The organism is Citrobacter sp. Cf088, from assembly GCF_030334295.1.
Classification (GTDB): Bacteria; Pseudomonadota; Gammaproteobacteria; order Enterobacterales; family Enterobacteriaceae; genus Citrobacter; species Citrobacter freundii.
The window spans coordinates 1-114,768 of sequence record NZ_JAOWEE010000047.1 but is presented as its reverse complement, the minus strand read 5'-3'; the positions used below and the strand labels follow the sequence as shown (position 1 = coordinate 114,768).

Sequence of the window (114,768 nt, the reverse complement as noted above, 5' to 3'; positions counted from 1 at the left end):
CCTGTTTGAACTGCTTAATTACTATGATATGCAGCTGATTGGCGGTGATACCACGCGTGGGCCACTGTCGATGACGCTGGGTATCCATGGCTACGTCCCCATTGGGCGGGCCTTAAAACGCTCTGGTGCGAAGCCGGGGGACTGGATTTATGTTACCGGTACGCCGGGAGACAGCGCGGCGGGGCTGGCGATTTTACAGAATCGGTTGCAGGTTGGAGATGCAAAAGACGCTGACTATCTGCTTAAACGCCATCTGCGTCCCACGCCGCGTATTTTACAGGGACAAGCCCTGCGCGATCTGGCCAGTGCGGCTATCGATATCTCCGATGGCCTGATTTCCGATCTGGGGCATATCGTTAATGCCAGCGGCTGTGGCGCGCGGGTTAACGTCGATGCGCTGCCTTACTCCACGGCATTCGCCCGGCACGTTGAGCCGGAACAGGCCCTACGCTGGGCGCTCTCGGGCGGTGAAGATTATGAGTTATGCTTTACCGTACCGGAAATTAACCGTGGTGCGCTGGACGTGGCGCTGGGAAATCTCGGCGCAGCGTTTACCTGCATTGGGCAGATGAGCGCAGACGTGGAAGGCATTCACTTTACGCGCGATGGAAAATTCGTCACGTTTGACTGGAAAGGATATGACCATTTTGCCGCGCCTTAAAAAAGATGTCGCCAAAAGCCGCCTGAGTATGCGCAATCCGTGGCACCTGTTAGCCACCGGTTTTGGCAGCGGGCTGAGCCCAATTGTTCCTGGCACGATGGGATCGCTGGCGGCGATCCCTTTTTGGTATTTAATGACCTTTCTACCGTGGCAGCTGTATTCACTGGTGGTGATGTTATCTATCTGTATCGGCGTTTATCTGTGCCATCAAACGGCGAAAGATATGGGTGTGCACGATCACGGTAGCATTGTCTGGGACGAGTTTGTCGGGATGTGGATTACCCTGATGGCGCTGCCGACCAATGACTGGCAGTGGGTTGCCGCCGGATTTGTGATTTTCCGTATTCTGGATATGTGGAAGCCGTGGCCGATTCGTTGGTTCGATCGCAACGTGCATGGCGGGACGGGGATCATGATCGACGATATTGTGGCCGGAATACTCTCTGCCGGAATTTTGTATTTTATCGGTCATCACTGGCCGGTAGGTATCATTTAACCCTTTTGGGGGGCTGTTGTAGGCCCGATAAGCGTCGCGCCATCGGGCAATCAGTGCCGGATGCGCTATGCTTATCCGGCCTACAATTAGCCATCGCCAATACTTATTTAAATCCCACCACCGGATGCTGTTTGTACGGCGTTTCCAGCTCGGCAATCTGCTCCGGCTTCAGCGTTAAATCCACCGCATTGAGCAACTCATCCAGCTGTTCCTCGCGCGATGTGCCGATAATCGGCGCTGCCACACCCGGTTTGCTCAGCAGCCAGGCCAGCGCAACCTGCGCGCGCGTTACGCCCAGTTCCTCACTGACGCCGGTCAGCCGTGCGGCAATTTGCGCGTCGTTTTCATAGCTCTCGTTGTACAAATTTTTACCGACTTCATCGGAAACCAGACGTGCTGTCGTTTCTCCCCATGGGCGCGTCAGGCGTCCACGTGCCAGTGGACTCCAGGGGATCACTGCCACGCCTTCCTCGTAGCACAGTGGCAGCATTTCGCGTTCTTCTTCGCGGTAGATCAGATTGTAGTGATCCTGCATGCTAACGAACTGCGCCCAGCCGTGTTGCTTCTGTAAGGCCAGCGCCTGAGCAAATTGCGAAGCGTGCATGGAGGAGGCGCCGATATAGCGCGCTTTACCGGCTTTCACGACGTCGTTTAGAGCCTCAAGGGTTTCTTCAATAGGTGTGTTGTAATCCCAGCGGTGAATTTGCAGGATGTCGACATAGTCCATACCCAGACGTCTGAGGCTGTCGTCGATTGAGCGCAGGATTTGTGCGCGGGATAATCCTTCTGCTAAATCATCAACCTGGTGAAAAACCTTGGTAGCGACCACGACATCTTCGCGGCGGGCGAAATCACGCAGCGCGCGACCGACAATCTCTTCGCTACTGCCAGCGGAGTAGCTGTTGGCGGTATCGAAAAAGTTAATGCCGCCCTCAAGGGCGTGTTTGATTATCGGGCGGCTGCTTTCTTCAGGTAGCGTCCAGGCGTGATTGCCGCGATTAGGCTCGCCAAACGTCATGCAGCCCAGGCAAAGGCGGGAGACCCGTAGGTCGGTTTTTCCTAAGATGTTGTATTTCATCAATCCACTCCTGCTTAGCTCGTGATGAATTAAGCATAGCAGGAGCGGGGAGAGGATTATGCCAGCCAGGCCTTGATTTTGGCCTCAATTCCGACGGCATTCAGACCCAGATCGGCGCGAGCTTCATCCTGAGTTCCCTGCGGGATGAAGAAGTCTGGTAGGCCAATGTTCAGCACCGGGACGGGCTTACGATGGGCCATCAGCACTTCGTTTACACCGCTGCCTGCACCACCCATAATGGCGTTCTCTTCAATGGTGACCAGCACTTCGTGTTGAGCTGCCATTTCCAGGATCAACGTTTCATCCAGTGGTTTCACAAAACGCATATCGACCAGCGTGGCGTTCATCGACTCTGCGACCTGAGCGGCTTCCGGCATCAGGGTACCGAAGTTGAGAATTGCCACTTTCTCCCCGTGACGTCTCACTATACCTTTCCCGATAGGCAGTTGTTCCAGCGGGGTCAACTCTACGCCCACCGCGTTACCTCGCGGATAACGCACGACCGTTGGACCGTCGTTGTAGTGATAGCCGGTGAACAGCATCTGGCGGCATTCGTTTTCATCACTCGGGGTCATAATGACCATTTCCGGGATGCAGCGCAGGAAGGAAAGATCGAACGCCCCTTGATGGGTTTGTCCATCTGCGCCAACAATTCCTGCCCGGTCAACGGCGAACAGAACTGGCAGTTTCTGGATGGCGACATCATGCAGCACCTGATCGTAGGCGCGCTGCAGGAAGGTCGAGTAAATAGCCACGACCGGCTTATAGCCGCCAATCGCCAGACCGGCAGCAAACGTCACCGCGTGCTGTTCGGCGATCGCCACATCGAAGTAGCGGTCCGGAAACTTACGTGAAAATTCCACCATACCGGAGCCTTCGCGCATCGCCGGGGTGATTGCCATCAGCTTATTGTCTTTCGCCGCGGTTTCGCACAGCCAGTCACCGAAGATTTTTGAATAGCTCGGCAGGCCACCGCTGCTTTTCGGCAGGCATCCGCTGGACGGATCGAATTTTGGTACCGCGTGGAAGGTGATTGGATCTTTTTCTGCCGGCTCGTAACCACGACCTTTTTTGGTCATGATGTGCAGGAACTGCGGGCCTTTCAGATCGCGCATGTTCTTCAGTGTGGTGATAAGCCCCAGTACGTCGTGACCGTCCACCGGACCGATATAGTTAAAGCCCAGTTCTTCAAACAGCGTACCCGGCACAACCATGCCTTTAATGTGTTCTTCGGTACGTTTGAGCAACTCTTTAATTGGCGGCACGCCGGAGAAGACTTTTTTCCCGCCTTCGCGCAGCGAGGAGTAGAGTTTGCCAGAGAGCAGTTGCGCCAGATGATTGTTCAGCGCGCCAACGTTCTCTGAAATCGACATTTCGTTGTCGTTGAGGATAACCAACATGTCGGGTTTAATATCGCCTGCGTGGTTCATCGCTTCAAACGCCATCCCGGCGGTGATAGCGCCGTCGCCAATCACACATACGGTACGACGTTCTTTGCCTTCTTTCTCAGCGGCAACCGCAATACCGATACCTGCGCTAATGGAGGTTGAAGAGTGCCCAACGCTCAGTACGTCATACTCGCTCTCACCGCGCCACGGGAACGGATGCAAACCGCCTTTCTGACGAATGGTGCCGATTTTATCACGGCGTCCGGTCAGTATTTTGTGCGGGTAAGCCTGATGTCCTACATCCCAGATTAACTGGTCAAACGGGGTATTGTAGACATAGTGCAGCGCGACGGTGAGTTCCACCGTGCCCAGACCAGAGGCGAAGTGCCCGCTGGAACGGCTTACGCTGTCGAGCAAATAGCGGCGCAGTTCGTCGCAAAGCTTTGGCAGGCTCTCTTTTGGCAGCAGACGTAACTCCTGGGTGGAGTCGACCAGCGCCAGGGTCGGGTATTTGGCTATATCAAAACTCATCGCAAGCTCATGGGATATGTTGGTTTATTTATCACGCTGGATTATGTAGTCCGCTAGCGCTTCCAGTGCCGAGGTATCGAGTGACTGTGCGGCCAGCAAACTTAGCGACTGGCGGGCATCCTCGATTAAATCCCGGGCTTTATTCTGGGCTTGCTCAAGACCCAGAAGTGCAGGATAGGTACTTTTGCCAAGCTGCTGGTCAGCACCCTGACGTTTACCCAATGTTGCAGTATCGCCTACCACATCCAGGATGTCATCCTGAACCTGGAAGGCCAGACCGATGCTTTCTGCGTATTTGTCGAGTATTGCCAGGCATTCTCGCCCTTTATCGCCTGCGCTTAATGCTCCCAGACGTACGGCGGCGCGAATCAATGCCCCGGTTTTATGGCGGTGAATACGCTCCAGCGCATCCAGCTCAACCTGATGACCTTCAGCTTCCAGATCCAGTGCCTGACCGCCGCACATACCGGCGATACCGCTGGCCTGAGCCAGTTCAGAGATCATCGCGATGCGGTCACGGTCAGATACTTCCGGCATTGGAGCGTCGCTGATAATGGAGAATGCCAGCGTTTGCAGCGCATCTCCGGCCAGGATCGCGTTTGCCTCACCAAATTTTACGTGGCAAGTCGGCAGACCGCGGCGCAGGTCATCGTCGTCCATCGCGGGTAAATCATCGTGCATCAGCGAATAGGCGTGAATGCATTCGACGGCGGCAGCGGGAGCATCAAGCGTACTCAGGCTGACACCAAACATCTGACCGGTCGCATACACCAGGAACGGGCGCAGGCGTTTACCGCCTAATAATGCGCCATATTGCATGGTTTCGACCACGGGAGTGTTCTGAAAGGGCAGTGGCGCGATAAAACGGCTCAGTGCCTGGTTGGCCTGCTCAACGCAAGCCTGTAGCTGCTGCGTAAAATCCATTTACTCATTATCCGGTGTAAAAGGCGTAAGGGCCGCGTCTTCAGTATCTGACAGCAGGATTTGTACGCGCTGTTCAGCCTGTTGCAATTTGACCTGTCCTTGACGCGCCAACTGTACGCCGCGTTCGAATTCGTTCAACGCTTCTTCTAACGGCAGGTCGCCGCCTTCCAGACGGGTAACAATTTGTTCCAGCTCGCTCAGCGCGGTTTCAAAACTGGCGGGCGCTTCATTTTTCTTCGGCATAATGAATGTCTGACTCTCTGTATTGGCAGCACAAGACTATGGTAACGGACTCGCACTGATAAGCAAATAACGCGCAATGTGCACAGTAGCCGCGTGATGGTGATATACTTGCGCGCCTGGATGCAGTCGCGGGTATGGGCTGCTGTATTTTTTTCCATTACAAGTCATTCAGACTTGCCTAAGAACCATTGCCGCCATGAAGTTTATCATTAAATTGTTCCCAGAAATCACCATCAAAAGCCAATCTGTGCGTTTGCGCTTTATAAAAATTCTGACAGGGAACATTCGTAACGTTTTAAAGCACTATGATGAAGACCTTGCTGTTGTCCGTCACTGGGATCACGTTGAGGTTCGCGCTAAAGATGAAAGCCAGCGCCTGGACATTCGCGACGCGCTGACCCGTATTCCGGGGATCCACCACATTCTCGAAGTAGAAGACGTGCCGTTTACCGATATGCACGATATTTTCGAGAAAGCACTGGTGCAGTATCGCGATCAACTGGAAGGTAAAACCTTCTGCGTACGCGTTAAGCGTCGTGGTAAGCATGAGTTTAGCTCCATTGAGGTGGAACGTTATGTTGGCGGTGGACTGAACCAGCATATTGAATCCGCGCGCGTGAAGCTGACGAAGCCGGACGTGACGGTTAATCTTGAAATCGAAAACGACCGTCTGTTGCTGGTTAAAGGCCGCTATGAAGGTATTGGCGGTTTCCCAATTGGTACGCAGGAAGACGTACTGTCGCTGATCTCCGGTGGTTTCGACTCCGGCGTGTCAAGCTACATGCTGATGCGTCGCGGCTGCCGCGTGCACTACTGCTTCTTCAACCTTGGCGGGGCAGCGCATGAAATCGGTGTTCGCCAGGTGGCGCATTACCTGTGGAATCGCTTCGGTAGTTCGCATCGCGTGCGTTTTGTTGCTATCAACTTTGAACCGGTGGTCGGTGAGATCCTGGAGAAAGTTGATGACGGCCAGATGGGCGTGGTTCTCAAGCGTATGATGGTTCGCGCGGCGTCGAAAGTCGCTGAGCGCTACGGCGTACAGGCGCTGGTAACCGGTGAAGCACTGGGTCAGGTGTCCAGTCAGACGCTGACCAACCTGCGTTTGATCGATAACGTATCAGACACCCTGATCCTGCGCCCACTTATCTCTCATGATAAAGAGCACATCATCAATCTGGCGCGTGAAATTGGCACCGAGGATTTTGCTCGTACCATGCCGGAATACTGCGGTGTAATTTCAAAAAGCCCGACGGTGAAAGCGATCAAAGCAAAGATTGAGGCCGAAGAAGAAAACTTCGATTTCTCTATCCTCGATAAAGTGGTTGAAGAAGCGAACAATATTGATATTCGCGATATCGCCCAGCAGACGCAGCAAACCGTGGTAGAAGTAGAAACCGTGAGCGGTTTCGGCCCGAACGATATGATCCTGGATATCCGTTCTGTGGATGAACAGGATGATAAACCGCTGAAGGTTGACGGCGTGGACGTCGTTTCTCTGCCGTTCTACAAGCTGAGCACCAAATTCGGCGATCTGGACCAGAGCAAAACCTGGCTGCTGTGGTGTGAACGCGGGGTGATGAGCCGCCTGCAGGCGCTGTATCTGCGCGAGCAGGGCTTTGAAAACGTGAAGGTGTATCGCCCGTAATTGAGTAAACACCGTGTTGTAGGCCGGATAAGGCGGTTACGCCGCCATCCGGCAATGCAACGATATTATTCAAAACGCACAGGAAGCGTCTTCCCGTTCGACTCCCAGACGCCCTGATAAACCCCGTCTTTTAAATCCAGTGTTATTTTCTCTTGCGATTGTTCAGCTGCAGACGTCTTCAGTTCATAATGTTGATTGTCGGCTGTATCGCATTTGCCGGTTAATTCAATCGGTGCGCCAAATTTCTGGTAAAAGTAAGCCCCGTCAAAAAAATCACCGTATTTGCAGTCCACCTTCAACACAATACGCATGCTTTTTCCCAGCGTGCCGTACATTACTTTGCCGTCAATGCCGGGCGCTGGCGAAACCGGTGTTGTACTCTTTGCTCCAGTCAGATACTGGCCGTACGGCGTGAGCCGATTTTGCAGTTCCGCGGTTGGGATTTTCGTGGTGAAATCACCCAACTCGTCGAGTGCGCGGCTGGCGTGGTTGCTACAGCGCCCGTTCAGGAAAGCCAGATGGTCTTTTTGCAGGGAGAATTTGTCGATGTAGTACAAACCGTCGGTGTAGGTTGCGCACGATGCGTAGAATTCGGCATAGTCAAAGTTTTCGCTTTTCTCTTCTTTTATTTGCGCCGATGTCTGCGATTTATGCGCATCAACAAAGGTGTCGATTTGGCCACGGATATCTTTTCTGATGCGAGTATTTAATTCGGCCATAGTAGAACGGGAAAAGAGGTCGTTGAGGGTAATTGCCGCGCCGTTGGCTAAATCGAAGCTGAGCGGTACATTGTACGACTCGCAATACGCTCCGCAGCCTTCGACAAACATATTCATGGTCAGGATTTTTTCGTCGCGAAATTCAACCGTGTAGTTAAGGTTTGCGGTGGGATTCATGGCTGATTTCGCAAACTGATTTACTGTGGCCTGCGGAGTATTGCCCGGTAGCTGATTGATAAAGCTTGCGAAAATATAATCGTTAATACGTTTCGCAACCTTGGGGTTATCCGTCGAGGAAAACCATGGCACGCGATATTGCATTTCAGTGCTTCCGGGATAGCGATACTCAATATTCTTTATGTCGAGTTGCGTCGCTGTGGCATAACCGGAAAGGAGCAATAAAGCCACTCCACTTAGATATCCTTTCATTATGATTCCTTATAAGGGAGTGGCCTGAAGATTTACTCGTAGTAGTTATAGATTCCCGCTGCCATCACTAGTTGTGATGCAACTTCGTAAGCCTTTTCACGACTGACCAGAAGATCAATGATTTTCAAACCGAAATCGATTGAGGTTCCCGGTCCCTGGCTGGTTAACAGGTTAACTCGCGGATCCCATACGACGCGCTTGTCCTGCCATTGATCAGCGGGGATCTTGTCTTTCAGCGCCGGGTAGCCGGTCATGTTGCCGATGGGAAAAATGTCGTGTGGGACGAGGACGGTGGCAGCCGCGGCACAGATTGCCGCGACAATGCGTCCGGAGCGATGAAACTGCTTCACGGTTTCGACCAGCAGAGGGCTGTCGCGAAAACACTCGGCGCCTTTAATACCGCCCGGCAGTACGATAATGTCGAAATCGCCGTCAGCAACTTCGACTAATGGCGCATCCGCCAGCAGTTTCACACCGCGCGAGCACACGATCGTCAGGTTGCCATCGCTGGCGACGCTGGCGGTTGTGACCTTAATTCCGCCGCGAACCAGTAGATCGATAGTAGTGACCGCTTCGGTTTCTTCACTACCAGGGGCGAGACATACCAGTGCTTGAGCGCTCATACTCACTTTCCTTTCTTTTAACCATTTCAAACAGGCGGGCATTTTCCGGAACGGCGATGCCGTGCGCGCGTGCACGTTTTAACAAATAACCGGTAATGTAGTCGATCTCGGTATGACGCATGGCGCGAATGTCCTGCAGCATAGATGAGATGTTTTCCGCCGTACTGTCAATCACTTGCTCGACATAATAGCGTAAATCATCCGCTGATGTGTGGTGGCCTTCGCGTTCGATGACCGCTGCCACTTCCTCACAGATGAGCGCTATTTTTTCCGGATGATGGCGTAACTCACCGTTTGGGCAATCCCATAATGCGGTCAGCGGGTTAATGACGCAGTTGACGGCCAGCTTGCGCCATAGCTCGGCGCGAATAGTGTTGTGCCAGGCGACGTCCGGCAGCACCTCTTGCAGGGTTTCAGCCAGATAGCTGAAATCGCCGTCTTGCTCACGCGCCGGCCCAATACGCGTTGTTCCCTGAGCGACATGAATGATGACGTTCCCGTCACGGCGTGCTGCGTGGGTGGTGGTACCCATCAGCAAGGGTTGCTTAATGTTATGTAACTCTTCAATCGTCCCCATGCCGTTGTGAATAAGCAGAATGGGCGTGGTTTCAGGCAGAATTGCAGACAGGCCTTTTACCGCATCAGAAACTTGCCAGGCCTTCAGAGTGACCAGCAGCAGGTCGCTTTTTGCCAAAAAGTCGGGGTCGTTTGCCGTCAGGGATTCATTAAAAACTGAGCCATCCGTGTCGATCAGGTTTACGCTGCAGTAGGGTTGCGGTACGCGTAGCCACCCTTGCACCTCATGTCCATGTTTGCACAGCGCTGTAAGCCATAGCTGTCCTAACGCTCCACATCCCAGTACGGTAATTTTCATTCTTCCTCCTCACCTGCAACAGCACCAGGTGTTAATCCATATCGACCGCACCCTATTATTGTTCGCAGATGTCGCTACCACGTACAATGAAAGGATACAGCCTAGTATAGCGCTGTCTGTTGAGTAACTTTGCAGGTATTATGCTTCGCATCAAAAATGAAGGGAGAGGAAAAGATGCCATCTTTCGATATTGTCTCTGAAGTTGATCTTCAGGAAGCCCGTAACGCGGTGGATAACGCCAGCCGTGAAGTCGAGTCACGCTTTGATTTTCGTGGCGTTGAAGCCACTTTTGAGCTGAATGAGTCAAATAAGACGATTAAGGTGCTGAGCGAGTCTGATTTTCAGGTTAATCAGCTGCTGGATATTTTGCGTGCCAAGCTGCTGAAACGCGGTATTGAAGGCACCTCGCTGGACGTACCAGAAACTTTCGTGCACAGCGGTAAAACCTGGTTTGTTGAAGCTAAGCTGAAGCAGGGCATTGAAAGCGCGGTGCAAAAGAAAATCGTTAAGCTGATCAAAGACAGCAAGCTGAAGGTGCAGGCGCAGATTCAAGGTGAAGAAATTCGTGTGACCGGTAAGGCGCGTGACGATCTGCAATCCGTCATGGCGCTGGTTCGCGGTGGCGATCTCGGCCAGCCGTTCCAGTTTAAAAATTTCCGCGATTAAGTCGTAATGCCTGATCCGGCCTACAGGTCGCACACGCTATTTGTAGGCCGGATAAGACGATAGTCGCCATCCGGCAATTATCACGCCTGGCTGATGGCCTGCTCAACCTCAAATCGATTGGTGACTTTGCTGTCGATTTTCACGTAGGCCGAGTGCTCTTTTGCGACAATTAACACTTCGCTTATCCCTTCTTTCGCCAGCAGACGCTGCTTCAACGTGTCATCCGCGGCAATCTCTGGTGGGATTTCCACGCGCAGGCTGCTGACGTACGGCGGTTCTTTCATTGTGCTTGCCACCAGTAACCAAATGGCTGCCAGCAGCGCGCCAGCCAGGAATACGGCCTGACCATCAAACATTTCGACCACCCAACCACCGAGTGAACCGCCAATCGCCACGCCAAGAAACTGGCTGGTGGAGTAAACGCCCATCGCCGTGCCTTTATAACCTGCAGGTGATTCTTTGCTGATAAGCGAGGGGAGAAGGGCTTCCATCAGGTTAAAGGCGAGGAAGAAAATCTGCACGCCCGCAATCAGACCCCAGAAACGAATGTTAGCGCTCCACAATACAATCTCTGCAATAAGGATCAGTAACACGCAGGCGAGGAATACGCGTTTCATCTTGCGCTTTACTTCGGCGTAAATGATGAACGGCACCACGGAAACAAAGGACAGCAGCATCGTCACCAGATAAATTTTCCAGTGTTCTGCGGCGGGGAAACCGGCTTTCGCCAGTTGTCCTGGTAACGCGACGAAAGTGGACATCAGCAAAATGTGCAGACACATGATGCCGAAATTGAGCTTCAGCAGTTTGGGCTCCGCCAGCACTTTGCTGAAGCTATCTTTTACCATGCCCGATTCACGGTTTAGTACGTGGCTGGTGCTATTGGGAACGACCCAAATAGTCAGCACGATACCCGTGGTGGCAAGAGCGGCAATCATCCAGAACAGCGCGTGGAGCCCCAGCGCATGGGTAACGATGGGCCCCAGCACCATCGCAATGGCAAAGGTGATACCAAAGCTGACGCCGATAAACGCCATCGCTTTGGTGCGGTTTTGCTCGCGGGTTAAGTCGGAAAGCAGCGCCATCACGGCGGCAGCAATCGCGCCAGAGCCTTGTAGGGCGCGGCCTAGAATAATTCCCCAGATTGAATCGGAAAGGGCGGCAATTACGCTGCCGAGAACGAATACCGCCAGCCCACCGACGATAAGCGGCTTACGGCCGATGCGGTCAGAGAGCAGACCAAAGGGGATCTGGAAGACGGCTTGCGCCAGGCCATAAATGCCGATGGCAAGGCCTATCAGCGCTTCGCTGGCGCCCTGTAGCGCCATGCCGTACGTGGTCAGAACCGGCAGAACCATAAACATGCCAAGCATGCGCAACGAGAATACGGTCCCTAAACCCCAGGTGGCGCGCAACTCACCGGGCGTCATTTTGTAATCGTTCATTCCCACCTCTGTATTAATTTCGCGCCTAGTGTAAAGCGGGGAAGGAATGGGGTAAACCTCTACGATATGTGGAATTGTGTAGCGCGGAAACTTAAATAGTTACAGCTGCAACTAATTTACTTGCGATAATTACAGGTGTAGTCTTTTTGTGGTTATTTCTAATGGAAAGAGGGAAAAGGAAAATGGCGATTCCAGGCAATATGTGGATTTATGACGATGGTGGCGCGCTGATTAAGGGCGGGTGTGACGTAAAGGGAAGAGAATACAGTATTGAATTTAAAGGTTTTCATCACAATCTCTCTATTCCAACTGATAATGCAACGGGTAAACCAACAGGCACACGCCAACATTCACCGATGATGATCGTCAAAGAGTTTGACTACTCGAGTCCCTATTTATACAAAGCGGTCGCTTCTGGTCAGAATCTTAAGTCTGCAGAGATTCGTTGGTACAAAATCAATGATGCCGGTCAGGAAGTGGAGTATTTCAACATGCTGCTCGAGGGCGTGCGGATTGTCTCGGTCTCTCCGACGATGGCTGGGCCAGAAGACAAAAACAACAATCACCTTGAAACCATAGAGTTACGCTACGAAAAAATCACATGGAAGCATTGCGACGGGAACATTATCTATACCGACGCATGGAATGACCGGCAGACGGCATAATGGGTGATTGAATGGACACAACTGAAGAAGCGAATGGAACCTATTGGTATCATGGTCACAGCAATCTGTCAGCTGGGGAATTGTTAGATCTCATCTTTCTGGAACAATTTTGTGATGAGTTAGGAATTGGCATTGAATCGGGAGCCGCGATTCTGGCTGGTCAACCTTGGTTGAACACAAGACAGAAACCTTCTGGGGCTATTGAAGGAACAAGTGTTGTTTCCAAATACGGGAGAATGCTTCTGAGAGATGCGCGGGTACCATTTGGTATTAAAGTCCCCACTCCGGTGGGGTTCAGGATACAAAGAACCAACAAACTCGCTGCTGTGATTGCTCGTTATGTACCTTGGTTTGGGTGGATTGGTCTTATAAATGCGCTTGTGCAAGTCTCCAGAAAGACGCAGACAAAATACAATCTGATTGCTAGGCCCAAAGATCGTATTCAGTGGACATCATTCTAATGAGCATTCAAGACGATGTGTTAAGGCTGTTCAGGGAAGAAATACCTGGGTATTTGGATGAAAACTGGAAAGAGGTTCCTTTAGAACTTGATTCAGATTTGTTTGGTGCCCCCGGTGATGATCTCTACTGGGCTCTGGATCGATATGAGAAAGAGTTCAAAGTCGATTTATCATGTGTGAACTGGAAACCTTATTATCCATGGCACAATCTACCGCTATTCACGAGATGGTTCAAGGCTAACCGGGAAGAAGTGGAAGCAACGCGCATACCGTTAACCGTAAGGATGTTTGCTGAGTCGGCTGAAGCGGGGAAATGGCTGTTTGAGGTCTGGGATGATAAACAAAAAGACGAGACCTAATGCTCTCCAAACTGCATAGTAATAAAAAAGGGCGCCGAAGCACCCTTTTTTATCAGCAGATTTTACCAGACGTAAGTCAGCAGGTTCTGCGAGTTTGGCACCATAAAGTCGACGGACATCATCACGGAAAGCGCGGTAATGGCGATGATGGAGAAACCGAACAGCTTGCGCGCCCAGACTTTGTCATCTTCCACTTTATAACCGCGCAGCGCCATGCCCAACCACCAGACGCTCACCGCCGCAGCAACAATCAGGTATTTATAACCTGCATAGCCGCCCAGGGTTAGCATCAGCGTGGCGATAGCAAATGCGATGATATACAGCGTGATATGGTTTTTCGCGACTGAAATACCTTTTACCACCGGCAGTACCGGGATGTTGGCAGCCTGATAATCCTTAAAGCGGAAAATCGCAATCGCGTAAGAGTGCGGCATCTGCCACAGGCTGAAAATAGCCAGCAGAATCAGCGCACCGCTATCGAACTCACCGGTTACGGCGCAGTAGCCAATCACCGGCGGCGCAGCGCCGGAGAGTGAGCCAATCAGCGTGCCATAAACGGAATGGCGCTTCATGTACAGGCTATAGACGCCCACATAGACCACGAAGCCCATTACCCCCAGCCAGCAGGCCAGAGGGTTCGCGCCAAACCACAGCAGCATAAAGCCAGCAATACCCAGCAGGGTGGCGTACACCAGTGAGACCGCAGGGGAAATCAGACCTTTAACCAGCACGCGGTTTTTGGTCCTCTCCATCTTCCTGTCGATATCCCTGTCGATGTAGTTGTTAAATACACAACCCGACGCCACAACCAGTGACACCCCAACCAGCGTGTAGATAAACAGGGGATAATCAATGCTGCCTTTCGAGGCCAGCAGGAACCCCCCAATCACCGAGATCAGGTTGCCAAAGATGATGCCTGGTTTCGTTACTTGCAGGTATTGCTTAAACATCATAATCGCCGCTCTTAGTGCATCATCATGTTGTAGTTAAGGTTCCACATAATCCAGATGGAGCCCACAACCAGGATGGCGATGATTAGCACAGTAAAGACAAAGGCCGTCATGTTCCAACCTTCATCAGATTTGCTATTCATGTGCAGGAAGCACACCAGGTGCACCAGAATCTGTACCACTGCCATTGCCAGAATAGTTCCCAGAATGACGGCCGGAGAGGCAGAACCTGTCATCACCATCCAGAACGGAATGACCGTCAGGATGATCGACAGGATAAAACCTGTCATGTAGGTTTTTACGCTGCCATGGGATGCGCCGCCGCTCTCGTTAGCATGACTCATTACATCGCCCCCATCAGATAAACAACAGTGAACACACAGATCCATACCACATCCAGGAAGTGCCAGAACAGGCTCAGGCACATGATGCGGGTACGGTTAGTACTGGTCAGGCCGCGACGAGCGACTTGCACCATCAGAACTGCCATCCAGATAAGACCGGAGGTGACGTGCAGACCGTGCGTGCCGACCAGCGCGAAGAACGCAGACAGGAAACCGCTACGATCCGGGCCCATGCCGTTAACAATCAGGTGATGGAATTCATAGAGTTCCATCCCGATGAATCCGGCACCGAACAAGAAGGTCAACGCCAGCCAGGAGATAACCTGGCTCTTGTTGTTCTTGTACATGGCAATCGCTGCCATGCCGTAAGTAATGGAGCTGAATAACAGCAGGAATGTTTCAACCAGAACGAACGGCAGTTCAAAAATGTCCTTACCTGTCGGGCCACCTGCGGTGCCGTTCACCAGAACGGCATAGGTTGCAAACAGAATAGAGAACAGAATGCAGTCGCTCATCAGGTAGATCCAGAATCCGAAGATTTTGGTCTGGCCTGCATCGTGGTGCCCGTGTTCGTGCGCGTGGGCAGTCGCGTGCGTTAAAGTATCAGTTGCCATTTTTCAGCCCTGCCTTAGTAATCTCATCGAAATGCTGGTTTTCCAGTTTTTCGACTTCCGGGACCGGCACGTAGTAATCCACGTCTTCATCAAAGCTTTTCACAATCCAGCTGATGATCATGCCTGCGAAGCTTGCAATCGCCAGCCACCAGATATGCCAGATCATGGCGAAACCAAACAGTGTTGCGAAGGCGGTAATGACGATACCGGCACCGCTGTTCTTCGGCATATGAATTTCTTCATAGTGCGCAGGCTGCTTGTACGCTTCACCTTTTTCTTTCATTTCCCAGAAGGCATCACGCTCGTGAACGTGCGGCACAACGGCAAAGTTATAGAACGGAGGCGGGGAAGAGGTTGCCCACTCCAGCGTACGACCACCCCATGGGTCACCGGTCAGGTCACGGTTCTGCTCGCGGTCGCGAATAGAAACGTAGATCTGAATCAGCTGGCACAGGATACCCAGTGCAATCAGCGCGGCACCGCAGGCGGCAACGACCAGCATCGGATGGAACTGCGGGTCAATCTGCTGGCTGAGGCGACGGGTCATACCCATGAAGCCCAGCACGTACAGCGGCATAAATGCCACGAAGAAGCCGATGATCCAGAACCAGAATGCGCGTTTACCCCAGGTTTCGTTCAGCGTGAAGCCAAACGCTTTTGGCCACCAGTAGGTCATACCTGCGAAGCAGCCAAATACGACGCCGCCGATGATAACGTTATGGAAGTGCGCAATCAGGAACAGACTGTTGTGCAGTACGAAGTCCGCACCCGGCACCGCCAGCAGTACGCCGGTCATGCCGCCAACTGAGAAGGTGACGATAAAGCCAATCGTCCACAGCATCGCTGAGTGGAATACGATACGGCCCTGATACATGGTGAACAGCCAGTTGAAGATCTTCACCCCGGTCGGGATGGCGATAATCATGGTGGTAATACCGAAGAAGGCGTTTACGTTAGCGCCTGCACCCATGGTGAAGAAGTGGTGCAGCCAAACAACGAACGACAGAACGGTGATACACACGGTTGCCCACACCAGCGAGGTGTAACCAAACAGACGTTTACGTGAGAAGGTTGCCGCGATTTCGGAGAACACCCCGAAGACCGGCAGAACCAGGATGTACACTTCCGGATGGCCCCAGGCCCAAATCAGGTTGATGTACATCATCATGTTGCCGCCCATATCGTTGGTAAAGAAATGGGTGCCCAGATAGCGATCCAGGGTCAGCAACGCGACGGTAACCGTCAGGATTGGGAAAGAGGCGATAATCAGGATGTTCGCGCACAGAGACGCCCAGCTAAATACCGGCATCTTGAACATGGTCATTCCTGGTGCACGCATCTTAATGATGGTCACAAAGAAGTTGATACCGGTCAGGGTTGTACCAATACCGGACAACTGGACTGCCCATATCCAATAATCGACCCCGACGCTTGGACTGTACTCTATTCCCGAGAGCGGCGGATACGCCAGCCAACCGGTCTGTGCGAATTCACCTACGCCCAGAGACAGGTTAACCAGGATTACGCCGACAACGGTGAACCAGAAGCTCAGGTTGTTCAGGAACGGGAATGCAACGTCACGTGCACCGATCTGCAGTGGAACCACCAGGTTCATCAGACCGATAACAAATGGCATTGCCACGAAGAAGATCATAATCACGCCGTGAGCCGTGAAGATCTGGTCGTAGTGGTGAGGAGGCAGGAAGCCCGCTTCACCTGCAGAAGCCAGCGCTTGCTGACTACGCATCATGATGGCGTCGGCAAAGCCACGAATCAACATGACGATTGCGACGATGACATACATGATGCCAAGGCGTTTGTGGTCAACCGAAGTCAGCCACTCTTTCCACAGGTAGGTCCACTTACCGAAGTAAGTGATTAGGCCCAGTAAGGCCGCACCACCGATGATAATGGCAGCGATCGTAACCATGACAATGGGTTCATGGAACGGCACTGCATCCAGCGTCAATTTTCCGAACATCGTATTCTTCCTCGGCCCCTTAGTGAGCGGATTCCGCGTGGCTCATGTCCATGCCTTCCATGCCTTCGTGTGCGCTGTGCTCACCTTCGGGTTGGGTCATGTCCATGCTCTTACCGTGAGCCATAAATTTGTTAATAACATCTTTAAACAAATCGGGTTTCACGTTGGAGAAGTATTCCACCTGGTTGTATTCGCTTGGCACAGCCACTTTCTCGAACGCAGCCATGTCGCTCATGGTGTTCGTGGACTGTTTAGCTTTAGCAACCCATTGGTCGAATTCGGCGCGGTCCTTTGTTGCGATAGCCTTGAACTTCATACCGGAGAAGCCTGGTCCGCTATAGCTTGCGGAGATACCATCATAAGTACCGACTTCGTTGGCGATCAGATGCAGTCGAGTCTGCATACCGGCCATGGCATAAATCTGGCTACCCAGACGCGGGATAAAGAAGGAGTTCATCACGGAGTTGGATGTCACTTTGAACTCAACCGGAGTATTCGCCGGGAAGGCGATTTCATTCACGGTAGCGATACCCTGTTCCGGATAGATGAAGAACCATTTCCAGTCCATGGAAACCACTTCGATGGTAATGGGCTTCTCGTCATGCGCCAGCGGTTTGCTTGGCTCAAGAGCGTGAGTGGTTTTCCAGGTCAGAACGGCAAGGAAAATGATGATTAAGATCGGCACCGTCCAGACCACAGCTTCCACTTTATTGGAGTGTGACCAGTTCGGGCTGTACTTCGCATCTTTATTGCTTGCACGATACTTCCAGGCAAAACCAACAGCCATCAAGATGGCAGGAATAACGACAATCAACATCAGGCCAAATGCCGTCAGTATCAGTGAACGTTGTTCCAGTCCAATCTGTCCTTTAGGGTCAAGCAGCGCAGAATTACAGCCACTGAGTAACGCAGTGCCTGCAATTAATGACAACCATCCCAAACTTTTATTGTATTTCCTGAGTCTCATTTAACGACCTCAATTCCACGGGACCGGGTGGCGTTTAAAGTGTGAGGGCATTTTACGGGAAGGTTACATTACTGTAAACATCCTTGGATCTGTGTTACTGGGTTCTGCCGTGCATGTCACATATGTTGCAATATATGTCGCTTTGACTTTAAGAACCTGTTGCAACATCACGTTATAACGAAAGCAGGCAGGTGGGGGACAGGCTGAGGGCAATTGGTATAACCAATACGAAAATAAAACAATTGTTTAACAATTGATTATCAATAAAAAGACAAATTGGGAACAAAAAATAAATCTGTAGTGGCTGAATCGAGTAAGGAAAATAAAATATATAAAAGGCGTCAATAATTTCCAAATTCTTTGGCGCACAAAATAACAAATATTATTTTTATCAATTGTTGTTTATTTAGCCGTTATAATTACGCAGGGTGATTACAACGGCTTATTAATACGTTTTTTTACGCCAGACGGTTTTTGCGCAGAGCCAGATAATCCAGCAATCCACCAAAAATCACCCCGCAGACCGCGACCGCCACCGAGACTTCAAGCAGTTCCGGCAGGAAGGAGAAGTTGGTGTAATCCAGCGCGTTCATGGTTAACAGTAGCAGCCAAACCAGCAGCAGGCAGCAGCCCACTACCAACGTCATTAATGCCAGACTGTACGCTCCACGAAATTCCGTACGCGGAATAAAGCTTTCATTTTGCCAGCTATGTTCCAGGGTCTGGCGACATACCAGCAGCAGTATGAGGCCGGGGATCGCGGCAAACACGGAGAACAGATAAAACGTCGGCCAGCCGTGTGCTTCGACAAACCAACCCGCTACCGGGCCAACATAAACGCGACCAACGGCTGAAAGCGCGGAGAGCAGGGCGAACTGGGTCGCTGAGAAGGACTTATTGCACAGCGTCATTAATAAAGCGACAAACGCCGCTGTGCCCATTCCGCCACACAGGTTTTCAAAGAAGACGGCGGCCGCCATACTGAACATGTGTTTGTCAGTGATGGACAATAACCAGTAGCCTGCATTTGACGCCCCTTGCAGGATGCCAAATATCAGCAATGCGCGGAACAGCGAAAGGCGCTGCATCAGGATCCCACCGTACAATGCACCAACGATGGTTGCCAGAAGCCCGAGCGTTTTATTCACCACACCAACCTCACCCGCATCAAATCCAACGCCGCGGATCAAAAAGGTGGTGGTCAGGCTCATGGCGAAGGCATCCCCGAGCTTATACAGCACAATAAGCAGCAGGATAAGCCAGGCGTTGTTACGACCAAAGAAGTCGCGCAGCGGAGCCGCAACCGCCTGTTCCAGCGTTTTAGGTACCGGAATGGTATCAGTCGGTTCAGGTGCTAACAGGGTGGCGATGATACAAGGAATCAACAGCGCTGCCATCAGCCAGTACATCCCTTGCCAGCCCAGCCAGCGATCGGCCATCCACAGGGCCAGTCCGCCTGAAACCAGCATCCCTAATCGATAGCCCAGCACGCTGATAGCCGCGCCGGTGCCGCGCTCTTCTGCGGGCAACACGTCGGTTTTCCAGGCATCAAAGACGATATCCTGCGAGGCCGAGCAAAAAGCGATCACTACTGCGAGTGCGGCCATCCAGCGTAACTGTGTGCCAGGCTCCAGAAAGCCCATCGCGGCGATAGAAATTAACAACAGCACCTGGGTCGCCAGCAGCCAGCCGCGACGTCGACCTAAAAACGGTGGCGTGTAACGGTCCATCAACGGGGACCAGAGAAACTTAAATACGTAGGCCTGACCTACCAGGGAAAAGAAACCGATGGTTTTAAGATCGATATTCTCGACCGTCATCCACGCCTGAAGCGTACCGGAGGTGAGTGCGAGCGGTAAACCGGAGGCGAACCCCAGAATAAGCAGGATAGCTGAACGTGGTTGTTGAAAAATACGTAAGTAATGACTGGACATGGGCTTCTATAGGCCCGACGAACGCCGGGCCATATGGGCAGAAATTAACGAGCGTTCTGCTTGATGAAATCGTGAACGCTGGTGTCCTGAGACATATCAGCGATGGTGTCGGTCAGCACGCTGTTAACGGCGTCAGCGATATTTTTGTTAGAGGCCTGCAGTGCGCCTTCAACAGAATAGCTTGCGCGGTAGTTTTTGGTCATCTTGTTGCCGTTAGCAGCGGTCGCAATGATGGCGATATCTGCTTTGGTGGCAATGTTATAGCGCACGCTACCCTGAGACACGTCAGCGTACAGCTGGCTAACAATGATTTGCAGGTTTACAGCGCCGTTTGGTCCAATCATATAACCGCGTGCGGTCATCTGTTTTTCCAGTACTTCTTGCAGCAGGAAGCGCAGATCGCGGGACGCGGTCAGCGTAACCAGCTGGTTGTCGCGGGTGACTTTTGCCAGCGCTTGATCCTGACGCTGGTCGGCACCGTTGATGCTAACGGTCACGCCCATCAGGCTTGGGTCCTGCTGTGGCAGGGTAATTTTCGGGGAGACTTCAATAGTGGTCGGCGGCGTTGCGCATCCAGCTAACATGAACATCGCGACTAACGGGAAGAGGATTTTTTTAAACATGCCAGGGCTCTCAGCGAATCTAAATTGTATGGTTAGAGAAAATTCCCGCCATCATAACATCGCCAACGATGAGGGGAAGTGGGTAACGCATGTAAATTCATTGTGTTGTCCGTTTTATGACTTTGTGGAGGCCATAAACGGACTTTTTGCAATAAAACGAAGTGAGGATTCAGTGAACTTCATCCGTTTGGCTGAGAAAATCAGACAAGCGCTAATTTTTTGTTGCTAAGGTGTAATGAAAACGGTAAAAGCGGCTAGTATTTAAAGGGATGGGTGACATCTCAGCGTTGTCGGAGGAAAATTTCATGATGATTCGTGAGCAAATAGAAGAAAAATTAAGGGCAGCGTTCGAACCCGTGTTCCTCGAAGTTGTGGATGAAAGCTATCGTCACAATGTCCCGGCTGGTTCTGAAAGCCACTTTAAGGTTGTGCTGGTTAGCGATCGCTTTACAGGTGAACGTTTTCTTAATCGTCATCGGATGATTTACAGCACGTTAACGGCGGAGCTTTCCACAACCGTTCACGCACTTGCCCTGCATACCTACACCATTAAGGAGTGGGAAGCGTTGCAGGATACGATTTTTGCATCGCCTCCGTGTCGTGGGGCGGGAAGCATCGCGTAAAACGGATTTGCAACAACCGACGCTTTTCCAGTATGTTGCTACAGATTATGTGAAAACGGCCTGCGGGCCGTTTTGTTTTGTCTGAATTCTGGGGCAGTCGTACAGTATTCAGACAAAAATTAGCCGGGAATTGTGAAAAAAGCCGCAGCAACGCGCGATAACCGTTCTCGACTCATAAAAGTGATGCCGCTATAATGCGCGTCTTATTTTTCGGAATGTCTTCGGGATGATTCTGACGACAGGGAATGTGATTGCTTATGAGAACATCCCAGTTCCGCGAAGCCAACAACCTGTGCTTGCGGAGAAGAGTTGACCGAGCACTGTGATTTTTTGAGGTAACAAGATGCAAGTTTCAGTTGAAACCACTCAAGGCCTTGGCCGCCGTGTAACGATTACTATCGCTGCTGACAGCATCGAGACCGCTGTGAAAAGCGAGCTGGTCAACGTAGCGAAGAAAGTGCGTATTGACGGTTTCCGCAAAGGAAAAGTACCGATGAATGTTGTTGCTCAGCGTTATGGCGCATCTGTTCGCCAGGACGTTCTGGGCGACCTGATGAGCCGCAACTTCGTTGACGCGATCATCAAAGAAAAAATCAATCCGGCTGGCGCACCGAACTACGTTCCGGGCGAATACAAACTGGGTGAAGATTTTACTTACGCGGTAGAGTTCGAAGTTTACCCGGAAGTTGAGCTGACTGGTCTGGAAGCAATCGAAGTTGAAAAACCGGTTGTTGAAGTCACCGACGCTGACGTTGACGTGATGCTGGATACCCTGCGTAAGCAGCAGGCTACCTGGAAAGACAAAGACGGCGCTGCTGATGCAGAAGACCGTGTAACCATCGACTTCACCGGTTCTGTAGACGGCGAAGAGTTCGAAGGCGGCAAAGCGTCTGACTTCGTACTGGCGATGGGCCAGGGTCGTATGATCCCAGGCTTTGAAGAAGGCGTTAAAGGCCACAAAGCTGGCGAAGAGTTCACTATCGACGTGACTTTCCCGGAAGAGTACCACGCTGAAAACCTGAAAGGTAAAGCCGCTAAGTTCGTTATCAACCTGAAGAAAGTTGAAGAACGCGAACTGCCGGAACTGACTGAAGAATTCATCAAACGTTTCGGCGTTGAAGATGGTTCCGTAGCAGGTCTGCGCGCTGAAGTACGCAAAAACATGGAACGCGAGCTGAAAGGCGCAGTGCGTAACCGCGTTAAGTCTCAGGCGATCGAAGGTCTGGTAAAAGCTAACGACATCGACGTTCCGGCTGCGCTGATCGACAGCGAAATCGACGTTCTGCGTCGTCAGGCTGCACAGCGTTTCGGCGGCAACGAGAAACAAGCTCTGGAACTGCCGCGTGAACTGTTCGAAGAACAGGCTAAGCGTCGCGTAGTTGTTGGTCTGCTGCTGGGCGAAGTGATTCGCACCAACGAACTGAAAGCTGACGAAGATCGCGTTAAAGGCCTGATCGAAGAGATGGCTTCTGCTTACGAAGATCCGAAAGAAGTGGTTGAGTTCTACAGCAAAAATAAAGAGCTGATGGACAACATGCGTAACGTCGCTCTGGAAGAGCAGGCTGTTGAAGCCGTTCTGGCGAAAGCGAAAGTGACTGAAAAAGCCACTTCCTTCAACGAGCTGATGAACCAGCAGGCGTAATTCGTCGCTTTTTTAGCTCGAATTTCGTACGCAAGCCCGTCACCTTTTGGTGGCGGGTTTTTTTTTGTCACGCATTTTGCATGGGAAGAGTGCGAAAACAGCGTTTCAGTGTTAGCGTTACAACAAAAGATTGTTATGCTTGAATTATGGCGATGTCGTACCCATTACTGAGGGACTAGCTGATAATCCGTCCATAAGGTTACAATCAGCACAGCAGGTTTTTTCAAATTTTATCCAGGAGACGGAAATGTCATACAGCGGCGAACGAGATAACTTTGCACCCCATATGGCGCTGGTGCCGATGGTCATTGAACAGACCTCACGTGGTGAGCGCTCTTTTGATATCTATTCTCGTCTACTTAAGGAACGCGTCATTTTTCTGACCGGCCAGGTCGAAGACCATATGGCTAACCTGATCGTGGCGCAGATGCTGTTCCTGGAAGCAGAAAACCCAGAAAAAGATATCTACCTGTACATCAACTCCCCTGGTGGAGTGATCACTGCCGGGATGTCTATCTATGACACCATGCAGTTTATTAAGCCGGACGTCAGCACCATTTGTATGGGCCAGGCGGCCTCAATGGGGGCGTTCCTGCTGACCGCCGGGGCGAAAGGCAAACGTTTTTGCCTGCCTAACTCTCGCGTCATGATCCACCAGCCTCTGGGCGGTTACCAGGGCCAGGCAACGGATATTGAAATTCATGCCCGTGAAATCCTGAAGGTAAAAGGGCGCATGAACGAACTTATGGCGCATCATACGGGTCAATCTCTTGAGCAGATTGAACGTGATACCGAGCGCGATCGCTTCCTCTCCGCTTCTGAAGCGGTAGAGTACGGTCTGGTCGACTCGATTTTGACCCATCGTAATTAATGCCCAGTGCGCAGGTGTGCCGCTATAATTACCTGGAGCGGCACAACGCTGACTAGCGTCTTGCGCCTGAGAATGGCATTTGCGTCGTCGTGTGCGGCACAAAGAACAAAGAAGAGGTTTTGACCCATGACAGATAAACGCAAAGATGGCTCGGGCAAATTGTTGTACTGCTCTTTTTGCGGCAAAAGCCAGCATGAAGTGCGTAAGCTGATTGCCGGTCCATCCGTGTATATCTGCGACGAATGTGTTGATTTATGCAACGACATCATTCGCGAAGAGATTAAGGAAGTAGCACCGCACCGTGAACGCAGTGCGCTGCCGACGCCACATGAAATTCGCAACCACCTGGACGATTACGTTATCGGTCAGGAGCAGGCGAAGAAAGTGCTGGCGGTCGCGGTATACAACCATTACAAACGTCTGCGCAACGGCGACACCAGCAATGGTGTTGAGTTGGGCAAAAGTAACATCCTGCTGATTGGCCCGACGGGTTCCGGTAAAACGCTGCTGGCTGAAACGCTGGCGCGCCTGCTGGACGTTCCGTTCACTATGGCCGACGCCACCACGCTGACCGAAGCCGGTTATGTGGGTGAAGATGTTGAAAATATTATTCAGAAACTGTTGCAGAAGTGCGATTACGACGTGCAGAAAGCACAGCGTGGGATCGTCTATATCGATGAAATCGACAAGATATCTCGTAAGTCTGATAACCCGTCCATTACCCGTGACGTTTCTGGCGAAGGCGTACAGCAGGCGCTGTTGAAACTGATCGAAGGTACGGTTGCTGCCGTTCCGCCGCAGGGTGGTCGTAAACATCCTCAGCAGGAATTCCTGCAGGTTGATACCTCCAAGATCCTGTTTATCTGCGGTGGTGCCTTTGCTGGTCTGGATAAAGTGATTGCTAACCGTGTTGAAACTGGCTCCGGCATTGGTTTTGGCGCAACGGTAAAAGCACAGTCTGATAAAGCCAGCGAAGGTGAACTGCTGTCGCAGGTCGAACCGGAAGATCTGATCAAATTTGGTCTGATCCCTGAGTTCATCGGTCGTCTGCCGGTTGTGGCAACCCTGAGCGAACTGAGTGAAGAAGCGCTGATTCAGATCCTCAAAGAGCCGAAAAATGCCCTGACCAAGCAGTATCAGGCGTTGTTCAATCTTGAAGGTGTTGATCTGGAGTTCCGTGAGGAAGCGCTGGATGCGATCGCCAAGAAAGCGATGGCGCGTAAAACCGGCGCCCGTGGTCTGCGTTCTATCGTCGAAGCCGCGCTGCTCGACACCATGTACGATCTGCCTTCGATGGAAGACGTCGAAAAAGTGGTGATCGACGAGTCGGTGATTGGCGGCCAGAGCAAGCCATTGCTGATTTACGGTAAGCCGGAAGCACAACAGGCATCTGGCGAATAATTCATCAATTCATACAGACATTTAATTAAAAAGGGGGGATTTTATCTCCCCTTTTATTTTTCCGTAAACATGGCGTTGAATGTGTGGGAAACATCCCCATATACTGACATACATGTTAAAGGTGGTGTGAAGCACAGTCGTACCACCTGATTACCTGGCGGAAACTAAACTAAGAGAGAGCTCTATGAATCCTGAGCGTTCTGAACGCATTGAAATCCCCGTATTGCCGTTGCGCGATGTGGTGGTTTATCCGCACATGGTCATACCCTTATTTGTAGGGCGGGAAAAATCTATCCGTTGTCTGGAAGCGGCTATGGACCATGATAAAAAAATCATGCTGGTCGCACAGAAAGAAGCGTCAACGGATGAGCCGGGTGTAAACGATCTTTTCACCGTCGGGACCGTGGCCTCTATTTTACAGATGCTGAAACTGCCTGACGGCACCGTAAAAGTGCTGGTCGAGGGGTTACAGCGCGCGCGTATTTCAGCGCTGTCTGACAACGGCGAGCACTTCTCTGCGAAAGCAGAGTACCTTGACTCGCCTGCTATTGATGAGCGCGAACAGGAAGTGCTGGTGCGTACTGCTATCAGCCAGTTTGAAGGCTACATCAAGCTGAACAAGAAAATCCCACCAGAAGTGCTGACGTCGCTGAACAGCATCGACGATCCTGCACGTCTGGCGGACACCATCGCAGCGCACATGCCGCTGAAGCTGGCTGACAAACAGTCCGTGCTGGAGATGTCCGACGTTAACGAACGTCTGGAATATCTGATGGCGATGATGGAGTCTGAAATCGATCTGCTGCAGGTTGAGAAACGCATTCGCAACCGCGTGAAAAAGCAGATGGAAAAATCCCAGCGTGAGTACTATCTGAACGAGCAGATGAAAGCTATTCAGAAAGAGCTCGGCGAGATGGACGATGCGCCGGACGAAAACGAAGCGCTGAAGCGTAAGATCGACGCGGCGAAAATGCCGAAAGAGGCAAAAGAGAAAGCGGAAGCGGAACTGCAGAAGCTGAAAATGATGTCTCCGATGTCGGCGGAAGCGACCGTAGTGCGTGGCTACATCGACTGGATGGTTCAGGTACCGTGGAATGCGCGTAGCAAGGTCAAAAAAGACCTGCGTCAGGCGCAGGAAATCCTCGATACCGACCATTACGGTCTGGAACGCGTCAAAGATCGTATCCTTGAGTATCTCGCGGTCCAAAGCCGTGTGAATAAAATCAAGGGGCCGATCCTGTGTCTGGTTGGGCCGCCGGGGGTAGGTAAAACTTCTCTGGGGCAGTCCATCGCCAAGGCGACCGGGCGTAAATACATCCGTATGGCGCTGGGCGGCGTGCGTGATGAGGCTGAAATTCGCGGTCACCGCCGGACCTATATCGGTTCTATGCCGGGTAAACTGATCCAGAAAATGGCTAAAGTGGGCGTTAAAAACCCGCTGTTCCTGCTTGATGAGATCGACAAAATGTCTTCCGACATGCGTGGCGATCCGGCTTCCGCACTGCTTGAGGTGCTGGATCCAGAGCAGAACGTGGCGTTCAGCGATCACTACCTGGAAGTGGACTACGATCTCAGCGACGTGATGTTCGTTGCGACCTCTAACTCCATGAATATTCCGGCGCCGTTGCTGGATCGTATGGAAGTGATCCGTCTGTCCGGTTATACCGAAGACGAGAAGCTGAATATTGCAAAACGTCACCTGTTGCCGAAACAGATTGAGCGTAACGCGCTGAAAAAAGGTGAGCTGACGGTCGACGATAGCGCCATTGTAGGCATTATTCGTTACTACACCCGTGAAGCGGGTGTGCGTAGTCTGGAGCGCGAAATCTCCAAACTGTGCCGTAAAGCGGTGAAACAGCTGCTGCTCGACAAGTCGCTGAAACATATCGAGATTAATGGCGATAATCTGCACGACTATCTGGGCGTACAGCGCTTTGATTATGGCCGCGCGGACAACGAAAACCGCGTTGGTCAGGTAACCGGCCTGGCGTGGACGGAAGTGGGCGGCGATCTGCTGACCATCGAAACCGCCTGTGTACCGGGTAAAGGTAAGCTGACCTACACCGGTTCTCTGGGTGAAGTCATGCAGGAATCCATTCAGGCTGCACTGACCGTTGTGCGTGCGCGTGCGGAAAAACTGGGTATTAATCCGGATTTTTACGAAAAACGCGACATTCACGTTCACGTACCTGAAGGAGCGACGCCGAAAGATGGCCCAAGTGCGGGTATTGCGATGTGTACCGCGCTGGTTTCTTGTCTTACCGGTAACCCGGTTCGCGCCGACGTGGCGATGACCGGCGAGATCACCCTGCGTGGTCAGGTTCTGCCAATCGGTGGTTTGAAAGAAAAACTGCTGGCGGCACACCGTGGCGGTATTAAAACGGTCTTAATTCCTGATGAGAACAAACGTGACCTGGAAGAGATTCCGGATAACGTAATTGCCGATCTGGACATCCATCCGGTGAAACGCATTGAGGAAGTTCTGGCTCTTGCGTTGCAAAATGAACCCTCTGGAATGCAGGTTGTGACGGCAAAATAGTGACCTCGCGCAAAGAGCATTAATAAAAACAGGGCTGGCAGGCCATTTCGGGCTTGCCAGCCTTTTTTTGTATAGCTAATTTAGATGACGGATTAGGCTTGCCATCATTAACGGGTGTTGTAAGGGCATGGCAGGCCTGATATAACTGCTGCGCGGTCGCACTTTGAAGGATTCAGGTGCGATATAAATTATAAAGAGGAAGAGAAGAGTGAATAAATCTCAACTGATCGACAAAATTGCTGCAGGGGCTGATATCTCTAAAGCTGCGGCTGGACGTGCGTTAGATGCAATTATTGCTTCTGTTACCGAATCTCTGAAAGAAGGTGATGACGTAGCGCTGGTAGGTTTTGGTACTTTTGCCGTTAAAGAGCGTGCTGCCCGTACTGGTCGCAACCCGCAAACAGGTAAAGAGATCACCATTGCCGCGGCTAAAGTACCGGGCTTCCGTGCAGGTAAAGCACTGAAAGACGCGGTAAACTAAGTGATTTCCCCTTTGGGGATGTGACGAAGTACAAGGGCGCATCGACTGATGTGCCTTTTTTATTTGTAATTCCGGTACTTTCTACGTGTTGTGGGCTGACAATTACCCCTGTTTCTTGTCACAATAGGCCTTTGTGCGCAGCGTTCAGGAAACGCTATGCTGCGTGAAGCATATATACTCATAATCCTTGCCGCCGTTGTTGTGTCAACGCGCAGGCGGCTTTAGAGATAACGCGTATAGTCATCTACAGCGGAGTGTGGTTACACCATGATGGACAGCTTACGCACGGCTGCTAACAGTCTCGTGCTCAAGATTATTTTCGGTATCATTATCGTGTCGTTCATTTTGACCGGCGTGAGTGGTTACCTGATTGGCGGGGGCAATAACTTCGCCGCCAAAGTGAATGGCCAGGAGATCAGCCGCGGGCAGTTCGAGAATGCGTTCAACAGCGAACGTAACCGCATGCAGCAACAGCTGGGCGATCAATACTCCGAGCTGGCCGCGAACGAAGGTTACATGAAAACGCTGCGTCAGCAGGTGCTGAATCGTCTTGTTGACGAAGCGCTGCTGGATCAGTATTCCCGCGAGCTTAAGCTCAACATCAGCGACGATCAGATTAAACAGGCTATTTTTGCCACGCCTGCTTTCCAGGTCGACGGTAAATTTGATAACAACCGCTATAACGCAATTGTTAATCAGATGGGCATGACCGCAGATCAGTACGCTCAGGCATTACGTAATCAGCTTACTACCCAGCAGCTGATTAATGGCGTTGCCGGTACAGACTTTATGCTGAAAGGCGAAACGGACGAACTGGCGGCGCTGGTCGCACAGCAGCGGATCGTGCGCGAGGCGACGATTGACGTTAACGCACTGGCCGCGAAGCAGTCTGTTACCGAGCAGGAAGTTGCCAGCTACTACGAGCAGAATAAAAACAACTTTATGACGCCGGAACAGTTCCGTGTGAGCTACATCAAGCTGGATGCTGCTGCTATGCAGGAGACGGCCAGCGATGCTGATATTCAGTCTTACTATGACCAGCATCAGGATCAGTTCACTCAGCCGCAGCGTAACCGCTATAGCATCATTCAGACCAAAACTGAAGATGAAGCCAAAGCGGTACTGGACGAGCTGAATAAAGGCGGTGATTTTGCTGCGCTGGCGAAAGAAAAATCTGCCGATATCATCTCTGCCCGTAAAGGCGGCGATATGGGATGGCTGGAAGATTCCACCACCCCGGATGAGCTGAAAAATGCCGGTCTGAAAGAAAAAGGCCAACTGTCTGGCGTAATTAAGTCTTCCGTTGGTTTCCTCGTTGCGCGTCTTGACGACGTACAGCCTGCACAGGTTAAACCGCTGAGCGAAGCCCGTGACGACATTGCGGCAAAAGTGAAGCAGGAAAAAGCGCTGGATGCCTACTATGCGCTGCAACAGAAAGTCAGCGATGCGGCCAGCAACGATAACGAATCTCTGGCGGGTGCAGAGCAGGCAGCAGGTATGAAAGCGGTTGAAACGGGCTGGTTCAGCCGTGACAGCCTGCCGGAAGAACTGAATTTCAAACCAGTCGCTGACATCATTTTCAATGGTGGTCTGGTAGGCGAGAACGGTACACCTGGCAGTAACTCCGATATCATCACCGTAGATGGCGATCGCGCGTTCGTGCTGCGTATTGCAGAGCACAAAGCCGAAGCCGTGAAGCCACTGGCTGAAGTGAAAGAGCAGGTAACTGCGCTCGTTAAGCACAATAAAGCAGAGCAGCAGGCGAAGCTTGATGCCGATAAACTGCTGGCGGATCTGAAAGCCGGTAAAGGCGATGAAGCGATGAAAGCTGCGGGTCTGAGCTTTGGCGAGGCAAAAACGCTGAGCCGTACGGGTCAGGATCCGTTGAGCCAGGCTGCCTTTGGTCTGAGCCTGCCGGCGAAAGACAAGCCGAGCTACGGCGTAGCGAACGACATGCAGGGTAACGTTGTTCTGTTGGCGCTGGACGAGGTGAAAGCCGGTTCTATGCCTGAAGCGCAGAAGAAAGCGATGGTTCAGGGGATCACTCAGAACAACGCGCAGATTGTCTTCGAAGCGCTGATGAGCAACCTGCGTAAAGCTGCAAAAATTAAAATCGGTGATGCGCTGGAACAGCAGCAATAACCGAGGCAGTTCGCAAAAAATTGCAAAAAGTTGTATCTACCAAAGGCCGCTTTCGCGGCCTTTTCCATTTCTGATATTTGCCATTTGTCTGCCGTTCTGCACCTCGCTATCGTGATTCCACTGTTAACAAACAAGGAGAAAACAGTATGAAACATGGAATCAAAGCCCTGCTTATCACTCTTTCATTGACCTGCGCCGGTATGGCCCAAACTGCATTGGCGGCTGAGCCTGTCGCCAAAAGCCAGGCGACACAAACCAAAGCGGAAAACTCAGGGGCGGCACAAAGCAAAGCCACACTGCCCGCTAAAGCAAGCGACGATGAAGGCACCAGGGTAAGCATCAACAGCGCTTCTGCGGAGGATTTAGCGCGAGTCATGAATGGCGTAGGTCTGAAGAAAGCGCAGGCGATTGTGAGCTATCGTGAGGAGTACGGACCGTTTAAAACGGTGGAGGATTTAAAGCAGGTACCGGGTATGGGCAGTTCGCTGGTGGAGCGTAATTTGGCAGTTTTAACACTTTAATAACTTGCACAGCGCTGAAAATTTGCCAGACTAGAGAGGTCATACCAGTTATGGCCTCACTACCCTGAATATATTCCTATAAAAACGTAAGGTTCCTGCGCTATGCAAACACAAATCAAAGTCCGTGGTTTTCATCTTGATGTCTATCAGCACGTCAACAACGCCCGCTATCTCGAGTTTTTGGAAGAAGCTCGCTGGGATGGTCTGGAAAACAGCGACAGCTTTCAATGGATGACTGCACACAACATCGCTTTTGTGGTCGTGAATATAAATATTAACTACCGTCGTCCAGCGGTGCTAAGCGACCTGCTGACCATCACTAGTCAGGTGCAACAGCTAAATGGCAAAAGCGGGGTGTTAAACCAGACAATTACCCTGGAACCGGAAGGGCAGGTAGTGGCCGACGCGTTGATTACCTTCGTCTGTATTGATTTGAAAACGCAAAAAGCGCTGCCGCTGGAAGGGGAGTTACGCGAAAAACTGGAGCAGATGGTGCAGTAGCTCAACGTTGCCTGATGGCGCTTCGCTTATCAGGCCTACGGGCGATATTGTGTATGATGAATGCTGTCGGTAGGCCGGATAAGGCGTTTACGCCGCCATCCGGCACTATTCACTCAATTATTTCAGGCCGGTTTTCTGCTTCATTGCCGCCATCACTGCCGGTTTATCCGCCAGATAATGGTTCAGGCCGTTGGCACGCAGATTACACGCCGCACAGTGACCGCAACCGTCACCTTTGATGCCGTTATAGCAGGTTAGTGTTTCTTCGCGTACCAGGTCCAGCTTGCCCCAGTAATCAGCCAGCGCCCAGGTTTCGGCTTTATCGATCCACATCAGTGGGGTTTCAAAGCGAATATCTTTCGCCATCCCCAGGTTTACGGCATGGTTCAGGGCTTTGACGAACTCATCGCGACAGTCCGGGTATCCAGAGAAATCCGTTTCACAAACGCCGGTAATGACCGCCTCTGCCTGCACCTGGTACGCGTAAATTGCTGCCAGCGTTAAGAACAGAATATTGCGTCCTGGCACAAAGGTATTGGGAATGCCGTTCGCATCCGGTTCGTAATCGGGTACCGGAATATTATCGCGGGTCAGGCTGCTGACAGCCAGTTCACTGAGCAGCGTGACATCAAGCACTTTGTGCGCGCGTGCGCCAAGTTTTAAGGCCAGGTCACGTGCGACATCAATCTCAGCGCGATGGCGCTGACCATAATCAAAGGTCACGCAGTGCACTTCATCATACTGATGCAGCGCTTGCGCCAGACAAGTCGTGGAGTCCTGACCTCCACTGAATACAACAACGGCACGTTTCATGGCTTTTCCTGACAAAATAACGAAGCCCTTATGGTAGCGCCTGGGCGTGTCGCCGACCAGCTTCTTCACGCTGAAGGAGGTGGCAGCCAGGCTTCGGTAAACTCAAACCAGCCACGAGGATTCAGGCGTACGCCGTTCACCCCTGGTGGCGCGCTGATGCGATAGTGATAATTGAACAGAGGCGTCAGGGTAGCGTCATGCATTAGCGTGGCGAAAACTTGTTGTAAAGCCGCGTGGCGATCGTCCTCATCGGCCTGGATTTGTAGGGCATCCAGGGTCGTTTGCAAATGTGTGTATGCTGGTGCATTCAATACATGTGACCAGAGCTGATCGCAGCGCAACCACTGTTCGAGAGTATATTCAGGTGCTTCACCAATCAGCCTGTCGCCCATCATCAGGTCGGCCTGGGCTAGGGGATGATTGCCATCCCAGTTTTTAGCATTATGAAAAATAAGCGTTAATTCACAGCCGAGCAGAGCCAACGCATGGCAAAGCTGTTCAGCCATAGCGTGAAGTTCTACCGGTAGATGATAAGCCAGCGTCAGCTTTTCCGGTAATGCCACCTCGTCGAGTTCATCCCATTGCGGGATACTCCATCCGGGCAGCAGTGCATTGCTTGGCGTGATCAGATTTTCATCCACTTCAAGCGTTTGTAGTAGGGAAGAACGGTGGATAATATCGACCAGTCGACGAGCCTGCTGCGTATTCAGGCGCGCGCTTTTTCTTAGCGTGAGATAGCAAAAACCCAGGCTGATCCCACTGCTTACCTGGCTTAGCATAGGTAACTCTTCGGGTTTACCAATCGCAATTTGCACCGGATGGCGGCAGCTGGTGCCCAAATCCTGGGAGAAGAGCTGCGGGGTTATCCAGTATTCAATGGCTTTTAGCAGCGGATGACTGAGGTGGTAGTGATCGTGACTCTCGATACGCACCAGCTCAGGAGTAAACAGTGTCAACCGGAACGGGCCGGTACCCACAAACGGGTGCTCAGGATGCGCCAGGTGACTGCTGTAGCTCGCCAGACGGTGCGCCAGCCAGAAGTCGGGACGATGCAGAATAAAGGTCAGACACTGGGGATGCGTCACTTCAATGCGCTTTACGCTGATAAACAGCTTATTCAGCGCAGGTAACTCTAACAGCTTCAGCAACTGTTGATGTAGCTGCGTGCTGCTTACCGTATCGCCGTTATGCCAATGCAGGGTGGAACGAATATAGAAATCCCAGCGCAGGCCGTCAGCGGAGATATTCCAGTGGTGGGCTAAGTCTCCACAGGGACGTTGCGTAGTGCTGTCAAATCGGGTCAGGCCAGAGAAAACTTGTCCAGCAAGGTGTTGCTCCGCGCGACCGGGGAGAAATCCAGGGTGCAAAGGGTCAAGCGGGCGGTAATAGGGGATACGCAGGGTTGGCGTGTCGTTTTGCCATTGGCCGCCCATAAACGGCTGTAGCAACGTTCTTAATTCTCCCGGTGCTAACTGAGCCAGTTCCAGCACGCTAAGCTGTTCTCCCTTTTGCAGCGCCTGTTCCATCATGGTGTTGCGCAGGGAATCCGGCGTCATCAAAAAGCGTAATTGCCCGCGTTTCCCACGCCCAGACTGGGCGTGCCACTCCAGCCAGCCAGCATCCTGCGCTTGCTTCAGCAGGGTACGTACGTGGCGCTCACTGCAAAAACAGCGTTCGGCCAGTTCCCCGACGGTCACCGACTGCGGTTCGCCATTCGAAGGCAGCCACAGGCGTTGGTATTGGTTCAGGCGATTCAACAATCTCATATACACTTCATCCTTCAAGCTGCCTCTTTGTTGGCTGCGTTTATTCACCCCAGTCACATACTGAAATGTATGCTCCTGGGCGTTCATTCACTTGCCGCCTTGATGCAACTTGAATGATTTTCTGTAATAAACCCGGAACAATTCATTTTATCTATTCACTATTACTTCCGTATATCTCAGGTGATACTGAATCACAAGTTAACCGCGTCACAGTGTGGAGAAAGAAATGGCTCGTCTGGCTGCATTTGATATGGATGGCACCCTGTTGATGCCGAATCACCATTTAGGTGACGAAACGCTTTCAACGCTGGCGCGCTTGCGTGAACGCGATATCACTCTGACATTTGCCACTGGCCGCCATGTGCTGGAAATGCGCCACATTTTGGGTTCTATCTCACTGGACGCCTTTTTGATCACCGGTAACGGCACGCGCATTCACTCTCTTGAGGGCGATGTGTTGCACCGTCAGGATCTGGATCCGAATGTTGCGGATATCGTGTTACATCAGAAATGGGATACCACCGCCAGCATGCATGTCTTTAATGACAACGGTTGGTTTACCGGACAAGAGATCCCCTCGCTGCTACAGGCGCATGTGTATAGCGGATTTCGCTACCAGATCGTCGATGTGAAACGTATTCCGGCTCATCAGGTAACGAAGATCTGTTTCTGCGGCGATCATGAGTCTCTGATCCAGTTGCGCATTCAACTGAATGAAGCGCTGGGAGAACAGGCGAATCTCTGTTTCTCCGCGGTTGATTGCCTTGAGGTACTACCGCTGGGCTGTAACAAAGGATCCGCACTGGCGGTGTTGAGTGACCACTTAGGATATTCAATGTCCGAGTGTATGGCGTTTGGCGATGCTATGAACGATCGCGAAATGTTAGGCAGCGTTGGGCGCGGCCTGATTATGGGTAACGCAATGCCGCAACTGATGGCTGAACTGCCTCATTTATCGGTGATTGGACATTGCCGTAATCAGGCGGTGTCACACTTTTTGACGCATTGGCTGGACAATCCGCATCTACCTTATTCCCCCGAATGAGAGATCCCTTCCAGCAAGCCAGACTTCGCGTCTGGCTTTTTTTTGTCTGCTTAGTGTGTATTCAGCAACTGGGCAAGTTCCGCTTTCCACGGCGTTAAATCACCGATGTGCGCGTCAACCCATTGCGGGTTGTAGTAGGTTTCCAGATAGCGTTCACCGCTGTCGCAGAGCAGCGTCACCAGTGAACCGGTTTCTCTGGCGTTGCGCATGCGCGCGGCAAGTTGCAGCGTTCCCCACATGTTGGTGCCGGTTGAGGCACCGACTTTACGACCCAACTGCGTTTCCAGCCAGTGCGCGGTAGCCACGCTGGCGGCATCTGGCACGCGCAGCATTTCATCGACCACATCAGGAATGAAAGAGGGTTCTACGCGTGGACGCCCGATACCTTCAATTTTGCTTCCTACCGGGCTGCGCAATGTCGCATCGCGATCCTGCCAGAAGGGCATAAAAACCGAATTCTCCGGATCCACTACCATCAGGCGAGTATCGTAGCCCTGACAGCGGATATAGCGGCCAATGGTTGCTGAGGTGCCGCCGGTGCCGGCGCTCATCACGATATGGCGGGGAACGGGGTTGGGCTCGCACTGCATCTGACGAAAGATGCTGTCGGCAATATTATTATTGCCACGCCAGTCGGTGGCGCGCTCAGCATAAGTGAACTGGTCCATGTAATGACCGTTCAGCTCACGCGCCAATTGTTCAGAGGCCGCGTAGATTTCGCAGGCGCTTTGCACGAAATGACAGCGACCGCCGTAAAATTCAATCTGTTCAACTTTACGTTTTGCTGTACAGGAAGGCATGACAGCAATAAACGGCAGCCCTAACAGTCGAGCGAAATAAGCCTCAGATACCGCCGTTGAACCGGACGATGATTCAATGATGGTGGTGCCTTCTTTGATCCAGCCATTGCACAATCCGTACAGAAACAGTGAGCGCGCCAGACGATGCTTCAGGCTCCCGGTCGGATGCGTGCTCTCATCTTTTAAATAGATCTGAATGCCCGGAAACGCCGGTAGCGACAGACGAATGAGATGCGTATCTGCAGAACGCTGATAATCCGCGTTGATTTCATTGATGGCGTTTTTAACCCAGGAGCTATTCATCATTAATAGATATCCGTTTGTCATTTTGTGCCCAGAATAGCGAAAAGCACGGAAAAAATTGTTGCCATTTAGCCTTTAAAATAGAATGTAAGTAGAAAATTCTTCTCTGTGGAGTGGATATGCTAGACAAAATTGACCGTAAGCTGCTTGGCTTACTGCAACAGGACTGCACCCTTTCTTTGCAGGCGTTAGCAGATGCCGTTAATCTGACTACCACTCCCTGTTGGAAACGCCTCAAACGGCTCGAGGATGACGGTGTTCTGCTGGGTAGAGTCGCCTTGCTGGATCCGGAAAAACTGGGGCTGGGCTTAACCGCGTTTGTGCTGATCAAAACTCAGCATCACAGCAGCGAATGGTATTGCCGCTTTGTCACTGAAGTGACCGGAATGCCCGAGGTTCTGGGGTTCTGGCGTATGGCAGGGGAGTATGATTACCTGATGCGAGTGCAGGTCGCTGATATGAAAAGCTACGATGAATTTTATAAGCGCCTGGTGAACAGCGTACCGGGCCTGTCTGACGTCACCTCCAGCTTTGCCATGGAACAGATTAAATACACAACTGCTCTCCCTATTGAATAATTCTCCCGGTGCTTATTGCCGGAAATTTTGTCAGGACATAACGCGTGCGATTATTTGCTCAATTAAGCTGGTACTTCCGCCGGGAGTGGCGTCGCTACCTCGGGGCGGTGGCCCTGCTTATCATCATCGCTATCCTTCAGCTTATTCCGCCGAAAGTGGTGGGGATCATTGTGGATGGCGTAACGACACAACGCTTCACCACCGAGCGGCTGCTGATGTGGGTGGGAACCATTGCTCTGATCGCCGTGGTGGTTTATTTACTGCGCTATGTCTGGCGCGTGCTGCTGTTTGGCGCATCCTACCAACTGGCGGTTGAGCTGCGGGAAGATTATTACCGTCAGTTGAGTCGTCAGCATCCAGAGTTTTATCTGCGTCACCGCACGGGCGATCTGATGGCGCGTGCAACTAACGATGTTGACCGCGTGGTATTCGCCGCCGGGGAAGGCGTACTGACGCTGGTAGATTCGCTGGTCATGGGATGTGCGGTGCTGATCGTGATGTCAACGCAGATAAGCTGGCAACTTACGTTGATTGCGCTGCTGCCGATGCCGGTGATGGCGATAATGATCAAACGTTACGGTGATCGACTCCATAACCGCTTTAAGCTGGCGCAGGCGGCGTTTTCCAGCCTCAACGATCGTACTCAGGAAAGCCTGACCAGTATTCGTATGATCAAGGCCTTTGGTCTGGAGGATCGGCAGTCGGCATTATTTGCCGCTGATGCTGAAGATACAGGTAAGAAAAACCTGCGCGTGGCGCGCATTGACGCCCGCTTTGATCCCACGATTTATATCGCCATTGGGATGGCTAACCTGCTGGCGATTGCCGGGGGAAGCTGGATGGTGGTTCACGGTTCGCTGACGCTCGGCCAGCTCACCAGCTTTATGATGTATCTCGGTCTGATGATTTGGCCGATGCTGGCGCTGGCATGGATGTTTAACATCGTCGAGCGCGGCAGCGCCGCGTATAGCCGAATTCGCGCCATGCTGGCAGAAGCGCCGGTAGTGGATGACGGTACTGAACTGGTGCCGGAAGGACGCTGCGAGCTGGCGGTAGCGATTCGCGAATTTTGTTACCCGCAAACCACCCACCCGGCGCTGGAAAATGTGAATTTTCAGCTTAAACCAGGGCAGATGCTGGGCATCTGTGGTCCGACCGGCGCGGGGAAAAGTACGGTGCTGTCGCTGATCCAGCGTCATTTTGATATCACCCAAGGCGATGTACGCTTTCATGATATCCCATTAACGCGCTTACAGCTGGATAGCTGGCGCAGCCGGCTGGCGGTTGTCAGCCAGACGCCATTCCTGTTTTCCGATACCGTCGGCAATAACATCGCCTTAGGACGCCCGCAGGCCACCCAGGCAGAGATCGAGCATGTGGCGCGCCTTGCCAGCGTTCATGAGGATATTTTACGTCTTCCTCAGGGCTATGACACCGAAGTGGGCGAACGCGGGGTGATGCTGTCTGGTGGACAAAAACAGCGTATTTCTATCGCCCGGGCGCTACTGCTGAACGCTGAAATCCTGATTCTGGATGATGCGTTGTCGGCGGTAGATGGTCGTACCGAGCATCAGATCCTGCATAACCTGCGTCAGTGGGGCGAAGGCAGAACCGTGATTATCAGCGCCCACCGTTTATCGGCTCTGACGGAAGCCAACGAGATTATCGTGATGCAGCATGGGCATATTGCCCAGCGCGGTGAGTATGAATCTTTAGTGCAACAGCCCGGCTGGTATCGCGATATGTACCGCTATCAGCAACTGGAAGCGGCGCTGTCTGATGCGCCAGAAATAAACGAGGAGGCGGCTAATGCGTAGTTTTGGGCAACTATGGCCGACCCTGAAAAGATTGCTGGCGTATGGTTCACCATGGCGAAAACAGCTGGCGATTGCGGTAGTTATGCTGTGGGTGGCGGCTGCGGCGGAAGTCAGCGGTCCGCTGTTGATTAGCTATTTTATTGATAACATGGTGGCGAAGAACAATCTGCCGTTGGCGATGGCTGTCGGGCTGGTTGCGGCCTATGTCGGTCTGCAACTGCTGGCGGCAGGCCTGCATTACGCGCAGTCGTTGTTGTTTAACCAGGCGGCGGTTGGCGTCGTACAACAGTTACGCACTGACGTAATGGACGCTGCGCTGCGCCAGCCGCTCAGCGCCTTTGATACTCAGCCCGTCGGGCAGCTTATCTCACGTGTGACCAATGACACCGAAGTTATTCGCGACCTGTACGTGACGGTGGTCGCAACGGTCCTGCGCAGCGCGGCCTTAATCGGTGCCATGCTGGTGGCGATGTTCAGCCTCGAGTGGCGTATGGCGCTGGTGGCGATGGCCATTTTCCCGGCGGTGATGGTGGTGATGGTGATTTATCAACGCTACAGCACCCCGATTGTGCGTCGGGTGCGCGCTTATCTGGCGGATATTAACGATGGCTTTAACGAAGTCATCAACGGCATGAGCGTTATCCAGCAGTTCCGCCAGCAGGCGCGATTTGGCGAGAGAATGGGGGAGGCCAGCCGCTCGCACTATATGGCGCGTATGCAAACCCTGCGACTGGATGGCTTTTTGCTGCGCCCGCTGCTGAGCCTTTTCTCGGCGCTGATCCTCTGCGGTTTGCTGATGCTGTTCAGCTTTACCTCTGGCAGCTCCATTGAGGTTGGCGTGCTGTACGCGTTTATCAGCTACCTCGGCCGTTTGAACGAGCCGCTGATCGAGCTGACCACCCAGCAATCCATGCTGCAGCAGGCGGTTGTCGCCGGCGAGCGAGTGTTCGAACTGATGGACGGGCCTCGTCAGCGCTATGGTGACGATGATCGACTGCTGAAGAGCGGGGACATTGAGGTGGATAACGTTTCATTTGCCTATCGTGACGACAATCTGGTGCTGCAAAACATCAGTCTGTCCGTGCCTTCGCGCAGCTTCGTAGCCTTGGTCGGACACACCGGTAGCGGCAAAAGTACGCTGGCCAGTCTGCTGATGGGTTACTACCCGTTGACGCAGGGCGAAATCCGCCTTGACGGACGTCCGCTGTCTTCTCTGAGCCACAGTGCGTTACGTCAGGGCATCGCGATGGTGCAGCAGGATCCGGTGGTGATGGCGGATACCTTCCTGGCAAACGTCACGCTGGGTCGTGATATCTCAGAAGAGCGGGTATGGCAGGCTCTGGAGACTGTGCAACTGGCAGCACTGGCGCGGGGGCTGAGCGAGGGGATCCATACCCGGCTGGGCGAGCAGGGCAATAATCTCTCCGTTGGGCAGAAACAGCTGCTGGCGCTGGCGCGGGTATTGGTGGAAACGCCGCAGGTACTGATCCTCGATGAAGCCACGGCCAGTATTGATTCCGGTACTGAACAGGCCATTCAGCACGCGCTGGCGGCGGTGCGTGAACACACCACGCTGGTGGTGATTGCACATCGGTTATCGACAATTGTCGATGCGGATACCATTCTGGTGCTGCATCGCGGGCAGGCGGTTGAGCGTGGTACGCACCAGCAACTACTGGCGGCGCAAGGCCGTTACTGGCAGATGTATCAGTTGCAACTGGCGGGTGAAGAGCTGGCGGCCAGCGCACATGAGGATTCGGTTATCGCCTGATGGCGCTGCGCTTATCAGGCCTACGGTCAACGCGGTTTTGTAGACCGGATAAGGCGTTTACGCCGCCATCCGGCAATCAACAATCTGGTGCAAAAATGTAACGCACTATGCACCGTCATAGTGCGTTTTTTCTTTTTCTCCCCCGGCAATACCCTGCAAGCCTGAATTATTCCGCGTTTTTCATTCCTGGCACACCCCTTGCAATATTCCTCTCGTGTATCTGCAGCCACTACTGAATTCTGACTGGAGGGGATCTATGAAGCTGGTTACCGTGGTAATCAAACCGTTCAAACTGGAAGACGTCCGTGAAGCACTGTCGTCTATTGGTATTCAGGGGCTGACCGTCACCGAAGTGAAGGGCTTTGGCCGACAGAAAGGTCATGCTGAGCTGTACCGTGGGGCTGAATATAGCGTCAATTTTCTGCCAAAGGTGAAGATTGATGTGGCGATTGCCGACGACCAACTGGATGGCGTGATTGATGTCATCAGTAAAGCGGCATACACCGGAAAAATTGGCGACGGCAAAATCTTCGTCGCCGAGCTGCAACGTGTGATTCGTATTCGTACCGGCGAAGCCGACGAAGCCGCACTGTAACTTCTGGCACACAGTGATAGGAAACCAAAAAATGAAGATAGCAACGATGAAAACAGGTATTGCTTCACTGGCGCTACTGCCGGGACTGGCAATGGCGGCACCGGCGGTTGCGGATAAAGCAGATAACGCTTTTATGATGATCTGTACCGCGCTGGTGCTGTTTATGACTATCCCTGGCATTGCGTTGTTCTACGGCGGTTTGATTCGCGGTAAGAACGTGCTGTCGATGCTGACTCAGGTGACGGTGACATTCGCTCTGGTTTGTATTCTATGGGTGGTTTATGGCTACTCACTGGCCTTTGGCGAAGGGAATAATTTCTTCGGCAACTTCAACTGGGTATTGCTGAAGAACATCGCGCTGACGGCGGTCACGGGGAGCTTCTACCAGTACATTCACGTTGCTTTTCAGGGTTCTTTCGCCTGCATCACCGTTGGGCTGATTGTTGGGGCGCTGGCTGAACGTATTCGCTTCTCTGCGGTGCTGATTTTTGTAGTGGTATGGTTAACGTTGTCGTACATCCCCATTGCCCATATGGTCTGGGGCGGCGGCTTGCTGGCTTCCCACGGTGCGTTGGATTTTGCCGGCGGAACAGTCGTGCATATCAATGCGGCGATTGCCGGTCTGGTTGGGGCGTATCTGATTGGCAAACGCGTCGGTTTTGGCAAAGAAGCCTTTAAACCGCATAACCTGCCGATGGTCTTCACCGGTACCGCTATTCTCTATATTGGTTGGTTTGGCTTTAACGCCGGTTCAGCGGGAACGGCGAATGAGATTGCCGCACTGGCCTTCGTCAATACCGTGGTTGCCACCGCCGCAGCCATCCTCGGATGGATCTTCGGTGAATGGGCGCTGCGTGGCAAACCGTCCCTGCTGGGCGCGTGTTCTGGCGCTATTGCGGGTCTGGTGGGGGTAACACCGGCATGTGGTTATATTGGTGTCGGCGGCGCGCTGATTATTGGTGTCGTTGCGGGACTGGCTGGCCTGTGGGGTGTGACCATGCTGAAGCGTATTCTGCGCGTGGACGATCCGTGTGATGTGTTTGGCGTGCACGGCGTGTGCGGCATTGTCGGCTGCATCCTGACCGGGGTGTTCGCTGCCAGCTCTCTGGGCGGCGTGGGCTTTGCCGAGGGCGTGACCATGGGGCATCAGCTGCTGGTGCAACTGGAAAGCGTGGCGATTACCATCGTCTGGTCCGGTGTGGTGGCTTTCATTGGCTATAAGCTGGCGGATATGACGGTGGGTCTGCGTGTACCGGAAGAGCAGGAACGCGAAGGTCTGGATGTGAACAGCCACGGCGAGAACGCTTACAACGCTTGATGTTTCAATCTGCCGGATGGCAACGCTTTTGCGCCGCCATCCGGTAATTCTCAATTACGATTACGCATTACCCCTTCCTGCACGGTAGAGGCGACCAGCACGCCGTCCTGCGTATAAAACTCCCCGCGTACAAAACCCCGGGCACCGGAGGCCGAAGTACTCTCGACGTTATACAACAACCACTCATTGATATTGAACGGACGGTGGAACCACATGGAGTGGTCAATGGTGGCGATCTGAATCCCTTTCTCCAGAAAACCAATTCCGTACGGCTGCAGCGCAACAGGCAGGAAGTTCAGATCTGAAGCATAACCCAGCAGATATTGATGGACGCGCAGATCGTCCTGCAGCTCGCCGTTTGCGCGGATCCAAACCTGGCGCGTCGGAGGTGCGACGTGACCTTTTAAGGGGTTATGAAATTCAACCGGACGCACTTCCAATGGACGATCGTTGATAAATTTTTCTTTCAACAGCGGCGGCAGCAAATGCGCCACTGAGCGGGCTATTTCTGTTTCTGATTTAAGCTCATCGGGACTCGGCGCATCCGGCATGGTTTTCTGATGTTCAAATCCGTCTTCCGGCGCCTGGAAAGAGGCTGTCATGTAAAAAATAGGTTTACCATTCTGGATTGCGGCAACGCGGCGCGCGCTGAAGCTGTTACCATCACGCAGGACTTCTACATCATAGATGATGGGCTTTTGGCTATCGCCGGGGCGTAAAAAGTAGCTGTGAAAGGAGTGGACCAGACGCTCTTCTGGTACGGTTTCCTTTGCGGCATACAGCGCCTGACCGACAACCTGTCCCCCAAAAACCTGACGTAACCCTAAGTCTTCACTTTGGCCCCGAAAGAGTCCTTCTTCAATTTTTTCCAGATTTAACAATGTCAGCAAATTTTTCAGCGCCAGACTCATACGTGCTCTCCAGGTTATATCGACTCGCAGCGAGGTAGGCAGAGTATAACGCAATTTTGAAAGTGGTCCGATGGGTGCAATTGTCTGAATTAAAGGCCTATTACAAGCAAAAACAGCTGTCTTGTGCCACACTTAATCACGTTATGTTTTTGTTAACCACTCTTCTGGCGAGGAAAGTTCTCGCTGGTGCATAGATGAAAAGGAGAATTTAATGAAACTCGTGCACATGGTAAGTGGTTTAGCGGTTGCGGTCGCTCTGGCAGCCTGCGCCGATAAAAGCGCGGATATTCAGACACCTGCGCCAAGCCCTAATACGTCAATTGCTGACACACAGTCTAAAATTCAGCAGCCTAATGTCTCCGGTACAGTATGGATCCGCCAGAAAGTGGCCTTGCCACCTGATGCGGTGCTGACCGTAACGCTGTCAGATGCTTCACTGGCCGATGCACCGTCAAAAGTGCTGTCGCAAAAAGCGGTCCGTACTGAGGGTAAACAGGCGCCATTCAGCTTCGTATTACCGTTTAACCCGGCTGATATTCAACCTAACGCCCGTATTCTGCTAAGTGCGGCAATTACGGTTAATGACAAACTGGTCTTCATTACTGATACCGTGCAGACGGTCATTAATCAGGGGGGGACAAAAGCTGACCTGACGCTGGTCCCTGTACAGCAAACGGCAGTACCGGTTCAGGCGAGCGGTGGGGCTGCCACCACGGTGCCGTCAACGTCACCAACCCAGGTGAATCCGTCTTCTGCCGTCCCTGCTCCCACACAGTACTAAGGCAGTCGTAACCCTCTCCGCCCAGAGAGGGTTAGTACACCCAGCGATAGCGCTGTAAATCGATCTGTCCGCTTCCTGAAACCACTATTCCTTCAGCCAGCAACGCCTGACGCTGCCGTTGCAGGTCGGGGCCTGTCAGCGAAATGGCACCATGACGATTAACCACCCGATGCCAGGGCAAAGTGCTGCCTTCGGGGAGACGCTTAAGCACGCCGCCTACCTGGCGCGCAGCACGCGGCGAACCGGCAAGCCTGGCAACATCGCCATAGGTGGTGACGAAACCTTCGGGGATTGACGCGACGATTTGCCAGACGCGTTGGGGGAAAGTGTCTTGTATATCCATCATTTATTCCTGCGCTAATCCTCCAGCATAATGCTGAACGGCGAAGGAGTGAAGCCGCATTGCGCAAGAAAACAGCATCCGATGCTGGATGGGTTGCAATTACAGGGTGCAGCAGTGATAATGCGCCTGCGCGTTGGTTAACAACGCTCTCAATGGGGGCTCTGTTGGTTCTCCCGCAACACTACTCTGTTTACCAGGTCAGGTCCGGAAGGAAGCAGCCAAGGCAGATGACGTGTGTGCCGGGATGTAGCTGGCAGGGCCCCCACCCAATTCTGCCGTCCGGCAATTTTCCTTCTGCCTATCTTCTTTTCTTTGTCATCGTATTGTCATTTTAATGTCATCAAATGCTGTCAATGTGTTTCGGGGATGTTATTTGATGCTTTTGCCACCGCCATCGCACTGTAACGACAGGGTCTTACATTCGGTGTGTTTTGGCTGACCACAAGGATTTTCTACGATGTCGACCGCTGTATTGAATGTAAAAATTGATGAGGCGCTAAAAGAAAAGCTTCGCCATTACGCTGAAGTGCATAGTGAAAATTTAAGTATCGCGACGGAAAAACTACTGCTGATCGCGTTTTCCGCCGTTGAAGAGGCGGGAGTCTCCGCTGAGGATATCGATAGCCAGCATACGGAAGAATCCGTGGTTGAAGCACTGACTCCTAAAGAAATCAAAGCATTGCGAAGACTACTGAAGAAGAAAAAATGAAACAACAACCGCTCTCAACCGCCTGTAATTATGGCGAAGCCTGTGAAATGCTGCGTTCCGGTTATGTGAAACATGTTCGTCTGAGCTGGAACGTCGGCAGCGATGAGTTCTTCCGTATTGCCTCCGACTGGTGTGATGCCGGGGCAAAAATTAAGAAAGACGGTGAGAATTTCGTGATTTCTCTGAAGGGGTTTCCGGTTCCTCCTCAGCGGTAATATTGCCGGGACATCCTCGTCCATCACGGCATTCAAGGACGAGTCCTTTGACTCGTCGTTTAGATTATTTTACGTATTTTCCCGCTGCTGGCCTGTAAACGCAGGTTATCCCAAATGGGTTGCAACACCCGGAAGGCGGCACGCGTTGTGTCATCCGGTAATGTGAAGGGCATACGCAAAAAGCGGTCAAATGCACCATCAAGACCGAAACGCGTACCGGTTCCCAACTGAATGCCTGCGATTTCGGCGCGCGTAGCGAATAGCGTTGCCAGCGTATCGGGCAGTTCAACCCAAAAAGAGAGTCCTCCCTGTGGCTGGGTAAACTGCCACTCCGGGAAATGTGCGTTCATCAGATCCGAGCACAGTTCTCGCTGCGATGTGAGTAGCCGTCTTCTGTCAGGAAGAAAGTCGGCGGCATTATCCAGCAGCCAGCTGGTGGCGAGTTGTTCAAGCACCGGGGAGCCTAAATCGAAGGTGTCGCGAGTTTGTACCAGCGCCGCAATGGTTCGCGCCGACGCCCGAATCCAGCCCAGGCGTAATCCTCCCCAAAAGCTTTTCCCGGCAGATCCCAGCAGGATGATCGGCGCATCGCGGTTGAATGCGGCAAGCGGCGGTGGTGGCGGGGCGTCATACCACAGGTTCACCATGGTCTCATCAATCACCAGCGTGGTGCGGGTCCTTTCAGCAATATCTGCCACGACCTGGCGAGTTGCAGCGTCCATGCAACGCCCGGTCGGATTGTGAAAGTCCGGCATCAGATAGGCCATTCTCGGTGCGGTTTGCGCGATGGTGGCTACCAGACCTGCCGTATCCCAACCGTGTTCGGGCAGCGACACACCGACGGGACGACATGATGCGCCTTGAATCGCGGCAATCGCCAGCGGATACGTGGGATGATCGACCACCACGCGATCGCCTGGGCCGGTGAGTAAACGCAGGATCAGCGCCAGGCCACTGACCGCGCCGTTCACGACCATAATCTCATCGGGCTGCGTCGGGAGTCCGCGTTCGCAATAATGCCGGGCGATGGATTCACGCAAAACCGCCAGTCCCTGCGGTAGATACCCGGAGCTCAGCAAATGCTGCGGCATCGCAAACAGCGCTTGTTGGTAAGCATGGTGAATTTCGGGACCGGCACTCAGCGCCGCCGTGGACAAATCCAGCGCTGTACCGGTACTGGTTCGTGTAGGCACATGACGAATGTGTTCCGGCAGGATCACCCGTGAGCCACTCCCATGACGGCTTTCCAGATATCCCTCTTCACGCAGTTGCGCCATGGCGCTGGCGACGGTGGTTCGGCTCACTTGCAGAACGGCAGCGAGCTCGCGTTCGCCGGGTAAGCGACTATCCAGCGCCAGTCGACCATCAAGGATCAGCAAACGTAACGCTTCTGCCAGCTGTCGCCAGATGGGCGTTCGTGAGGGGTTTTCCTGCCAGTGTCCGAGCAGGCGCTGCAAAGACTGGCTTCCGTAACGGCGTGATGACATAGCAGTCCACTTTTTGAAAACTGGACATTAATCATAGTGCCAATTGCGGTGATGATGAAAGTTATCTGAGAGTGAGAGGGGAAAAGCATGCTGCGTCGTTTACTTCAGCTGTTTATCGGGCTGACGCTGTACGGTGTGTCGACGGCGATGTTTGTCCGTGCCGATTTAGGGGCCGATCCGTGGAACGTGTTTCACCTGGGCGTGGCCAATTTATTGTCGATGAATATTGGCGTGGTGATTATTGCCGTGGGTGTGTTGGTACTGCTGGCGTGGATACCGCTGCGCCAGCGTCCAGGGTTTGGCACGTTGAGCAACGTGATTATGATCGGGCTGGCGGCAGATGCCGCGCTGCTGGTGATTCCGGGATTTGAATCCCTGCTGGCGCGCAGCGGGCTGTTGGTGTCAGCGGTGATCCTGAATGCGTTAGCAACCAGCCTGTACATTGGTGCCGGTTTTGGCGCCGGTCCGCGTGATGGTCTGATGACCGGTATCCACGCACGTACCGGCTGGCCAGTACGACGAATTCGAACCGCAATTGAAGTGTCGGTGCTGCTTATCGGTTGGTTGCTGGGAGGAACCGTGGGGGTTGGTACGGTGCTGTATGCCCTGGCTATCGGACCGCTCATTCAGCTTTGCCTGCCGTGGTTTCGCCATCAGCCGCAGGCACGTATTCGCATCAGGAATACGCCTGGGGCACGATCGCCTGCTGGCGACTAAACTTAACCTCGACTGACGCGGCTGGAATCGGCTTGCCGCGCAGTACACTTCGGAGGTTTTTCTCATGAAGTATGTTGATGGCTTTGTGGTTGCCGTACCCGCTGAAAACAAGGAGGCGTACATTGCGATGGCGGCAAAAGCAGCTCCGCTTTTCAAGGAGTTCGGTGCATTGCGCGTGGTGGAGTGCTGGGCAGATGATGTCCCTGACGGCAAATTGACCGATTTTCGCATGGCTGTGAAAGCGCAGGATCATGAAGAAGTGGTATTCAGCTGGATTGAATACCCTTCCAAAGAGGTCCGCGACGCGGCGAATCAGAAGATGATGTCCGATCCCCGTATGAAGGAATTCGGTGAATCTATGCCATTTGATGGCAAGCGAATGATCTACGGTGGATTTGCGCCCATTATGGAAGAGTGATGTGACTGGCTGTGCGGCGTGCCGCCAGCCATCTCAACATAAACAGCCATGTTAAAGCCGTTTTTCTGCCCACAGTATAAATTCCGTTTTCGGCAGCGCTTTGCTGTAAAGCCAGCCTTGACCGTACTGCACTCCGTGCTTGCGTAGCCAGGTTTCCTGATTCTCGGTTTCGATACCTTCCGCCACCATCTCAAGTTTCAACGCTTTTGCTATCTCGATGATATGTGGTGTGACGTTGTTGTACTCCAGTGCATCGACGAACGATTTGTCTATCTTCAGAATGTCTACATCCAGATCCTGCAAATAACTCAGGCTGGAATAGCCGGTACCAAAGTCATCAATATAGATTGAATGACCCGCCTGACGGTATTTGGCAATAAACGGCGCGCTGTTTTTTGGGTCAGCAAATTCGCGTTCAGTTAGCTCCAGCGCGATTTGCGCAGGCTTAAGTTGCCAGTGGTTCACCTTCTGGCTTAACAGGGCCGGAAGCGTTTCGGAGGACAGATCGGCTGACTCAAGGTTGATGGATATATGCTGCTCAGGATGCTGACGCAGCCATTTGCCTAAATCTTCAAATACGCTTTCAATAATCAACCGGGTGAGGGACTCTGTCAGCCCGGTTTCATGCGCCAGCGCGACGAAAATTTCAGGTGACAGATAACTCCCATCGGCCTGCTGCCAGCGAGCCAGCGCCTCTGCCCCAACCACTTTCCCCGTTTTGAGCGAGATAATTGGTTGATAGTGGACTTTGATGTCCCGATGCTGGATAGCGTCCTGCAACTGGTGATGGGGCGACTGTAAGCGGCGCAAAATACGCAAAACAAAGGCGGCGGTGAGCAAGCCGATAAGAATACCTGCCGGGAGCCAGATCAGTGCCTGCCGGTGCCAGGTTTTTTGCAATGGTAGGGTAGACGCCCAGGTTACGATCGTGATGCCCAACTCAGGAAAGGGGCGGGCGTTATAAATGCTGCCATCTTTGTTAAAATGAGTAATCGATCGTTCTTGCTGTATATGCTGCAAAACGTCCGATGGCAGATCGGCGCTACTGGCAACTACGACGTTGCGCATGGTGCCAATGATAGTCACTTCAATCGGCCATGAGCCAAACGGGATGACGTCAATGAAAGAACCCGGATCGACCATCACAATATAATGTTCGCTCCCTAATGCTGCCATAAAGCGCTTGATGCCCAAATCATTTTGCGTGGTTAGCCATGCGCGATATCCATCAGGAGTGACTTTCATTGCGGGTGGAAATGCGTCTGCCTGGCTTCTTTTTTCCAGGGATGAGCATTGCGGAACGTTATCTTTGAGGTACAGCACTTCCTGAATATAGCGATAGCTATATGACAAACGACGCATTTCCAGCAGATGCTCATCACTACAAGGCACCCCCTGAAATGCTTCAATATGGCGTAATGCTTTTTTCGCCTGCTCGCCTACGCGTTCCGTACGTAATGCGACTCGTGTTGAGAACATGTCGAGTTCATCGATAAATTTCGTTTCGACCTGACGATGTGCAAGCCACAGGCTTAAACCTACAGGCGCGAGGATGGAAAGGAACAGTACCCCAGTCACCAGGCTTATCAGATGTCGTGTTGTCACAGTGATATCCTTATTTACACAGCGTAGGGAAAGTATATCTGAAACCCCGAAAAGCTATTCGATTGACATCATATATTTACGGCCACTTATCATCCCGTTTAACTCCCTGTAGCGTAAATCAGGTTGTGGTTTGTACAAGAGTGGTGTACTTTGTTGGTTATGTTATAACGTAACAAATTGAGGTTGCCATGAAACCGGATATTCATCCTTTTTACCGTACCGTGGTGTTTCACGATACCAGTGCCAATGAATTCTTTAAGGTCGGTTCGACCATTAAGACTGAGCGTGAAATTGAGTTTGAGGGGGAAATGTACCCGTACGTGACCCTCGATATCTCTTCTAAATCGCATCCGTATTATACCGGGAAACAAAAAACCTTTGATAATGAAGGTAGTGCAGCACGTTTCCAAAAACGTTTTGGTCATTTTATTGGCGTTAAGCGGGGTTAAAATGCAGGTACTCAATTCACTTCGCAGCGCAAAACAGCGCCATCCTGACTGCCAGATAGTAAAACGCAAAGGGCGTTTGTACGTTATCTGCAAAACGAATCCGCGCTTTAAAGCAGTACAGGGGCGTAAAAAGAGACGTTAGTTTCTTTGCCAGCATTTCAGGGATTAAAGTGCGTTGCCTGGCTGGAACGCACTTTTTTTATCTGCGCTGAGATGCTGTTACTGGGTGGTCTGGGCGCGGGTAAGCGTAAAGACATCGTAAAACGAGAGTTCGCCTTTACGCGATATCATCTTTTGCAGCTGTGCTTTATGTTCGCTATCCACGGACGGTGAGTGCAGGATAGTATCGATGAGCGAGGAGGGGACAAAGCGCGTGTTGTACCATTCTCCGTTATAGCAAACTCTAAAATCCAGAACGTCGATATCTTCAAAGCGGTACCGTGGCGCAACGTCGAAAAAGAAAAAGCCGTTGAGTACAACGAACAGTACCACCAGCAGCCATACTGAATCGACTAACGTTTCTGACTGTAGCATCACCGCCAGCGTGGCAAACCAGGCAACATACATGCCGATAAACAGCCCTGGGTGTTTGCGAATAAAGCTGATGCTAAAGCGCGGTTTGTTGTCGCGCTTCTCGCGAATATTTAAGTCGTCGATTGTTTCAGTAAGCAGGCGCTGTATTTCTGTCATCTCTTGCCTTCGTGATATCTGCAAAATTCAGGAGGGATCGCCCTATTTTAAAAGGGGATACCCTTTGAAGAAAGTAACAGATTAACCGTAATTTAGCATAACAGTTACATTTAAGATCACAGCGTTTTAATGATCCTTGCGGGATTGCCCCCAACCACGGTGTTCGCTGGAACGCTTTTAGTGACTACTGCACCTGATGCCACAACCACGTTATCGCCCAGCGTGACGCCAGGATTGATCACTGCACGGCCACCTATCCAGACATTATTGCCGATAGTCACGGGCTTTCCGAACTCCAGGCCACTGTTGCGCTCGGTAGCATCCAGCGGATGGGTCGCGGTATAGATATGAACGCCAGGTGCCAGCATGCAGTTGTCGCCAATATGAATTGGACAGACGTCGAGCATAACGCAGTCGAAATTAGCGTAAAAGTCTTTACCAAGATAGATGTTATAACCGTAATCACACCGGAAAGAGGGTTCAATATAGGCACCCTCACTCTGACCTAACAGATCATGCAGGATTGCCTGACGCTCATTTTTTTCATCGGGAGCGGTGAGATTGTAACGATAGATCAATTGACGAGCGCGTAGTCGGTCACTGCGCAGTGTTTCATCTGCCGGGCGATAGTATTCGCCGGCGATCATTTTTTGCTTTTCATTACGCATTACGATTTCCCTGTGTACTGAAGGTTATTTCAGCACAGTAAAACGTAATGCAAGCAAGGGGAACGTTCCCGCTTCTTTGCTGTGATCATAGTCACGTGATTTGAATTAAATAACCATTGTATACCTTAAATAATTCGAGTTGCAGGAAGGCGGCGACGCAGCGAATCCCTGGGAGCGTACATTAGTACGTGACTAGGGTGAGCGAGGAAAGCCAACGCACATGCAACTTGAAGTATGACAGGTATAAATACGAAAACGGTCAGCCAGACAAATGTACCGCTATACCTGACTTAACCTTGAGTGCAATTAGCGAATGAATTTCCAAACAGAAGTTGGAATCTTGTCGTAAAGCTTATTCATGGTCAATTCAGCAAGGCGATGATCTGCTGCTGAGTAAAATACAGCCAGTTCGTTGTCGGACAATTCATATTTATTTTTTTCAATAACGCGCTCTAGCGTATCAATTGTCTGGCAACGTCGCAGGCGCATCAAATAATCTGTTTTAGTTAATGGTTTATCGGACATAACTCTTACCTATGATTGTAATAATTTTTAACAAGACAAACTAACAGGATTAGCCCTGGTGGCATTGACAAAACAGCGAAACAGTCGATTACCTGACTTCCGCCATTTCTGCAGATCCTGCGTATTAATACCATAACTGCTGAACAACATAAAAGTGTCATCCAGGTATTCATCTATCTGCGCGATCAGCTTATTGTCCTCATTGTACTTAATTTTATAATTAAGTGCGAAGGTTGCAATATGCTCTATCAGTTCATTGAGCTGCAAGCTGGTTGCAGAGGTAGGGTCATTAACCCAGCCATGGTTACTTTGTTCAAGGCTTGCAAGACAGTCATGATACAGAGTTTCGCAGAGAAATTTAAGCTGCGCGATATCATGTCTTTTGGGTGAGTATTCATCCATAACGCATCCCCTTCTTAGTGGCTTAAACTAACCGAACACCTTTCGGGATGGATACAACAACTACCTGGAACTTGCCCGCGACTCCTGATGATTTAACTATAATCTACTCTAAAAAAGATTTCATCGTCATATCACGAAAAATTACAATTATGTAAAATTATGATGCTACGTCATTTTTACATTTTAACAGATAAATGCCGCTATTCGAAATGGGACAATTTCTTTATTCTTCGGGCAATCATCGGGTTATCTTGTTTAGGTTTAGCAACGAAAGGCAACAACCGACAATGAAAACCAGTGGATAGGATTAATCTTAATATTTATTAAAGTAAATAAGAACTCTCGCTGTTTTTTTAAGAATAGCCTTTAAGGCTGCAAGGATTATATCGCTTATTTACCCGATAGAAAATAAACGGAATGGCAATAAGTGATTTTTATGATTTTTTCAGAAAAAAGGCCGCTTGCGCGGCCTTATCTTTAGAGATGTATCAATGATGCTCTACTGAGTGGCTATGCTCAATATCTTCATTTTTGCGGCTAAAGCGGCGGCGTACCACCACAAAGAACACCGGAACAAAGAAGATCGCCAACACGGTTGCCGTCACCATCCCACCCATTACGCCAGTACCAACGGCGTTCTGCGCACCGGAACCTGCGCCGGAGCTGATGACCAGCGGCATTACGCCCAGAATAAAGGCCAGTGACGTCATAAGGATTGGACGTAAACGCATGCGTACTGCGTCCAGCGTCGCCTCTATCAGACCTTTACCCTCTTTATCCATCAAGTCTTTGGCGAATTCTACGATAAGTATCGCGTTCTTCGCCGACAACCCAATGGTTGTGAGCAGGCCTACCTGGAAGTAAACGTCGTTGGTCAGGCCGCGGAACGTTGCTGCCAGCAATGCACCGATAACACCCAGCGGTACAACCAGCATTACGGAGAATGGAATTGACCAGCTCTCGTACAACGCTGCCAGACACAAGAATACGACGATCAGTGAAATAGCATACAGGGCAGGAGCCTGGTTGCCGGACAGTCGTTCCTGGTAGGACATACCAGTCCAGTCATAACCGATACCGGATGGCAGTTTGCTGGCCAGTTGCTCCATCATCGCCATGGCTTCACCGGTACTTTTACCCGGAGCGGCCTGGCCTAAGATTTCCATGGAAGGCAAACCGTTATAGCGTTCCAGACGCGGCGAACCGTATTCCCAACGTGAGGTGGAGAAGGCGGAGAACGGTACCATCTGTCCATCGCTACCGCGGACATACCAGTTTCCAATATCTTCCGGCAACATACGATATTTCGCTTCAGACATGACGTAAACTTTCTTCACACGACCACGGTCGATGAAGTCATTCACGTAGCTTCCGCCCCATGCTGCACCCAGCGTTGTATTAATATCACTAATGGAAACGCCCAGAGCCTGCGCTTTTTCCTGATCGATATCGATCTTGAACTGCGGCGTATCTTCCAGACCGTTAGGACGAACACCGACCAACAGATCAGGATGCTTCGCGACTTCACCAAACAGTTGGTTACGCGCCTGAGTCAGCTTCTCATGGCCCAGACCCGCCTGGTCAATCAACTGGAAGTCAAAACCGGTTGCGGTCCCTAACTCCACAATCGCTGGCAGGTTAAAGGCAAAGACCATTGCGTCTTTAATCTGCGAGAATGCGCCCATTGCACGCTGAGTAATCGCTTCAACCTTGTTCTCTTCGCCAGGACGTTCACTCCAGTCTTTCAGAGAAACGAACGCGATGCCGGTGTTCTGACCACGACCAGCAAAACCGAAACCGTTAACGGCAAACACCGATTCAACGTTCGCTTTTTCCTTGGTCAGGTAGTAATCCGTCATTTCGTCCAGTACCTTCTGGGTACGCTCTTGCGTCGCACCCGCTGGCAGCTGAGCCATAGACAGGAATACCCCCTGGTCTTCATCTGGCAGGAACGAACTTGGCAGACGAACGAACAGATAGGCCATGCCCACAACGATAATCAGATACAGCGCCAGATAACGACCGGTGCTGCGCAGAATACCGCCCACGCTATCGGTGTAATGATGCGTGCTCTTATCGAACATGCGGTTAAACCAGCCGAAGAAGCCTTTTTTGCCTTCTCCGTGATCGCCTTTAGCAATCGGTTTTAGCATGGTCGCACACAGGGCAGGGGTCAGAATCAATGCCACCAGTACAGACAGCGCCATCGCGGAAACAATGGTGATGGAGAACTGACGGTAAATTGCACCGGTCGACCCCCCGAAGAACGCCATTGGGATAAATACCGCTGACAGCACCATCGCGATACCCACCAATGCGCCCTGAATCTGGCCCATCGATTTTCGCGTTGCTTCCTTCGGCGGTAGTCCTTCCTCAGCCATTACACGTTCAACGTTCTCGACCACCACGATGGCGTCATCCACCAGCAGGCCGATGGCGAGCACCATCCCGAACATCGTCAGGGTATTTATTGAGAAGCCGAAAATCGCCAGGACGGCAAACGTACCCAAGAGTACCACCGGCACGGCGATAGTCGGAATCAGCGTCGCGCGGAAGTTCTGCAGGAACAGATACATTACCAGGAACACGAGGATGATTGCTTCTGCCAGCGTTTTCACTACTTCGTGAATAGAAATTTTCACGAACGGCGTGGTGTCATACGGGTAAACGATCTTCAGACCTGACGGGAAGAACGGCTCCATCTTCTTCAGTTCTTCGCGGATAGCGTTTGCGGTGTCCAGGGCGTTAGCACCTGTTGCCAGCTTGATACCCAGACCGGATGCCGGTTTACCGTTGAACTTCGCAATGATGTCGTAGTTCTCACCGCCCAGTTCCACTTTCGCCACGTCACGCAGACGAACCTGGGAACCATCCTGATTCACTTTCAGCAGAATTTTACTGAACTCATCAGCGGAGGTCAGACGGGTTTGCGCGATGATCGATGCGTTAAGCTGCTGACCTTTCACCGGCGGCGTACCACCTAACTGACCGGCTGCAACCTGGGCGTTCTGCGCTTTGATGGCGCTGATTACATCAACCGGTGTCAGCTGGAAGTTGTTCAGTTTGTTCGGATCCATCCAGATACGCATCGCGTACTGAGAACCAAACAGCTGAACGTCACCCACGCCTGAAGTACGGCTAATGGCATCCTTCATATTGGCGCCAACGTAGTCGGAAATATCCTCCTGCGTCATGGTGCCGTTGGTGTTGATAACGCCGACAACCATCAGGAAGCTGCTGGATGACTTCTCAACGCTAACCCCTTGCTGCTGTACTTCCTGAGGCAGCAACGGCATGGCCAGCTGCAGTTTGTTCTGCACCTGTACCTGTGCGATATCCGCATCAGTACCAGACTGGAAGGTCAGGGTGATCTGCACGGTACCCGTGGAGTCACTGTTTGAGGACATGTACATCAGGTTATCGATACCGTTCATATTCTGTTCGATAACCTGCGTAACAGTATCCTGTACTGTTTTGGCATCAGCGCCAGGATAGGTCGCGGAGATCGTCACTGCTGGCGGTGCAATAGTCGGATATTGCGCTACCGGCAATTTGAGGATCGCGAGCCCCCCTGCCAACATGATGATAATGGCGATCACCCACGCAAATATTGGGCGATCGATAAAGAAATTAGGCATGTCTTAACGGCTCCTGTTTAAGTTAAGACTTGGACTGTTCAGGCTGGCTACCGCTTTGGCCTTGCTGGTTGTTATCAGCGGTGATTTCCTGCGCTTTTACCTGCGCGCCAGGACGTACTTTCTGCAGCCCAGTAACAATCACGCGGTCGCCCGGCTTAAGTCCATCAGTGACTAACCATTTGTCGCCAATCGCTTGTGCGGCGACAATTTGACGAGTTTCAACTTTGTTGTCTGCACCGATAACCAATGCACTGGCATCGCCACGCGGTGTGCGGGTAACGCCTTGCTGTGGAACCAGTAATGCTGTTGGGTTAATCCCTTCTTCCAGACGTGCGCGGACGAACATACCCGGCAGTAAGGTATGATCCGGGTTCGGGAAAATTGCGCGTAACGTAATCGACCCAGTGGTTTGATCTACCGTCACATCAGAAAATTCCAGCGTACCGGACTGCGGGTATTTAATGCCGTCATTGGTCACCAGTTCGACTTTCGCTTTACCGTTCTCTTGCTTCAGCGTGCCGTTGGCCAGCTCTTGTTTCAGGCGCAGGAAGTCGTTGCTTGACTGCGTCACGTCTACATAGATGGGATCCAACTGCTGAACGGTCGCCAGTGCGGTCGCCTGACCGTTTTGCACCAGAGCGCCTTCCGTAACGGATGATTTACCAATGCGACCGCTGATCGGTGACGTCACTTTGGTGTAAGCCAGATTGATGCGTGCAGTTTCTACCGCAGCTTTCGCGGCAACGACGGCGGCGTTTGCCTGCTGTGCGTCAGCCAACGCGCTATCGTAGTCCTGTTGGCTGATGTACTTAGTACCCAACAGTTTCTGATAACGTTTCACCGTCAGTTGAGCAATATTTGCTGCGGCTTGTGCTTTGGCCAGATCGCCTTTTGCACTTTCATAAGCGGCCTGGTAAGTAGCAGGATCAATCTGATAGAGAGATACACCCGCTTCGATGTCACCACCTTCCGTGAAATTACGTTTCAGGATAATCCCGCTAACCTGAGGACGAACTTCAGCAATACGAAACGCACTGGTGCGACCCGGAAGTTCGGTTGTGATCTGTAGAGGTTCAGTTTTGAGCGTAACAACTCCAACCTCTGGCATTTGCTGGCCCCCTTGCTGGGCCTGTTTGTCGTCACATCCTGTTAGCGCTAAGCTGCCTGAGAGCATCAGAACGACTGCCAGAGGCGTTAACCCTCTGTTTTTGTTCATATGTAAACCTCGAGTGTCCGATTTCAAATTGATCAATGGCTTAAAGCCCATAAACCCATTGCTGCGTTTATATTATCGTCGTGCTATGGTACATACATTCACAAATGTATGTAAATCTAACGCCTGTAAATTCACTGACCTATGGCACGAAAAACCAAACAACAAGCACAGGAAACACGACAACACATTCTTGATGTCGCTCTGCGTATGTTTTCGCAACAAGGGGTCTCATCCACCTCGCTGGCTGAGATCGCAAAAGCCGCTGGTGTGACGCGCGGTGCAATCTATTGGCATTTCAAAAACAAATCGGATTTATTCAGTGAAATCTGGGAGCTAGCAAAACCTAACATTGATGAGTTAGAGACTGAGTATCAGGCAAAATTCCCTGACGATCCACTATCAGTATTAAGAGAAATTTTAATTTACGTTCTTGAAACTACCGTGACAGAAGAACGCCGACGTTTATTGATGGAGATTATATTCCACAAATGCGAATTTGTCGGGGAAATAGCATCAGTTCAGTTAGTCGAACGTAGCCTGTGTCTGGAAAACTATGACCGTATAGAAAAAACGTTACGCCACTGTATGGATGTCAACATGTTGCCGGAAAACCTGAACACACGTCGTGTAGCGGTGTTAATGCGTAGCTATATTTCCGGGATCATGGAGAACTGGTTATTTGCTCCCGAATCGTTTGATCTGAAGAATGAGGCTCGCCAGTACGTGGCGGTGCTGCTGGAGATGTGTCTGCTTTGTCCAAGCTTGCGCCTGCAGGCTGGAGAGACAAGCTAGTTTGCCATTCTGCACCAGGAATTCTCCTGGTCGTTTTGCCTGCTGCTATTCTGCCGGTCACAGCCGTGATATTCTTGCCGCTTGACTATTTCCGGTCACTTTCCCGGTTCAGAAACATTCATTCTCATGACTATGTTGCAGCTCTATAAACGTTCACAGCATGTAATTGCTATTAGCATACTTTTCTTCATTCTATTGTTATCCTGCCAGTCATCTGCATTTGCGCGGGCGCAACAGAGTGGTGAACTGCCGACGAAAGCAGATATTCAGAGCCAACTGGACGCACTGAGTAAACAAAAAGATCTCTCCGCGCAGGATAAGCTGGTCCAACAGGATCTCATCGATACTATAGCCACGCTGGATAAAATTGATCGCGTGAAAGATGAGACCGTACAGCTTCGCCAGAAAGTGGCCCAGGCGCCGGAGAAAATGCGCCAAGCGACGGATGCGCTAAATTCGCTCAGCGATGTCGACAATGACGACGAAACGCGAAAAACGCTGAGCACGCTTTCCTTACGACAGCTTGAGTCACGCGTCGCGCAGGTGCTTGATGACCTGCAAAGCTCGCAAAACGATCTTGCTGCCTACAATAGCCAACTGGTGTCGCTCCAGACCCAGCCAGAGCGCGTACAAAATGCGATGTACACTGCGTCGCAGCAGATGCAGCAAATCCGCAACCGACTTGATGGCACTAATGTAGGCGAAGGTGCTTTACGCCCCAGCCAGCAGGTACTGTTACAGGCGCAGCAGGCGCTGCTGAATGCGCAGATCGACCAACAGCGAAAGAGCCTCGAAGGTAATACGATTTTGCAGGATACCTTGCAAAAACAACGTGATTACGTGACGGCGAACAGTAACCGCCTTGAGCATCAGCTCCAGCTCCTGCAGGAAGCGGTGAACAGCAAGCGACTGACGTTAACCGAAAAAACGGCGCAGGAAGCAGTCACGCCGGATGAAGCCGAGCGTATTCAGTCCAATCCGTTGGTGAAGCAGGAGCTTGATGTTAACCATCAGCTCAGCCAGCGTCTGATTGCCGCGACCGAAAACGGCAACAGCCTGATGCAGCAAAATATCAAAGTCAAAAACTGGCTTGACCGCGCGCTGCAATCCGAACGCAACATTAAAGAGCAGATCGCCGTTCTGAAAGGCAGTCTGCTGCTGTCGCGTATTCTGTATCAGCAACAACAAACGCTGCCTTCGGCGGATGAACTTGCCGATATGACCAACCGGATCGCCGACTTGCGTCTGGAGCAGTTCGAGGTCAACCAGCAGCGCGACGCGCTGTTCCAGAATGATGCGTTTGTCGCCAAACTGGAAGAAGGGCACAGCAACGAAGTTAACGGCGAAGTCCATGATGCCTTACTGCAGGTTGTGGATATGCGTCGTGAACTGTTGGATCAGCTCAATAAGCAACTGGGCAACCAACTGATGATGGCGATTAATCTGCAAATTAACCAGCAGCAGTTAATGAGCGTGTCGAAAAACCTGAAAGGGATCCTCACGCAGCAGATTTTCTGGGTTAACAGTAACCGCCCGATGGACTGGGACTGGATCAAAGCTTTCCCGCAAACGCTTAAAGACCAATTTAAGTCGATGAAAATCACGGTGAACTGGGAAAAAGCGTGGCCTGCAGTATTTATTGCGTTCCTGGCGGGATTGCCGCTGCTGCTCATTGCCGGGTTAATCCGCTGGCGTCTGAAATGGTTGAAAGAGTATCAGGCGAAATTAGCCGCTGCGGTGGGTAACCTGCGTAATGACAGTCAGCTCAACACGCCAAAAGCGATTCTGATCGATCTCATCAGGGCCTTGCCGGCGTGCCTGATTATCCTCGCGGTAGGTCTGATTCTGCTTACCATGCAGTTGAATATCAGCGACCTGCTGTGGGCGTTCAGTAAGAAGATGACCGTCTTCTGGCTGGTGTTTGGTCTGTGCTGGAAGGTGCTGGAAAAAGATGGCGTGGCAATTCGTCATTTTGGTATGCCAGCAAAACAAACTAGCCATTGGCGCCGCCAAATCGTGCGTATTAGCCTGGCGCTGTTGCCGCTTAATTTTTGGTCGGTCATTGCTGAACTGTCACCGCTCAATCTGATGGACGATGTGCTGGGTCAGGTGGTGATTTTCCTCAACCTGCTGCTGATCGCCTTCCTGGTATGGCCAATGTGCCGCGAAAGCTGGCGTGACAAAGAGTCACATGGTCTGCGTCTGGTGACGATTACCGTGCTGTCTATAATCCCGATAGCATTAATGGTGCTGACGGCGACCGGCTATTTCTACACCACGCTGCGCCTGGCGGGACGCTGGATTGAAACGGTTTATCTGGTCATTCTCTGGAACCTGCTGTACCAGACCGTGCTGCGTGGGTTGAGCGTCGCGGCACGTCGTATCGCCTGGCGTCGCGCGCTGGCGCGTCGTCAGAACCTGGTGAAAGAAGGAGCGGAAGGTGCCGAACCGCAGGAAGAACCGACCATCGCGCTTGAGCAGGTTAACCAGCAAACGCTGCGTATAACTATGCTGGTGATGGTTGCCCTGTTTGGTGTCTTGTTCTGGGCCATTTGGTCTGATTTGATCACCGTGTTCAGCTATCTCGACAGCATTACGCTCTGGCATTACAACGGTACCGAAGCGGGTGCGGCAGTGGTGAAAGACGTCACCATGGGTAGCCTGCTGTTTGCGATTATTGCCTCAATGGTCGCGTGGGCGCTGATCCGTAACTTACCCGGCCTGCTGGAAGTGCTGGTGCTCTCGCGACTGAAGATGCGTCAGGGCGCTTCGTATGCGATCACCACGATCCTTAACTACGCGATCATCGCCATCGGCGCGATGACGGTCTTCGGATCGCTCGGTGTTTCGTGGGATAAGCTACAGTGGCTGGCAGCAGCCCTGTCGGTTGGTCTTGGTTTTGGTTTGCAGGAAATCTTCGGTAACTTTGTTTCGGGTTTGATTATTCTGTTTGAACGCCCGGTCCGCATTGGCGATACCGTGACTATCGGTACGTTCTCAGGAACGGTCAGCAAGATCCGTATCCGTGCCACCACCATTACCGACTTCGATCGCAAAGAGGTGATCATCCCGAACAAAGCCTTTGTGACGGAGCGTTTGATCAACTGGTCGCTTTCCGATACCACCACGCGTCTGGTGATCCGCATCGGCGTGGCCTACGGTTCGGATCTGGACAAAGTGAAGAAAGTGCTGTTGCAGGCGGCGATGGAACACCCGAAAGTGATGCACGATCCGGAGCCTGCGGTGTTCTTTACCGCCTTCGGCGCCAGCACGCTGGATCATGAGCTGCGTTTATACGTGCGTGAACTGCGCGATCGTAGCCACACGGTTGATGAACTGAACCGTGCGGTCGATCGTTTGTGCCGTGAAAACGACATTGATATCGCCTTTAACCAGCTCGAAGTGCACCTGCACAACGCGAAGGGCGACACCGTGACCGAGGTTAAGCGTGACATCATTAAAGGTGATGATCCGACGCCTTCGGTAGGTTAATAGAAAAGCTCATCAGGCCTGCGAGCTTCGATTCATTCGTAGGCCTGATAAGTGCAACGCTATCAGGCATTTTAGCTATAGCGCGTTTTTTGAAGAAGAGAGCTGTTTCTTTTCGTAATCCCGTTTAACAATCTCCAGCGCCTTCAGTACGGTTTCAGGTGCAACCTGATTTTCCTCAAGTAAAACAATCAAATCGACGGCCAGTTTGACCTCGTCCGGGGCGTTCTCTAATGACATAAATTCTCCGGGGATTAACGGGTTAAACGCGCCAGCACGTTTTCTATTCTTGCCAGAGCATGACGGCAGCGCGCCAGTCGCGCCTCGAATGCTTCTACTTCACGATGTAGTTTTTGCTGTTCTGCAAAGCCGGTAGCCTGAGCCAGACGCTCTTTGCGTTCACGCGTCATTTCAACCAGACGGCGTTCAAACTCCTGATGTTGGACTCGCTTGCGCTGCCAGCGCGCCAGACCTGGAGATGCGCTGTCCCACTCGCGTAGCGACCAACTGGCAGTTTCACGTGAAATCGCCTCTAACTGTGAGGCAAGGTGTTCCGCAAGCCAGGTAATTTGTGGTAGTTGTTGCTGCTCAACGGCGCGACGTAGGGCAGTAAGATTATCGTCAGCTTCATCCAGGCAGGCCTGCAGCAATGTGCTGCGCGTGTGAAACAGATGCCTGTCAAAGCGGGCGCTAAGCGTTGTGTGGTGCGCCAGCGGAGCACAACGCTGTCGCAGGCGGTTAAGCTGGTTTTCGAGCGTCTGTAACAGCATGGCGGTTTTCACAACAACACTCCGATGAAAATGAGAACTGTTATGCTAAAGTAGCGATTCTCTGTGTTAAGTACTGATATTATGCAACGCATTATTCTAATCATCATTGGCTGGATAGCGGTAGTGCTAGGCACGCTGGGCGTTGTATTGCCGTTGCTGCCCACGACGCCATTTATCCTGCTGGCCGCCTGGTGTTTTGCCCGCTCATCGCCGCGTTTTCACGACTGGTTGCTTTACCGTTCGTGGTTCGGCGGGTATCTGCGTCACTGGCAAAAACACCGCGCGATGCCGCCGGGAGCAAAACCGCGCGCTATTTTGTTGATCCTGGTGACGTTTGCTATTTCCCTCTGGCTGGTCAATATGATGTGGGTACGCGGCCTGCTGCTGGTTATTCTCGCCTGTTTACTGATTTTTATGTGGCGGATCCCGGTGATTGATGAAAAACAACAAAAGCAGTAAAGCGCAATAATCGCTGTTGCAATTGTCTCTCGCAGCCAGTAAATTCGACCGTTTTCGAGCACAGGCGCAGATGGTCAAAGGTTAACCAAGTGTAACCTTGGCCCTAATATAGACACAAAATCATTCAAGATACGTCGAGGATGAAGTGTATAGTGCGCCGTGAAGTAATACTGTATTAATCAGGCACAAACTTATGACCGCGACTGCACAGCAGCTTGAGTTTCTCAAAAATAGCATCAAAAGCATCCACGACTATCCAAAACCGGGCATTCTTTTTCGTGATGTCACCAGTTTACTGGAAGATCCGAAAGCCTACGCCCTCAGCATTGAATTGCTGGTTGAGCGCTACAAAAATGCGGGGATCACTAAAGTGGTTGGCACCGAAGCGCGTGGCTTCTTGTTTGGCGCGCCGGTAGCGTTGGGGTTGGGTGTCGGCTTTGTTCCGGTACGCAAACCGCGTAAGCTTCCGCGTGAAGTTATTGCTGAGACCTATGAGCTGGAGTACGGCACCGATCAGCTGGAAATCCACGTTGATGCCATCAAACCGGGTGATAAAGTCCTGGTTGTGGACGATCTTCTGGCAACTGGCGGCACGATTGAAGCGACCGTGAAGCTGATCCGCCGTCTGGGTGGCGAAGTGACCGATGCTGCCTTTATCATTAACCTGTTTGATCTGGGCGGCGAGCAGCGTCTGGAAAAGCAGGGACTGACTTGTTATAGCCTGGTTCCATTCCCGGGCCACTAAGTCGGGCTATCTTATCCCGGTTGAAGTAATACCGAGACACACAACCTCGCCGTTGCTGCGAGGTTGTGTTAGCATTACCCTCCTGTGAATCCACCCTCCAGCCTTTCAGAGCCTGCCAATGAGTTATCAGGTCTTAGCCCGAAAATGGCGCCCACAAACCTTTGCTGACGTCGTCGGCCAGGAACATGTGCTGACGGCACTGGCGAACGGCTTGTCGTTAGGGCGTATTCATCATGCTTATTTGTTTTCCGGCACCCGTGGCGTCGGTAAAACCTCTATCGCCCGCTTGCTGGCGAAGGGATTAAACTGTGAAACTGGCATCACCGCTACGCCGTGCGGCGTGTGCGATAACTGCCGGGAAATTGAGCAGGGGCGTTTTGTCGATTTGATTGAAATCGATGCCGCCTCACGCACTAAAGTCGAAGATACTCGCGATCTGCTGGATAACGTCCAGTATGCGCCCGCGCGCGGGCGCTTTAAGGTCTATTTGATCGACGAAGTGCACATGCTGTCGCGCCACAGTTTTAACGCCTTGCTGAAAACGCTCGAAGAGCCGCCCGCGCACGTCAAATTCCTGCTGGCGACCACCGATCCGCAGAAGCTGCCGGTGACCATCCTGTCGCGCTGTCTGCAATTCCATCTTAAAGCGCTGGATGTCGAACAGATTCGCCATCAGCTTGAGCATATTCTCAAAGAAGAGCATATCGCCCATGAACCGCGTGCGCTGCAACTGCTGGCTCGCGCCGCGGACGGCAGCCTGCGCGATGCGCTAAGCCTGACCGATCAGGCGATTGCCAGCGGTGATGGTCAGGTCTCGACCGACGCGGTCAGCACCATGCTCGGCACGCTGGACGACGACCAGGCGCTCTCGCTTGTTGAAGCGGTTGTGGCTGCGGACGGCGAACGCGTGATGACGCTGGTGAACGACGCCGCCGCGCGTGGTATCGAATGGGAAGCGCTGCTGGTTGAGATGTCGGCTTTGCTGCATCGTATTGCCATGGTTCAGCTTTCACCTGCTGCGCTCGGTAGCGATATGGCCGCCATTGAACAGCGTATGCGTGAACTGGCGCGAATTGTACCGCCTACCGATGTGCAGCTTTACTACCAGACCCTGTTAATCGGGCGCAAAGAACTGCCGTATGCGCCGGACAGGCGAATGGGCCTCGAAATGACGCTGCTGCGTGCGCTGGCTTTTCATCCGCGCATGCCACTCCCGGAACCTGAAGTCCCGCGCCAGTCGTTTGCCCCGGTCGTACCCACAGCGGTAATGACCCCGACGCAGGTGCCACAGCAGCAACCTGCGCCAGCGCAACAGCAACAGAATGTGCCGCTTTCCGATGCCACCAGTCAGGTGCTGGCGGCGCGCAGTCAACTGCAACGTGCTCAGGGAGCAACCAAAGCAAAAAAGAGTGAACCGGCAGCCGCTTCCCGCGCGCGGCCGGTGAATAATGCTGCGCTGGAAAGACTGGCTTCGGTGTCGGAACGTGTTCAGGCGCGTCCGGCAGTCTCTGCGCTGGAAAAAGCACCGGCGAAGAAAGAAGCGTATCGCTGGAAAGCGACCAATCCTGTTGCAGAAGTCAAAGAAGTCGTCGCCACGCCGAAAGCGCTGAAAAAAGCGCTTGAGCATGAAAAAACGCCGGAACTGGCGGCAAAGCTTGCGGCTGAAGCCATTGAACGCGACCCGTGGGCCGCCCAGGTGAGCCAGCTCTCGCTGCCTAAACTGGTAGAGCAGGTGGCGCTTAATGCCTGGAAAGAAGAGAATGGCAACGTGGTTTGCCTGCACCTGCGTTCCACGCAGCGACACCTTAATTCCAGCGGCGCGCAGCAAAAACTGGCCGAAGCACTGAGTACCTTAACGGGGTCAACGGTTGAATTGACCATCGTTGAAGATGATAATCCTGCGGTGCGCACGCCGCTGGAGTGGCGTCAGGCCATTTATGAAGAGAAGCTCGCGCAGGCGCGTGAGTCGATTATTGCGGATAATAACATCCAGACGCTGCGTCGTTTTTTCGATGCGGAGCTGGACGAAGAGAGTATTCGCCCCATTTGATCGTCAGCCTAATGGTTTGACGGTCGTCATCCCTTAACGTGATTGAGAGAGAAGCCTATGTTTGGTAAAGGCGGTCTGGGTAACCTGATGAAACAGGCCCAGCAGATGCAAGAAAAAATGCAGCAGATGCAGGAAGAAGTCGCCAAGCTGGAAGTGACCGGCGAATCTGGCGCGGGTCTGGTAAAAGTGACCATCAACGGCGCGCATAACTGCCGTCGCGTGGAGATCGATCCAAGCCTGCTGGAAGACGACAAAGAGATGCTGGAAGACCTGGTTGCTGCGGCATTCAACGACGCGGCGCGTCGCATTGAAGAGACGCAGAAAGAGAAGATGGCCTCTGTTTCTTCCGGAATGCAGCTGCCGCCTGGCTTTAAGATGCCGTTCTGATGCAAACCAGCCCGCTGTTAACTCAGCTTATGGAAGCACTGCGCTGTCTGCCGGGCGTTGGCCCGAAGTCGGCGCAGCGCATGGCGTTCACGCTGCTTCAGCGCGATCGCAGCGGCGGGATGCGTCTGGCGCAGGCGTTAACGAAGGCGATGTCGGAAATCGGCCACTGTGCCGATTGCCGCACCTTCACAGAGCAAGACGTCTGCAACATCTGTTCGAACCCGCGTCGCCAGGAAAACGGTCAGATTTGCGTGGTGGAGAGTCCGGCGGACATCTACGCCATTGAGCAAACCGGGCAATTTTCCGGACGTTACTTCGTGCTGATGGGACACCTGTCGCCGCTGGACGGTATCGGACCTGATGATATCGGGCTGGATCGTCTTGAACAGCGACTGGCGTCTGAGCAAATCAACGAACTGATTCTGGCGACCAATCCCACGGTCGAAGGAGAGGCGACCGCCAACTATATTGCTGAGCTTTGCATGCAATATGGCGTTGAAGCCAGCCGTATCGCCCATGGCGTTCCGGTAGGCGGCGAGCTGGAAATGGTCGATGGCACCACGCTGTCGCACTCTCTGGCAGGACGACACAAGATTAAATTCTGAACAAACGGAGGCCGCGACGGCGGCTTCCGCTTGAAATCCTTCCCGCTTGTCCCCATTTCACCCTCAACGTGTTTTTACCATTGAAAATGGCATTGTTGAGGTAGATCTACATGAAAGGACAAGAAACTCGTGGTTTTCAGTCAGAAGTAAAACAGCTTCTGCACCTGATGATCCATTCTCTGTATTCCAATAAAGAAATCTTCCTGCGTGAGCTTATCTCTAACGCCTCGGATGCGGCAGACAAGCTGCGTTTCCGCGCACTGTCTAACCCGGACCTGTATGAAGGTGACGGTGAGCTGCGTGTGCGTGTTTCCTTCGATAAAGATAAGCGTACGTTGACCATTGCCGATAACGGCGTGGGGATGAACCGTGATGACGTTATCGATCATCTGGGGACCATTGCGAAATCCGGCACCAAATCTTTCCTCGAATCCATGGGCTCCGATCAGGCGAAAGACAGCCAGTTGATTGGTCAGTTCGGGGTTGGTTTCTACTCTGCCTTCATCGTGGCGGACAAAGTTACCGTGCGTACCCGTGCTGCGGGTGATAAACCGGAAAACGGCGTGTTCTGGGAATCTGCGGGCGAAGGCGAGTACACCGTAGCCGACATCACCAAAGACGATCGCGGCACCGAAATCACTCTGCATCTGCGCGAAGGCGAAGACGAGTTCCTCGATGACTGGCGCGTACGTTCCATCATCAGCAAATATTCCGACCATATCGCGCTGCCGGTAGAGATCGAAAAATCCGAAGAGAAAGACGGCGAGACCGTGGTTTCCTGGGAAAAAATCAACAAGGCGCAAGCGCTGTGGACGCGTAACAAGTCGGAAATCAAAGACGACGAGTACAACGAATTCTACAAGCACATCGCCCACGACTTCACTGACCCGCTGACCTGGAGCCACAACCGTGTGGAAGGTAAGCAGGAGTACACCAGCCTGCTGTATATCCCGTCGCAGGCGCCGTGGGATATGTGGAACCGCGATCACAAGCATGGTCTGAAACTGTACGTCCAGCGTGTCTTCATCATGGACGATGCCGAGCAGTTCATGCCGAACTACCTGCGCTTTGTCCGTGGTTTGATAGATTCTAACGATCTGCCGCTGAACGTTTCTCGCGAGATCCTGCAGGACAGCACCGTCACCCGTAACCTGCGCAGCGCGCTGACCAAACGCGTACTGCAGATGCTGGAAAAACTGGCAAAAGACGACGCGGAAAAATACCAGACTTTCTGGAAGCAATTCGGCCTGGTGCTGAAAGAAGGCCCGGCGGAAGACCACGCCAACCAGGAAACTATCGCTAAGCTGATGCGCTTCGCGTCTACGCACACTGACTCCTCCGCGCAAACCGTGTCGCTGGAAGATTACGTGTCGCGAATGAAAGAAGGGCAGGAGAAAATCTACTACATCACTGCAGACAGCTATGCGGCGGCGAAGAGCAGCCCGCACCTGGAACTGCTGCGTAAGAAAGGCATCGAAGTGCTGCTGCTTTCTGACCGCATCGATGAGTGGATGATGAACTACCTGACCGAGTTCGACGGTAAGGCATTCCAGTCCGTTGCTAAAGCTGACGAGTCCATCGACAAGCTGGCGGATGAAGTTGACGAATCGGCAAAAGAAGCGGAAAAAGCGCTGACGCCGTTCGTTGAGCGTGTGAAAACCCTGCTGGGTGACCGCGTGAAAGAAGTGCGTCTGACTCACCGTCTGACCGACACGCCAGCCATCGTTACCACCGATGCGGATGAAATGAGCACCCAGATGGCGAAACTCTTTGCCGCTGCGGGCCAGGCCGTACCGGAAGTGAAATATATCTTTGAACTGAACCCGGACCACGTGCTGGTAAAACGCACGGCGGATACTCAGGACGAAGCACAGTTCAAAGAGTGGGTTGAGCTGCTGCTGGATCAGGCGCTGTTTGCCGAGCGCGGCACGCTGGAAGACCCGAACCAGTTCATTCGTCGTATGAACCAGTTGCTGGTATCCTGATACCTGTAATGTAATGCCGGATGGCGCTAACGCTTATCCGGCCTACAACATCTTTTTGATCGTAGGCCGGATAAGGTGTTTACACCGCCATCCGGCAATTTCTTTCCTTATTTTCAATTTTCCCGCCATTAACCGTTTCAGCGCAGACTACCTTCCTTGAGCCAATTGCGTGATGGTGGTATCGTTTAGCGCTTTTTAAAAAATATCGACAACCTTTAAGGGGATTTTCGTAATGCGTATCATTCTGCTTGGCGCTCCGGGCGCGGGTAAAGGAACTCAGGCTCAGTTCATCATGGAGAAGTATGGTATTCCGCAAATCTCCACCGGTGATATGCTGCGTGCCGCCGTGAAATCTGGCTCCGAGCTGGGCAAACAAGCGAAAGACATCATGGACGCCGGTAAGCTGGTGACTGATGAGCTGGTGATCGCGCTGGTAAAAGAGCGTATTGCTCAGGAAGACTGCCGTAATGGTTTCCTGCTTGATGGCTTCCCGCGTACTATTCCGCAGGCAGACGCCATGAAAGAAGCGGGCATCAACGTGGACTACGTTCTGGAGTTTGACGTACCTGACGAACTGATCGTTGACCGTATCGTCGGTCGCCGCGTACACGCTGCTTCTGGCCGCGTTTACCACATCAAATTCAACCCGCCTAAGGTTGAAGGCAAAGACGACGTGACCGGCGAAGAGCTGACCACCCGTAAAGACGATCAGGAAGAGACCGTACGTAAGCGCCTGGTGGAATACCATCAGATGACCGCACCGCTGATCGGCTACTACTCTAAAGAAGCGCAGGCGGGTAACACCAAATACGCGAAAGTTGACGGCACTCAGGCCGTGGCTGACGTGCGCGCAGCGCTGGAAAAAATCCTCGGCTAATTTTTTCGCGTAATTAAACCTCTTATCAGGTCTGCCAATATCTCGTAGGCCTGATAAGCGCAGCGCCATCAGGCAAATTCTCGTCTTACCTTTCACAGCAATTAGTTCTTCTTTACCGCTTTTCCGCTACAATTATCAACAATTTGAATCGATAAGAGGCGGTAATGCGTCAGACGAAAACCGGTATCCTGCTGGCAAACCTCGGCACTCCCGATGCCCCAACTCCCGAAGCCGTTAAGCGCTACCTGCGCCAGTTTTTAAGCGATCCACGCGTAGTCGATACGTCCCCTGCTCTGTGGTGGCCGCTGCTGCGCGGTGTGATTTTGCCGCTGCGAGCGCCGCGTGTGGCAAAGCTGTACCAGTCAATCTGGATGGAAGACGGTTCCCCGCTGATGGTCTACAGCAAGGCGCAACAGCAGGCGCTGGCACAACGTCTGCCTGATACGCCTGTCGCGCTGGGGATGAGCTACGGTTCGCCGTCGCTCGAAAGCGCGGTCGATGAACTGTTGGCAAGCGGAGTGGAACACATGGTGGTGTTACCGCTGTACCCGCAATATTCCTGTTCGACAGTGGCGGCAGTCTGGGACGAGCTGGCGCGCATCTTAGCGCGTAAACGCGGTATTCCCGGCGTCTCTTTTATTCGTGATTACGCCGATGACAGCAGCTACATTGATGCTCTGGCCAAAAGTGCCCGGGATTCATTCGCTCAACATGGCGAACCTGATTTACTGCTGCTCTCCTACCACGGCATTCCGCAGCGCTACGCCGATGAAGGCGATGACTACCCGCAGCGCTGTCGCGATACGACGCGTGAGCTGGTTTCAGCGCTTGGTCTGCCGCCGGAAAAAGTCATGATGACCTTCCAGTCACGCTTTGGCCGCGAACCCTGGCTGACGCCGTATACCGACGAAACGTTAAAAATGCTGGCGGAGAAAGGAACCCGACATATCCAGGTTATGTGTCCGGGCTTCGCGGCTGATTGCCTCGAAACGCTGGAAGAGGTAGCGGTGCAAAACCGGGAGATTTTCCTTGAGGCTGGTGGTAAGCAATATGAGTATATTCCGGCGTTGAATGCCACACCGGAACATATCGAAATGATGGTTAAACTGACCGCCGCCTACCGCTAAAGCTGTTGCTTAAAGAAACGCGCGCCGTCCTGCAGAGCTTCATCGGCGGTTTTCATCACTCGCGAATAGTGCAGGAAGGCGTGCAGCGTACCGGGATACATTTTGTACTGGCAGGGTTGCTGATGCGCTTGTAACGTCTGGAATAATAAGCGGCTATCGTCAATCAGCGGATCGAACTCCGCGCCGGCGATAAAACACGGCGGTACGTCACGCGTCAGATCGTTATTAAACAGGCAATAGTACGGTGACTCGCGATCGTCAGCGCTACGTAGGTACGCGTTTTCATACATCTGCAAGTCCTCACGGGTTAACCCATCCCACGCTCCGCCCATCAGCCGTCGGCTCAGTGAATCCTGCAGCCCGTAAAGCCCATACCACAACAGCACGCCAGCCACCTTGCCGCAGGCAATGCGTTTATCCCGCAGCCACAGCGCGCTGGCAAGCGCCAGCATGGCTCCGGCGGAATCGCCCGCAAAACCAATCGTATTGATATTGAGGGAATAGTCGCCAGCATGTTGATGATAGTACTGGCAAACGGCGACGATCTCTTCGATGGCTTGTGGGTAGCGCGCTTCCGGCGATAGCGAATAGTCGATGCCAATAACTGTGCACTGGGTGTAGTGCGCCAGTAAACGCATAATCCGGTCATGGGTATCCAGATTACCGAGAATAAAACCGCCGCCGTGCAGGTAATACAGCGTGGCCTGGCTTTGGGGCTGCGGAGCGTAGATGCGTGTGGCAACGGGGCCGCACGCGGTAGAAATCACGCATTCTCGGGTATGCATCTGCGGGGCATCGGCATTCCACAATCGCCGCTCATGAATGTAGTGTTGGCGCTGGGCCACGAAGTCATCGGCAGCGGGCCACGGCGGCAAATCGTCGCGATGAAAATTCACCACGCTTTTCATTTCATCCGAAATTTTGTCGAGTACGGGGATTTTGTTTTCCGGCTTCATAAAACGCTCCTTGTGAAGGTGAGTTATTGTAGAAATTAATCCCGGATAAACTGCGATCTCACCGTCCGATATTGAAACTCAGCGTCGCATCGCATGCGCTGCAGGGAATGTGCTACCATGCATCGCTCAGTTAACCACCCGTAAAATCGACCATGAAATTTCCCGGTAAACGTAAATCCAAACACTATTTTCCCGTCAGCGCGCGCGATCCGTTGCTGCAACAAATTCAGCCAGAAAATGAAACCAGCGCAGCCTGGGTGGTGGGCATCGACCAGACGTTGGTGGATATTGAAGCCAAAGTGGATGATGACTTTGTAAAACGTTATGGATTAAGCGCCGGGCATTCTCTGGTGATTGCCGATGATGTCGCAGAAGCGCTCTATCAGGAACTGGTGCGTGAAAATTTGATCACCCATCAGTTTGCGGGCGGTACGATCGGTAACACGATGCACAACTACTCCGTGCTGGCGGATGACCGCTCGGTGCTGCTGGGCGTGATGTGCAGCAATATCGAGATTGGCAGCTATGCGTACCGTTATTTATGCAATACCTCCAGCCGTACCGATCTGAACTACCTGCAAGGCGTTAATGGACCGATTGGTCGTTGCTTTACGCTGATTGGTGAATCCGGAGAACGTACCTTCGCCATTAGCCCAGGGCATATGAATAAGCTACGGGCGGATAGCATCCCTGAATCGGTAATTGCCGGAGCGTCCGCGTTGGTGCTGACATCCTATCTGGTGCGCTGCGAGCCGGGTGAGCCGATGCCGGAAGCGACCATGAAGGCGATTGAATACGCTAAAAAACACAATGTGCCGGTGGTACTGACGCTGGGCACCAAATTCGTCATTGCCGATAACCCGCAGTGGTGGCAGGCATTCCTCAAAGAGCATGTCTCTATTCTGGCGATGAATGAAGAAGAGGCTGAAGCGCTGACCGGCGAGAACGATCCGCTACTGGCGTCCGACAAAGCGCTGGATTGGGTGGATCTGGTGCTGTGCACTGCGGGTCCGGCGGGTCTGTATATGGCGGGCTTTACGGAAGAAGAAGTCAAACGTAAAACCCAGCATCCGCTGCTGCCTGGAGCGATTGCCGAATTCAATCAGTACGAATTCAGCCGCGCCATGCGCCATAAAGACTGTACCAATCCGCTGCGTGTGTATTCGCACATTGCACCGTATATGGGCGGGCCTGAAAAGATAATGAATACCAACGGTGCTGGCGACGGCGCGCTGGCGGCATTGCTGCATGATATTACCGCCAACAGCTATCACCGCAGTAACGTGCCTAACTCCAGCAAGCACAAGTTCACCTGGCTGACCTATTCGTCGCTAGCCCAGGTGTGTAAATATGCTAACCGCGTGAGTTACCAGGTGCTGAACCAGCATTCACCGCGCCTGACGCGCGGTTTGCCGGAACGTGAAGACAGTCTTGAAGAGTCGTACTGGGATCGCTGAGTTCTTGCCCGATGGCGCTACGCTTATCGGGCCTACGCGTAACATTAACTGGCGGTAGCAACTTCACCGGCAGGCGGTGTTTCAATTAGCTCCAGCATGGTGCGGGCGATTTCACGCTCGCCCATGACGACCTGATTGGCGCCGCGCTCGGTAATATATTCCACCTCATCGTCATAATGTGCGCGGGCGATAATCTCAATCGACGGGCACTTCTCGCGAGCGGAAGCGACAATTTCACCCGCTTCATAGCCATTCGGAATGGTTAGCAACAGCCAGCGTGCGCAATCCAGATGCGCCAGATTCATAATCTCTTCGTTAGCGGCATTTCCTAGCACCGCGCGGATCCCACGCTCGCGCAGTTCATCCACTCGGGTACGTGAGGTTTCGATAACCACCAGCGGGATCCCCGCAGCCATCAATTTCTCACCCAGCAGGCTGCCGACGCGACCAAAGCCAACCAGCAGGGCGTGATTGCAGATATCCACCGGAATTTGCTTCTCTTCTTCGATAGCCTCTTCCAGAGTCTGCTCTTCCAGCGTTTCTGTTTTGGCGAGATATTTTTCTAACACCGCGAACAGCACCGGGTTGAGCATTATGGACAGGATTGCCCCTGCCAGCACCAGATTCTGTCCGGCCTGCGGCAGCAGGTTTAACGCCATTCCCAGACCCGCCAGGATAAAGGCAAATTCACCAATCTGCGCCAGACTGGTGGCAATGGTGAGCGCCGTGCGTTGAGAGTGACCAAACAGGCGCACCAGGAAATAGGCGGCAAGGGATTTACCAAAGATGATAATCGCCAGCGTGCCCAGTACTGCCAACGGCTGCTGGATCAGGACTAACGGATCGAACAGCATTCCGACGGAAACGAAGAACAGCACGGCGAACGCATCGCGCAGCGGCAGGGTGTCATGCGCCGCACGGTGGCTCAGCTCAGATTCATTCAGCACCATACCGGCGAAGAATGCGCCCAGCGCAAAGGAGACATCAAACAGCTCTACTGCGCCGAAGGCGATACCTAAGGCGAGGGCGAGGACTGAGAGGGTAAACAGTTCGCGTGAACCGGTTGCGGCGCTGCGGGCCATAATCCACGGTACCAGGCGACGCCCCACCAGCATCATAATCGCGATAAACGCCACCACCTTACCGATGGTAATGCCCATATCGACGGCCAGCGAAGCGAAGCCGACATCTTCTTTTTCCAGCATTCCGGCGACTGCTGGCAGGAGAACCAGCGTCAGCACCATCATCAGATCTTCGACAATCAGCCAGCCAATGGCAATTTGCCCGCGCTGGCTGTCAATGAGCTGTCGTTCTTCAAGCGCACGCAGTAGCACCACGGTGCTGGCGGTTGAAAGACACAGACCAAACACGATCCCCACCATCAGCGACCAGCCTAATACAGCTGAAAGCGCCATACCCAGCAGCGTTGCCACTGCTATCTGGGCAATCGCGCCGGGAATGGCGATTGACTTTACCGCCATCAAATCCTTCAGGGAAAAGTGCAGCCCGACGCCGAACATCAGCAGAATAACGCCAAGCTCGGCCAGTTCAGGCGCGAGCTTAGTATCAGCAACAAAACCAGGTGTAAATGGACCGGCCAGAACGCCCGCTAACAGATATCCCACCAGAGGAGAAATACGTAGTTTATTGGCAATCATGCCTAATATAAAAGCGAGCACAAGGCCGCCGACAATGGTGGTGATAAGCGGGGTGGCGTGATGCATTCCGTCTCCTTTGGTTGCTGTGATGATCCTAAAAACCCAAACTACGAGTAATAGTTTATGACAATTTTAATGTTTATGTTTATGAATAATTATTGAATTTTGAAGAAAACGGGATTTTAAGCGTAAAAAAGCACGGATCGGAAAAGTACGGTGATATGTGAGAGGTAAAGGCTGATGGCTACTGTAAGTAATGACGGCCAAAATTTACTTTTGGCCATCAGAAAATCAGGCTTTGTGTCGGTTATCAGGTAAGAATATGGTCAGTATCCCCAGAAGTGGCAGGAAAGCACATATTTTGTAGACCAAATCGATGCTGGTATGGTCGGCTATCAGCCCTAGCACCGCGGCTCCCAAGCCGCCCATGCCGAAGGCAAAACCAAAAAATAACCCAGAAACCATGCCGATACGCCCAGGAAGCAGCTCCTGTGCGTAAACCAGAATGGCAGAAAACGCCGATGCGAGGATAAAACCAATGATCACGGTTAAAATCCCGGTCCATTCCAGCGTTGCGTAGGGTAAAACGAGGGTAAATGGAGCAACGCCGAGGATAGACCCCCAAATAACATATTTTCTGCCAATTTTATCGCCTAATGGTCCGCCAATCACCGTCCCGGCCGCGACGGCAAACAGGAAGGCAAACAGGTGAAACTGGGCGTTTTGTACCGATAATCCGAATTTTTGCATCAGATAAAAGGTGTAATAGCTGCTGATACTCGCCATATAGAAGTATTTGGAGAAAATCAGTACCAGCAGGATGCTTACAGCCAGCACCACTTTATTACGCGGCAACGGATTAACGATAGCGACCTTCGGCTTTCCTTTACTCATCCGATGCTGCGCGGCATACCAACGGCTGATTTGCGCCAGGACGACAATCGCTAATAGCGCAGCCAGAACAAACCAGGCCACATTACCCTTACCATATGGCGCGATGATGACAGCCGCCAGCAACGGTCCCAGTGAGCTGCCGAAGTTGCCGCCAACCTGGAAAATCGACTGGGCAAGGCCGTGGCGACCGCCGGAGGCCATACGCGCCACACGGGACGATTCCGGGTGAAATACCGAAGAGCCGGTGCCAACCAGCGCCGCGGCGAGCAGCACCATATGGAAGCTGCCGGCCATGGCCAGCAAAACAAGCCCGCTCAGCGTGAAGCACATTCCTATGGGCAGCGACCATGGCATCGGATATTTGTCCGTCCAGTAACCCACCACCGGTTGCAGCAGCGAAGAAGCTAGCTGGAAGGTTAGGGTGATCATCCCGATCTGCATAAACGTCAGCGAGAACTCTGACTGCAATAGCGGATAAATCGCCAGGATCAGCGACTGAATCATATCGTTTAGCAAATGGGAGAGGCTGATCGCTCCTAAAATGCCAAATGAGGTGCGTGCTTTAGCAACCGACGCTGACGCGCCAGCCACAGGCTGGGTTGGTTCACTTATTGCCATAGAAAGTCACTTCTGTTTGGGTTGCGATTATGAGGGTAATCTAATTTGTTATTATTACCTGACTAACATACCTGCGGAAGGTGTTTGAAGGAAGTCTCATTTCTGAAAACATTTTCGACTATTATTTCATATCATTGTAATTTCAGTCGTTGATTTTGGCTCAGGGAGAGAAATATGAAGTTTTTAAAACGGGGCGTGGCGCTGGCGTTATTAGCCGCATTTACGCTGGCAGGTCAGCCAGCGCAAGCGTATGAAAAAGATAAAACCTACAAAATTACCATTCTGCATACCAATGATCATCACGGTCACTTCTGGCGTAGCGAATATGGGGAATACGGACTGGCGGCGCAAAAAACGCTGGTGGACGGTATTCGTAAAGAGGTGGCTGAGGAAGGGGGCAGCGTACTGCTGCTTTCTGGTGGTGATATTAATACCGGCGTACCGGAGTCCGATCTGCAGGATGCGGAACCTGATTTTCGCGGGATGAACCTGATTGGCTATGACGCGATGGCGGTCGGAAACCACGAGTTTGATAATCCGCTTAGCGTATTGCGCCAGCAGGAAAAATGGTCCAAATTTCCGTTTCTCTCGGCCAATATTTATCAGAAAAGCACCGGCGAGCGTTTATTTAAGCCGTGGGCCATCTTTAAGCGCCAGGATTTAAAAATTGCCGTACTTGGTTTAACCACTGACGATACGGCAAAAATTGGCAACCCTGAGTTCTTTACCGATATCGAATTCCGTAAACCTGCTGATGAAGCCAAACTGGTTATTCAGGAACTGCATATGGGTGAAAAGCCAGACATCATTATCGCGACCACCCATATGGGACATTATGACAACGGCAACCACGGCTCGAACGCCCCTGGCGATGTCGAAATGGCGCGCAGCCTGCCAGCAGGTTCGCTGGCGATGATTGTCGGTGGCCACTCGCAGGATCCGGTGTGTATGGCTGCGGAAAATAAGAAGCAGGTTGATTACGTACCGGGTACGCCGTGTGCGCCAGATAAGCAAAATGGGATCTGGATTGTACAGGCCCACGAGTGGGGGAAATACGTGGGCCGGGCGGACTTTGAGTTCCGTAACGGCGAAATGAAAATGGTTAACTACCAGCTCATTCCCGTTAATCTGAAGAAAAAAGTGACTTGGGACAACGGTAAAAGTGAGCGCGTACTCTACACCCCGGAGATTGTTGAAAATCAGCAAATGCTTTCGCTGCTGACGCCGTTCCAGAATAAAGGTAAAGCGCAGCTCGACGTGAAAATCGGTAGCGTCAATGCGCGCCTCGAAGGCGACCGTAGCAAAGTCCGTTTCGTGCAAACCAATATGGGGCACTTGCTGCTGGCTGCGCAAATGGCGCGAACCAGCGCTGATTTTGGCGTGATGAGCGGCGGCGGTATCCGTGACTCCATCGAAGGTGGCGATATCACCTATAAGAGCGTGCTGAAGGTACAGCCGTTTGGCAACATCGTGGTGTACGCCGATATGAGCGGGAAAGAAGTGATTGATTATCTGACCGCGGTGGCGCAAATGAAGCCGGACTCCGGAGCCTACCCGCAGTTTGCCAACGTCAGCTTTGTAGCGAAAGACGGCAAACTTAACGATTTGAAAATCAAAGGCGAACCTGTTGACCCAGCCAAAACCTATCGTATGGCAACGCTGAGCTTCAACGCCACCGGCGGTGATGGCTATCCGCGCATTGATAACAAACCAGGCTATGTGAATACCGGGTTTATTGATGCGGAAGTGCTGAAAGAGTACGTACAGAAGAACTCACCGCTGGATGCCAGTGCGTATGAGCCGAAGGGTGAGGTGAGCTGGCAGTAACAGGGAGGAGTGCCGGATGGCGGTGCTGGCACCTTATCCGGCCTACAGGTCAGTGCGATTTGTAGGCCTTAAAGCTGCGCGCCATCAGGCATTCATTCTATAACCGCTTAATCCCGGCGGGCGATATCGGCGAATTTCGCATCCAGAATTTTCGCCAGATCGCTCGCTGCCAGTTCGATATCCAGCCCGCGTTTGCCGCCGGAAACATAAATGGTGTCAAACGTTTGGGCTGGCGCGTCGATAAGCGTCGGCAATCTTTTTTTCTGCCCCAGCGGGCTGATACCGCCTACCAGATAGCCGGTAGTGCGTTGCGCGACCATGGGATCGGCCATATCGACCTTTTTGGCACCCAATGCTTTGGCAACCTTTTTGAGATCCAGTTGACCTGCTACCGGTGTGACGGCGACCGCCAGATGCTTCATGTCGCCATTCACGGCAACCAGCAGCGTTTTGTAAACCTGGTCCGCGTTCAGACCTAACTTTCGCACCACTTCATCACCAAAGTTCGTCTCGGACGGATCGTGATCGTAGGTGTGGATCTGGAAAGAAATTTTGTTTTTTTCGAGTAATTTAACGGCGGGTGTCATAGCAATTTTCCTGGCCCAGACAAAATACGACTCAAGCATACGCCTGATGTCTGTCTAAAAAATAGTACCATCTTGCGCAATAGTATTGGCAGGATGATGACTTTGAGCGACAATCGAACTACACCGACGCTTTAAGCGCCGGGATCATAATAATGATGAAATTCCTCTTTGACGGGCCAATAGAGATATTGGCCATTTTTTTTACCGTAACATCTCCGGCAAATTTCCTTCTCCGTATAAATGCAGCGCGCCAACGGCCACGACGTAGTGACCAGCAGGCATCGCTCTGAGCCGATCGCGCCAGGCTGTGTTGCGTTGATGCATCAATACGTCATACAACGACTGGCTAAAGGTATTGGGAAGCGTCAGTTCGCTATTGCGCGGCGGCGTTTCAAGCCACCAGCCCATCATCTGCTGTAGCAGTCTGGCATTGGTATGCCAATGCGTCAGAGTATCGTCCAACAGGGCCAGTCCGTTATCAGGCAACTGACATAACAGCTCGATTTGACTGGATGCGCCTTCCAGTTCAATTATCGGTTTATGCGCCTGCTTAGCCGCATTCAACAGTTGATAATCAATCCCGTATTCCGCCCGCAGCCCTAGCTGCTGTGCCTGCGTTGCCTGTAATACCATGGCAATTTGCCATAACGGCTGAGTGGAGAGCAGGGAAGGAGAAATGCCCAGTTCATCGGTGACCTTATGCAGATTATCTAACTGCTCCGGGCTGATGCGCTCTTCGAGTGCGGCAAAGGTCGGCAGGTCGGCAAACGGCGTGTCGTCACCGGAAACATCCGCTTCGACAATCAGCGCATCGGCATGCTTGAGTTTTTTGAGTAATTTGGCAGGCAGAGGCGCCATATCGCGGCTGCCCATGTGAATGCTGCCAATCAGATGAAAATGGCGGTTGCCGGGCAAAGAGATGTCGATGGCAGGCCAGGTATAGTGGTTGCCGCGCAGTGCAGACCATAATGCTTTTACCCGGTATAACAAATCCATACGACCTCCCTAAGTGGAGAACCATGCTAGCGCGTGGCCGGAAAAGTCGCAATGCGTGAATTGCCGGATGGCGCAGTTGATAGCGCCATCCGGTAAAGGGTTACTCTTTAGGTTTGAAGCGCAGCAGTCGGTTCGCGTTGCTCACCACGGTAATGGAAGAAAGCGCCATCGCCGCCCCGGCGACTACCGGGTTGAGCAGCGTGCCGGTGAACGGCCACAGGATCCCAGCGGCAACCGGGATGCCGATGCTGTTGTAGATAAACGCGCCGAGCAGGTTCTGTTTCATATTGCGTAGTGTTGCCCGGGAGATAGACAGCGCATCCGCAACGCCCATCAGGCTATGACGCATCAGCGTAATCGCGGCTGTTTCAATCGCCACATCGCTGCCGCCACCCATGGCGATCCCTACATCGGCCTGAGCCAGCGCAGGTGCATCGTTGATACCGTCACCGACCATGGCGACCTGACGCCCCTGGCTCTGCAGACGCTTGATCGCTTCGGCCTTACCGTCCGGCAGAACGCCCGCAATCACCTCGTCAATGCCCGCCTCTTTGGCAATGGCGTTGGCGGTCGTTGGGTTGTCGCCGGTCAGCATCACCAGACGATACCCGGCGCGGTGCAGGCGCTGGAGCGCTGCCACGCTGTCGCTACGCAGTGGATCACGCACCGCTAACAGCGCCGCCGCTTTACCATCAATCGCCAACAGGACCGGAGTTGAACCCTGGGAAGCCTGAGCGGTGATTTCAGCTTCCATTTCAGTGGTATCTACCTGCTGTTCATTGAGCAGTGCCTGATTTCCCAGCAGCAACGTATGACCTTCGGTCTCGCCACTGACGCCTAACCCGCGCAGCGTACGGAAACCGTTGACCTGCGGCAGCGAGACATCGCCTGCTTTGTCCAGAATCGCCCTGGCCAGCGGGTGGCTGGAACCCTGTTCAAGGGCGGCAGCCAGACGAATTGCCCGCGCTTCATCGGTGTTGCCAAACGTTTTGATGGCGACAACCTGCGGTTTGCCTTCAGTCAGCGTCCCGGTCTTATCAAAGACGAGAGTATCGAGCGTGCTGGCGCGCTGCAGCGCATCGGCATCGCGTACCAGTACCCCAAACTCAGCGGCACGCCCCACGCCGGAAATAATCGACATCGGCGTTGCCAGGCCCAGCGCACAAGGGCAGGCGATAATCAGAACGGTGGTGGCAATGACCAGCGTATAGACAATCTGCGGTGCTGGTCCAAAGAAATACCAGATAGCCGCACTGACCAGCGCAATGGCGACCACGACCGGAACGAACACCGAGGAGATACGGTCGGCCAGTTTGCCAATTTCCGGTTTGCTGCTTTGCGCTTGACGCACCATACGAATAATGCGTGACAGCGTGGTGTGGCTGCCAACGGCGCTGGCGCGGAACAGCACGCTGCCGTCCTGTACGACCGTACCGGCGTGGACGCTATCGCCTTCACCTTTTTGTTGCGGAATCGGCTCACCGGTCAGCATCGCTTCATCCAGCCAGGCTTCGCCCTGCGTAATTTCTCCATCGACTGGCACGCGGTCGCCAGTGGTCAGGCGCAACAACATTCCCGCCTGAACGTCTGCCAGCGGCACGTTCTTTTCACCTTCGTCAGTAACGACGCGTGCGGTCGGTGGCGTCAGATCAAGCAGTTTTTCCAGCGCTTTGGACGAGCGCTGGCGAGCCCGCGCTTCCAGCATGTGTCCGAGGTTAATCAGACCAATAATCATGGCGCTGGCTTCATAATAGAGGTGTCGCGCTTCCATCGGGAACCATTGCGGCCAGAGGTTGACGCTCATGGAATAGAGCCATGCCACCCCTGTACCCAGCGCGACCAACGTATCCATAGTCGCGGTGCCGTTCATCAGGCTTTTCCACGCATTGCGGTAAAAGTGACCGCCCGCGAAAACCATCACCGCAAGCGTTGCCAGACCAATCGTCAGCCACAGGCTGCGGTTGTCATCGCTCACCATCATGTTGTCGCCAATCATTCCCCATACCATGACAGGGATACCCAGCAGCAGCGCGACGGCCGCCTGCCAGCGAAAACGTTTCATGGTTGCCACGGCGGTTTCTTGCTGACGCTCGCGGCGCTTAGCATCATCTTCAATGGCTTCTGCGCCGTAGCCTGCTTTTTCCACCGCCTGCACTAAATCTGCGGCGGAGGCACTGCCCATTACCAGCGCAGTGCGTTCCGCCAGGTTTACCCGTGCCTGGGTGACACCCGGTACGCTTTGCAATGCATTTTGTACACGGGTCACACAACTGGCGCAGCTCATGCCGTTTAACAGCAACTGTTGGCTGTCATCATCAGCCGTAGCTGCCGGAAGCTCGGAAGGGACCGCTGCCAGTGCTTCCGACGGGATTGATGACTCCGTCAGCGGTTTAGCCTTTGGGTGGCTTAACTCCGCGCCGTAACCGGCTTGTTTGATGGTTTCAATCAGCGCTTCTGCGCTGGCGCTCCCGGTAACATGCGCCTCTGTCACGGAGACATCCGCTTGCTCAACATCCGGACGTTGTTCCAGACTTTCTTTAACGCGTTTTACGCAGTGACCACAGGACAAACCGTCCAGGGTTAGATCGATTGTTTGAGACATAACCAACTCCTTCATTGCAGGTTTAACTGACTGTGATAAAGGTTAAACCTTCCAGCAAGGGGAAGGTCAAGGGTGTTTTTAGAAAAGATGAAAAAAGGGGCGAAGGGGGAAAAAACGGGAACGTCACCTCAGAGCGTTCCCGGTCTGTTATTGATTGAGGACGATAAGCGGCGTTCGATGCTCCGGTTCATTTATGACCGTGAGATCGGCACCGTACAGCGCGTTCAGCGCCCGTTGCTTCAGGACATCCTGCGGATACCCGTTATCAACAATCCTGCCGCGTTCCATCAATACCACGCGGTCGGCATAACGCGCTGCGAGGTTGAGATCGTGCAGGACGCAGCAGACGCTAAACTGCCGTTCACGCACCAGGCGACGCAGCAGACGAAAAAGGTGCTGCTGGTGGTGAATATCCAGGGCGGAGGTAGGTTCATCGAGAAATAACCATTTGGGCCGAGGCACGGGCTCCCAAAGCTGAACCAGCAGGCGCGCCAGCTGTACCCGCTGTTGTTCTCCTCCCGACAGATGCCGGTAATCGCGCGCGGCCAGCGCCTGGCAGTCGCACAACGTCATGATGTGTTCCGTTTCATCGCCCGTATTGCGCGTGCGATACGGATGCCTGCCCATGCGAATAACCTCCTGCACGCTAAACGGGAAGGCCATATGACTGTTCTGGCGCATCACGGCACGGGTTTTTGCCAGCTCGGTGATTGACCATTCGTTCAGCGGCTTGCCGAATAAGCTACAGCGCCCACTGTGAGGTTGCAGATAACCCGTGAGCTGGCGTAGCAGCGTTGATTTCCCGGCGCCATTCGGGCCAAGAATCGCGATAATCTCTCCTTCAGGTAGCGTCAGGGAAACATCGTCGGTCAATCGTCTGCCCTGAATGTGGTAAACCAGATTTTCAGCAACGATCATGACACCCTCCGGCTACGCAGTATTAACCACAGAAAATACGGTCCTCCGATCAGGCTGGTTAACAGACCAACGGGCATTTCGGCAGGCTGCACCAGAGTGCGGGCCAGCGTATCGGCAATCAGGAGTAGACAGGCGCCCGCCAGCGTCGAGCAGGGAATCAACCAGCGATGATCGGCGCCAGTAGTCATTCTGATCAGATGTGGGATCACCAGGCCAATAAAACCAATTACGCCGCTGACGGAAACGGCAGCACCAACCAGTAGCGAGCTGAGCAACAGTAACTGCTGGCGCTTACGTTTGACGTTCACGCCGAGGTAATGCGCCTCTTCATCACCCAATTGCAGCAAATTAAGCGTGCCCGCCATACAGACGGTGACAGCAATGGCTGGAAGAACAAAGGTACTGGCAACCAGCAGCGTTGGCCACTGGGCCTGGCCGAGATTGCCCATCATCCACAGCGTAAGTTGACGTAGCTGTTGCTCATCGCCCACATAGCTCAGTACGCCAATAGCCGAACCGCACAAAGCATTGATAGCGATACCGGCTAACAGCAGTTGCATCATTCCGCCGTGGCTATGACGCTGGCTTATCAGGAAAATAATCGTGCAGACCACCATGCTGCCCGCGACGGCAAAAATCATCTGCTCATACAGCACCAGCACCACGGGAAACGAAAAGGGGATAACTATCGCGATACCGACCATCAGCGCGGAGCCGCTACTGACACCAAGCAGGCCAGGATCGGCCATCGGATTGCGAAAAAGCCCCTGCATGATAACCCCTGCCGTTGCCAGCGCTGCGCCTACCAGAACGGCCAGCAACACACGGGGCAAGCGGATGTTCAACCAGATGTCACGGTATTCGTCGTTGAACAGCGCGCTGAAGCTAATGTTCAGCGCCCCCTGGCTGGCTCCGAAGAGCATCAGAGCGACCAACAACAGAGAAAGACCCGTCAGAATGCTGACGGAAGAAAGCGAGTCCTTAAGCACGCAACGCTCCATAACGTCTTTGCGGCGCGAAGTTCCCGCGCCGCGAGGGGTTTACGCGGGTTTCAGTCCTGGCTCAACCAAACTGTAAATCTGGTTATTGAGTGACGGGGCTGTAGCCAGTTCGTGAATGTGCCTTGCAACATCTGCACGCATCACAAAACCATGGCACTCCTCGGCCTGTATCCGTTGCGCCTGACCTGTGGCTGCACCGTTCAGCAAACCGCCGGGGCGGAGAATGGCGTAGTCCAGTTGACTGGTTTGTAGCCAGCTTTCAGCCAACGATTTTTCCCGTACAGCCTGACCAAATGCGGCCCTGGCGCGTGGGGACAAAAAGGGCCAACTGTCGCCACAGCCAAGCGAAGTCACCAGAATCATGCGTTTGATCTCCGCTTTTTCTGCTTCATCAATGACGGTTCTGTGCGCCAGATAATCCTGGGCACCGCCCATGGAGGAGATCACCGTGGCATGTTGACCCGCTGCGCGACAGGCACAGGCGGTGACCTGGCTGTCGCAGGCGTCGCCAATGAAGACCTGCACACCTTTTTCCTGCAACCCGGCAGCGACCTGTGCGTTGCGAACGACGGCAATCACCGGACGTTGTTCCGCCAGTGCGAGTGCCAGTGTTTTCGCGCCGACGCCGCTACCACCTGCACCAAAAATGAGCCATGGAGCCATCAGGCATGTTCCTTTAAGGATGAAGACAGCGCGTGAAAGGCGCTGACCTGGTCGGCCAGTAGCTGACGATGCTCATCCCGACCGAGGAAAATTTTGAACATAGCGCTACCCGCCTGGTTAAAGAAGAGAATGGACGCGGTGTCCATGCCCATAAATTTGCGTTTAATCAGGGCGATATGTGTGCAGTTTTCTGCCTTGATATGACCGGTCATGCCTTTTTTGCCGCGCAGGTTGAAGTAACCGTGGCGGTGGAATCCTGAAGGTAATTCACCCGTGAATTCCAGTATGACATCAGCAGTATGGACCAGGGTGGTGACTTTGCCCCATTCGCTGACGGTTTCCCAGACGGTATCAAATTGACTGCCGGAAACCAGCGTCGGGGAGGGGAGGTTTTTCACCACCTCCAGCAGCGTGGTGTTGTACTGGGCTGCGATAGCTTCCAGCGTACCGTCCGGCTCAGTTTTCAAAAAATCCTGTAAAGAGACATGGCTCATACTTCACTCCTTTTATGGTTGCTCTACCGCAATGCGCGGCGCGTTAAGTGCCTGAATCAGTTCATCAAGAGACTGCAAAATATTGCTCGCCCAAAAACGCCCTTCATTGGTCAGGCGTACACAGGTGCTGGCATCTCGCGTCAGTCCTGCGTGATGCCACTGGGTCAGTAGCGGGGTCAGTTTTTGTGCATGAGGTGTCAGTTCATCCAGCGGGACGCGGGCCGTTTCAATACCGGCCTGGAGGGTGTGTCGCCACTGGAAACCACGCTCGGCGGTGCGCATCATCATCATGAGCGGTTTTTTTCCGGCGGCGATGGATTCATGCCATGTGGTCAGATTGCGCTCGACCATCCAGGAATAGCCATTGACTGACCCTCCTGCGCCAGAGCCGAATGCCAGACAGTCTGCGCCCTGTTTAATCAGCAGGTTGTACAGATTGCGTTCCCGTGTGGTGCGCGCCCAGTGGCTGTTGCTGATGCAGCGCCAGCCCGCGCTGTCCATAAAATCGCAGCCCTGAAGATAGAGGTCGCGACGTTCGGCAGGAGAGGGAACCGTTGTGCGCCCGGTTTCAACCGCTTTGCCAAGCGGTGTATTAGGGAGCAGGTTCAGAGCATAAAGATCTACGCCGTCGAGGCCGATGTCGCGGGCAATCGCCAGATCCTCGCTCCACACCTTTGCGTCCTGTCCTGGCAGACCAAACAGCAGATCGCAGACCACGGCGGCTCGATCCCGTTTTACCAACCCCTGCATAAAGGCCATCGCGGTCGGGCCGTCCGAAGTGCGCGCCATTTTCTTGCGGATCCGGCTGTTAAATGACTGAATGCCGATCGAAAATCGATTGGCGCCAGCGTCAAGGCAGGCATCTATTCGCGCATCGTCAAAATTGAGTACCCGCCCCTCAATGGTGATTTCGCAGTCCGGCGCCAGCGGTAGCTTGTCACGTAGTGCGGTGATGATTCTGGCCAGATCCCGTGCCGACAGCGCAGACGGTGTACCGCCGCCAAAATAGACGGCGTGAATCGGGGCCGACTGATGCAATGCGCTATCGGCTTCCATCTCTATTTCGCGTAATAGCGCGTTGGTGTAGCGGGCGCAGTGATCCTCTTCAAAGCGGTTTTGATAAAAACCGCAGAAAGTACAATGTGTTGCACAGAAAGGGATATGCAAGTACACCAACCGTTTCCGCGGTGGGGTTGGCTGGCTGATGACCTCCTGCCAGGTTTGTGACAATAGCTCTTTGGCAACCGGGATCGCCCCACGCCAGGGCATCGTGGCGCGGCGATCCTTAAATGGCTGACTTCCCTCGAGCGCAAAATGCGCGGTGAGATCCAGCGAGTGTTCAGTTTTCATTGTTCTTTATAAATCCAGTTAGTGAGGCCAGAATTGCTGGTGCAGGGCTTCAACCGCATCGGCGACGCGCGGCCCCATACCCAGAATCAGCGCCTGGTCAATCGCCACAATGCGCTGGTTTTTCCAGGCCGCAGTGTGGGTAATCCCGGCAATCGCGCTCAGACGAGCCAGACCGCCATCCACCATTTGCGACGTCACCACGATCACCTCTGGGTTGGCGGCGATCAGCGATTCCGCGCTGTAGCTTTTATACTGCGCATGGGTGGCGACATTTTGTGCGCCTGCGAGGGTCATAATGGCATCGGCAACGCTGCCTTTTCCGGCGACCTGTGGCGCGCTGCCGCCAGCGGAGAGAATGAACATGGCTTTGACCGGCGCGTTTTTCGCTGCCACGTTGTGCTGAACGCGATCCAGACGTTGACGTATGCGATCGATCAACGTCTCACCTTGTTCGGGAATGCGCAGGGTTTGAGCCAGTTCCCGAATGTTGGCGTACATCTGTTCGACGGTGGCCGGTACGCGCGGCAACGTCACGACGTTAACTTTTTGCGCCCGCAACTGATCCAACACGATTTGAGGGCCAGCATCCTGCCAGGTGATAAAGCTGTCCGGATGCAGCGATAAAATGCCCTCGCTGCTTAACTGCTTCCAGTAGCCGATATGCGGGAGTGCGGCAGTTTCGGGTGGATACGAGGTGGTTTCATCAACGCCGACCACCCGGTTGCCGATGCCCATGGCGTATATCAGTTCGCTAAGAGAGCCGCCCGCCACCACCAGGCGGTCGGCGGACTGGGCACTGAAAACGCAGGCGAGGCTCAGTAAGCCAATCAAGAGTTTTTTCATCGTCAGAAATTCCACGCAAAGCCAACGGCGGCATTGAAACCAGCGTCTGGAATAGATTCATGCGCGGTTCTGTAACGCTTGTCGGTCAGGTTGTTGAGCGCGAGGTTGACCTGATACTGATCCTGCGGACCGAACTCGGTGTTGAATGCAAGGTTAAGCGTGGCCCAGCCTGGGTAGTTGATTTCCGTGGTGCCGGTATTATCTTTGGCGCTGGACGCCGCGCGGATAAAAACATCGGACGTCAGGTTAGCGGCGTTCATCAACCAGGTATGTTTCAGGCCGACGCGCCCGGTCAGAGTGGGTTCGCCGGTATCCCAGGTTTTAAGGGTATTGCCTTCGTACTGACGGCGAATGAGATTACCGCTCAGGTAAGGTGAAACTGCCCAGCCGTTGTATTCTGCGGTGAGTTCCATGCCCCAGGTTTTGGCCCGATCGATGTTGTCGTAGTAGTAATAGCCGCCCCGTGAAGAGGTGGTATTACCGCTGCATACGGGTTGACCTGAACAGGCCAGGCTGGCGATATAGTCTTTGGCTTCGGAGTAATAAATGGCGCCGTCAATCAGCCACATATTCCCTTTATACCGTGCACCCAGCTCATAGTTATTCGAGTGTTCCGCCTTCAGGTTTGGATTGCCGTAGGTTACGCTGCCGCCTGCGGACGTCTGCATAAACAGCTGAGTCAGCGTGGGGAAGACATAGCCTTGGGCATATGCAGCCCGAAGTTCAAGATCTTTAAAACCGGAATAGCGTAGGCTGGTTGAGGTCACCAGTTCATCATCGTGAACGGAATTTCCTCCGGTGGATTGCCAGGTGCTGCCGCTGCTTTGCAGGGTTTGCGTATCGTTGCGCTTGAGCTTCGAAGACAGCCAGTACTGGCGTGCGCCCACGGTCCACGTCCAGTCATCGGCAAAGCGCCAGTCGTTTTGCGCGAACAATGAGGTGTTGCTTTGCTCCGCTTCGTTGTATGACAGGGTACGTGTTTGCGTATCGAAGAAGCCGGTAGCTGCGGTCTGGCGCGTACTGCCGTCCGTGTCCTGTTTTATTATGTCATGCTGATATTGAGTGCCAATCACCAGCTCGTTGTTAGCAGGCAGGGAGAAGTTGCTCTGTAGCGTTACCCCCTGGGTATACTGTTTGTCGTTGGTATTGGTCTGATTGCTGACCGTCAGCGCTTTAATCATCGGGCTGGGGATAACCTGGGTCGTTTTGACCCGGTTTTCAAATTTGCGCTCTATTGTCTGGCTGTATGCGTCAACATGGATGTTCTTCAGGTAATCCCCATCGGCCGCGTAGTCGTAGAAAAGACCGATTTTCTCGCGTTCCAGCTTAGGTATTTTGACGCTAAAGTCGTCGAACTGGCCCTCTGGATCGTCAAACCAGGTTTGAGTAGACAGTTTGTAACGATCGAGGGAGAGCCCAATTTTGTGGCGATCGAAGTTGTAACCCAGCCATACGCCCTGGCCGTTATTACGGAAGTTGGTGTTGGGCAATCTTCCGTCAGGCGTATCGCGGTCCCCCTGGTCGGAATAGCTGCCATTGATGCGGTAGTCAAAGTTTCCGATGCTACCCCAGGCCGCTGCCGACTCTTCCCATCCTGCCGTTGCGGAGTTATAAACAGCCTTAACGCTGCCGCCGAGAGGCTTATCACCGCCTTTTTTGGTAATAAAGTTTACGACGCCGCCAATCGCCTGCGAACCGTAGAGGACAGAATAGGGGCCTTTGACCACTTCAATCCGTTCCAGCGCGGATTCGTCAATCAGCAAACCGGCTCCGTAGTTTTGTCCGGCACGTTGGTAACTGACGACCTGGCCGTCGATCAAAATCAGCACCCGCGAAGACGCTTCGCCACGGATACGAATTTGTTTCCGCCCTGCGAGGGCGTTATCGGTGACTTCGACGCCGGGAATATCTTGTAAATCATCAGCAATAGAAACGCTGGTGGAGTTTTGCAGTGTCTGGCGATCGATAACCTGGATGGTTGCAGGGCTATCCCAAAGGCTACTTTCTGTGCGGTTAGCCGTGACGATAACCGTGTCTTCGTCGGACGTAGAAGCGTGTGTTGGAGAGGTAGCGGCAAAAGCGGTGCCGGACATGCATAATGTCAGGGCTGAAAGAATAAATGGCCTTTGGTTATTCCGTGGCAACATAAGAGAACCTTTATTGAATGTAAATGATCATCATTATCATTCGCGTTTATATATAAAATTGTTTCCCTTTGTTCAAGATGAAAGATGTAGAACCAATATATCTTTTGATTTGAGTCAATTTCGTGCAGTCATTAAATGCATAAATGTGATCTAAATCGGATATAACAATGTGAATTAAAAGGATTTGTGCATCGTGGTGAGGGTGGGGAATGTGCAGGGTTCACGGGTAAATCATCAGGACAATCTGGGCTATAATGGGCTCAGTACCAACAAGATCCGCGGGGGAAATGTGAATATTAGCGATGTTGCGAAAAGAACCGGTTTGACCAGCAAAGCGATACGCTTTTATGAAGAAAAAGGCTTAGTGACGCCGCCGCTGCGTAGCGAAAATGGCTATCGCACATACAACCAACAGCATCTGAATGAACTTACGCTGCTGCGCCAGGCACGCCAGGTGGGTTTTAATCTCGAAGAGTGCGGCGAACTGGTGAATCTGTTTAACGATCCGGCGCGTCATAGCGCAGATGTGAAAAAGCGTACCTTAGAAAAGGTCGCGGACATTGAGCGGCATATCAGCGAGCTGCAGGCCATGCGCTTGCATTTGCTGGCACTGGCGGAGAGTTGCCCTGGCGATGACAGCGCCGAATGCCCGATCATTGATAACCTCTCCGGCTGCTGCCACCATAAAGCGAAGGCTTAACGGCGAGGGGGATTAAGCATAAATACCACCGTGCCGTGGTACCACGGGGATTTCTCAAGCTGCGCTTCAGCCTGCGGGTCCCGGCTACCGTTTTGCACCAGCCCCAGCTTAAACGGAATGCGCAGACGACTGAGTGCGGGCAGATACGCCTGATAATTCGTTACCGTATGACGGCCCTGATAGCTCTGGACCACCAGTTCATCGACCGCCAGCGCATTCAGCGTGGCGACGTCGCCCGTTTTTGCCCAATCCAGCAGTCCAGTCACGCCAAGTGCAAACTCGGCCGGTAACTGTTGGCGTAATTGCTGCAGAAAGCGGGCGTAATCGGCAAGCTGATGGGTCGCCGCGTCAAAATCAACCTGCAGGCCGACTACATGATTCCCGGCGGCCTGCCAGCGTTGCATCAATCTTATGATGCGAGCCGGGATCGCCTCCGGTACGTCGAGCGTGGTAAAGCGCACGGTCAGCCAGATCGAGGGAAAAGACAGGCGGCTGACCGGCAGCCCGAGACGCTGGAAAACCACGTTACCCGAACGAACCAGCACCTCACCCTGATGCAGATAGACCGTTTGTGCGTCTTTCAGCTCATCACTGGCCTTCACGCCGGACCACAGCCAGAAGGCCGGATGCTCACGGGCGGCGACGATATCCGCCGCCTGCGGCTGGCCTGTCAGCAGCGCGGTTACCAGTAGTATTTGAGTTTTTGCGCCCACGGACTTCCCGGATACTGCGTTTTCAGTTGGGTGAACCAGCCTTTACGCTGCAGTTTATCCACTTCCTCACCGCCGCACTCGTTAGAGCCTGACGGCGCATAGCACATGATGGCGCGATACAGCGCGAAGCTCTTGTCTTCAACCTCTGCTTTCGGCGAAGTGATCACCTGCTGATAGTAGCGTTGCCTGTCGAACTGACCGAACGGCTCCTTGCGCGATATTGCTGATTCAAGAACGTCGTTGCCAGCACTGTTTTTCCACAAATCGACGTGGGTTTGCGTGGTGCGGAAGAATTCGCCTAAGCAGTTCAGCGCGTGGGCATCATCCGCTTTTTTGCTCAATACCGTTACCGTTTCATTGAGGGTGCGACAGGTGTAACCGCGCTCGGCAGCGTCGCCGTTCCAGTCGAAAATACTCAGATTAACGTCATCAAACGCGTCGCCAATAACCGGCGGAGTAATGGCGCTGGCCAGTTTTCTGTCATTCAACCAGTCGCCAAAGCGGTTTTCGGTAAGATCGCGTACCAGCAGCGTATGCAGGGCGATGGTACGCTCTTCATTGTTAGGTCCATGGACGGCCTGCTGGCGCAGCAGTTCAGGCGAGGCCTGTGTTTTCAGTATCTGCGAGCGAAAACGCAGGTTGGTTACTGCGCTTTCTGGGGCAAAAACCGCCGCCACGTCGCCGCTATAAACCAGCGTTGCGGCGAGCTTAGCCTGTACATACTGCTGCTGTTCGTTGTTCTGGCTGAGTTTTAGCAACTGCTGCCAGAAATCACGCGCCGCGCGCCAGTTCTTCTGGCCCATCAGCGCTTCGCCGTACAGCACTTGTTCGCTGAAGGCGAGGGTATCGTGAACGGCAAGTTTCTGCGCTGGCGTAACTGCCTGAATAATCGCCGCGTAGTTCTCCGTCGCCAGCCACAGATTCAGTTGCAGATCGCGCCATAGCGGCAGTTTTTGGCTCTGCTCAAACACCGGTTTGCTGGCATCGAGCTGCGCCTGGGTCAGCGTGGGTTTACTGTTGTTATCCAGACGCAGCGCGCGCAGCAGTTCGATATAGCTGACAAGCGGCGCATCGGGGAATGCTTCCACCACGGACTGTTCGTAGAACGCCATACCGTAGACATTATCGTATTCGATGACTATTTCTCGCAGTTGCCGAGCGTCAGCCGACTGCTGGAGCGTCTGCTCATACAACCCGGCCAGCTGCGGCCACGCCTGTAAATACCAGTTGATGCGACGCAGCATACCGCGCGCGGAGTCGGCATACAGGCCTTGCGGGAAGCGTTGCAGGTAGGCTTGTGCCTGTGTCTGAGCCTGAGTCGCGTCCTCGCGGTTAATTTTTGCAATATCAAAATCGCCGTACTCGCCTACGCTGTTCTGGCTGCTCTTGTTCAAGGCCGCACGCATCAGCATGTATTGCGCGGTCTCTGCCAGCCACGGGCGCTCACTTTTGGCAAGCTGAGTGAAATCCCGTTCGGCGCTGGCATAATCACCGGCATAGAAACTGGCAGCTGCGGCCAGATAATTTTTATAGGACTGAGCCGATGAATCAGCCGGGAGGGTGGCAAGTGAAGACTCAATTTGCTCGCGGGTTGCCCCGGATAGCAGCCCCGTACGCGCCTGGGCTAAGGCCTGGCGCTGTTCCGCCGTTAACGTCGAGTCGGCCAGCAGTGCGGCAAAAAATGCGCTGACGCTCTCGGTGTTATTCGAAACATGACGGTTCTCAAGCTCAGCGTCGTTGACGTTTATTTCGTCTGCGCTAATGTTCAGTTCGGCCATCTGTCGGGAGAGTGGGCTGTCTGCGGCGGATGCCGGAGCAGCGGCTGGCTGCGAGGTTGCCTCATCCCATTGCGGGTGATAGGCAAAATAGAAATCCCGGGAGCGGGTGATATCTGCTGGCATTGATTGCACCGGCAGAGCAAATGATTTTTCCTGGCTCAGCAGCCGCAGCAGGTTGTCGCGACTGTCGTTTTCAGGGTTGAAGGTCGGCATGCCTTTCAGCAGGCAGCTGTCGTCGCTCCATTTGCAGTCTTCCATATCGAAAGAGGCGAATGCCTGCGGGGCGGCGGTCAGTAATGTGCAAAGGGCAAAGGCAAGGGGTGTCTTCCTGACCATAGTCTTATTTCCTGTCTTTTTAGTGTGATACCGCTTTAATAATCAGGGTTATCCCTTCAACGGCAATGACTTCAACCTGCGTTCCGGCGCTCAAATCGTCGCTGGCGCTAACGGGCCATGAGCTATCGCCGACGCGCATGTGTCCGCGACCATTGACCAGGGCGGTTTCCAGAATAAATCGTCGGCCAACCAGCTGCTGTCCGCGCTGGTTAAGATGGCTGTCGGCGGGTTTCTGCTCCTGAACGCGCCTTGCCAGCCATTTCCACCACAGCCACGCCGCCAGCAGGGTGAGGACGGCGAACATTGCCCCCTGCCACGCCCAGTCTAGCGGAACGAGCCAGACGACCAGACCGGTAATCACCGCTGCCACGCCGCTCCACAGCAGATAGCCGTTGCCGCCCAGCATCTCGGCGGCGAGTAGCAAACCGCCGAGGCTGAGCCAGAAGATGTGCGGGTGCACCAGAATCATCGCTATCATGATTTTTTCCGCTCGCTGGCGCTGTCCTTAACCAGTTCGGCGATCCCGGCAATAGAGCCCATCAGGCTGCTGGCATCCAGCGGCATCATCACCACTTTGCTGTTATTCGACGAGCCGATATGCTGCAGCGCTTCGGTGTATTTCTGTGCCACGAAGTAGTTCACTGCCTGAATATCCCCAGCAGCAATGGCCTCAGACACCATCTGCGTTGCGCGAGCTTCGGCTTCTGCTGAACGTTCACGCGCTTCAGCCTGTAAAAACGCGGACTGGCGTTCACCTTCCGCTTTAAGGATCTTCGACTGTTTCTCACCTTCTGCCTTGACGATTTCTGCCTGACGGATCCCTTCGGCCTCAAGAATGTAGGCGCGCTTGGTACGTTCGGCTTTCATCTGCGCGTTCATCGCGTCGATAAGTTCTGCCGGAGGACGCACGTCGCGGATCTCGATACGGGTGATTTTGATGCCCCAGGGATTCGTGGCTTCATCAACAATATGCAGCAGGCGCGTGTTGATGTTGTCGCGTTGGGAGAGCATTTCATCGAGTTCCATCGAACCGAGAACGGTACGAATGTTGGTCATGGTCAGGTTGATAATCGCCAGTTCCAGGTTGCTGACTTCATAGGCCGCTTTCGGCGCGTCGATCACCTGAATAAAGCACACGGCATCAATTGCGACGTTGGCGTTATCTTTGGAGATGACTTCCTGAGAAGGGATATCAAGCACCTGTTCCATCATGTTGATCTTACGACCAATGCGGTCCATGAACGGCACAACAAGGCTTAAACCCGGTTGCAGGGTTTTGGTGTAACGGCCAAAACGCTCTACCGTCCACTGATATCCCTGCGGGACGATTTTGACGCCAGCGCCGACGATCACCAGCGCGACAAAAATAAGAATAGGAATAAAAATGAGCATTGATGAAACCTCCTGTTGTGCTGTCCTTTACTGCCTCATTAATCAAATTATACCCGATTTATCAAGGTGGGCTCCCTTATAATAAATTACAGGCATAGACTGTCTGCACGAAAGATGTAAAAAAGGAATGGGTAATGGAAGAAAGCAGTATTTTGCTTCAGTTAAAAAATGTCGCATGGCAGGCAGGGGAGACGCAGGTTCTCAATAACATCTGTTTTGATCTCCGCGCCGGAGAATTTAAGCTGATTACCGGCCAGTCCGGCTGTGGGAAAAGTACGTTACTCAAGATTGTGGCGTCATTAATGAGTCCGACTGCCGGTGAAATTCTCTTTGAAGGCAAGGAGATAAATACCCTCAAGCCGGAAACGTATCGCCAGCAGGTCTCCTATTGTGCGCAAACGCCTGCTTTATTTGGTGACACCGTTTACGACAACCTCATTTTCCCCTGGCAAATCCGTAACAAACGTCCGGAGCCGGATGCGTTTCTGAGCGATCTGGCCCATTTTGATCTCCCCGAGACGATCCTCAAAAAAAGCATCAATGAGCTGTCCGGTGGCGAGAAGCAGCGCGTCTCGCTAATTCGTAATTTGCAGTTTCTGCCCAAAATTCTGCTGCTTGATGAAATCACCAGCGCGCTGGATGAGGCTAATAAACGTAATGTGAACGAATTAATTCACCACTATGTTCGCGATAAGAATATTGCGGTGCTGTGGGTGACGCACGACAAAGATGAAATTACGCATGCGGATAATGTCATAACCCTTCAACCGCACGCCGGAGAAATGCAGGAAGCACGCAATGAACGAGCATAATATTACCAATGAGTCCCTGGCATTAGCGATGATGCTGGTGGTGGTGGCGATCCTGATTAGCCACAAAGAAAAACTGGCGCTGGAGAAAGATATTCTCTGGAGCGTTTGCCGGGCAGTGGTTCAGCTGATTATCGTCGGCTATGTGCTGAAATATATTTTTGGCGTTAACCACAGTATTCTGACCTTACTGATGGTGCTGTTTATCTGCTTTAACGCGGCTTATAACGCACAAAAGCGCAGTAAATATATTGATAAAGCTTTCCTCTCGTCGTTTATCGCTATCACGGTGGGGGCGGGGCTAACGCTGGCGGTGCTGGTTTTGTCTGGCTCTATCGAGTTCACGCCGATGCAGGTCATCCCGATCTCCGGCATGATTGCAGGCAATGCGATGGTGGCAGTGGGGCTGTGTTACAACAATCTGGGACAGCGGTTTAACAGCGAACAGCAGCAAATTCAGGAAAAACTTAGCCTCGGCGCGACGCCGAAAGTGGCCTCTGCGCCGCTGATTCGCGACAGCATTCGCGCCTCGCTGATCCCAACGATCGACTCTGCAAAAACGGTAGGGCTGGTAAGTTTACCGGGGATGATGTCCGGGTTGATCTTCGCGGGTATTGATCCAGTAAAAGCGATTAAATATCAGATTATGGTGACGTTTATGCTGCTTTCTACCGCCAGCCTGTCGACCATTATTGCCTGCTACCTGACTTATCGGAAGTTCTATAATTCGCGCCACCAATTAGTCGTAACGCATTTGAAGAAGACGTGATGTGATGCCGGAGGGATCGGTATTGGTAGAATTTGTATGCCCGATAAGCGCAAGCGCCATCGGGCAAAATCAAACGGATTAGTACAACAGTGCGTACAGTTGGCGGCGGTATTTTGAGGCCAGCGCATCGCCGGTTCCGAGTGCGGCAAGGATCTCCTGGAAGGTCTTACGTGCCTGACCGTCGGCAGCAGTGAGATCTTTCTTCAGGTGGCTGAACAGCAGTTCCAGTGATTCCTCGTTACGTCCGACCTGATGTAACTGGATGGCTAGTTGAGTTGCCAGCACCGCATCCTGCGGATTGCTGGCGACTTGCTGCTGCAGCTGTTGGATTTCCGGCGTATCCGCCGCCTGCTTCAGCAGTTCTATCTGCGCCACCAGTCCCTGATAGCGGGTGTCCTGATCCTGCAACGGAATGGTTTTCAGCACCGCTTCGGCATCGTCAGAACGATTGAGGGCGATTTGCGTTTCCGCCAGCAGCAGGCCAATTTCGCTGCTTTGGTTGGAGATCTGCCAGGCTTCTTTCAGCAGCGGCAGTGCATCCGCGTGATTACCGGCTTCGATGAATTCGATAGCCTGACGCGCTTTCAGCTCTTCTTCGCTCGGCAACACTTTTTCCAGCAGTGCGCGGATAACCTCTTCCGGCTGCGGGCCCTGGAATCCGTCTACTGGCTGACCGTTCTGGAACAGATAAACCGTAGGGATGGCGCGCAGGCCAAACTGAGAAGCGATCATCTGCTCGGCGTCGCAGTCGAGCTTGGCGAGAATAAACTGACCGTTGTACTGGGCGGCAAGGCTCTCCAGTACCGGCGTCAATTGCAGGCAGTGCTGGCTGCGCTCAGACCAAAAATAGAACAGGACCGGCGTGGTCATCGACTGTTCAAGGGTCTGCTGCAGGTTCGATTCGTTAATGTTAACAATATTCTGTGTGGACATGGAGTTACTCTCTTTTGTCGATTTCTTGTTACATGGGGGCTGACGCGCGTGCTTCAACTCAACCCTGTAAAATTTTGTCCATTATGCGGCCTGGCAACAGGCGTTTAAGTAGCATCACTGCCCAGGTCACCAGCGTAACCGGATAACGTAGCTTCGGTTTATCGCTCTCAAAGGCATGACGTACTTTGGCGACAACCGCTTCTGGTCCCAGCGTAAAACGCGCGGCAATGCCGGGGTTTTCCACGGGAGCATCGCTCTGGGTCTGGTTAACGTTTTCGGTAAAGCGGGTACGGATGGGGCCGGGCTCAATCAGGCTGACCTTAATGCCGCTGTGGCGCAGTTCCATACGCAGCGCGTCGGACCAGGCTTCCAGCGCATATTTGCTGGCGGCATAGGCGCCGCGTCCTGGCGTTGAGATCAATCCCATCACCGATGAAGTCATCACGATACGTCCTTCGCCGTGAGGGAGCATAGCGGGCAACAGGCGCATGGTAAGCTGATGTGCGCCAAAGAAGTTGGCGGAAAATTGCTGTTCCATCTGTTCACGGCTGATGGTGGGCAGGGGACCATAGACACCGTATCCGGCGTTGTTAAAGATCCCATATAAACGATTATCGGTCAGGGCGATCACTTCATCGGCGGCACGATCCACGCTTTCGGGTGAATCCAGATCCAGCAATACGCCAGTGAATCCCATACTGTTCATACGCGCGACATCGTCAGGTTTGCGACAGCCTGCCAGAATTTGAAAACCCTGGCGCTTTAGTTCAAGTGCGCTTTCCAGACCGATTCCGCTGGAACATCCTGTTATTAAGACCGATTTTTGCATAACTTTACCTGTCAGGATCTCCGTTGTTTTATGAGTCGTGATTTACTAGAGGAGTGAGATGTTGCGCCATCCAGTCGGCAATAAACGGCTGAGCGTCACGGTTAGGATGAATACCATCATCCTGCATCCACTGGGGTTTCAGATAAACCTCTTCCATAAAAAATGGCAGCAGAGGAATATCAAACTCTTTGGCGAGCTTTGGATAAATCGCGCTAAAGGTTTCATTATAACGGCGGCCATAGTTTGCCGGCAGACGAATTTGCATCAGCAGCGGTTCGGCATTTGCCGCTTTGATATCCTGCAGAATCGTGCGCAGGGTTTGTTCGGTTTGCGCAGGCGCAAAGCCGCGCAGGCCATCGTTACCGCCAAGTTCGACCAGCACCCAGCGCGGCTGGTGCTGCTTGAGTAATGCAGGCAGACGGGCCAGACCTTGCTGCGAGGTGTCGCCGCTAATGCTGGCATTCACCACTGGCGTTTTGGTTTGCCATTTATCATTAAGTAGCGCAGGCCACGCGGCGCTGGCGGACATACGGTATCCGGCGCTCAGGCTGTCACCCAGAATTAATAACGTGTCCGCAGCGGCGGCGCGGAAAGTTAACAGGACCAGGAACAGGAAAGGCCAATGCCAGCGGAAAACATTGTTGAAGTTCATCATCTTAAGAAATCCGTCGGTCAGGGTGATCAAGAGCTATCCATCCTTACCGGAGTTGAACTGGTTGTCAAACGCGCCGAGACCATTGCGTTGATTGGCGAGTCGGGATCGGGGAAATCCACGCTGCTGGCGATCCTCGCCGGGCTGGACGATGGCACCAGCGGTGAAGTCAGCCTGGTGGGGCAGGCGCTGCACACTATGGACGAAGAAGCCCGGGCGCAGCTGCGGGCGCGGCACGTGGGTTTTGTCTTCCAGTCATTCATGTTAATTCCAACCCTCAACGCGCTGGAAAACGTCGAACTGCCCGCGCTGCTACGCGGCGAAAATAGCGGAAAAAGTCGTGACGGGGCAAAAACGCTGCTGGAGCAACTGGGGTTGGGAAAACGTCTTGATCATCTTCCGGCCCAGCTTTCCGGCGGGGAGCAGCAACGCGTAGCGCTGGCACGGGCGTTTAACGGACGCCCTGACGTGCTGTTTGCCGATGAACCAACGGGCAATCTGGACCGCCAGACCGGAGACAAAATCGCCGACCTGCTGTTTTCTCTGAACCGGGAACACGGTACCACCCTGATTCTGGTGACCCATGACCCGCAGCTGGCGGCGCGTTGCGATAGGCGTTTACGCCTGGTGAACGGACAGTTGCAGGAGGAGGCATGATTGCACGCTGGTTCTGGCGCGAATGGCGCTCGCCTTCATTACTGATTGTCTGGCTGGCGTTAAGCCTGGCGGTGGCCTGTGTACTGGCGCTTGGCAATATCAGCGATCGCATGGAAAAAGGGTTGAGCCAGCAAAGTCGTGAGTTTATGGCGGGCGATCGGTCGCTGCAAAGTTCGCGCGCCGTACCGAAAGCGTGGATTGACGAGGCGCGACAGCGTGGTCTGAAGGTGGGTGAACAGCTCACCTTTGCCACCATGACCTTTGCCCGGGATACGCCGCAACTGGCGAACGTCAAAGCAGTGGATGATGTGTATCCGATGTACGGCACGCTGCAAACCAATCCGCCGGGGCTGAAACCGCAGCCGGGCTCAGTGCTGTTGGCCCCGCGTCTGATGGCGCTACTCAACTTAAAAATCGGTGATTCCATCGACGTTGGCGATGCCACCCTGCGCATCGCCGGAGAAGTGGTGCAGGAACCGGATTCCGGTTTTAATCCCTTCCAGATAGCGCCGCGCCTGATGATGAACATGGCGGATGTCGAAAAAACGGCGGCGGTCCAGCCGGGAAGCCGTGTGACCTGGCGCTATAAATTTGGCGGTACGCCACAGCAACTGGAAGTCTATGAAAAATGGCTGCTTCCGCAGTTAAAGCCGGAACAGCGTTGGTATGGGCTGAAGCAGGATGAAGGGGCGTTGGGGAAATCACTGGAGCGTTCGCAACAGTTCCTGCTGCTGTCGGCACTGTTAACGCTACTGCTGGCGGTTGCTGCCGTTGCCGTGGCGATGAATCATTACTGTCGCAGTCGTTACGATTTGGTGGCGATATTAAAAACGCTCGGTGCGGGCAGGGCGCAGCTGCGCAAGCTGATTATTGGCCAGTGGCTGATGGTGCTGGCGCTGTCTGGCTTGACCGGCGGGCTGTTCGGGCTGTTATTTGAGCGGGTGCTGGTGGTATTACTGAAGCCAGTTCTGCCCGGTGAGCTACCGCCCGCCAGCCTTTGGCCGTGGCTGTGGGCACTCGGTACGATGACCGTCATTTCTCTGTTGGTGGGGCTACGCCCTTATCGCTTGCTGCTGGCGACGCAGCCGCTGCGGGTACTGCGTCGCGACGTGGTGGCAAACGTCTGGCCGCTTCAGGTCTATCTGCCCGTAGCAACGATAGTTGTGGTTGCGCTGCTAGCCGGATTGATGGGCGGAAGTATGCTGCTGTGGGCGGTACTGGCCGGGGCGGTGGTGCTGGCGCTGCTGTGCGGCGTGTTGGGCTGGATGCTGCTTAACCTGCTGCGTGGTCTGACGCTGACCTCGTTGCCGCTGCGTTTGGCGGTCAGCCGGCTGTTGCGCCAGCCGTGGTCAACGCTGAGCCAGCTGTCGGCATTTTCGCTGTCCTTTATGCTGCTGGCGCTGTTGCTGGTGCTGCGCGGTGATCTCCTCGATCGCTGGCAGCAGCAAATGCCGCCGGAAAGTCCAAACTATTTTCTGATCAACATTGCCACCGAGCAGGTGGCTCCGCTGAAGGTTTTCCTTGCTGAGCATCAGGTGATCCCTGAGTCGTTCTACCCGATAGTGCGGGCGCGTCTGACGGCGATCAATGAGAAATCGACCGAAGGCAATCAGGATGAAGCGCTGAACCGCGAGCTTAATCTGACCTGGCAGGATACCCGCCCGGATCATAACCCGATCGTTGCCGGTAGCTGGCCGCCAAAAGCGGGCGAAGTGTCGATGGAAGAGGGGCTGGCGAAACGGCTGAACGTTAAGCTTGGCGATCGGGTGACCTTTATGGGGGATACCCAGGATTTCAGCGCCACGGTCAGCAGTCTGCGCAAAGTGGACTGGGAAAGCCTGCGACCAAACTTTTTCTTTATCTTCCCTTCCGGCGCGCTGGATGCTCAGCCACAAAGCTGGTTAACCAGCTTTCGTTGGGAGAACGGCAACGGCATGCTGACGCAGCTTAACCGCGAATTCCCGACTATCAGCCTGCTGGATATTGGCGCTATTCTCAAACAGGTGAGTCAGGTGCTGGAGCAGGTGAGCCGCGCGCTGGAGGTGATGGTAGTGCTGGTCACCGCTTGCGGTATGTTGCTGCTATTGGCGCAGGTGCAGGTCGGGATGCGTCAGCGTCATCAGGAACTGGTGGTCTGGCGCACGCTGGGCGCGGGCAAGAAGCTGCTGCGTACCACGCTGTGGTGCGAGTTCGCCATGCTCGGGATGGTCGCCGGACTGGTGGCGGCCATCGGGGCGGAAACTGCGCTGGCGGTGCTGCAAACCCGCGTGTTTGATTTCCCCTGGGAGCCAGACTGGCGGCTGTGGGTTGTGTTGCCGCTTTGTGGGGCATTGCTGCTCTCTCTCTGTGGCGGATGGCTCGGTTCACGTCTTCTTAAAGGCAAAGCGCTGTTCCGTCAGTTCAGCAGTTAATTCATATTCGTGATGATTACGCACCGGTTTTTTTAAATCGGTGCTTTTTTTTATCTATGTAGCACAAAATGATAACTCATTGATATTTAACAGCACAGAACAATAAAAACCCGACAACACGAGTGTATTAATAAACGTTAATATTTGTATGCTGAATAATTGGCAGGCTATCTATCAAGGTACAAATAATGACTATAAAAAAAACGGCGCTGGCGGTATCGATCGGCGCAGCAGTGGCATTAACGACTTTCGCCTCCCAGGCGGAAATCACGGTCCTGAAACAAGATCCGCAGGCGGGCAACCCGCTGAGCCGTCTTAATTTCACCGTCGGCGGGAGTATTCGTCCGCAGTTCCAGAATATGGCCGGTGACGATGGTAAGAATGGCTACAAACGTAATGGCTTCGACGGTGGAACGCGTTTCCGCTTCGCCGCTGACTACTATCTGTTTGATGACATCAGTTGGGTGAGCTATTACGAGCTGGGCGTTAACTTCCCGGCGATGTTCAACTGGGACAATCACTATGCTAACGGCGCCAACGATACTACGCGTCGTATGCTGTACACCGGTCTGAAGAGCGCGACCTGGGGTACGCTGACCTTCGGTCAACAGAACAGCATTTACTATGATGTGGTTGGCGCGAAAACGGATATCTGGGACTACGACATGATCGGCCAGGCGCCAGGTAACGGTATCAATGGCGACTACGACGGTTCCTATCGTACACGTAAGTCACTGAAGTATAAAAATACGGTAGGCGATGTTGATCTTTACGCGTCTTATCTGTTCAGCGATGACTACAACCCGAACAACGGTTTGCGCTACAAACGTAAGGGCGGCGGCTCCCTGGGTGTAGATTATCACATCACTGATGACCTGACCTGGGGTACGGCGTGGAACTACACCCGCGCGGAAATGCGTGGCAACACCAGCAAAACATACGATCAAAACATCGTCGGTACTGCGCTGAGCTGGAAACCGGACAACTGGACTTTCTCGCTGGGCGGCGGTTGGTATCAAAACTTCATGACCACCAAAAAAGTCTCTGTTAATGACTATTTTGCCGGTGACGCCTGGGGTCTGGAATACTTTGCGGGATATACCTTCCCGGTTGGCCAGTATGCGCTGAAATCCGTGCAGCCATACTTTATGGGCGATCGTATTGAATACGTGAATGGCCGTAACTACCTGCGTACCGACAACGGTGTGGGTATCAGCTTCCAGCTGGATTACGGTTTCCGTGTGGATTACGAACACGTCTTCACCTCCAGCACCGACAATCTGGGCGACATGAACCTGGTGCGTCTGCGTTACGACTTCTAATCGAACGCCTGCCGCCCGATGCGCTTGCGCTTATCGGGCCTACGAGAGCAGGGGGATCGCGTTATTTGTAGGCCGGATAAGGCACTTGTGCCGACATCCGGCTTTTTCATGCCTTCTCACATTTAAAAACACACTCTGCAACATCATGAAATAATTTCAAGGACAGCAGGTTGTGATCTGTGTCATGTTAACAATCAGCCTGTTAACAGGCCAACAAGAACAACGCCGCAAGAACGGCGTGAGACATGACACCACAACGTTAAAATGGAGAGATTATGGGATTGCGTCAGAGTTTACGCGTCGCGACCGGGGCGCTGTTACTGGCCTGTGGATTACAATTTGCTCATGCGAACAGTGATCCGCACACCATCGTATTTGGCGTCGCACCTGGGCCGTACGGCGATATGGTAAAACAAGCCATTGCCCCTACGCTGAAAGAGAAAGGCTATAAGGTAGTAGTGCGCGAATTCAGCGACTACGTGCAGCCTAACATGGCGCTCTCCAATGGCAGCATCGATGCTAACCTGTTCCAGCATTCACTCTACTTTGACAAATTCACCGCCGATAAAGGCCTGAAGCTGAGCAAGCTGATTGTGGTCCCGACGGCCGGGATGGGTTTTTACTCACATAAAATCAAAAGCCTGGATGAATTGAAAAAAGGGGATGTGATCACGCTTTCCAACGATCCCACCAACCTGGCTCGCGGTCTGCGTTTCCTGCAGTCTATTGGCCTTATCACCATCAAAGATAACATCGATCCAACTAAAGCCTCCGAGCGCGATATTGCCAGCAACCCGAAAGGGCTGGTGTTTAAACCGCTGGAAGCGGCACAGCTGCCGCGTACGCTGGACGGTGTGACCGGTGCGCTGGTCAACGGCAACTTTGCCGTAGCGGCAAAACTGGATCTCGCCAGCGCCATCAAGCAGGAACACCTGGACGAAAATCTGAAAAATATCATCGCGGTACGCAGTGAAGATGCGGATAAACCATTCGCGAAAGATATTATCGAGGCGGTGAAATCTCCGGCGTATCGTGCGGTGATCGACGATCCGCAAAATATCTACAGCGCCTTCCAGAAACCGGAATGGATGTCGGCAGCCCAATAATCGCTGCGCACAAGGGTTAACAGGGGCAGCGACGACTGCCCTTTTCGCATTTCTGAGGTGGCTATGATTGAGATAGAGAAGGTTTGCGTGGACTTCGCCGCAGGCCGTGGACCGTCAACCCGCGCGGTTGATGATGTCAGCTTGCGCATTGGCGCAGGTGAAATATTTGGTATTGTTGGGACCAGCGGCGCGGGAAAAAGTACGCTACTGCGCACCCTGAACGCCTTAACTCGCCCGAGCCAGGGAAGCGTGAAGGTGAACGGCGTAGAAATTTCCGCACTGGAAGGCGCGCATCTACGTAAAGCCCGTCAGCGTATCGGGATGATTTTTCAACATTTTAATCTGATGCATACCCGTACCGTGGCACAAAACGTCGCCTTTAGCCTGAAGGCTGCCGGATGGGAACGCAGTAAAATTGGCCCGCGCGTGAGCGAAATCCTGTCGCTGGTGGGGCTGTCAGACAAGGCGAACCGTTTTCCGGTTCAGCTCAGCGGTGGGCAAAAGCAGCGTGTGGGTATTGCCCGCGCAATTGCCAATCACCCGGATGTGCTGCTGTGTGATGAACCCACTTCCGCGTTAGATCTCGAAACCTCGGCCACGATTCTGGCGTTGCTTAAGCAGATCAACCAACAGTTGGGGATCACGATCGTGCTGATCACCCATGAGATGAACGTGATCAAATCGATTTGCGATCGCGTGGCGGTGATGTCCGGTGGCAAGGTGGTGGAGTCTGGTGAGGTGTTTGATGTTTTTGCTCACCCGCAGCACGCTTTCACTCAGCAACTGGTGTCGCATACCCTCAATCTGACGCTACCCGAGCGTCTGCGCCAGCATCTGCCCGGCCAGTTGCTGAAAATTCTTTTTATCGGCGATTCGGCAGAACAGCCGGTGTTGTCAGAAGTGGCGGTTAAATTTGGCGTGGCGGTGAACATTCTGCACGGCAAAATTGAATATATCGGCGAACGTGCGCTGGGGATTCTGGTGGTGCAACTGACCGCGCCGCATAACCCTTCTGCGGTGGATGTCGCCGTGGAACATATTCGTCAACGTACTGCACAGGTGGAGGTGATTCGTGGATGATTTATTGCCTGATTTGACGCTGGCGTTTAATGAAACTTTCCAGATGCTGAGCATCTCTACGCTGTTGGCGATTATTGGCGGTCTGCCGCTCGGTTTTCTTATTTTCGTTACCGACCGGCATTTATTCTGGCAGAACCGTTTTGTGTATCTGCTCAGCTCCGTGCTGGTGAATATTATCCGCTCGGTGCCGTTTGTGATCCTGCTGGTTCTGTTGTTGCCGCTAACCCAGTTTTTGCTCGGCAATACCATTGGACCCATCGCGGCATCGGTCCCACTTTCGGTAGCTGCAATTGCTTTCTATGCCCGTCTGGTTGATAGCGCGCTACGTGAAGTCGATAAAGGCATTATCGAGGCGGCGGAAGCGTTTGGCGCCAGCCCGATGCGCATCATCTGCACCGTTCTGTTACCGGAGGCGAGCGCGGGTCTGCTGCGTGGGCTGACGATAACGCTGGTGAGTCTGATCGGTTACTCCGCAATGGCCGGTATCGTTGGCGGCGGTGGAGTCGGCGACCTGGCGATTCGCTTTGGTTATTACCGCTACGAAACCCAGGTCATGATCGTCACCGTGGTGGCGCTGATTATTCTGGTGCAAGTCGTTCAGGTGCTGGGCGACTGGTTGGCGAAACGCGCAGACAAGCGCGACAGACATTGATTACTGTACGCTAAGCCAGTCAGCCACCTCCTGCCATGAGCCGTGAAAGACGATTTTCGCGGCTTTCTTTTCCAGCTGATAGCGATACATCGGGTCGTAATACTCGTTGAGCAACGGCACCAGCCAGCCCATATGCGCGTCGGTGCTGCCCGTTGCCTGCTGTTCGCGCAGAGCCACGTCGAGCAGGGTGGTCAGCTCGGCAAAACGTTGCAAACCCAGACGACGGCGGATAGCAAACAGACCGTGGTGCAGATACTCGCTGTACTCCTGCCAGCCCTGACTCTCGCCATAAGCGTGAGTGAAATCGTGGTGCATGCGCACAAAATACTCTTCGCGCAGCCGCTCCAGCCGTAGCTCAAAAGGATCGTCCACCACCGCAATAGCAGCCTGGCTCATGCGTTCGCGCAAACATTCGGGCAGATGATTAGCGCCGATCATGCGGCCTTCGTCCTCAAGTACCCACAGACGCAGATCCTGACGGCTGTCGGTTTTCAGCATTTCGACCGCCAGCAGGTTTTCAAAGCTTGCCTGGCTCAGCTGCGGCTCAACGGTGCGACCAAACGAGGAACCGCGATGGTGCGCCAGACCTTCGAGATCCACACCGTTTGGCTGCTGTTGCACTAGCTGCGTTTTACCGTTCCCGGTACAGCCGCCTATTAAGACGATCGGTTTTTGTACCAGCTCTTCAGTCAGTTGAATCGCCGCCTGACGCAATGCTTTATAACCGCCTTGTATTAGCGGGTAGTCAGTACCGGACTCGTGCAGCCATTGCTGCACAATGTGCGAACGCTGGCCGCCGCGCGCGCAGCATAAGTAGCCCGCAGGATTTTGACGACAGGCATTCAGCCAGGCCTTCATGCGTTGCTGGCGAGTCTCGCCACAGACCAGTTGATGGCCGAGCGCGAGGGCGGCCTCAGGCCCCTGACGTTTGTAACAGGTACCCACGGCAGCACGTTCGTCATCGTTCATTAAGGGAAGGTTTATTGCGCCCGGCATGGCGCCCTGCTGAAATTCGACGGGGGCGCGTACATCGATTAAAGGCGTACCAGCGAGCAGAATTGCGCGATAGTCCGTTCCATCGTTCATGTTTGATCCTGAAAATACAAAACAGCAATGGAGGGGATTTTACGCGCCAGGGGAGGGGCCGGGGAAGGATAAAATCCATTCCCCGGCATTAATGGCTTATTTCAGCTTTGACTGCGCCCAGATAATACCGCTGGCATATTCCGGCGGCAGCAGGGGGATAAGCGCTTCCAGTGTCGCGCTAAGGCGCGCGGTATCGCTGTCGCTCAGGTTCAGGTGACCCACCTTACGCCCTTCACGCACTTCTTTGTCATACCAGTGCAGGTGTACCAGCGGCAGCTTCAGCCAGTCGTAGTTCAGGTCGCTACCAATCAGGTTTACCATCACCGAAGGATGGTTCACCACCGGCGTCGGTAACGGCAGGTTGGTAATGGCACGCAGGTGCAGCTCAAACTGGCTAATGCTGGCGCCGTTTTGCGTCCAGTGTCCGCTGTTGTGCACACGCGGAGCCAGTTCGTTGATCAGCAGACCTTCCGGGGTGATGAAACACTCCATCGCCATCACGCCGACATAGCCCAGCTCCTGCATGATGGCGGAGAGCATCGCTTCAGCCTGTGCCTGCTGTCTGGCGTTAGCCTGCGGGAACACCACGCTGGTGCGCAGAATGCCGTCCTGATGCAGGTTATGGGTTAGCGGATAGAAAACGGTGCTGCCGTCATGCGCCCGAGCGCCAACCAGTGAGACTTCGCCAGAGAAGTTGATTCCCCGCTCGACGATGCACTCGCCGTAGCAATCATCCGGCAGTTGTGCGGTTTCATTGGCGCGCAAACGCCACTGTCCACGGCCGTCATAGCCGCCGACGCGACGCTTGACGATCGCCAACTCACCCAGTTTGTCGAATACCGCAGGCCATTCGCTTTTATCTGCCAGCAGTTGCCACGGCGCGGTCGCCAGACCGAGCTTGTCGAAAAGCTGCTTTTGCGTCAGACGGTCGGCAATAATCGGGAAGACGTCGCGGTTAACAAACGCCGGGTGGCGCGCCAGTTCGCGGGTGAGTGCCGTTTCCGGCCAGCGCTCAATCTCAGCGGTGATCACGCTTTGCTGAAAAGGGACAGCTGCCGGTTCAGCGTCCAGCCCGACGGGCCAGACCGCAATGCCCAGCGGCTCGCCGGCCTGACGCAGCATGCGTCCTAGCTGACCGTTACCGAGTACGCAGACCTGCTTCATGCCGCACCTCGCGGGTCCGGGTTTTCCAGCACTTCATCGGTTTGCGCTTTGCGCCAGTCGTCCAGACGCTGGTGTAATGCTTTGTCGTGTGTAGCCAGAATTTGCGCTGCCAGCAGGGCCGCATTGGCTGCACCCGCTTTGCCGATCGCCAGTGTTCCAACGGGAATACCGCGAGGCATTTGAACAATGGAGTAGAGGCTATCTACACCGCTCAACGCTGCGCTTTGCACCGGAACGCCGAGAACTGGCACCAGCGTTTTCGCCGCAATCATGCCTGGCAAATGCGCTGCGCCACCGGCTCCCGCAATAATCACCTGATAACCGTTCTCTTCAGCGCTTTCGGCGAAGCTGAACAATTTGTCTGGGGTGCGGTGGGCGGAGACGACTTCAACATGATGCGGAACGTCCAGGATTTCGAAGATTTCGGCGGCGAACTGCATGGTAGCCCAGTCGCTTTTGGACCCCATCACGATGGCGACACGCGCCGGATTATTGCGGGAAGACATGCGTCTGAAAACTCCTGTGGTGCACTACACTCGACTTTTGAGGCCACAGAGAATAGCATAATTAACCTTCAAGGAAAACGATTGCGCGCTTTACACTTTACTCTTCAAGCTGCCTCTTTGTTGGCTGCATCTGCTCACCCCAGTCACTTACTTTTGTAAGCTCCTGGGGATTCACAGATTTGCCGCCTCGATGCAACTCGAATAGTTTTGTGTAAAGAGGAACTGGATATCTGCAGAATTAAAACGGAAACGCGATTAGCTCAACGTCGCTGGACGTGACTTTTACCATTGAGCCTTCGGTATGCCATGCGCCTAATACCACGCGGAAAGCGGGTTGCTCATTGGCCGTGAGTTCGTGGACAGCCGGACGGTGTGTATGTCCGTGAATTAACCACTGGACCTGATGTTTTTCCATCTCGTTAATCACGGCCTGCGGATTCACATCCATGATTTCCAGCGATTTACTGCTGTTGGCGGCTTTACTGTTGGCGCGCATTTTTGCGGCAATGCGCTGGCGAACAAACAGGGGCAGGGCGAGAAACAGCTTCTGTAGCCAGGGTTGATGTACTTTAGCGCGAAACGCCTGATAGCCTGCGTCGTCGGTGCATAAGGTGTCGCCATGCATGATCAGCACCTTGCGGCCATACAGGTTGAGCACTTTTTCTTCGGAAAGCAAGGTCATGCCGCTCGCACGGGCAAAACGTTTGCCGAGCAGAAAATCACGGTTGCCGTGAATAAAAAAGCAGGGGACGCCGGAATCAGCCAGTGATTTTATCGCTGCGGCCATTTCATGATGCAGCGGATTCGGGTCGTCATCGCCAATCCAGGCTTCAAACAGGTCGCCGAGAATGTATAGCGCATCGGCCTTTCGCGCATCTCCGGCTAAAAAACGCAGAAAACCGGCGGTGATCGCCGGTTCTTCTGTGCAGAGATGAAGATCTGCAATAAACAGTGTCGCCACGATTACTCGCTGACGGTCACGTTTTCGATGATAACGTCTTCTTTTGGCACATCCTGGTGCATACCGCTGCGACCGGTGGAAACGCCTTTGATTTTATCAACCACGTCCATGCCTTCAACAACTTCAGCGAACACGCAGTAACCCCAACCCTGCATGCTTTCACCGGAGAAGTTCAGGAAGTCGTTGTCAGCAACGTTGATGAAGAACTGTGCGGTTGCGGAGTGCGGAGCCTGAGTACGCGCCATTGCCAGCGTACCACGGGTGTTTTTCAGACCGTTGTTCGCTTCGTTTTTGATCGCTTCTTTCGTGGCTTTTTGCTTCATGCCTGGCTCGAAACCGCCGCCCTGGATCATGAAACCGTTAATAACACGGTGGAAAATGGTGTTGTTGTAAAAACCTTCGCGGCAGTAGTCCAGGAAGTTTTTAACTGTTTCAGGCGCTTTATCATCAAACGTTTTGATTACGATATCGCCGTGATTAGTGTGGAAAGTAACCATTTTTGCATCCTGTTCCGATAGATTGGTGCTTCGACCCCGTCAAGGGTCAGAGTTAGGGGTGTGTTATAGCATAACCGTAAGCTGTGATCACCTCGCAAAGTGTGCTGCTTCCGGTCTAAATTATGGGTATTATACAGACTTTACTATCCACACACGTCTACACGGAATCTTCGATGTTAAAAATCTTTAATACACTGACGCGCCAAAAAGAGGAATTCAAACCTATTCATGCTGGGGAAGTCGGCATGTACGTGTGTGGTATTACCGTTTACGATCTCTGTCATATTGGCCACGGACGTACCTTTGTTTCTTTCGACGTCGTCGCGCGCTACCTGCGCTTCCTCGGCTATAAGCTGAAGTATGTACGCAACATTACCGATATTGATGACAAAATCATCAAGCGCGCGAATGAAAACGGTGAAAGCTTTGTCGCGTTGGTCGACAGAATGATCGCGGAAATGCATAGCGATTTCGATGCGCTGAATATTCTGCGCCCGGATCTGGAGCCGCGCGCTACGCACCATATCGCTGAAATTATCGAAATCACTGAGCAGCTGATTGCCAAAGGTCACGCTTACGTTGCTGATAACGGCGACGTGATGTTCGACGTGCCGACTGACCCGAACTACGGTCAGCTATCACGCCAGGATCTGGATCAGCTGCAGGCGGGTGCTCGCGTTGACGTGGTTGATGTGAAGCGTAACCCGATGGACTTCGTGCTGTGGAAAATGTCCAAAGAAGGCGAGCCGAGCTGGCCGTCTCCATGGGGCGCTGGTCGTCCGGGCTGGCACATCGAATGTTCGGCGATGAACTGCAAACAACTGGGTAACCATTTCGATATTCACGGCGGCGGTTCGGACCTGATGTTCCCGCACCATGAAAACGAAATCGCGCAGTCCACCTGTGCGCATGACGGTGAGTACGTTAATTACTGGATGCACTCCGGGATGGTGATGGTTGACCGCGAGAAAATGTCTAAATCGCTGGGCAACTTCTTTACTGTGCGCGATGTGCTGAAATACTACGACGCCGAAACCATTCGCTACTTCCTGATGTCGGGTCACTATCGTAGCCAGCTCAACTACAGCGAAGAGAACCTGAAACAGGCGCGTTCTGCGCTGGAGCGTCTGTACACTGCACTGCGCGGTACCGACAAATCCGTTGCCCCTGCGGGTGGCGAGGCCTTTGAAGCACGTTTCATTGAAGCGATGGACGATGACTTCAACACGCCGGAAGCTTACTCCGTGCTGTTTGATATGGCGCGTGAAGTTAACCGCCTGAAGGGTGAAGATATGGCGGCGGCTAACGGTATGGCTGCGCATCTGCGCAAGCTCTCCAGCGTGCTGGGACTGCTGGAACAGGATCCGGAAGCGTTCCTGCAAAGCGGGGCGCAGACGGATGACGGTGAAGTTGCTGAAATTGAAGCGTTAATCCAACAGCGCTTAGATGCGCGTAAAGCGAAAGACTGGGCGGCAGCTGATGCCGCGCGTGACCGTCTCAATGAGATGGGCATCGTGCTGGAAGACGGCCCGCAGGGCACCACCTGGCGTCGTAAGTAACGCTCTATATTGCCGGATGGCGGCTTACGCCTTATCTGGCCTACGATGGAATGATCGGTAGGCCTGATAAGCGTAGCGCCATCAGGCACTATTAATGACGTTTGTACCACCACAGCACACCCATCATCATAACGGCCGGCAGCCACACCCACATCAACTCCGAAGTTATTACCTGATGCCCATACGGTGTGGCGTAGCGTGATAGCGCAAACGGGGCGACTTTAATCACCTGCCACGGTGCAAAGAAGCGTTCATCCGACCATGGCCACAGCCAGCCGACGCCTTTGCCGCCTGTCGTAACGGAATCCAGCAGACTGTGTGACAGCAGTGAAACCGTCAGGAATAGCCAGCAGCGAATCAATCCCGCCTTAAACCATCGTCGGCCAGTCAACACGCAGAGCAGCGGTACCACGAAGGCGAACAGCAGTGAGTGGGTAAATCCCCGGTGGCCAAACACATTGCCATAAGCGACACCGAACTTAAATGACAACACATCGGCATCTGGCAGCATAGCCAGAACGACGCCAGCAAACAGTAATCGTGGGGGGATGACTTTAAGTCCGAGACCTAACCCTAAACAGAGCGGAACGGCTGCGTGGGTAACAATAGTGGGCATGATGATCGCTTCGTGTGGAAAAACAACATGCTAACAGTTCACTGTGAAGCGGGGATGAAGTCATTATCTGAAAACGAGAGGGAGAAGTGGCCGGATACGGTGTTTACCTCATCCGGCACTTAGGGTCACGCCACGACGCTAATGCTGTGACCTTCAAAGCTCACGGTCTGTCCGGCAACGATTTTGCATCGTTTACGCGTTTCAACAACGCCATCGACCTTCACCAACCCTTCGCCAATAGCAATTTTTGCCTGGGCGCCGCTTTCGCTCCAACCTTCCAGCTTCAGCAGATCGCAGAGTTCAACATGCGGGTGTTTACCCAGTGAAAATGTGGCCATCTTAAACGTCCTTTACATCATGATATTCAACACACGCCTGCAGCGTGTTTTCGATAAGTGTGGCGACCGTCATTGGGCCTACGCCGCCGGGGACCGGCGTGATATATGACGCGCGTGCGGCAGCATCTTCAAAGACCACATCGCCAACAACCTTACCATTCTCCAGACGGTTGATGCCGACATCAATCACAATCGCACCTTCTTTGATCCACTCGCCAGGAATAAAGCCCGGTTTACCGACGGCAACAATTAGCAGGTCAGCATGCTCAACGTGGCGACGCAGATCTTTGGTGAAGCGATGGGTGACGGTGGTGGTGCAGCCAGCCAGCAGCAGTTCCATGCTCATTGGGCGACCGACGATGTTTGAAGCGCCAATGACGACCGCATTAAGGCCGTAGGTGTCGATGTTGTAACGCTCAAGCAGGGTCACGATACCGCGCGGGGTACAAGGACGCAGGCGCGGCGCACGCTGGCACAGGCGACCGACGTTATACGGATGAAAACCGTCAACGTCTTTATCCGGTGCAATACGCTCCAGCACTTTAACGTTGTCGATACCGGCAGGTAACGGCAGTTGTACCAGAATACCGTCGATGGTGGTATCTGCATTGAGCGTATCGATCAGCTCAAGAAGCTCCGCCTCGCTGGTGGTTTCGGGCAGGTCATAGGAGCGGGAGACGAACCCCACTTCGTCGCAGGCTTTGCGTTTACTCGCGACGTAAATTTGCGAAGCCGGATTGCTGCCTACCAGCACAACAGCCAGGCCTGGGGCGCGTAATCCAGCCGCTAAACGCGCCTGAACTTTTTGAGCAACCTCAGAGCGCACCTGCTGCGCAATCGTTTTACCGTCAATAATCTTTGCTGCCATCAGAGAGAGGATTCCGTCTGTTACGTTAAATCGAAGGGGATGCCACTATTTTGTCAGAAGCGGGACGTGCTGTCAGTTTTCGTTTGCGTTTTTATGTGCGCCAGGGCCGTCACGGGCTGCAAATGGTGTCGGCACAAAGGCTGAAGCCTTACGAATAAATAATAAGCATGCTAATTAAAATTAACGTGAATGAAACATCTCATCACCCTGGGTTCTTTATGGGTAATGCTTCATAAACCAGACTGTTACGTACTATTACGGCGGCATTTAGGTAATATTAACCAAGACTTTTCTTAGATCCCATTAAGAATTAGCCAGGGCTATTAAAAGGATTTGCAGGTATTTTTCATTAATTGAAATGTTTAATTTATCGCTGTGACGAATAGTCATATTCGCGAAGGATAATTAGTAAATCAAATACTCAGGAGAGTCGGGGTAAAAGGTTAGCTAATTCTCTTGCGATATATATCTTTACAGGATGCAGAGATAATTAGCCTGACATTTAATGTCGATAATGAAAACGGATCCCGCAGGATGCTGGAGCCGGATGTGTGTAATTCAAGGGAAATCCATGAAACGTAAATTAATGACCTCTTCTGTTATTGCCAGCCTGATGTTAGGGAAGGTGCGAATAAGCAGGTCATTTCTTCCCAAGCTGACTCGCTGATTAAAATTTCGCGGATCTGGGCCGATTTTTTTCCCGCAAACACATCGAATCAGCCTATTTAGGCTATTTTTTCCACCATTTCTGGCGTTATTTCCGGTTTTTACTGAGATCTCTCCCACTGACGTATCATTTGGTCCACCCGAAACAGGTTGGCCAGGGTGAATAACATCGCCAGTTGGTTATCGTTTTTCAGCAGCCCCTTGTATCTGGCTTTCACGAAGCCGAACTGCCGCTTGATGATGCGAAACGGGTGCTCCACCCTGGCACGGATGCTGGCTTTCATGTATTCGATGTTGATGGCCGTTTTGTTCTTGCGCGGATGCTGCTTCAAGGTTTTTACCTTGCCGGGACGCTCGGCGATCAGCCAGTCCACATCCACCTCGGCCAGCTCCTCGCGCTGTGGCGCTCCTTGGTAGCCGGCATCGGCTGAGACAAATTGCTCCTCTCCATGAAGCAGATTACCCAGCTGATTGAGGTCATGCTCGTTGGCCGCGGTGGTGACTAGGCTGTGGGTCAGGCCACTCTTGGCATCGACACCAATGTGGGCCTTCATGCCAAAGTGCCACTGATTGCCTTTCTTGGTCTGATGCATCTCCGGATCGCGTTGCTGCTCTTTGTTCTTGGTAGAGCTGGGTGCCTCAATGATGGTGGCATCCACCAAAGTGCCTTGGGTCATCATGACGCCTGCTTCGGCCAGCCAGCGATTGATGGTCTTGAACAATTGACGGGCCAGTTGATGCTGCTCGAGCAGGTGGCGGAAATTCATGATGGTGGTGCGATCCGGCAGGGCGCTATCCAGGGATAATCGGGCAAACAGGCGCATGGAGGCGATTTCGTACAGGGCATCTTCCATGGCACCGTCGCTCAGGTTGTACCAATGCTGCATGCAGTGAATACGCAGCATGGTCTCCAGCGGATAGGGCCGTCGGCCATTGCCCGCCTTGGGATAAAACGGCTCGATGACAGCGGTCATATTCTGCCATGGCAGAATCTGCTCCATGCGGGAGAGGAAAATCTCTTTTCGGGTCTGACGGCGCTTAGTGCTGAATTCACTATCGGCGAAGGTGAGTTGATGGCTCATGATGTCCCTCTGGGATGCGCTCCGGATGAATATGATGATCTCATATCAGGAACTTGTTCGCACCTTCC

At 53.1% G+C, this 114,768-nt stretch carries 109 protein-coding genes, 1 other RNA gene, 1 pseudogene and 1 other annotated feature (1 of these 112 only partly in view); of the genes and pseudogenes, 52 read left to right on the top strand and 59 right to left on the bottom strand.

The annotated features are described in order from the left end of the window. Together thiL and pgpA are read left to right on the top strand one after the other, a co-directional pair. On the top strand, positions 1-661 hold the 3' portion of the coding sequence (gene thiL / locus OGV71_RS10420) for a thiamine-phosphate kinase (RefSeq protein WP_061547924.1). 317 nt of this gene lie to the left of the window's left edge; the window shows 661 of its 978 coding nt (coding positions 318-978); the start codon falls outside the window, past its left edge; its stop codon occupies positions 659-661. Then, on the top strand, positions 639-1,157 hold the full coding sequence (gene pgpA / locus OGV71_RS10415; protein ID WP_003021578.1) for a phosphatidylglycerophosphatase A: 519 nt from the start codon (positions 639-641) through the stop codon (positions 1,155-1,157). The genes thiL and pgpA overlap by 23 nt, the downstream gene beginning before the upstream one ends. A gap of 103 nt (positions 1,158-1,260) precedes the next feature. On the opposite strand, the gene yajO is transcribed toward pgpA, so the two are convergent. From yajO to xseB, 4 genes are read right to left on the bottom strand one after another with little or no spacing between them, the layout of a single operon-like run. Then, positions 1,261-2,235 (bottom strand): 1-deoxyxylulose-5-phosphate synthase YajO, encoded by a 975-nt coding sequence (gene yajO, locus OGV71_RS10410; RefSeq protein ID WP_071696882.1) that lies wholly within the window; start codon positions 2,233-2,235, stop codon positions 1,261-1,263. Between the two features lie 56 nt (positions 2,236-2,291). Further along, positions 2,292-4,154: a 1-deoxy-D-xylulose-5-phosphate synthase gene (gene dxs, locus OGV71_RS10405; protein ID WP_003021581.1), complete on the bottom strand. Its 1,863-nt coding sequence runs from the start codon at positions 4,152-4,154 to the stop codon at positions 2,292-2,294. Positions 4,155-4,178: 24 nt separating this feature from the next. Beyond that, complete coding sequence (gene ispA / locus OGV71_RS10400; protein ID WP_003021584.1) at positions 4,179-5,078, bottom strand: (2E,6E)-farnesyl diphosphate synthase; 900 nt, start codon at positions 5,076-5,078, stop codon at positions 4,179-4,181. Then, a complete protein-coding gene (gene xseB, locus OGV71_RS10395; RefSeq protein WP_003021586.1) occupies positions 5,079-5,321 on the bottom strand; it encodes an exodeoxyribonuclease VII small subunit in 243 nt (80 codons plus the stop codon). A 196-nt stretch (positions 5,322-5,517) separates the two neighbouring features. On the opposite strand from xseB, the gene thiI reads away from it, so the two are divergent. Then, on the top strand, positions 5,518-6,966 hold the full coding sequence (gene thiI / locus OGV71_RS10390) for a tRNA uracil 4-sulfurtransferase ThiI (RefSeq protein ID WP_032948689.1): 1,449 nt from the start codon (positions 5,518-5,520) through the stop codon (positions 6,964-6,966). Between the two features lie 65 nt (positions 6,967-7,031). Here the strand turns inward: thiI and OGV71_RS10385 are convergent, their stop codons facing one another. Genes OGV71_RS10385 through panE form a run of 3 tightly spaced genes read right to left on the bottom strand, consistent with a single transcriptional unit; the run spans position 7,032 to position 9,611 of the window. Next, a complete protein-coding gene (locus OGV71_RS10385) occupies positions 7,032-8,114 on the bottom strand; it encodes a hypothetical protein (RefSeq protein WP_204583981.1) in 1,083 nt (360 codons plus the stop codon). A 32-nt stretch (positions 8,115-8,146) separates the two neighbouring features. After that, positions 8,147-8,737 carry a protein deglycase YajL gene (gene yajL / locus OGV71_RS10380; protein WP_003021591.1) on the bottom strand — a complete coding sequence of 197 codons (591 nt, stop codon included), beginning with the start codon at positions 8,735-8,737 and terminating at the stop codon, positions 8,147-8,149. Then, positions 8,700-9,611: a 2-dehydropantoate 2-reductase gene (panE, locus tag OGV71_RS10375; RefSeq protein WP_003021593.1), complete on the bottom strand. Its 912-nt coding sequence runs from the start codon at positions 9,609-9,611 to the stop codon at positions 8,700-8,702. The genes yajL and panE overlap by 38 nt, the downstream gene beginning before the upstream one ends. A gap of 174 nt (positions 9,612-9,785) precedes the next feature. On the opposite strand from panE, the gene OGV71_RS10370 reads away from it, so the two are divergent. Then, the gene (locus OGV71_RS10370; RefSeq protein WP_003831002.1) at positions 9,786-10,277 is read left to right on the top strand and encodes a YajQ family cyclic di-GMP-binding protein; all 492 of its coding nucleotides are present in this window, start codon (positions 9,786-9,788) and stop codon (positions 10,275-10,277) included. An 80-nt stretch (positions 10,278-10,357) separates the two neighbouring features. Here the strand turns inward: OGV71_RS10370 and OGV71_RS10365 are convergent, their stop codons facing one another. Next, entirely contained in the window at positions 10,358-11,722 is a 1,365-nt protein-coding gene (locus OGV71_RS10365) for an MFS transporter (protein WP_005125155.1), read from the bottom strand. Between the two features lie 182 nt (positions 11,723-11,904). Here OGV71_RS10365 and OGV71_RS10360 point away from each other — a divergent pair, with 182 nt between their 5' ends. From OGV71_RS10360 to OGV71_RS10350, 3 genes are read left to right on the top strand one after another with little or no spacing between them, the layout of a single operon-like run. Beyond that, positions 11,905-12,387: an Hcp family type VI secretion system effector gene (locus tag OGV71_RS10360; RefSeq protein WP_003021598.1), complete on the top strand. Its 483-nt coding sequence runs from the start codon at positions 11,905-11,907 to the stop codon at positions 12,385-12,387. Between the two features lie 11 nt (positions 12,388-12,398). After that, positions 12,399-12,848 carry an STM2901 family protein gene (locus tag OGV71_RS10355; protein WP_003021601.1) on the top strand — a complete coding sequence of 150 codons (450 nt, stop codon included), beginning with the start codon at positions 12,399-12,401 and terminating at the stop codon, positions 12,846-12,848. After that, entirely contained in the window at positions 12,848-13,207 is a 360-nt protein-coding gene (locus tag OGV71_RS10350) for a DUF1493 family protein (RefSeq protein ID WP_003021603.1), read from the top strand. Before OGV71_RS10355 ends, OGV71_RS10350 begins: the two co-directional genes overlap by 1 nt. A gap of 62 nt (positions 13,208-13,269) precedes the next feature. Here the strand turns inward: OGV71_RS10350 and cyoE are convergent, their stop codons facing one another. From cyoE to OGV71_RS10315, 7 genes are all read right to left on the bottom strand, one after another. Then, positions 13,270-14,160, bottom strand: a complete 891-nt coding sequence (gene cyoE, locus OGV71_RS10345) for a heme o synthase (protein WP_003835956.1) — start codon at positions 14,158-14,160, stop codon at positions 13,270-13,272. Between the two features lie 11 nt (positions 14,161-14,171). After that, positions 14,172-14,501 carry a cytochrome o ubiquinol oxidase subunit IV gene (locus OGV71_RS10340; protein WP_003021607.1) on the bottom strand — a complete coding sequence of 110 codons (330 nt, stop codon included), beginning with the start codon at positions 14,499-14,501 and terminating at the stop codon, positions 14,172-14,174. Then, positions 14,501-15,115 carry a cytochrome o ubiquinol oxidase subunit III gene (locus tag OGV71_RS10335; protein WP_003021608.1) on the bottom strand — a complete coding sequence of 205 codons (615 nt, stop codon included), beginning with the start codon at positions 15,113-15,115 and terminating at the stop codon, positions 14,501-14,503. The genes OGV71_RS10340 and OGV71_RS10335 overlap by 1 nt, the downstream gene beginning before the upstream one ends. Continuing rightward, positions 15,105-17,096 carry a cytochrome o ubiquinol oxidase subunit I gene (gene cyoB, locus OGV71_RS10330; protein ID WP_003021610.1) on the bottom strand — a complete coding sequence of 664 codons (1,992 nt, stop codon included), beginning with the start codon at positions 17,094-17,096 and terminating at the stop codon, positions 15,105-15,107. Before cyoB ends, OGV71_RS10335 begins: the two co-directional genes overlap by 11 nt. 19 nt (positions 17,097-17,115) lie before the next feature. Further along, positions 17,116-18,063 (bottom strand): cytochrome o ubiquinol oxidase subunit II, encoded by a 948-nt coding sequence (gene cyoA, locus OGV71_RS10325; RefSeq protein ID WP_003847580.1) that lies wholly within the window; start codon positions 18,061-18,063, stop codon positions 17,116-17,118. 458 nt (positions 18,064-18,521) lie between these two features. Then, on the bottom strand, positions 18,522-19,997 hold the full coding sequence (gene ampG, locus OGV71_RS10320) for a muropeptide MFS transporter AmpG (RefSeq protein WP_003021615.1): 1,476 nt from the start codon (positions 19,995-19,997) through the stop codon (positions 18,522-18,524). Positions 19,998-20,041: 44 nt separating this feature from the next. After that, positions 20,042-20,620: a lipoprotein gene (locus OGV71_RS10315; protein ID WP_003021617.1), complete on the bottom strand. Its 579-nt coding sequence runs from the start codon at positions 20,618-20,620 to the stop codon at positions 20,042-20,044. 305 nt (positions 20,621-20,925) lie between these two features. Between OGV71_RS10315 and bolA the strand changes: the two genes are divergently transcribed. The 9 genes from bolA (at position 20,926) to fadM (ending at position 31,341) form a co-directional block, all read left to right on the top strand. Further along, positions 20,926-21,243, top strand: a complete 318-nt coding sequence (gene bolA, locus OGV71_RS10310) for a transcriptional regulator BolA (protein WP_003021619.1) — start codon at positions 20,926-20,928, stop codon at positions 21,241-21,243. Between the two features lie 343 nt (positions 21,244-21,586). Next, the gene (gene tig, locus OGV71_RS10305; RefSeq protein WP_003021622.1) at positions 21,587-22,885 is read left to right on the top strand and encodes a trigger factor; all 1,299 of its coding nucleotides are present in this window, start codon (positions 21,587-21,589) and stop codon (positions 22,883-22,885) included. Positions 22,886-23,132: 247 nt separating this feature from the next. After that, complete coding sequence (gene clpP / locus OGV71_RS10300; protein ID WP_003021624.1) at positions 23,133-23,756, top strand: ATP-dependent Clp endopeptidase proteolytic subunit ClpP; 624 nt, start codon at positions 23,133-23,135, stop codon at positions 23,754-23,756. A gap of 126 nt (positions 23,757-23,882) precedes the next feature. Next, positions 23,883-25,157, top strand: a complete 1,275-nt coding sequence (gene clpX, locus OGV71_RS10295; RefSeq protein WP_003831013.1) for an ATP-dependent protease ATP-binding subunit ClpX — start codon at positions 23,883-23,885, stop codon at positions 25,155-25,157. A 184-nt stretch (positions 25,158-25,341) separates the two neighbouring features. Further along, entirely contained in the window at positions 25,342-27,696 is a 2,355-nt protein-coding gene (lon, locus tag OGV71_RS10290) for an endopeptidase La (protein ID WP_003021627.1), read from the top strand. Between the two features lie 190 nt (positions 27,697-27,886). Next, positions 27,887-28,177 carry a nucleoid-associated protein HU-beta gene (gene hupB / locus OGV71_RS10285; protein ID WP_219352570.1) on the top strand — a complete coding sequence of 97 codons (291 nt, stop codon included), beginning with the start codon at positions 27,887-27,889 and terminating at the stop codon, positions 28,175-28,177. A 267-nt stretch (positions 28,178-28,444) separates the two neighbouring features. Then, positions 28,445-30,319 carry a peptidylprolyl isomerase gene (gene ppiD / locus OGV71_RS10280; protein WP_016149702.1) on the top strand — a complete coding sequence of 625 codons (1,875 nt, stop codon included), beginning with the start codon at positions 28,445-28,447 and terminating at the stop codon, positions 30,317-30,319. Between the two features lie 146 nt (positions 30,320-30,465). Next, a complete protein-coding gene (locus tag OGV71_RS10275) occupies positions 30,466-30,840 on the top strand; it encodes a helix-hairpin-helix domain-containing protein (protein WP_003021633.1) in 375 nt (124 codons plus the stop codon). 102 nt (positions 30,841-30,942) lie between these two features. Next, a complete protein-coding gene (gene fadM / locus OGV71_RS10270; RefSeq protein WP_003021636.1) occupies positions 30,943-31,341 on the top strand; it encodes a long-chain acyl-CoA thioesterase FadM in 399 nt (132 codons plus the stop codon). 117 nt (positions 31,342-31,458) lie between these two features. Here the strand turns inward: fadM and queC are convergent, their stop codons facing one another. Both queC and OGV71_RS10260 read right to left on the bottom strand, forming a co-directional pair. Beyond that, complete coding sequence (gene queC, locus OGV71_RS10265; RefSeq protein ID WP_204583979.1) at positions 31,459-32,154, bottom strand: 7-cyano-7-deazaguanine synthase QueC; 696 nt, start codon at positions 32,152-32,154, stop codon at positions 31,459-31,461. A 65-nt stretch (positions 32,155-32,219) separates the two neighbouring features. Continuing rightward, on the bottom strand, positions 32,220-33,920 hold the full coding sequence (locus OGV71_RS10260; RefSeq protein ID WP_204583977.1) for an SgrR family transcriptional regulator: 1,701 nt from the start codon (positions 33,918-33,920) through the stop codon (positions 32,220-32,222). A gap of 226 nt (positions 33,921-34,146) precedes the next feature. Here OGV71_RS10260 and cof point away from each other — a divergent pair, with 226 nt between their 5' ends. Beyond that, positions 34,147-34,965 (top strand): HMP-PP phosphatase, encoded by an 819-nt coding sequence (gene cof, locus OGV71_RS10255; RefSeq protein ID WP_003021643.1) that lies wholly within the window; start codon positions 34,147-34,149, stop codon positions 34,963-34,965. Positions 34,966-35,015: 50 nt separating this feature from the next. Here the strand turns inward: cof and OGV71_RS10250 are convergent, their stop codons facing one another. Further along, positions 35,016-36,071, bottom strand: coding sequence for a PLP-dependent cysteine synthase family protein (locus tag OGV71_RS10250; RefSeq protein WP_220133005.1), 1,056 nt, complete (start codon positions 36,069-36,071; stop codon positions 35,016-35,018). A 116-nt stretch (positions 36,072-36,187) separates the two neighbouring features. Between OGV71_RS10250 and OGV71_RS10245 the strand changes: the two genes are divergently transcribed. From OGV71_RS10245 to amtB, 5 genes are all read left to right on the top strand, one after another. Then, a complete protein-coding gene (locus OGV71_RS10245; protein WP_003021649.1) occupies positions 36,188-36,646 on the top strand; it encodes an Lrp/AsnC family transcriptional regulator in 459 nt (152 codons plus the stop codon). Between the two features lie 44 nt (positions 36,647-36,690). Beyond that, positions 36,691-38,463: a SmdA family multidrug ABC transporter permease/ATP-binding protein gene (locus tag OGV71_RS10240; protein ID WP_204583975.1), complete on the top strand. Its 1,773-nt coding sequence runs from the start codon at positions 36,691-36,693 to the stop codon at positions 38,461-38,463. Next, the gene (locus OGV71_RS10235) at positions 38,456-40,234 is read left to right on the top strand and encodes a SmdB family multidrug efflux ABC transporter permease/ATP-binding protein (RefSeq protein ID WP_204583973.1); all 1,779 of its coding nucleotides are present in this window, start codon (positions 38,456-38,458) and stop codon (positions 40,232-40,234) included. The genes OGV71_RS10240 and OGV71_RS10235 overlap by 8 nt, the downstream gene beginning before the upstream one ends. Positions 40,235-40,490: 256 nt before the next feature. After that, positions 40,491-40,829, top strand: a complete 339-nt coding sequence (gene glnK / locus OGV71_RS10230; protein ID WP_003021657.1) for a P-II family nitrogen regulator — start codon at positions 40,491-40,493, stop codon at positions 40,827-40,829. Between the two features lie 31 nt (positions 40,830-40,860). After that, positions 40,861-42,147, top strand: coding sequence for an ammonium transporter AmtB (amtB, locus tag OGV71_RS10225; RefSeq protein WP_121539794.1), 1,287 nt, complete (start codon positions 40,861-40,863; stop codon positions 42,145-42,147). A 50-nt stretch (positions 42,148-42,197) separates the two neighbouring features. On the opposite strand, the gene tesB is transcribed toward amtB, so the two are convergent. After that, positions 42,198-43,058 (bottom strand): acyl-CoA thioesterase II, encoded by an 861-nt coding sequence (gene tesB / locus OGV71_RS10220; RefSeq protein WP_003021663.1) that lies wholly within the window; start codon positions 43,056-43,058, stop codon positions 42,198-42,200. A 211-nt stretch (positions 43,059-43,269) separates the two neighbouring features. Here tesB and OGV71_RS10215 point away from each other — a divergent pair, with 211 nt between their 5' ends. Continuing rightward, entirely contained in the window at positions 43,270-43,839 is a 570-nt protein-coding gene (locus OGV71_RS10215; protein ID WP_003021666.1) for a YbaY family lipoprotein, read from the top strand. Positions 43,840-43,870: 31 nt separating this feature from the next. Here the strand turns inward: OGV71_RS10215 and OGV71_RS10210 are convergent. Further along, positions 43,871-44,260, bottom strand: a pseudogene (locus OGV71_RS10210) (MGMT family protein). An 84-nt stretch (positions 44,261-44,344) separates the two neighbouring features. On the opposite strand from OGV71_RS10210, the gene ffs reads away from it, so the two are divergent. The 3 genes from ffs to OGV71_RS10195 all read left to right on the top strand — a co-directional run bounded on the left by ffs (position 44,345) and on the right by OGV71_RS10195 (position 45,106). Next, an RNA gene (gene ffs, locus OGV71_RS10205) (signal recognition particle sRNA small type) lies at positions 44,345-44,441 on the top strand. A gap of 198 nt (positions 44,442-44,639) precedes the next feature. Then, positions 44,640-44,891 carry a hypothetical protein gene (locus OGV71_RS10200; protein WP_003021699.1) on the top strand — a complete coding sequence of 84 codons (252 nt, stop codon included), beginning with the start codon at positions 44,640-44,642 and terminating at the stop codon, positions 44,889-44,891. After that, positions 44,888-45,106: a hypothetical protein gene (locus OGV71_RS10195; RefSeq protein ID WP_003021701.1), complete on the top strand. Its 219-nt coding sequence runs from the start codon at positions 44,888-44,890 to the stop codon at positions 45,104-45,106. The genes OGV71_RS10200 and OGV71_RS10195 overlap by 4 nt, the downstream gene beginning before the upstream one ends. Before the next feature lie 59 nt (positions 45,107-45,165). Here the strand turns inward: OGV71_RS10195 and yczR are convergent, their stop codons facing one another. Continuing rightward, positions 45,166-46,593: a MocR-like transcription factor YczR gene (gene yczR / locus OGV71_RS10190; protein ID WP_071696872.1), complete on the bottom strand. Its 1,428-nt coding sequence runs from the start codon at positions 46,591-46,593 to the stop codon at positions 45,166-45,168. Positions 46,594-46,680: 87 nt separating this feature from the next. On the opposite strand from yczR, the gene yczE reads away from it, so the two are divergent. Next, positions 46,681-47,310 carry a membrane protein YczE gene (gene yczE / locus OGV71_RS10185; protein ID WP_003021707.1) on the top strand — a complete coding sequence of 210 codons (630 nt, stop codon included), beginning with the start codon at positions 46,681-46,683 and terminating at the stop codon, positions 47,308-47,310. Between the two features lie 64 nt (positions 47,311-47,374). Continuing rightward, on the top strand, positions 47,375-47,728 hold the full coding sequence (locus OGV71_RS10180) for a DUF1428 domain-containing protein (RefSeq protein ID WP_003831033.1): 354 nt from the start codon (positions 47,375-47,377) through the stop codon (positions 47,726-47,728). 51 nt (positions 47,729-47,779) lie between these two features. Here the strand turns inward: OGV71_RS10180 and pdeB are convergent, their stop codons facing one another. Next, positions 47,780-49,333: a cyclic di-3',5'-guanosine monophosphate phosphodiesterase PdeB gene (gene pdeB / locus OGV71_RS10175; protein ID WP_003835927.1), complete on the bottom strand. Its 1,554-nt coding sequence runs from the start codon at positions 49,331-49,333 to the stop codon at positions 47,780-47,782. Positions 49,334-49,521: 188 nt separating this feature from the next. Here pdeB and OGV71_RS10170 point away from each other — a divergent pair, with 188 nt between their 5' ends. Together OGV71_RS10170 and ykgO are read left to right on the top strand one after the other, a co-directional pair. Next, entirely contained in the window at positions 49,522-49,782 is a 261-nt protein-coding gene (locus OGV71_RS10170) for a type B 50S ribosomal protein L31 (protein ID WP_003021719.1), read from the top strand. A gap of 1 nt (position 49,783) precedes the next feature. Then, entirely contained in the window at positions 49,784-49,924 is a 141-nt protein-coding gene (gene ykgO, locus OGV71_RS10165; protein WP_005125190.1) for a type B 50S ribosomal protein L36, read from the top strand. A 77-nt stretch (positions 49,925-50,001) separates the two neighbouring features. On the opposite strand, the gene OGV71_RS10160 is transcribed toward ykgO, so the two are convergent. The 6 genes from OGV71_RS10160 to acrA all read right to left on the bottom strand — a co-directional run bounded on the left by OGV71_RS10160 (position 50,002) and on the right by acrA (position 56,921). Continuing rightward, positions 50,002-50,472: a YlaC family protein gene (locus tag OGV71_RS10160; protein WP_003021724.1), complete on the bottom strand. Its 471-nt coding sequence runs from the start codon at positions 50,470-50,472 to the stop codon at positions 50,002-50,004. 116 nt (positions 50,473-50,588) lie between these two features. Further along, the gene (gene maa, locus OGV71_RS10155) at positions 50,589-51,140 is read right to left on the bottom strand and encodes a maltose O-acetyltransferase (protein WP_003021728.1); all 552 of its coding nucleotides are present in this window, start codon (positions 51,138-51,140) and stop codon (positions 50,589-50,591) included. Positions 51,141-51,446: 306 nt separating this feature from the next. Further along, complete coding sequence (gene hha / locus OGV71_RS10150; RefSeq protein ID WP_002892050.1) at positions 51,447-51,665, bottom strand: hemolysin expression-modulating protein Hha; 219 nt, start codon at positions 51,663-51,665, stop codon at positions 51,447-51,449. 27 nt (positions 51,666-51,692) lie between these two features. Next, positions 51,693-52,067, bottom strand: a complete 375-nt coding sequence (tomB, locus tag OGV71_RS10145; RefSeq protein WP_103772080.1) for an Hha toxicity modulator TomB — start codon at positions 52,065-52,067, stop codon at positions 51,693-51,695. Positions 52,068-52,555: 488 nt separating this feature from the next. Beyond that, positions 52,556-55,705: an efflux RND transporter permease AcrB gene (gene acrB, locus OGV71_RS10140; protein ID WP_063941319.1), complete on the bottom strand. Its 3,150-nt coding sequence runs from the start codon at positions 55,703-55,705 to the stop codon at positions 52,556-52,558. Positions 55,706-55,727: 22 nt separating this feature from the next. Beyond that, a complete protein-coding gene (gene acrA, locus OGV71_RS10135; protein WP_003835922.1) occupies positions 55,728-56,921 on the bottom strand; it encodes a multidrug efflux RND transporter periplasmic adaptor subunit AcrA in 1,194 nt (397 codons plus the stop codon). 141 nt (positions 56,922-57,062) lie between these two features. On the opposite strand from acrA, the gene acrR reads away from it, so the two are divergent. Both acrR and mscK read left to right on the top strand, forming a co-directional pair. Beyond that, on the top strand, positions 57,063-57,713 hold the full coding sequence (acrR, locus tag OGV71_RS10130) for a multidrug efflux transporter transcriptional repressor AcrR (RefSeq protein WP_003021744.1): 651 nt from the start codon (positions 57,063-57,065) through the stop codon (positions 57,711-57,713). Positions 57,714-57,839: 126 nt separating this feature from the next. Then, positions 57,840-61,205: a mechanosensitive channel MscK gene (mscK, locus tag OGV71_RS10125; protein WP_048219469.1), complete on the top strand. Its 3,366-nt coding sequence runs from the start codon at positions 57,840-57,842 to the stop codon at positions 61,203-61,205. 75 nt (positions 61,206-61,280) lie between these two features. On the opposite strand, the gene rsmS is transcribed toward mscK, so the two are convergent. Beyond that, entirely contained in the window at positions 61,281-61,442 is a 162-nt protein-coding gene (gene rsmS, locus OGV71_RS10120) for a pleiotropic regulatory protein RsmS (protein ID WP_003021750.1), read from the bottom strand. 14 nt (positions 61,443-61,456) lie between these two features. Further along, the gene (priC, locus tag OGV71_RS10115) at positions 61,457-61,984 is read right to left on the bottom strand and encodes a primosomal replication protein N'' (protein ID WP_003021753.1); all 528 of its coding nucleotides are present in this window, start codon (positions 61,982-61,984) and stop codon (positions 61,457-61,459) included. 69 nt (positions 61,985-62,053) lie between these two features. Here priC and OGV71_RS10110 point away from each other — a divergent pair, with 69 nt between their 5' ends. The 8 genes from OGV71_RS10110 (at position 62,054) to hemH (ending at position 70,207) form a co-directional block, all read left to right on the top strand. Continuing rightward, entirely contained in the window at positions 62,054-62,431 is a 378-nt protein-coding gene (locus OGV71_RS10110; protein ID WP_003847534.1) for a DUF454 family protein, read from the top strand. A gap of 193 nt (positions 62,432-62,624) precedes the next feature. Then, a complete protein-coding gene (gene apt / locus OGV71_RS10105) occupies positions 62,625-63,176 on the top strand; it encodes an adenine phosphoribosyltransferase (protein WP_003021759.1) in 552 nt (183 codons plus the stop codon). 118 nt (positions 63,177-63,294) lie between these two features. Continuing rightward, entirely contained in the window at positions 63,295-65,226 is a 1,932-nt protein-coding gene (gene dnaX / locus OGV71_RS10100; RefSeq protein ID WP_204583969.1) for a DNA polymerase III subunit gamma/tau, read from the top strand. After that, positions 64,559-64,623, top strand: a sequence feature (DnaX frameshifting element). Its footprint overlaps the gene before it by 65 nt. Positions 65,227-65,283: 57 nt before the next feature. Continuing rightward, complete coding sequence (locus OGV71_RS10095) at positions 65,284-65,613, top strand: YbaB/EbfC family nucleoid-associated protein (RefSeq protein WP_003021764.1); 330 nt, start codon at positions 65,284-65,286, stop codon at positions 65,611-65,613. Beyond that, complete coding sequence (gene recR, locus OGV71_RS10090; protein ID WP_003021767.1) at positions 65,613-66,218, top strand: recombination mediator RecR; 606 nt, start codon at positions 65,613-65,615, stop codon at positions 66,216-66,218. The genes OGV71_RS10095 and recR overlap by 1 nt, the downstream gene beginning before the upstream one ends. A gap of 110 nt (positions 66,219-66,328) precedes the next feature. Beyond that, positions 66,329-68,203, top strand: coding sequence for a molecular chaperone HtpG (gene htpG, locus OGV71_RS10085; protein ID WP_032942554.1), 1,875 nt, complete (start codon positions 66,329-66,331; stop codon positions 68,201-68,203). 232 nt (positions 68,204-68,435) lie between these two features. After that, entirely contained in the window at positions 68,436-69,080 is a 645-nt protein-coding gene (gene adk, locus OGV71_RS10080) for an adenylate kinase (protein ID WP_003021773.1), read from the top strand. Between the two features lie 164 nt (positions 69,081-69,244). Further along, positions 69,245-70,207, top strand: a complete 963-nt coding sequence (hemH, locus tag OGV71_RS10075) for a ferrochelatase (protein ID WP_071696867.1) — start codon at positions 69,245-69,247, stop codon at positions 70,205-70,207. Here hemH and aes read toward each other — a convergent pair. Further along, positions 70,204-71,163 (bottom strand): acetyl esterase, encoded by a 960-nt coding sequence (gene aes, locus OGV71_RS10070; RefSeq protein WP_003021777.1) that lies wholly within the window; start codon positions 71,161-71,163, stop codon positions 70,204-70,206. The genes hemH and aes overlap by 4 nt on opposite strands. A 152-nt stretch (positions 71,164-71,315) precedes the next feature. Here aes and gsk point away from each other — a divergent pair, with 152 nt between their 5' ends. Continuing rightward, complete coding sequence (gene gsk / locus OGV71_RS10065; RefSeq protein WP_003021781.1) at positions 71,316-72,620, top strand: inosine/guanosine kinase; 1,305 nt, start codon at positions 71,316-71,318, stop codon at positions 72,618-72,620. A gap of 44 nt (positions 72,621-72,664) precedes the next feature. Here the strand turns inward: gsk and ybaL are convergent, their stop codons facing one another. Together ybaL and fsr are read right to left on the bottom strand one after the other, a co-directional pair. Further along, the gene (gene ybaL / locus OGV71_RS10060) at positions 72,665-74,344 is read right to left on the bottom strand and encodes a YbaL family putative K(+) efflux transporter (protein ID WP_003021783.1); all 1,680 of its coding nucleotides are present in this window, start codon (positions 74,342-74,344) and stop codon (positions 72,665-72,667) included. A 225-nt stretch (positions 74,345-74,569) separates the two neighbouring features. Then, positions 74,570-75,790 carry a fosmidomycin MFS transporter gene (gene fsr / locus OGV71_RS10055; RefSeq protein WP_003021788.1) on the bottom strand — a complete coding sequence of 407 codons (1,221 nt, stop codon included), beginning with the start codon at positions 75,788-75,790 and terminating at the stop codon, positions 74,570-74,572. A gap of 174 nt (positions 75,791-75,964) precedes the next feature. Here fsr and ushA point away from each other — a divergent pair, with 174 nt between their 5' ends. Next, positions 75,965-77,617, top strand: a complete 1,653-nt coding sequence (ushA, locus tag OGV71_RS10050) for a bifunctional UDP-sugar hydrolase/5'-nucleotidase UshA (protein WP_003021791.1) — start codon at positions 75,965-75,967, stop codon at positions 77,615-77,617. Positions 77,618-77,724: 107 nt separating this feature from the next. Here the strand turns inward: ushA and ybaK are convergent, their stop codons facing one another. From ybaK to OGV71_RS10000, 10 genes are all read right to left on the bottom strand, one after another. Then, positions 77,725-78,204 carry a Cys-tRNA(Pro)/Cys-tRNA(Cys) deacylase YbaK gene (gene ybaK / locus OGV71_RS10045; protein WP_003021794.1) on the bottom strand — a complete coding sequence of 160 codons (480 nt, stop codon included), beginning with the start codon at positions 78,202-78,204 and terminating at the stop codon, positions 77,725-77,727. 201 nt (positions 78,205-78,405) lie between these two features. Continuing rightward, positions 78,406-79,200 carry a TraB/GumN family protein gene (locus tag OGV71_RS10040; protein WP_057063198.1) on the bottom strand — a complete coding sequence of 265 codons (795 nt, stop codon included), beginning with the start codon at positions 79,198-79,200 and terminating at the stop codon, positions 78,406-78,408. 100 nt (positions 79,201-79,300) lie between these two features. Beyond that, the gene (gene copA / locus OGV71_RS10035) at positions 79,301-81,802 is read right to left on the bottom strand and encodes a copper-exporting P-type ATPase CopA (protein WP_044712822.1); all 2,502 of its coding nucleotides are present in this window, start codon (positions 81,800-81,802) and stop codon (positions 79,301-79,303) included. A 147-nt stretch (positions 81,803-81,949) separates the two neighbouring features. After that, positions 81,950-82,720, bottom strand: a complete 771-nt coding sequence (locus OGV71_RS10030; RefSeq protein ID WP_003021801.1) for a heme ABC transporter ATP-binding protein — start codon at positions 82,718-82,720, stop codon at positions 81,950-81,952. Beyond that, positions 82,717-83,709, bottom strand: coding sequence for a FecCD family ABC transporter permease (locus OGV71_RS10025; RefSeq protein ID WP_003021806.1), 993 nt, complete (start codon positions 83,707-83,709; stop codon positions 82,717-82,719). The genes OGV71_RS10030 and OGV71_RS10025 overlap by 4 nt, the downstream gene beginning before the upstream one ends. Positions 83,710-83,760: 51 nt before the next feature. Then, positions 83,761-84,384, bottom strand: coding sequence for an anaerobilin reductase (gene chuY, locus OGV71_RS10020; RefSeq protein WP_003021809.1), 624 nt, complete (start codon positions 84,382-84,384; stop codon positions 83,761-83,763). Beyond that, entirely contained in the window at positions 84,384-84,878 is a 495-nt protein-coding gene (hutX, locus tag OGV71_RS10015; protein ID WP_204583967.1) for a heme utilization cystosolic carrier protein HutX, read from the bottom strand. Before hutX ends, chuY begins: the two co-directional genes overlap by 1 nt. Before the next feature lie 12 nt (positions 84,879-84,890). Continuing rightward, positions 84,891-86,228 (bottom strand): heme anaerobic degradation radical SAM methyltransferase ChuW/HutW, encoded by a 1,338-nt coding sequence (hutW, locus tag OGV71_RS10010; protein ID WP_003835810.1) that lies wholly within the window; start codon positions 86,226-86,228, stop codon positions 84,891-84,893. Positions 86,229-86,246: 18 nt separating this feature from the next. Continuing rightward, complete coding sequence (locus OGV71_RS10005; RefSeq protein ID WP_003835809.1) at positions 86,247-87,071, bottom strand: heme/hemin ABC transporter substrate-binding protein; 825 nt, start codon at positions 87,069-87,071, stop codon at positions 86,247-86,249. 2 nt (positions 87,072-87,073) lie between these two features. Continuing rightward, on the bottom strand, positions 87,074-89,218 hold the full coding sequence (locus tag OGV71_RS10000; RefSeq protein ID WP_204583965.1) for a TonB-dependent receptor plug domain-containing protein: 2,145 nt from the start codon (positions 89,216-89,218) through the stop codon (positions 87,074-87,076). A gap of 289 nt (positions 89,219-89,507) precedes the next feature. Here OGV71_RS10000 and cueR point away from each other — a divergent pair, with 289 nt between their 5' ends. Next, a complete protein-coding gene (cueR, locus tag OGV71_RS09995; RefSeq protein WP_003021822.1) occupies positions 89,508-89,918 on the top strand; it encodes a Cu(I)-responsive transcriptional regulator in 411 nt (136 codons plus the stop codon). Here cueR and OGV71_RS09990 read toward each other — a convergent pair. The 4 genes from OGV71_RS09990 to OGV71_RS09975 are packed head-to-tail and all read right to left on the bottom strand — an operon-like array spanning position 89,915 to position 94,137. Beyond that, the gene (locus OGV71_RS09990) at positions 89,915-90,631 is read right to left on the bottom strand and encodes a DUF3142 domain-containing protein (RefSeq protein WP_204583963.1); all 717 of its coding nucleotides are present in this window, start codon (positions 90,629-90,631) and stop codon (positions 89,915-89,917) included. The two genes, cueR and OGV71_RS09990, sit on opposite strands and share 4 nt — an antisense overlap. Next, a complete protein-coding gene (locus OGV71_RS09985; RefSeq protein ID WP_204583962.1) occupies positions 90,601-92,745 on the bottom strand; it encodes a PA5441 family protein in 2,145 nt (714 codons plus the stop codon). The genes OGV71_RS09990 and OGV71_RS09985 overlap by 31 nt, the downstream gene beginning before the upstream one ends. Before the next feature lie 19 nt (positions 92,746-92,764). After that, positions 92,765-93,223, bottom strand: a complete 459-nt coding sequence (locus OGV71_RS09980) for an NfeD family protein (protein WP_003021832.1) — start codon at positions 93,221-93,223, stop codon at positions 92,765-92,767. Beyond that, a complete protein-coding gene (locus OGV71_RS09975; protein ID WP_003021835.1) occupies positions 93,220-94,137 on the bottom strand; it encodes an SPFH domain-containing protein in 918 nt (305 codons plus the stop codon). Before OGV71_RS09975 ends, OGV71_RS09980 begins: the two co-directional genes overlap by 4 nt. A gap of 134 nt (positions 94,138-94,271) precedes the next feature. Here OGV71_RS09975 and fetA point away from each other — a divergent pair, with 134 nt between their 5' ends. Together fetA and fetB are read left to right on the top strand one after the other, a co-directional pair. Continuing rightward, positions 94,272-94,949: an iron efflux ABC transporter ATP-binding subunit FetA gene (gene fetA / locus OGV71_RS09970; protein WP_058842536.1), complete on the top strand. Its 678-nt coding sequence runs from the start codon at positions 94,272-94,274 to the stop codon at positions 94,947-94,949. Beyond that, positions 94,936-95,715: an iron efflux ABC transporter permease subunit FetB gene (gene fetB / locus OGV71_RS09965; RefSeq protein WP_003835795.1), complete on the top strand. Its 780-nt coding sequence runs from the start codon at positions 94,936-94,938 to the stop codon at positions 95,713-95,715. Before fetA ends, fetB begins: the two co-directional genes overlap by 14 nt. Before the next feature lie 78 nt (positions 95,716-95,793). Here fetB and OGV71_RS09960 read toward each other — a convergent pair whose 3' ends face one another. From OGV71_RS09960 to tesA, 3 genes are read right to left on the bottom strand one after another with little or no spacing between them, the layout of a single operon-like run. Continuing rightward, positions 95,794-96,648, bottom strand: coding sequence for a co-chaperone YbbN (locus OGV71_RS09960; protein ID WP_003021844.1), 855 nt, complete (start codon positions 96,646-96,648; stop codon positions 95,794-95,796). A gap of 58 nt (positions 96,649-96,706) precedes the next feature. Beyond that, on the bottom strand, positions 96,707-97,477 hold the full coding sequence (locus OGV71_RS09955) for an SDR family oxidoreductase (RefSeq protein WP_003835790.1): 771 nt from the start codon (positions 97,475-97,477) through the stop codon (positions 96,707-96,709). Between the two features lie 28 nt (positions 97,478-97,505). After that, positions 97,506-98,129 carry a multifunctional acyl-CoA thioesterase I/protease I/lysophospholipase L1 gene (gene tesA / locus OGV71_RS09950; protein ID WP_071696929.1) on the bottom strand — a complete coding sequence of 208 codons (624 nt, stop codon included), beginning with the start codon at positions 98,127-98,129 and terminating at the stop codon, positions 97,506-97,508. Between tesA and ybbA the strand changes: the two genes are divergently transcribed. From ybbA to OGV71_RS09920, 6 genes are all read left to right on the top strand, one after another. Continuing rightward, complete coding sequence (gene ybbA, locus OGV71_RS09945) at positions 98,100-98,786, top strand: putative ABC transporter ATP-binding protein YbbA (RefSeq protein ID WP_048233212.1); 687 nt, start codon at positions 98,100-98,102, stop codon at positions 98,784-98,786. The two genes, tesA and ybbA, sit on opposite strands and share 30 nt — an antisense overlap. Further along, complete coding sequence (gene ybbP / locus OGV71_RS09940; RefSeq protein WP_286533152.1) at positions 98,783-101,197, top strand: putative ABC transporter permease subunit YbbP; 2,415 nt, start codon at positions 98,783-98,785, stop codon at positions 101,195-101,197. Before ybbA ends, ybbP begins: the two co-directional genes overlap by 4 nt. A 188-nt stretch (positions 101,198-101,385) precedes the next feature. After that, a complete protein-coding gene (locus OGV71_RS09935) occupies positions 101,386-102,519 on the top strand; it encodes a porin (protein ID WP_003021860.1) in 1,134 nt (377 codons plus the stop codon). A 275-nt stretch (positions 102,520-102,794) separates the two neighbouring features. Continuing rightward, positions 102,795-103,625, top strand: a complete 831-nt coding sequence (locus OGV71_RS09930) for a MetQ/NlpA family ABC transporter substrate-binding protein (RefSeq protein ID WP_071696856.1) — start codon at positions 102,795-102,797, stop codon at positions 103,623-103,625. 63 nt (positions 103,626-103,688) lie between these two features. After that, positions 103,689-104,705 (top strand): methionine ABC transporter ATP-binding protein, encoded by a 1,017-nt coding sequence (sfbB, locus tag OGV71_RS09925; protein ID WP_204583958.1) that lies wholly within the window; start codon positions 103,689-103,691, stop codon positions 104,703-104,705. After that, a complete protein-coding gene (locus tag OGV71_RS09920) occupies positions 104,698-105,357 on the top strand; it encodes a methionine ABC transporter permease (RefSeq protein ID WP_003021866.1) in 660 nt (219 codons plus the stop codon). Before sfbB ends, OGV71_RS09920 begins: the two co-directional genes overlap by 8 nt. Here the strand turns inward: OGV71_RS09920 and mnmH are convergent, their stop codons facing one another. From mnmH to ppiB, 5 genes are all read right to left on the bottom strand, one after another. Beyond that, positions 105,358-106,443 carry a tRNA 2-selenouridine(34) synthase MnmH gene (gene mnmH, locus OGV71_RS09915; protein ID WP_061547893.1) on the bottom strand — a complete coding sequence of 362 codons (1,086 nt, stop codon included), beginning with the start codon at positions 106,441-106,443 and terminating at the stop codon, positions 105,358-105,360. A 96-nt stretch (positions 106,444-106,539) separates the two neighbouring features. Next, positions 106,540-107,607 (bottom strand): 5-(carboxyamino)imidazole ribonucleotide synthase, encoded by a 1,068-nt coding sequence (gene purK, locus OGV71_RS09910; RefSeq protein WP_204583954.1) that lies wholly within the window; start codon positions 107,605-107,607, stop codon positions 106,540-106,542. Further along, positions 107,604-108,113 (bottom strand): 5-(carboxyamino)imidazole ribonucleotide mutase, encoded by a 510-nt coding sequence (gene purE / locus OGV71_RS09905; protein ID WP_003835756.1) that lies wholly within the window; start codon positions 108,111-108,113, stop codon positions 107,604-107,606. The genes purK and purE overlap by 4 nt, the downstream gene beginning before the upstream one ends. A gap of 238 nt (positions 108,114-108,351) precedes the next feature. Next, on the bottom strand, positions 108,352-109,074 hold the full coding sequence (gene lpxH / locus OGV71_RS09900; protein ID WP_204583952.1) for a UDP-2,3-diacylglucosamine diphosphatase: 723 nt from the start codon (positions 109,072-109,074) through the stop codon (positions 108,352-108,354). Positions 109,075-109,076: 2 nt separating this feature from the next. Beyond that, a complete protein-coding gene (ppiB, locus tag OGV71_RS09895; protein ID WP_003021875.1) occupies positions 109,077-109,571 on the bottom strand; it encodes a peptidylprolyl isomerase B in 495 nt (164 codons plus the stop codon). A gap of 173 nt (positions 109,572-109,744) precedes the next feature. On the opposite strand from ppiB, the gene cysS reads away from it, so the two are divergent. After that, complete coding sequence (cysS, locus tag OGV71_RS09890) at positions 109,745-111,130, top strand: cysteine--tRNA ligase (RefSeq protein ID WP_085047594.1); 1,386 nt, start codon at positions 109,745-109,747, stop codon at positions 111,128-111,130. Positions 111,131-111,221: 91 nt separating this feature from the next. On the opposite strand, the gene OGV71_RS09885 is transcribed toward cysS, so the two are convergent. The 4 genes from OGV71_RS09885 to OGV71_RS09870 form a co-directional block, all read right to left on the bottom strand. Beyond that, on the bottom strand, positions 111,222-111,746 hold the full coding sequence (locus OGV71_RS09885; protein WP_204583950.1) for a metal-dependent hydrolase: 525 nt from the start codon (positions 111,744-111,746) through the stop codon (positions 111,222-111,224). 125 nt (positions 111,747-111,871) lie between these two features. Continuing rightward, positions 111,872-112,084, bottom strand: a complete 213-nt coding sequence (gene ybcJ, locus OGV71_RS09880; RefSeq protein ID WP_003021885.1) for a ribosome-associated protein YbcJ — start codon at positions 112,082-112,084, stop codon at positions 111,872-111,874. Between the two features lies 1 nt (position 112,085). Continuing rightward, positions 112,086-112,952 carry a bifunctional methylenetetrahydrofolate dehydrogenase/methenyltetrahydrofolate cyclohydrolase FolD gene (folD, locus tag OGV71_RS09875; RefSeq protein WP_003021887.1) on the bottom strand — a complete coding sequence of 289 codons (867 nt, stop codon included), beginning with the start codon at positions 112,950-112,952 and terminating at the stop codon, positions 112,086-112,088. Between the two features lie 767 nt (positions 112,953-113,719). After that, a complete protein-coding gene (locus OGV71_RS09870) occupies positions 113,720-114,700 on the bottom strand; it encodes an IS5-like element ISKpn26 family transposase (RefSeq protein ID WP_000019445.1) in 981 nt (326 codons plus the stop codon). Positions 114,701-114,768 lie beyond the last annotated feature (68 nt).

Excerpts from the sequence above, each read along its gene's own strand:
- OGV71_RS10180 (WP_003831033.1), top strand. The coding sequence starts at position 47,375 with ATGAAGTATGTTGATGGCTTTGTGGTTGCCGTACCCGCTGAAAACAAG.
- yczE (WP_003021707.1), top strand. The coding sequence starts at position 46,681 with ATGCTGCGTCGTTTACTTCAGCTGTTTATCGGGCTGACGCTGTACGGT.
- OGV71_RS10350 (WP_003021603.1), top strand. The coding sequence starts at position 12,848 with ATGAGCATTCAAGACGATGTGTTAAGGCTGTTCAGGGAAGAAATACCT.
- OGV71_RS10245 (WP_003021649.1), top strand. The coding sequence starts at position 36,188 with ATGCTAGACAAAATTGACCGTAAGCTGCTTGGCTTACTGCAACAGGAC.
- OGV71_RS10110 (WP_003847534.1), top strand. The coding sequence starts at position 62,054 with ATGCAACGCATTATTCTAATCATCATTGGCTGGATAGCGGTAGTGCTA.
- ispA (WP_003021584.1), bottom strand. The coding sequence starts at position 5,078 with ATGGATTTTACGCAGCAGCTACAGGCTTGCGTTGAGCAGGCCAACCAG.
- yajL (WP_003021591.1), bottom strand. The coding sequence starts at position 8,737 with ATGAGCGCTCAAGCACTGGTATGTCTCGCCCCTGGTAGTGAAGAAACC.
- fetA (WP_058842536.1), top strand. The coding sequence starts at position 94,272 with ATGGAAGAAAGCAGTATTTTGCTTCAGTTAAAAAATGTCGCATGGCAG.
- lon (WP_003021627.1), top strand. The coding sequence starts at position 25,342 with ATGAATCCTGAGCGTTCTGAACGCATTGAAATCCCCGTATTGCCGTTG.
- purK (WP_204583954.1), bottom strand. The coding sequence starts at position 107,607 with ATGAAGCAGGTCTGCGTACTCGGTAACGGTCAGCTAGGACGCATGCTG.
- ppiB (WP_003021875.1), bottom strand. The coding sequence starts at position 109,571 with ATGGTTACTTTCCACACTAATCACGGCGATATCGTAATCAAAACGTTT.
- ybaK (WP_003021794.1), bottom strand. The coding sequence starts at position 78,204 with ATGACACCCGCCGTTAAATTACTCGAAAAAAACAAAATTTCTTTCCAG.
- ybbA (WP_048233212.1), top strand. The coding sequence starts at position 98,100 with ATGCCAGCGGAAAACATTGTTGAAGTTCATCATCTTAAGAAATCCGTC.
- OGV71_RS10335 (WP_003021608.1), bottom strand. The coding sequence starts at position 15,115 with ATGGCAACTGATACTTTAACGCACGCGACTGCCCACGCGCACGAACAC.
- copA (WP_044712822.1), bottom strand. The coding sequence starts at position 81,802 with ATGTCTCAAACAATCGATCTAACCCTGGACGGTTTGTCCTGTGGTCAC.
- hutW (WP_003835810.1), bottom strand. The coding sequence starts at position 86,228 with ATGAAAACTGAACACTCGCTGGATCTCACCGCGCATTTTGCGCTCGAG.
- OGV71_RS10040 (WP_057063198.1), bottom strand. The coding sequence starts at position 79,200 with ATGGATTTGTTATACCGGGTAAAAGCATTATGGTCTGCACTGCGCGGC.
- dxs (WP_003021581.1), bottom strand. The coding sequence starts at position 4,154 with ATGAGTTTTGATATAGCCAAATACCCGACCCTGGCGCTGGTCGACTCC.
- hha (WP_002892050.1), bottom strand. The coding sequence starts at position 51,665 with ATGTCCGATAAACCATTAACTAAAACAGATTATTTGATGCGCCTGCGA.
- cysS (WP_085047594.1), top strand. The coding sequence starts at position 109,745 with ATGTTAAAAATCTTTAATACACTGACGCGCCAAAAAGAGGAATTCAAA.
- ybaL (WP_003021783.1), bottom strand. The coding sequence starts at position 74,344 with ATGCATCACGCCACCCCGCTTATCACCACCATTGTCGGCGGCCTTGTG.
- OGV71_RS09935 (WP_003021860.1), top strand. The coding sequence starts at position 101,386 with ATGACTATAAAAAAAACGGCGCTGGCGGTATCGATCGGCGCAGCAGTG.
- OGV71_RS09885 (WP_204583950.1), bottom strand. The coding sequence starts at position 111,746 with ATGCCCACTATTGTTACCCACGCAGCCGTTCCGCTCTGTTTAGGGTTA.
- OGV71_RS10340 (WP_003021607.1), bottom strand. The coding sequence starts at position 14,501 with ATGAGTCATGCTAACGAGAGCGGCGGCGCATCCCATGGCAGCGTAAAA.
- ybbP (WP_286533152.1), top strand. The coding sequence starts at position 98,783 with ATGATTGCACGCTGGTTCTGGCGCGAATGGCGCTCGCCTTCATTACTG.
- thiI (WP_032948689.1), top strand. The coding sequence starts at position 5,518 with ATGAAGTTTATCATTAAATTGTTCCCAGAAATCACCATCAAAAGCCAA.
- yczR (WP_071696872.1), bottom strand. The coding sequence starts at position 46,593 with ATGTCATCACGCCGTTACGGAAGCCAGTCTTTGCAGCGCCTGCTCGGA.
- OGV71_RS10275 (WP_003021633.1), top strand. The coding sequence starts at position 30,466 with ATGAAACATGGAATCAAAGCCCTGCTTATCACTCTTTCATTGACCTGC.
- sfbB (WP_204583958.1), top strand. The coding sequence starts at position 103,689 with ATGATTGAGATAGAGAAGGTTTGCGTGGACTTCGCCGCAGGCCGTGGA.
- bolA (WP_003021619.1), top strand. The coding sequence starts at position 20,926 with ATGATGATTCGTGAGCAAATAGAAGAAAAATTAAGGGCAGCGTTCGAA.
- OGV71_RS10260 (WP_204583977.1), bottom strand. The coding sequence starts at position 33,920 with ATGAGATTGTTGAATCGCCTGAACCAATACCAACGCCTGTGGCTGCCT.
- OGV71_RS09930 (WP_071696856.1), top strand. The coding sequence starts at position 102,795 with ATGGGATTGCGTCAGAGTTTACGCGTCGCGACCGGGGCGCTGTTACTG.
- glnK (WP_003021657.1), top strand. The coding sequence starts at position 40,491 with ATGAAGCTGGTTACCGTGGTAATCAAACCGTTCAAACTGGAAGACGTC.
- acrA (WP_003835922.1), bottom strand. The coding sequence starts at position 56,921 with ATGAACAAAAACAGAGGGTTAACGCCTCTGGCAGTCGTTCTGATGCTC.
- purE (WP_003835756.1), bottom strand. The coding sequence starts at position 108,113 with ATGTCTTCCCGCAATAATCCGGCGCGTGTCGCCATCGTGATGGGGTCC.
- ppiD (WP_016149702.1), top strand. The coding sequence starts at position 28,445 with ATGATGGACAGCTTACGCACGGCTGCTAACAGTCTCGTGCTCAAGATT.
- OGV71_RS10355 (WP_003021601.1), top strand. The coding sequence starts at position 12,399 with ATGGACACAACTGAAGAAGCGAATGGAACCTATTGGTATCATGGTCAC.
- chuY (WP_003021809.1), bottom strand. The coding sequence starts at position 84,384 with ATGGCTCCATGGCTCATTTTTGGTGCAGGTGGTAGCGGCGTCGGCGCG.
- cof (WP_003021643.1), top strand. The coding sequence starts at position 34,147 with ATGGCTCGTCTGGCTGCATTTGATATGGATGGCACCCTGTTGATGCCG.
- aes (WP_003021777.1), bottom strand. The coding sequence starts at position 71,163 with ATGAAGCCGGAAAACAAAATCCCCGTACTCGACAAAATTTCGGATGAA.
- OGV71_RS10365 (WP_005125155.1), bottom strand. The coding sequence starts at position 11,722 with ATGAACGATTACAAAATGACGCCCGGTGAGTTGCGCGCCACCTGGGGT.
- ushA (WP_003021791.1), top strand. The coding sequence starts at position 75,965 with ATGAAGTTTTTAAAACGGGGCGTGGCGCTGGCGTTATTAGCCGCATTT.
- OGV71_RS10235 (WP_204583973.1), top strand. The coding sequence starts at position 38,456 with ATGCGTAGTTTTGGGCAACTATGGCCGACCCTGAAAAGATTGCTGGCG.
- fetB (WP_003835795.1), top strand. The coding sequence starts at position 94,936 with ATGAACGAGCATAATATTACCAATGAGTCCCTGGCATTAGCGATGATG.
- tomB (WP_103772080.1), bottom strand. The coding sequence starts at position 52,067 with ATGGATGAATACTCACCCAAAAGACATGATATCGCGCAGCTTAAATTT.
- xseB (WP_003021586.1), bottom strand. The coding sequence starts at position 5,321 with ATGCCGAAGAAAAATGAAGCGCCCGCCAGTTTTGAAACCGCGCTGAGC.
- OGV71_RS09975 (WP_003021835.1), bottom strand. The coding sequence starts at position 94,137 with ATGCTCATTTTTATTCCTATTCTTATTTTTGTCGCGCTGGTGATCGTC.
- cyoB (WP_003021610.1), bottom strand. The coding sequence starts at position 17,096 with ATGTTCGGAAAATTGACGCTGGATGCAGTGCCGTTCCATGAACCCATT.
- dnaX (WP_204583969.1), top strand. The coding sequence starts at position 63,295 with ATGAGTTATCAGGTCTTAGCCCGAAAATGGCGCCCACAAACCTTTGCT.
- OGV71_RS09870 (WP_000019445.1), bottom strand. The coding sequence starts at position 114,700 with ATGAGCCATCAACTCACCTTCGCCGATAGTGAATTCAGCACTAAGCGC.
- OGV71_RS09980 (WP_003021832.1), bottom strand. The coding sequence starts at position 93,223 with ATGATAGCGATGATTCTGGTGCACCCGCACATCTTCTGGCTCAGCCTC.
- clpP (WP_003021624.1), top strand. The coding sequence starts at position 23,133 with ATGTCATACAGCGGCGAACGAGATAACTTTGCACCCCATATGGCGCTG.
- yajO (WP_071696882.1), bottom strand. The coding sequence starts at position 2,235 with ATGAAATACAACATCTTAGGAAAAACCGACCTACGGGTCTCCCGCCTT.
- OGV71_RS10160 (WP_003021724.1), bottom strand. The coding sequence starts at position 50,472 with ATGACAGAAATACAGCGCCTGCTTACTGAAACAATCGACGACTTAAAT.
- ampG (WP_003021615.1), bottom strand. The coding sequence starts at position 19,997 with ATGTCCAGTCATTACTTACGTATTTTTCAACAACCACGTTCAGCTATC.
- gsk (WP_003021781.1), top strand. The coding sequence starts at position 71,316 with ATGAAATTTCCCGGTAAACGTAAATCCAAACACTATTTTCCCGTCAGC.
- OGV71_RS10250 (WP_220133005.1), bottom strand. The coding sequence starts at position 36,071 with ATGATGAATAGCTCCTGGGTTAAAAACGCCATCAATGAAATCAACGCG.
- cyoE (WP_003835956.1), bottom strand. The coding sequence starts at position 14,160 with ATGATGTTTAAGCAATACCTGCAAGTAACGAAACCAGGCATCATCTTT.
- hemH (WP_071696867.1), top strand. The coding sequence starts at position 69,245 with ATGCGTCAGACGAAAACCGGTATCCTGCTGGCAAACCTCGGCACTCCC.
- OGV71_RS09955 (WP_003835790.1), bottom strand. The coding sequence starts at position 97,477 with ATGCAAAAATCGGTCTTAATAACAGGATGTTCCAGCGGAATCGGTCTG.
- recR (WP_003021767.1), top strand. The coding sequence starts at position 65,613 with ATGCAAACCAGCCCGCTGTTAACTCAGCTTATGGAAGCACTGCGCTGT.
- OGV71_RS10215 (WP_003021666.1), top strand. The coding sequence starts at position 43,270 with ATGAAACTCGTGCACATGGTAAGTGGTTTAGCGGTTGCGGTCGCTCTG.
- fadM (WP_003021636.1), top strand. The coding sequence starts at position 30,943 with ATGCAAACACAAATCAAAGTCCGTGGTTTTCATCTTGATGTCTATCAG.
- amtB (WP_121539794.1), top strand. The coding sequence starts at position 40,861 with ATGAAGATAGCAACGATGAAAACAGGTATTGCTTCACTGGCGCTACTG.
- OGV71_RS10385 (WP_204583981.1), bottom strand. The coding sequence starts at position 8,114 with ATGAAAGGATATCTAAGTGGAGTGGCTTTATTGCTCCTTTCCGGTTAT.
- OGV71_RS10095 (WP_003021764.1), top strand. The coding sequence starts at position 65,284 with ATGTTTGGTAAAGGCGGTCTGGGTAACCTGATGAAACAGGCCCAGCAG.
- OGV71_RS10030 (WP_003021801.1), bottom strand. The coding sequence starts at position 82,720 with ATGATCGTTGCTGAAAATCTGGTTTACCACATTCAGGGCAGACGATTG.
- cyoA (WP_003847580.1), bottom strand. The coding sequence starts at position 18,063 with ATGAGACTCAGGAAATACAATAAAAGTTTGGGATGGTTGTCATTAATT.
- adk (WP_003021773.1), top strand. The coding sequence starts at position 68,436 with ATGCGTATCATTCTGCTTGGCGCTCCGGGCGCGGGTAAAGGAACTCAG.
- OGV71_RS10005 (WP_003835809.1), bottom strand. The coding sequence starts at position 87,071 with ATGAAAAAACTCTTGATTGGCTTACTGAGCCTCGCCTGCGTTTTCAGT.
- htpG (WP_032942554.1), top strand. The coding sequence starts at position 66,329 with ATGAAAGGACAAGAAACTCGTGGTTTTCAGTCAGAAGTAAAACAGCTT.
- folD (WP_003021887.1), bottom strand. The coding sequence starts at position 112,952 with ATGGCAGCAAAGATTATTGACGGTAAAACGATTGCGCAGCAGGTGCGC.
- hutX (WP_204583967.1), bottom strand. The coding sequence starts at position 84,878 with ATGAGCCATGTCTCTTTACAGGATTTTTTGAAAACTGAGCCGGACGGT.
- apt (WP_003021759.1), top strand. The coding sequence starts at position 62,625 with ATGACCGCGACTGCACAGCAGCTTGAGTTTCTCAAAAATAGCATCAAA.
- OGV71_RS10200 (WP_003021699.1), top strand. The coding sequence starts at position 44,640 with ATGTCGACCGCTGTATTGAATGTAAAAATTGATGAGGCGCTAAAAGAA.
- mscK (WP_048219469.1), top strand. The coding sequence starts at position 57,840 with ATGACTATGTTGCAGCTCTATAAACGTTCACAGCATGTAATTGCTATT.
- OGV71_RS10315 (WP_003021617.1), bottom strand. The coding sequence starts at position 20,620 with ATGTTTAAAAAAATCCTCTTCCCGTTAGTCGCGATGTTCATGTTAGCT.
- OGV71_RS10195 (WP_003021701.1), top strand. The coding sequence starts at position 44,888 with ATGAAACAACAACCGCTCTCAACCGCCTGTAATTATGGCGAAGCCTGT.
- OGV71_RS09960 (WP_003021844.1), bottom strand. The coding sequence starts at position 96,648 with ATGTCCACACAGAATATTGTTAACATTAACGAATCGAACCTGCAGCAG.
- OGV71_RS10370 (WP_003831002.1), top strand. The coding sequence starts at position 9,786 with ATGCCATCTTTCGATATTGTCTCTGAAGTTGATCTTCAGGAAGCCCGT.
- clpX (WP_003831013.1), top strand. The coding sequence starts at position 23,883 with ATGACAGATAAACGCAAAGATGGCTCGGGCAAATTGTTGTACTGCTCT.
- ybcJ (WP_003021885.1), bottom strand. The coding sequence starts at position 112,084 with ATGGCCACATTTTCACTGGGTAAACACCCGCATGTTGAACTCTGCGAT.
- OGV71_RS10000 (WP_204583965.1), bottom strand. The coding sequence starts at position 89,218 with ATGTTGCCACGGAATAACCAAAGGCCATTTATTCTTTCAGCCCTGACA.
- tesA (WP_071696929.1), bottom strand. The coding sequence starts at position 98,129 with ATGAACTTCAACAATGTTTTCCGCTGGCATTGGCCTTTCCTGTTCCTG.
- rsmS (WP_003021750.1), bottom strand. The coding sequence starts at position 61,442 with ATGTCATTAGAGAACGCCCCGGACGAGGTCAAACTGGCCGTCGATTTG.
- OGV71_RS10360 (WP_003021598.1), top strand. The coding sequence starts at position 11,905 with ATGGCGATTCCAGGCAATATGTGGATTTATGACGATGGTGGCGCGCTG.
- panE (WP_003021593.1), bottom strand. The coding sequence starts at position 9,611 with ATGAAAATTACCGTACTGGGATGTGGAGCGTTAGGACAGCTATGGCTT.
- acrR (WP_003021744.1), top strand. The coding sequence starts at position 57,063 with ATGGCACGAAAAACCAAACAACAAGCACAGGAAACACGACAACACATT.
- fsr (WP_003021788.1), bottom strand. The coding sequence starts at position 75,790 with ATGGCAATAAGTGAACCAACCCAGCCTGTGGCTGGCGCGTCAGCGTCG.
- OGV71_RS10170 (WP_003021719.1), top strand. The coding sequence starts at position 49,522 with ATGAAACCGGATATTCATCCTTTTTACCGTACCGTGGTGTTTCACGAT.
- tig (WP_003021622.1), top strand. The coding sequence starts at position 21,587 with ATGCAAGTTTCAGTTGAAACCACTCAAGGCCTTGGCCGCCGTGTAACG.
- ykgO (WP_005125190.1), top strand. The coding sequence starts at position 49,784 with ATGCAGGTACTCAATTCACTTCGCAGCGCAAAACAGCGCCATCCTGAC.
- pgpA (WP_003021578.1), top strand. The coding sequence starts at position 639 with ATGACCATTTTGCCGCGCCTTAAAAAAGATGTCGCCAAAAGCCGCCTG.
- mnmH (WP_061547893.1), bottom strand. The coding sequence starts at position 106,443 with ATGAACGATGGAACGGACTATCGCGCAATTCTGCTCGCTGGTACGCCT.
- tesB (WP_003021663.1), bottom strand. The coding sequence starts at position 43,058 with ATGAGTCTGGCGCTGAAAAATTTGCTGACATTGTTAAATCTGGAAAAA.
- OGV71_RS09985 (WP_204583962.1), bottom strand. The coding sequence starts at position 92,745 with ATGGTCAGGAAGACACCCCTTGCCTTTGCCCTTTGCACATTACTGACC.
- queC (WP_204583979.1), bottom strand. The coding sequence starts at position 32,154 with ATGAAACGTGCCGTTGTTGTATTCAGTGGAGGTCAGGACTCCACGACT.
- acrB (WP_063941319.1), bottom strand. The coding sequence starts at position 55,705 with ATGCCTAATTTCTTTATCGATCGCCCAATATTTGCGTGGGTGATCGCC.
- maa (WP_003021728.1), bottom strand. The coding sequence starts at position 51,140 with ATGCGTAATGAAAAGCAAAAAATGATCGCCGGCGAATACTATCGCCCG.